110 protein-coding genes, 4 tRNA genes and 1 riboswitch are annotated in these 104,715 nt (G+C 61.9%); of the genes, 98 read left to right on the forward strand and 16 right to left on the reverse strand.

Annotation, left to right across the window (positions count from 1 at the left end):
* Positions 1-228: 228 nt before the first annotated feature.
* The 49 genes from NE850_RS31940 to dsbD all read left to right on the forward strand — a co-directional run bounded on the left by NE850_RS31940 (position 229) and on the right by dsbD (position 38,421).
* Positions 229-314 (forward strand) — tRNA-Tyr (locus NE850_RS31940).
* Positions 315-355: 41 nt separating this feature from the next.
* A tRNA-Gly gene (locus NE850_RS31945) sits at positions 356-429 on the forward strand.
* Between the two features lie 16 nt (positions 430-445).
* Positions 446-520 (forward strand) — tRNA-Thr (locus NE850_RS31950).
* A 62-nt stretch (positions 521-582) separates the two neighbouring features.
* Positions 583-1,773, forward strand: coding sequence for an elongation factor Tu (gene tuf, locus NE850_RS31955; RefSeq protein ID WP_007180138.1), 1,191 nt, complete (start codon positions 583-585; stop codon positions 1,771-1,773).
* Between the two features lie 64 nt (positions 1,774-1,837).
* Positions 1,838-1,913 (forward strand) — tRNA-Trp (locus NE850_RS31960).
* Positions 1,914-1,949: 36 nt separating this feature from the next.
* Positions 1,950-2,330 (forward strand): preprotein translocase subunit SecE, encoded by a 381-nt coding sequence (gene secE, locus NE850_RS31965; protein ID WP_011490062.1) that lies wholly within the window; start codon positions 1,950-1,952, stop codon positions 2,328-2,330.
* Position 2,331: 1 nt separating this feature from the next.
* Positions 2,332-2,889, forward strand: coding sequence for a transcription termination/antitermination protein NusG (gene nusG / locus NE850_RS31970; RefSeq protein WP_007180147.1), 558 nt, complete (start codon positions 2,332-2,334; stop codon positions 2,887-2,889).
* Between the two features lie 164 nt (positions 2,890-3,053).
* Positions 3,054-3,485 (forward strand): 50S ribosomal protein L11, encoded by a 432-nt coding sequence (gene rplK / locus NE850_RS31975; protein ID WP_007180146.1) that lies wholly within the window; start codon positions 3,054-3,056, stop codon positions 3,483-3,485.
* Positions 3,486-4,184 (forward strand): 50S ribosomal protein L1, encoded by a 699-nt coding sequence (gene rplA, locus NE850_RS31980; RefSeq protein ID WP_007180145.1) that lies wholly within the window; start codon positions 3,486-3,488, stop codon positions 4,182-4,184.
* 303 nt (positions 4,185-4,487) lie between these two features.
* Positions 4,488-4,991 (forward strand): 50S ribosomal protein L10, encoded by a 504-nt coding sequence (rplJ, locus tag NE850_RS31985; protein ID WP_007180144.1) that lies wholly within the window; start codon positions 4,488-4,490, stop codon positions 4,989-4,991.
* A gap of 63 nt (positions 4,992-5,054) precedes the next feature.
* Entirely contained in the window at positions 5,055-5,429 is a 375-nt protein-coding gene (rplL, locus tag NE850_RS31990; protein ID WP_007180143.1) for a 50S ribosomal protein L7/L12, read from the forward strand.
* Positions 5,430-5,799: 370 nt separating this feature from the next.
* The gene (rpoB, locus tag NE850_RS31995; protein ID WP_007180142.1) at positions 5,800-9,906 is read left to right on the forward strand and encodes a DNA-directed RNA polymerase subunit beta; all 4,107 of its coding nucleotides are present in this window, start codon (positions 5,800-5,802) and stop codon (positions 9,904-9,906) included.
* Positions 9,907-9,927: 21 nt separating this feature from the next.
* Positions 9,928-14,166 (forward strand): DNA-directed RNA polymerase subunit beta', encoded by a 4,239-nt coding sequence (gene rpoC, locus NE850_RS32000; RefSeq protein WP_310699858.1) that lies wholly within the window; start codon positions 9,928-9,930, stop codon positions 14,164-14,166.
* A 219-nt stretch (positions 14,167-14,385) separates the two neighbouring features.
* Positions 14,386-16,233 (forward strand): DNA helicase RecQ, encoded by a 1,848-nt coding sequence (gene recQ, locus NE850_RS32005; RefSeq protein WP_165187157.1) that lies wholly within the window; start codon positions 14,386-14,388, stop codon positions 16,231-16,233.
* Between the two features lie 221 nt (positions 16,234-16,454).
* Complete coding sequence (gene rpsL, locus NE850_RS32010; protein WP_006998493.1) at positions 16,455-16,835, forward strand: 30S ribosomal protein S12; 381 nt, start codon at positions 16,455-16,457, stop codon at positions 16,833-16,835.
* 179 nt (positions 16,836-17,014) lie between these two features.
* The gene (rpsG, locus tag NE850_RS32015; RefSeq protein ID WP_006053291.1) at positions 17,015-17,485 is read left to right on the forward strand and encodes a 30S ribosomal protein S7; all 471 of its coding nucleotides are present in this window, start codon (positions 17,015-17,017) and stop codon (positions 17,483-17,485) included.
* Between the two features lie 134 nt (positions 17,486-17,619).
* Positions 17,620-19,722: an elongation factor G gene (fusA, locus tag NE850_RS32020; protein WP_007180139.1), complete on the forward strand. Its 2,103-nt coding sequence runs from the start codon at positions 17,620-17,622 to the stop codon at positions 19,720-19,722.
* A gap of 47 nt (positions 19,723-19,769) precedes the next feature.
* A complete protein-coding gene (gene tuf / locus NE850_RS32025) occupies positions 19,770-20,960 on the forward strand; it encodes an elongation factor Tu (RefSeq protein WP_007180138.1) in 1,191 nt (396 codons plus the stop codon).
* Between the two features lie 131 nt (positions 20,961-21,091).
* Positions 21,092-21,403, forward strand: coding sequence for a 30S ribosomal protein S10 (gene rpsJ, locus NE850_RS32030; protein ID WP_006998489.1), 312 nt, complete (start codon positions 21,092-21,094; stop codon positions 21,401-21,403).
* Between the two features lie 201 nt (positions 21,404-21,604).
* Positions 21,605-22,264, forward strand: coding sequence for a 50S ribosomal protein L3 (rplC, locus tag NE850_RS32035; RefSeq protein WP_007180137.1), 660 nt, complete (start codon positions 21,605-21,607; stop codon positions 22,262-22,264).
* Positions 22,264-22,884: a 50S ribosomal protein L4 gene (gene rplD, locus NE850_RS32040; RefSeq protein WP_007180136.1), complete on the forward strand. Its 621-nt coding sequence runs from the start codon at positions 22,264-22,266 to the stop codon at positions 22,882-22,884. Before rplC ends, rplD begins: the two co-directional genes overlap by 1 nt.
* Positions 22,881-23,195, forward strand: a complete 315-nt coding sequence (rplW, locus tag NE850_RS32045) for a 50S ribosomal protein L23 (RefSeq protein ID WP_007180135.1) — start codon at positions 22,881-22,883, stop codon at positions 23,193-23,195. The genes rplD and rplW overlap by 4 nt, the downstream gene beginning before the upstream one ends.
* A 2-nt stretch (positions 23,196-23,197) precedes the next feature.
* Positions 23,198-24,025, forward strand: coding sequence for a 50S ribosomal protein L2 (rplB, locus tag NE850_RS32050; RefSeq protein WP_121315897.1), 828 nt, complete (start codon positions 23,198-23,200; stop codon positions 24,023-24,025).
* Between the two features lie 10 nt (positions 24,026-24,035).
* A complete protein-coding gene (rpsS, locus tag NE850_RS32055; RefSeq protein ID WP_004199273.1) occupies positions 24,036-24,311 on the forward strand; it encodes a 30S ribosomal protein S19 in 276 nt (91 codons plus the stop codon).
* 7 nt (positions 24,312-24,318) lie between these two features.
* A complete protein-coding gene (rplV, locus tag NE850_RS32060) occupies positions 24,319-24,651 on the forward strand; it encodes a 50S ribosomal protein L22 (protein ID WP_007180133.1) in 333 nt (110 codons plus the stop codon).
* 11 nt (positions 24,652-24,662) lie between these two features.
* Complete coding sequence (gene rpsC / locus NE850_RS32065; protein WP_007180132.1) at positions 24,663-25,469, forward strand: 30S ribosomal protein S3; 807 nt, start codon at positions 24,663-24,665, stop codon at positions 25,467-25,469.
* Between the two features lie 2 nt (positions 25,470-25,471).
* Entirely contained in the window at positions 25,472-25,888 is a 417-nt protein-coding gene (rplP, locus tag NE850_RS32070) for a 50S ribosomal protein L16 (protein WP_007180131.1), read from the forward strand.
* A 10-nt stretch (positions 25,889-25,898) separates the two neighbouring features.
* Complete coding sequence (gene rpmC, locus NE850_RS32075) at positions 25,899-26,093, forward strand: 50S ribosomal protein L29 (protein WP_007180130.1); 195 nt, start codon at positions 25,899-25,901, stop codon at positions 26,091-26,093.
* Positions 26,090-26,362 (forward strand): 30S ribosomal protein S17, encoded by a 273-nt coding sequence (gene rpsQ / locus NE850_RS32080; RefSeq protein WP_007180129.1) that lies wholly within the window; start codon positions 26,090-26,092, stop codon positions 26,360-26,362. The genes rpmC and rpsQ overlap by 4 nt, the downstream gene beginning before the upstream one ends.
* A gap of 290 nt (positions 26,363-26,652) precedes the next feature.
* Positions 26,653-27,021 carry a 50S ribosomal protein L14 gene (gene rplN / locus NE850_RS32085; RefSeq protein ID WP_006052212.1) on the forward strand — a complete coding sequence of 123 codons (369 nt, stop codon included), beginning with the start codon at positions 26,653-26,655 and terminating at the stop codon, positions 27,019-27,021.
* 9 nt (positions 27,022-27,030) lie between these two features.
* Positions 27,031-27,339 (forward strand): 50S ribosomal protein L24, encoded by a 309-nt coding sequence (gene rplX / locus NE850_RS32090; protein WP_006052213.1) that lies wholly within the window; start codon positions 27,031-27,033, stop codon positions 27,337-27,339.
* 17 nt (positions 27,340-27,356) lie between these two features.
* Complete coding sequence (gene rplE, locus NE850_RS32095; protein WP_006052214.1) at positions 27,357-27,896, forward strand: 50S ribosomal protein L5; 540 nt, start codon at positions 27,357-27,359, stop codon at positions 27,894-27,896.
* Between the two features lie 7 nt (positions 27,897-27,903).
* A complete protein-coding gene (gene rpsN, locus NE850_RS32100) occupies positions 27,904-28,209 on the forward strand; it encodes a 30S ribosomal protein S14 (RefSeq protein ID WP_006052215.1) in 306 nt (101 codons plus the stop codon).
* Positions 28,210-28,223: 14 nt separating this feature from the next.
* Positions 28,224-28,619 carry a 30S ribosomal protein S8 gene (gene rpsH / locus NE850_RS32105; protein WP_006052216.1) on the forward strand — a complete coding sequence of 132 codons (396 nt, stop codon included), beginning with the start codon at positions 28,224-28,226 and terminating at the stop codon, positions 28,617-28,619.
* 18 nt (positions 28,620-28,637) lie between these two features.
* Positions 28,638-29,168, forward strand: a complete 531-nt coding sequence (gene rplF, locus NE850_RS32110) for a 50S ribosomal protein L6 (RefSeq protein WP_012434569.1) — start codon at positions 28,638-28,640, stop codon at positions 29,166-29,168.
* Positions 29,169-29,180: 12 nt separating this feature from the next.
* Positions 29,181-29,546: a 50S ribosomal protein L18 gene (gene rplR / locus NE850_RS32115; protein WP_006052218.1), complete on the forward strand. Its 366-nt coding sequence runs from the start codon at positions 29,181-29,183 to the stop codon at positions 29,544-29,546.
* 14 nt (positions 29,547-29,560) lie between these two features.
* Complete coding sequence (rpsE, locus tag NE850_RS32120) at positions 29,561-30,079, forward strand: 30S ribosomal protein S5 (RefSeq protein ID WP_007180127.1); 519 nt, start codon at positions 29,561-29,563, stop codon at positions 30,077-30,079.
* Positions 30,080-30,089: 10 nt separating this feature from the next.
* On the forward strand, positions 30,090-30,272 hold the full coding sequence (gene rpmD / locus NE850_RS32125) for a 50S ribosomal protein L30 (protein ID WP_007180126.1): 183 nt from the start codon (positions 30,090-30,092) through the stop codon (positions 30,270-30,272).
* A 29-nt stretch (positions 30,273-30,301) separates the two neighbouring features.
* The gene (rplO, locus tag NE850_RS32130; RefSeq protein ID WP_007180125.1) at positions 30,302-30,736 is read left to right on the forward strand and encodes a 50S ribosomal protein L15; all 435 of its coding nucleotides are present in this window, start codon (positions 30,302-30,304) and stop codon (positions 30,734-30,736) included.
* A gap of 46 nt (positions 30,737-30,782) precedes the next feature.
* On the forward strand, positions 30,783-32,129 hold the full coding sequence (gene secY / locus NE850_RS32135) for a preprotein translocase subunit SecY (protein WP_091798353.1): 1,347 nt from the start codon (positions 30,783-30,785) through the stop codon (positions 32,127-32,129).
* Positions 32,130-32,137: 8 nt separating this feature from the next.
* Positions 32,138-32,356 carry a translation initiation factor IF-1 gene (gene infA, locus NE850_RS32140; protein ID WP_004521905.1) on the forward strand — a complete coding sequence of 73 codons (219 nt, stop codon included), beginning with the start codon at positions 32,138-32,140 and terminating at the stop codon, positions 32,354-32,356.
* A gap of 20 nt (positions 32,357-32,376) precedes the next feature.
* Complete coding sequence (rpmJ, locus tag NE850_RS32145; RefSeq protein ID WP_004199844.1) at positions 32,377-32,493, forward strand: 50S ribosomal protein L36; 117 nt, start codon at positions 32,377-32,379, stop codon at positions 32,491-32,493.
* A 41-nt stretch (positions 32,494-32,534) separates the two neighbouring features.
* Entirely contained in the window at positions 32,535-32,900 is a 366-nt protein-coding gene (rpsM, locus tag NE850_RS32150; RefSeq protein ID WP_006052223.1) for a 30S ribosomal protein S13, read from the forward strand.
* 28 nt (positions 32,901-32,928) lie between these two features.
* Positions 32,929-33,333, forward strand: coding sequence for a 30S ribosomal protein S11 (gene rpsK, locus NE850_RS32155; RefSeq protein ID WP_006052224.1), 405 nt, complete (start codon positions 32,929-32,931; stop codon positions 33,331-33,333).
* Between the two features lie 147 nt (positions 33,334-33,480).
* Positions 33,481-34,104, forward strand: a complete 624-nt coding sequence (rpsD, locus tag NE850_RS32160) for a 30S ribosomal protein S4 (RefSeq protein ID WP_007180123.1) — start codon at positions 33,481-33,483, stop codon at positions 34,102-34,104.
* 124 nt (positions 34,105-34,228) lie between these two features.
* Entirely contained in the window at positions 34,229-35,206 is a 978-nt protein-coding gene (locus tag NE850_RS32165; RefSeq protein WP_310699859.1) for a DNA-directed RNA polymerase subunit alpha, read from the forward strand.
* A gap of 179 nt (positions 35,207-35,385) precedes the next feature.
* Positions 35,386-35,778 carry a 50S ribosomal protein L17 gene (gene rplQ / locus NE850_RS32170; RefSeq protein WP_006052227.1) on the forward strand — a complete coding sequence of 131 codons (393 nt, stop codon included), beginning with the start codon at positions 35,386-35,388 and terminating at the stop codon, positions 35,776-35,778.
* Positions 35,779-36,209: 431 nt separating this feature from the next.
* Positions 36,210-36,542 carry a divalent-cation tolerance protein CutA gene (cutA, locus tag NE850_RS32175; RefSeq protein ID WP_007180151.1) on the forward strand — a complete coding sequence of 111 codons (333 nt, stop codon included), beginning with the start codon at positions 36,210-36,212 and terminating at the stop codon, positions 36,540-36,542.
* Positions 36,535-38,421, forward strand: a complete 1,887-nt coding sequence (dsbD, locus tag NE850_RS32180; protein ID WP_310699860.1) for a protein-disulfide reductase DsbD — start codon at positions 36,535-36,537, stop codon at positions 38,419-38,421. The genes cutA and dsbD overlap by 8 nt, the downstream gene beginning before the upstream one ends.
* A 100-nt stretch (positions 38,422-38,521) precedes the next feature.
* Here dsbD and hemB read toward each other — a convergent pair whose 3' ends face one another.
* Together hemB and yihA are read right to left on the reverse strand one after the other, a co-directional pair.
* Entirely contained in the window at positions 38,522-39,520 is a 999-nt protein-coding gene (gene hemB, locus NE850_RS32185; RefSeq protein WP_007180153.1) for a porphobilinogen synthase, read from the reverse strand.
* A 251-nt stretch (positions 39,521-39,771) separates the two neighbouring features.
* Entirely contained in the window at positions 39,772-40,425 is a 654-nt protein-coding gene (yihA, locus tag NE850_RS32190; protein ID WP_007180154.1) for a ribosome biogenesis GTP-binding protein YihA/YsxC, read from the reverse strand.
* A 264-nt stretch (positions 40,426-40,689) separates the two neighbouring features.
* Between yihA and NE850_RS32195 the strand changes: the two genes are divergently transcribed.
* The 5 genes from NE850_RS32195 to msrQ all read left to right on the forward strand — a co-directional run bounded on the left by NE850_RS32195 (position 40,690) and on the right by msrQ (position 46,894).
* Positions 40,690-41,343 (forward strand): cytochrome c, encoded by a 654-nt coding sequence (locus NE850_RS32195; RefSeq protein ID WP_007180155.1) that lies wholly within the window; start codon positions 40,690-40,692, stop codon positions 41,341-41,343.
* 194 nt (positions 41,344-41,537) lie between these two features.
* Complete coding sequence (locus NE850_RS32200; protein WP_007180156.1) at positions 41,538-43,751, forward strand: cytochrome c biogenesis protein ResB; 2,214 nt, start codon at positions 41,538-41,540, stop codon at positions 43,749-43,751.
* A gap of 4 nt (positions 43,752-43,755) precedes the next feature.
* Positions 43,756-44,967 carry a c-type cytochrome biogenesis protein CcsB gene (ccsB, locus tag NE850_RS32205; RefSeq protein ID WP_007180157.1) on the forward strand — a complete coding sequence of 404 codons (1,212 nt, stop codon included), beginning with the start codon at positions 43,756-43,758 and terminating at the stop codon, positions 44,965-44,967.
* Between the two features lie 197 nt (positions 44,968-45,164).
* A complete protein-coding gene (gene msrP, locus NE850_RS32210; protein ID WP_007180158.1) occupies positions 45,165-46,160 on the forward strand; it encodes a protein-methionine-sulfoxide reductase catalytic subunit MsrP in 996 nt (331 codons plus the stop codon).
* An 11-nt stretch (positions 46,161-46,171) separates the two neighbouring features.
* Positions 46,172-46,894 (forward strand): protein-methionine-sulfoxide reductase heme-binding subunit MsrQ, encoded by a 723-nt coding sequence (gene msrQ / locus NE850_RS32215; protein ID WP_007180159.1) that lies wholly within the window; start codon positions 46,172-46,174, stop codon positions 46,892-46,894.
* 83 nt (positions 46,895-46,977) lie between these two features.
* Here the strand turns inward: msrQ and lysA are convergent, their stop codons facing one another.
* Together lysA and NE850_RS32225 are read right to left on the reverse strand one after the other, a co-directional pair.
* The gene (gene lysA, locus NE850_RS32220; protein ID WP_007180160.1) at positions 46,978-48,240 is read right to left on the reverse strand and encodes a diaminopimelate decarboxylase; all 1,263 of its coding nucleotides are present in this window, start codon (positions 48,238-48,240) and stop codon (positions 46,978-46,980) included.
* A 9-nt stretch (positions 48,241-48,249) separates the two neighbouring features.
* Positions 48,250-48,591, reverse strand: coding sequence for an LPS translocon maturation chaperone LptM (locus NE850_RS32225; RefSeq protein WP_007180161.1), 342 nt, complete (start codon positions 48,589-48,591; stop codon positions 48,250-48,252).
* A gap of 35 nt (positions 48,592-48,626) precedes the next feature.
* On the opposite strand from NE850_RS32225, the gene cyaY reads away from it, so the two are divergent.
* Positions 48,627-48,944 carry an iron donor protein CyaY gene (gene cyaY / locus NE850_RS32230; RefSeq protein WP_007180162.1) on the forward strand — a complete coding sequence of 106 codons (318 nt, stop codon included), beginning with the start codon at positions 48,627-48,629 and terminating at the stop codon, positions 48,942-48,944.
* A 129-nt stretch (positions 48,945-49,073) separates the two neighbouring features.
* Here the strand turns inward: cyaY and NE850_RS32235 are convergent, their stop codons facing one another.
* Positions 49,074-51,473 (reverse strand): penicillin-binding protein 1A, encoded by a 2,400-nt coding sequence (locus NE850_RS32235; RefSeq protein WP_310699861.1) that lies wholly within the window; start codon positions 51,471-51,473, stop codon positions 49,074-49,076.
* 253 nt (positions 51,474-51,726) lie between these two features.
* Here NE850_RS32235 and pilM point away from each other — a divergent pair, with 253 nt between their 5' ends.
* From pilM to NE850_RS32270, 7 genes are all read left to right on the forward strand, one after another.
* On the forward strand, positions 51,727-52,719 hold the full coding sequence (gene pilM, locus NE850_RS32240) for a type IV pilus biogenesis protein PilM (RefSeq protein WP_007180164.1): 993 nt from the start codon (positions 51,727-51,729) through the stop codon (positions 52,717-52,719).
* On the forward strand, positions 52,716-53,447 hold the full coding sequence (locus NE850_RS32245; RefSeq protein ID WP_007180165.1) for a hypothetical protein: 732 nt from the start codon (positions 52,716-52,718) through the stop codon (positions 53,445-53,447). The genes pilM and NE850_RS32245 overlap by 4 nt, the downstream gene beginning before the upstream one ends.
* On the forward strand, positions 53,444-54,376 hold the full coding sequence (locus NE850_RS32250; RefSeq protein ID WP_007180166.1) for a hypothetical protein: 933 nt from the start codon (positions 53,444-53,446) through the stop codon (positions 54,374-54,376). The genes NE850_RS32245 and NE850_RS32250 overlap by 4 nt, the downstream gene beginning before the upstream one ends.
* The gene (locus tag NE850_RS32255) at positions 54,376-56,178 is read left to right on the forward strand and encodes a type IV pilus secretin PilQ (RefSeq protein ID WP_405044912.1); all 1,803 of its coding nucleotides are present in this window, start codon (positions 54,376-54,378) and stop codon (positions 56,176-56,178) included. Before NE850_RS32250 ends, NE850_RS32255 begins: the two co-directional genes overlap by 1 nt.
* 205 nt (positions 56,179-56,383) lie before the next feature.
* Positions 56,384-56,935 (forward strand): shikimate kinase, encoded by a 552-nt coding sequence (locus NE850_RS32260; RefSeq protein ID WP_035517848.1) that lies wholly within the window; start codon positions 56,384-56,386, stop codon positions 56,933-56,935.
* A complete protein-coding gene (aroB, locus tag NE850_RS32265) occupies positions 56,935-58,020 on the forward strand; it encodes a 3-dehydroquinate synthase (protein WP_007180169.1) in 1,086 nt (361 codons plus the stop codon). The genes NE850_RS32260 and aroB overlap by 1 nt, the downstream gene beginning before the upstream one ends.
* Before the next feature lie 72 nt (positions 58,021-58,092).
* Complete coding sequence (locus NE850_RS32270) at positions 58,093-59,298, forward strand: deoxyguanosinetriphosphate triphosphohydrolase (RefSeq protein WP_165187151.1); 1,206 nt, start codon at positions 58,093-58,095, stop codon at positions 59,296-59,298.
* Positions 59,299-59,436: 138 nt separating this feature from the next.
* Here the strand turns inward: NE850_RS32270 and NE850_RS32275 are convergent, their stop codons facing one another.
* Positions 59,437-59,817: a YqjD family protein gene (locus NE850_RS32275; RefSeq protein ID WP_007180171.1), complete on the reverse strand. Its 381-nt coding sequence runs from the start codon at positions 59,815-59,817 to the stop codon at positions 59,437-59,439.
* 349 nt (positions 59,818-60,166) lie between these two features.
* Positions 60,167-60,892, reverse strand: coding sequence for an OmpW family protein (locus NE850_RS32280; protein WP_007180172.1), 726 nt, complete (start codon positions 60,890-60,892; stop codon positions 60,167-60,169).
* A gap of 187 nt (positions 60,893-61,079) precedes the next feature.
* On the opposite strand from NE850_RS32280, the gene NE850_RS32285 reads away from it, so the two are divergent.
* The 3 genes from NE850_RS32285 (at position 61,080) to NE850_RS32295 (ending at position 68,380) form a co-directional block, all read left to right on the forward strand.
* Entirely contained in the window at positions 61,080-61,787 is a 708-nt protein-coding gene (locus NE850_RS32285; RefSeq protein ID WP_007180173.1) for a transposase, read from the forward strand.
* Positions 61,788-62,091: 304 nt separating this feature from the next.
* Positions 62,092-66,795 carry a glutamate synthase-related protein gene (locus NE850_RS32290; RefSeq protein ID WP_007180174.1) on the forward strand — a complete coding sequence of 1,568 codons (4,704 nt, stop codon included), beginning with the start codon at positions 62,092-62,094 and terminating at the stop codon, positions 66,793-66,795.
* A gap of 115 nt (positions 66,796-66,910) precedes the next feature.
* Positions 66,911-68,380, forward strand: coding sequence for a glutamate synthase subunit beta (locus NE850_RS32295; RefSeq protein WP_007180175.1), 1,470 nt, complete (start codon positions 66,911-66,913; stop codon positions 68,378-68,380).
* A 165-nt stretch (positions 68,381-68,545) separates the two neighbouring features.
* Here the strand turns inward: NE850_RS32295 and NE850_RS32300 are convergent, their stop codons facing one another.
* Together NE850_RS32300 and NE850_RS32305 are read right to left on the reverse strand one after the other, a co-directional pair.
* A complete protein-coding gene (locus NE850_RS32300) occupies positions 68,546-69,820 on the reverse strand; it encodes a D-amino acid dehydrogenase (protein ID WP_165187149.1) in 1,275 nt (424 codons plus the stop codon).
* Between the two features lie 17 nt (positions 69,821-69,837).
* Positions 69,838-71,097, reverse strand: coding sequence for an MFS transporter (locus NE850_RS32305; RefSeq protein ID WP_007180177.1), 1,260 nt, complete (start codon positions 71,095-71,097; stop codon positions 69,838-69,840).
* 221 nt (positions 71,098-71,318) lie between these two features.
* Here NE850_RS32305 and NE850_RS32310 point away from each other — a divergent pair, with 221 nt between their 5' ends.
* On the forward strand, positions 71,319-72,266 hold the full coding sequence (locus tag NE850_RS32310) for a tyrosine-protein phosphatase (RefSeq protein ID WP_007180178.1): 948 nt from the start codon (positions 71,319-71,321) through the stop codon (positions 72,264-72,266).
* A 174-nt stretch (positions 72,267-72,440) separates the two neighbouring features.
* Here NE850_RS32310 and NE850_RS32315 read toward each other — a convergent pair whose 3' ends face one another.
* Both NE850_RS32315 and NE850_RS32320 read right to left on the reverse strand, forming a co-directional pair.
* Complete coding sequence (locus NE850_RS32315) at positions 72,441-73,712, reverse strand: ATP-binding protein (protein WP_007180179.1); 1,272 nt, start codon at positions 73,710-73,712, stop codon at positions 72,441-72,443.
* On the reverse strand, positions 73,709-74,449 hold the full coding sequence (locus NE850_RS32320; RefSeq protein ID WP_007180180.1) for a response regulator: 741 nt from the start codon (positions 74,447-74,449) through the stop codon (positions 73,709-73,711). The genes NE850_RS32315 and NE850_RS32320 overlap by 4 nt, the downstream gene beginning before the upstream one ends.
* Positions 74,450-75,087: 638 nt before the next feature.
* On the opposite strand from NE850_RS32320, the gene NE850_RS32325 reads away from it, so the two are divergent.
* Genes NE850_RS32325 through NE850_RS32335 form a run of 3 tightly spaced genes read left to right on the forward strand, consistent with a single transcriptional unit; the run spans position 75,088 to position 76,693 of the window.
* The gene (locus tag NE850_RS32325; RefSeq protein WP_007180183.1) at positions 75,088-75,255 is read left to right on the forward strand and encodes a DUF6726 family protein; all 168 of its coding nucleotides are present in this window, start codon (positions 75,088-75,090) and stop codon (positions 75,253-75,255) included.
* A gap of 3 nt (positions 75,256-75,258) precedes the next feature.
* Positions 75,259-75,972, forward strand: coding sequence for a hypothetical protein (locus NE850_RS32330; RefSeq protein WP_310699863.1), 714 nt, complete (start codon positions 75,259-75,261; stop codon positions 75,970-75,972).
* Between the two features lie 52 nt (positions 75,973-76,024).
* Positions 76,025-76,693, forward strand: a complete 669-nt coding sequence (locus tag NE850_RS32335) for a flagellar basal body L-ring protein FlgH (protein WP_007180185.1) — start codon at positions 76,025-76,027, stop codon at positions 76,691-76,693.
* Between the two features lie 72 nt (positions 76,694-76,765).
* On the opposite strand, the gene NE850_RS32340 is transcribed toward NE850_RS32335, so the two are convergent.
* From NE850_RS32340 to NE850_RS32360, 5 genes are all read right to left on the reverse strand, one after another.
* Complete coding sequence (locus tag NE850_RS32340) at positions 76,766-77,503, reverse strand: response regulator (protein WP_007180186.1); 738 nt, start codon at positions 77,501-77,503, stop codon at positions 76,766-76,768.
* Positions 77,504-77,595: 92 nt separating this feature from the next.
* Positions 77,596-78,237 carry a hypothetical protein gene (locus NE850_RS32345; RefSeq protein ID WP_007180187.1) on the reverse strand — a complete coding sequence of 214 codons (642 nt, stop codon included), beginning with the start codon at positions 78,235-78,237 and terminating at the stop codon, positions 77,596-77,598.
* A gap of 68 nt (positions 78,238-78,305) precedes the next feature.
* The gene (locus NE850_RS32350; protein WP_310699864.1) at positions 78,306-78,773 is read right to left on the reverse strand and encodes a hypothetical protein; all 468 of its coding nucleotides are present in this window, start codon (positions 78,771-78,773) and stop codon (positions 78,306-78,308) included.
* A gap of 286 nt (positions 78,774-79,059) precedes the next feature.
* Positions 79,060-79,860: an SDR family NAD(P)-dependent oxidoreductase gene (locus tag NE850_RS32355; RefSeq protein ID WP_007180189.1), complete on the reverse strand. Its 801-nt coding sequence runs from the start codon at positions 79,858-79,860 to the stop codon at positions 79,060-79,062.
* Positions 79,857-81,608 carry an ABC transporter ATP-binding protein/permease gene (locus tag NE850_RS32360; RefSeq protein ID WP_310699865.1) on the reverse strand — a complete coding sequence of 584 codons (1,752 nt, stop codon included), beginning with the start codon at positions 81,606-81,608 and terminating at the stop codon, positions 79,857-79,859. Before NE850_RS32360 ends, NE850_RS32355 begins: the two co-directional genes overlap by 4 nt.
* Positions 81,609-81,991: 383 nt before the next feature.
* Positions 81,992-82,115: riboswitch (TPP riboswitch) on the forward strand.
* A gap of 217 nt (positions 82,116-82,332) precedes the next feature.
* Here NE850_RS32360 and NE850_RS32365 point away from each other — a divergent pair.
* The 29 genes from NE850_RS32365 (at position 82,333) to tatC (ending at position 104,488) form a co-directional block, all read left to right on the forward strand.
* On the forward strand, positions 82,333-83,463 hold the full coding sequence (locus NE850_RS32365; protein ID WP_007180191.1) for an FAD-dependent oxidoreductase: 1,131 nt from the start codon (positions 82,333-82,335) through the stop codon (positions 83,461-83,463).
* Positions 83,464-83,544: 81 nt separating this feature from the next.
* The gene (gene thiS / locus NE850_RS32370) at positions 83,545-83,742 is read left to right on the forward strand and encodes a sulfur carrier protein ThiS (RefSeq protein WP_007180192.1); all 198 of its coding nucleotides are present in this window, start codon (positions 83,545-83,547) and stop codon (positions 83,740-83,742) included.
* A gap of 56 nt (positions 83,743-83,798) precedes the next feature.
* The gene (locus NE850_RS32375; protein ID WP_007180193.1) at positions 83,799-84,614 is read left to right on the forward strand and encodes a thiazole synthase; all 816 of its coding nucleotides are present in this window, start codon (positions 83,799-83,801) and stop codon (positions 84,612-84,614) included.
* A complete protein-coding gene (gene thiE, locus NE850_RS32380; RefSeq protein WP_007180194.1) occupies positions 84,611-85,714 on the forward strand; it encodes a thiamine phosphate synthase in 1,104 nt (367 codons plus the stop codon). The genes NE850_RS32375 and thiE overlap by 4 nt, the downstream gene beginning before the upstream one ends.
* Positions 85,715-85,808: 94 nt before the next feature.
* Positions 85,809-86,630: an ABC transporter ATP-binding protein gene (locus tag NE850_RS32385; protein WP_007180195.1), complete on the forward strand. Its 822-nt coding sequence runs from the start codon at positions 85,809-85,811 to the stop codon at positions 86,628-86,630.
* A complete protein-coding gene (gene mlaE / locus NE850_RS32390) occupies positions 86,627-87,394 on the forward strand; it encodes a lipid asymmetry maintenance ABC transporter permease subunit MlaE (RefSeq protein WP_165187147.1) in 768 nt (255 codons plus the stop codon). Before NE850_RS32385 ends, mlaE begins: the two co-directional genes overlap by 4 nt.
* Positions 87,395-87,485: 91 nt before the next feature.
* Positions 87,486-88,031, forward strand: coding sequence for an outer membrane lipid asymmetry maintenance protein MlaD (gene mlaD / locus NE850_RS32395; protein WP_007180197.1), 546 nt, complete (start codon positions 87,486-87,488; stop codon positions 88,029-88,031).
* Between the two features lie 11 nt (positions 88,032-88,042).
* Positions 88,043-89,074, forward strand: coding sequence for a VacJ family lipoprotein (locus NE850_RS32400; protein WP_007180198.1), 1,032 nt, complete (start codon positions 88,043-88,045; stop codon positions 89,072-89,074).
* A 117-nt stretch (positions 89,075-89,191) separates the two neighbouring features.
* Complete coding sequence (locus tag NE850_RS32405) at positions 89,192-89,824, forward strand: phospholipid-binding protein MlaC (RefSeq protein ID WP_035518479.1); 633 nt, start codon at positions 89,192-89,194, stop codon at positions 89,822-89,824.
* On the forward strand, positions 89,821-90,114 hold the full coding sequence (locus NE850_RS32410) for a lipid asymmetry maintenance protein MlaB (protein ID WP_007180200.1): 294 nt from the start codon (positions 89,821-89,823) through the stop codon (positions 90,112-90,114). The genes NE850_RS32405 and NE850_RS32410 overlap by 4 nt, the downstream gene beginning before the upstream one ends.
* 171 nt (positions 90,115-90,285) lie before the next feature.
* A complete protein-coding gene (locus NE850_RS32415; protein WP_165187145.1) occupies positions 90,286-91,218 on the forward strand; it encodes an ABC transporter ATP-binding protein in 933 nt (310 codons plus the stop codon).
* Positions 91,215-91,979, forward strand: coding sequence for an ABC transporter permease (locus NE850_RS32420; RefSeq protein ID WP_007180202.1), 765 nt, complete (start codon positions 91,215-91,217; stop codon positions 91,977-91,979). Before NE850_RS32415 ends, NE850_RS32420 begins: the two co-directional genes overlap by 4 nt.
* A 15-nt stretch (positions 91,980-91,994) precedes the next feature.
* Positions 91,995-92,234 carry a BolA family protein gene (locus NE850_RS32425; RefSeq protein WP_007180203.1) on the forward strand — a complete coding sequence of 80 codons (240 nt, stop codon included), beginning with the start codon at positions 91,995-91,997 and terminating at the stop codon, positions 92,232-92,234.
* 111 nt (positions 92,235-92,345) lie between these two features.
* On the forward strand, positions 92,346-93,608 hold the full coding sequence (gene murA, locus NE850_RS32430) for a UDP-N-acetylglucosamine 1-carboxyvinyltransferase (protein WP_007180204.1): 1,263 nt from the start codon (positions 92,346-92,348) through the stop codon (positions 93,606-93,608).
* The gene (hisG, locus tag NE850_RS32435; RefSeq protein ID WP_007180205.1) at positions 93,605-94,303 is read left to right on the forward strand and encodes an ATP phosphoribosyltransferase; all 699 of its coding nucleotides are present in this window, start codon (positions 93,605-93,607) and stop codon (positions 94,301-94,303) included. The genes murA and hisG overlap by 4 nt, the downstream gene beginning before the upstream one ends.
* 53 nt (positions 94,304-94,356) lie before the next feature.
* Positions 94,357-95,679 (forward strand): histidinol dehydrogenase, encoded by a 1,323-nt coding sequence (gene hisD, locus NE850_RS32440; RefSeq protein ID WP_007180206.1) that lies wholly within the window; start codon positions 94,357-94,359, stop codon positions 95,677-95,679.
* A gap of 120 nt (positions 95,680-95,799) precedes the next feature.
* Entirely contained in the window at positions 95,800-96,870 is a 1,071-nt protein-coding gene (gene hisC / locus NE850_RS32445; protein WP_007180207.1) for a histidinol-phosphate transaminase, read from the forward strand.
* Positions 96,871-96,984: 114 nt separating this feature from the next.
* Positions 96,985-97,572 carry an imidazoleglycerol-phosphate dehydratase HisB gene (hisB, locus tag NE850_RS32450; RefSeq protein WP_064267519.1) on the forward strand — a complete coding sequence of 196 codons (588 nt, stop codon included), beginning with the start codon at positions 96,985-96,987 and terminating at the stop codon, positions 97,570-97,572.
* Between the two features lie 75 nt (positions 97,573-97,647).
* Positions 97,648-98,268, forward strand: a complete 621-nt coding sequence (locus tag NE850_RS32455; protein ID WP_007180209.1) for a YchE family NAAT transporter — start codon at positions 97,648-97,650, stop codon at positions 98,266-98,268.
* The gene (gene hisH / locus NE850_RS32460) at positions 98,265-98,906 is read left to right on the forward strand and encodes an imidazole glycerol phosphate synthase subunit HisH (protein ID WP_165187143.1); all 642 of its coding nucleotides are present in this window, start codon (positions 98,265-98,267) and stop codon (positions 98,904-98,906) included. Before NE850_RS32455 ends, hisH begins: the two co-directional genes overlap by 4 nt.
* 214 nt (positions 98,907-99,120) lie before the next feature.
* A complete protein-coding gene (hisA, locus tag NE850_RS32465; RefSeq protein WP_007180211.1) occupies positions 99,121-99,873 on the forward strand; it encodes a 1-(5-phosphoribosyl)-5-[(5-phosphoribosylamino)methylideneamino]imidazole-4-carboxamide isomerase in 753 nt (250 codons plus the stop codon).
* A gap of 217 nt (positions 99,874-100,090) precedes the next feature.
* Positions 100,091-100,864, forward strand: coding sequence for an imidazole glycerol phosphate synthase subunit HisF (gene hisF, locus NE850_RS32470; protein ID WP_007180212.1), 774 nt, complete (start codon positions 100,091-100,093; stop codon positions 100,862-100,864).
* Position 100,865: 1 nt separating this feature from the next.
* Positions 100,866-101,276, forward strand: coding sequence for a phosphoribosyl-AMP cyclohydrolase (gene hisI / locus NE850_RS32475; protein ID WP_197740238.1), 411 nt, complete (start codon positions 100,866-100,868; stop codon positions 101,274-101,276).
* Positions 101,273-101,668, forward strand: a complete 396-nt coding sequence (locus NE850_RS32480) for a phosphoribosyl-ATP diphosphatase (RefSeq protein WP_011489988.1) — start codon at positions 101,273-101,275, stop codon at positions 101,666-101,668. The genes hisI and NE850_RS32480 overlap by 4 nt, the downstream gene beginning before the upstream one ends.
* 117 nt (positions 101,669-101,785) lie before the next feature.
* Entirely contained in the window at positions 101,786-102,181 is a 396-nt protein-coding gene (locus tag NE850_RS32485) for a hypothetical protein (RefSeq protein ID WP_007180215.1), read from the forward strand.
* A gap of 81 nt (positions 102,182-102,262) precedes the next feature.
* The gene (locus tag NE850_RS32490) at positions 102,263-102,628 is read left to right on the forward strand and encodes a histidine triad nucleotide-binding protein (protein ID WP_007180216.1); all 366 of its coding nucleotides are present in this window, start codon (positions 102,263-102,265) and stop codon (positions 102,626-102,628) included.
* 239 nt (positions 102,629-102,867) lie between these two features.
* Entirely contained in the window at positions 102,868-103,107 is a 240-nt protein-coding gene (tatA, locus tag NE850_RS32495; RefSeq protein WP_007180217.1) for a Sec-independent protein translocase subunit TatA, read from the forward strand.
* A gap of 39 nt (positions 103,108-103,146) precedes the next feature.
* On the forward strand, positions 103,147-103,674 hold the full coding sequence (tatB, locus tag NE850_RS32500; RefSeq protein WP_007180218.1) for a Sec-independent protein translocase protein TatB: 528 nt from the start codon (positions 103,147-103,149) through the stop codon (positions 103,672-103,674).
* 34 nt (positions 103,675-103,708) lie between these two features.
* The gene (gene tatC, locus NE850_RS32505) at positions 103,709-104,488 is read left to right on the forward strand and encodes a twin-arginine translocase subunit TatC (protein ID WP_007180219.1); all 780 of its coding nucleotides are present in this window, start codon (positions 103,709-103,711) and stop codon (positions 104,486-104,488) included.
* Positions 104,489-104,715: the final 227 nt, after the last annotated feature.

A 104,715-nucleotide genomic window follows, 5' to 3' on the forward strand; every position in this document is an offset into this window, starting at 1 on the left:
AACAGGACCGTGAAACGACGCCACGCCGATGATAGTGCGGATTACCCGTGTGAAAGTAGGTCATCGTCAGGCTCCCCCGCAGCAGACAGAAACCCCACCCCAAAAAGGTGGGGTTTCTGCGTTTACCGCCGTGATCAAACAACTATATAAGTGAGAGCTTAGGGTTTGGGACAGTCAAGCGAGCCTTGACAACAGTCGGTTGTTCCCTCATAATCATCAGTTCTCTGCGGAGGGGTGCCCGAGTGGCTAAAGGGGGCAGACTGTAAATCTGTTGGCTTACGCCTACGTTGGTTCGAATCCAACCTCCTCCACCAGAATGCAAGTTGTAGTAGTTGTTGGGAATCCATGAATTCTTGCGGGTGTAGCTCAATGGTAGAGCAGAAGCCTTCCAAGCTTACGACGAGGGTTCGATTCCCTTCACCCGCTCCAGCAACACGAAAGTAGCGCCCATGTGGCTCAGTGGTAGAGCACTCCCTTGGTAAGGGAGAGGTCGGCAGTTCGATCCTGCCCATGGGCACCAGAAGTACTCGGTGATTGTTTGCGCCCGGCGCAACGTACGGAAAATCCTCTTAGGAGTCGAAAATGGCCAAGGGTAAGTTTGAGCGGACCAAGCCGCACGTGAACGTCGGCACGATCGGTCACGTTGACCACGGCAAGACCACGCTGACGGCAGCGATCACGACGGTTCTGACGCAGAAGTTTGGCGGCGAAGCGAAGGCATACGACCAGATCGACGCGGCGCCGGAAGAAAAGGCGCGCGGTATCACGATCAACACGGCACACGTCGAGTACGAAACGGCTAACCGCCACTACGCGCACGTCGACTGCCCGGGCCACGCTGACTATGTGAAGAACATGATCACGGGCGCAGCGCAGATGGACGGCGCGATCCTGGTGTGCTCGGCCGCTGATGGCCCGATGCCGCAAACGCGTGAGCACATCCTGCTGGCGCGTCAGGTTGGCGTTCCGTACATCATCGTGTTCCTGAACAAGTGCGACATGGTGGACGACGCCGAGTTGCTGGAACTGGTCGAGATGGAAGTTCGCGAACTTCTGTCGAAGTACGACTTCCCGGGCGACGAGACGCCGATCATCAAGGGTTCGGCCAAGCTGGCGCTGGAAGGCGACAAGGGCGAGTTGGGCGAAGTGGCGATCATGAATCTGGCCGACGCGTTGGACACGTACATCCCGACGCCGGAGCGCGCAGTTGACGGTGCGTTCCTGATGCCGGTGGAAGACGTGTTCTCGATCTCGGGTCGTGGTACGGTGGTGACGGGTCGCGTTGAGCGCGGCGTTGTGAAGGTCGGCGAGGAAATCGAAATTGTCGGTATCAAGCCGACGGTGAAGACGACCTGCACGGGCGTGGAAATGTTCCGCAAGCTGCTCGACCAGGGGCAGGCAGGCGACAACGTCGGTATCCTGCTGCGCGGCACGAAGCGTGAAGACGTGGAACGTGGCCAGGTTCTGGCCAAGCCGGGTTCGATCAACCCGCACACGCACTTCACTGCTGAAGTGTACGTGCTGAGCAAGGACGAAGGTGGCCGTCATACGCCGTTCTTCAACAACTATCGTCCGCAGTTCTACTTCCGTACGACGGACGTGACGGGCTCGATCGAGTTGCCGAAGGACAAGGAAATGGTGATGCCGGGCGACAACGTGTCGATCACGGTGAAGCTGATCAACCCGATCGCGATGGAAGAAGGTCTGCGTTTCGCAATTCGCGAAGGCGGCCGCACGGTCGGTGCTGGTGTGGTTGCCAAGATCCTCGAGTAACGCCAGATAGTTCTCGTTGATCGGTAGTTTCGGGGTTGGCGGTGTCGTCAACCCCAAGTGGTTTAGGGGTATAGCTCAACTGGCAGAGCGTCGGTCTCCAAAACCGAAGGTTGGGGGTTCGATTCCCTCTGCCCCTGCCAACTCTCGCGCCATATGTGGCGCTTCGTTAAGGTGTTATGGCGAATCCTTCCGTCGAAACTGTAAATACATCTGGCGACAAGCTGATGCTCGTCGCGGGCGTATTGTTGGTCTTGGCCGGGTTCGTGGGGTTCTTCTGGCTTAGCGGCCAGGAATGGTACGTCCGCGGAGCCGCCTTGGCTGTAGGTGCGATCGCGGGGGTTGCAGTCGGTCTTCTCTCCGCGCCTGGCAAGGGTTTCATCGCTTTCGCCAAAGACTCGTACAAAGAAGTGCGTAAGGTTGTTTGGCCGACCCGCAAAGAGGCTACTCAAACAACGCTAGTAGTGTTCGGCTTCGTGTTCGTCATGGCAATCTTTCTTTGGGTTAGCGACAAATCCATCGAATGGGCGATTTTCTCGGTGATTCTGGGTTGGAAATGATATGAGCGATACTCCGGCATCCCCGAGCGGCAAGCGTTGGTACGTCGTGCACGCCTACTCCGGCATGGAGAAGAGCGTGCAACGTGCGCTTCAGGAGCGCATCGAACGTGCTGGCATGCAAGACCAGTTTGGTCAAATCCTCGTTCCGACTGAAGAAGTGGTCGAGGTGAAGGGTGGTCACAAATCGGTGACCGAGCGTCGTTTCTTTCCGGGCTACGTGCTCGTTGAGATGGAAATGACGGACGAGACGTGGCACCTCGTGAAAAATACGGCAAAGGTGACCGGTTTCGTAGGTGGTGCGCGTAATCGTCCGAGTCCGATTTCTCCGCGTGAAGTTGAGAAGATCATGTCGCAAATGCAGGAAGGCGTGGAGAAACCGCGTCCGAAGACCCTGTTCGAAGTGGGCGAGATGGTGCGGGTAAAGGATGGTCCGTTTACCGACTTCAACGGCAGCGTCGAAGAAGTGAACTATGAAAAGTCACGCGTCCGTGTTTCGGTTACAATTTTCGGTCGCGCAACGCCGGTCGAGCTGGAATTCGGCCAGGTCGAAAAGCTGTAATCCAGAATTCCACGGAGCGCATCAGCAGGTGCGTTCCGTATTTCGCGCTTACGGTCCGCGCAATGGCCGTTGAGGAGCGTAAGTAGCCGATATTTCGGCGAATGCGCGCTACTACTCACTGACACTCGCATGTACTTATGCGGTGTTCCAAAGAGGTTTTCAACATGGCAAAGAAAATCATCGGCTTTATCAAACTGCAGATTCCTGCAGGTAAAGCCAATCCGTCGCCGCCGGTCGGTCCGGCACTGGGTCAACGCGGCCTGAATATCATGGAGTTCTGCAAGGCATTTAACGCGCAGACCCAAGCACTGGAACCGGGTCTGCCGATTCCGGTCGTGATCACCGCGTTCGCGGACAAGAGCTTCACGTTCGTTTTGAAGACGCCGCCGGCAACGGTTCTGATCAAGAAGGCAGCGAAGATCGACAAGGGTTCGAGCAAACCGCATACCGATAAGGTCGGCAAGATCACCCGCGCTCAAGCTGAAGACATCGCCAAGACCAAGATGCCCGATCTGACGGCAGCTGATCTGGACGCAGCGGTTCGTACGATCGCTGGTAGCGCCCGCTCGATGGGCATCACCGTGGAGGGCGTGTAAATGGCTAAGCTTTCGAAGCGTCTGCAAGCATTTGCAGCCAAGGTTGATCGTCAAAAACTGTACGCAATCGACGAAGCTCTGTCGCTCGTGAAGGAATGCGCAAGCGCGAAGTTTGACGAGTCGATCGACGTCGCAGTGCAGCTCGGTATCGACGCGAAGAAATCGGACCAAGTGGTCCGTGGTTCGGTCGTTCTGCCGGCAGGTACCGGTAAGTCGGTCCGCGTCGCTGTGTTCGCACAGGGCGAAAAGGCTGAACAGGCCCGTGCAGCCGGCGCAGAAGTCGTCGGTATGGAAGACCTGGCTGAACAGGTTAAGGCTGGCAAACTGGACTTCGACATCGTGATCGCTTCGCCGGACACGATGCGCGTTGTCGGTACGCTCGGTCAGATCCTCGGCCCGCGCGGCCTGATGCCGAACCCGAAAGTCGGTACGGTTACGCCGGACGTCGCGACCGCGGTCAAGAACGCCAAGGCTGGTCAGGTGCAATTCCGTGTCGATAAGGCCGGTATTATCCACGCGACCATCGGCCGTGCTTCGTTCGAGCCGACGGCTCTGCGTAGCAACCTGAACGCTCTTGTCGACGCGCTGCAAAAAGCAAAGCCGGCAACGAGCAAGGGTGTGTACCTGCGCAAGGTCGCGCTGTCGAGCACGATGGGTGTTGGCGTTCGCGTCGACCAGGCATCGATCGCCGCACAGTAAAAGATTTGATCGCCTCGGCGTGAGTCGAGGCGGTTTTATGGGCTTTGGGCGGTTGCGAAAATGGCAGTTTGCATTGCGCAGCCGGTTGTCAAAGACCGTTGGCGGACACGCAGCAGATAGGCGAGTCCTTAATGTAAAGCCAACGCAGATGGCGAACCCGAAAAGGTTTTGTAGTGATGAAACTGGTCGATGTCCGGAGCAATGCGGATGTCGGGCGGTCGAAATACTCCTGACTGGTCGGACGCCGTTATTGAATGCGGTACACAAGGCGCACGCCGCGTGTATCGAATCTGGAGGTTAACCGTGCCACTCAACAAAGAAAGCAAGCAGGCCGTCGTCGCTGAGGTTGCCGCGCAAGTCGCGAAAGCCCAGACCGTGGTTCTGGCTGAGTATCGTGGAATCGCGGTTGGCGATCTGACCAAGCTGCGCGCGAAAGCGCGTGAGCAACAGGTTTACCTTCGCGTGTTGAAAAACACGTTGGCGCGTCGTGCTGTCGAAGGTACCCCGTTTGCTCCGCTGGCAGAGCAGATGACTGGTCCCCTGATCTACGGCATCTCGGAAGATGCAATTGCTGCTGCCAAGGTCGTCAACGACTTCGGCAAAACCAATGACAAGTTGATCATCAAGGCTGGTTCCTACGAAGGCAAGGTGATGGATAAGGCTGGCGTGCAAGCGCTGGCAAACATCCCGAGTCGCGAAGAACTGCTCTCCAAGCTGTTGTACGTTATGCAAGCACCTGTTTCCGGCTTCGCGCGCGCTCTGGCCGCGCTGGCAGAAAAGAAACAAGGCGAAGAAACCGCTGCGTAACGCACTTCAGTCGAGCGTGATTGATCGCTGGCTGTATCCGAATTCAATTTAGGAGTATTTCAAATGGCAATCGCAAAAGAAGACATCCTCGAGGCAGTCAGCTCGATGTCGGTTCTGGAACTGAACGAGCTGGTCAAGGCGTTCGAAGAAAAGTTTGGCGTGTCGGCAGCTGCCGTTGCAGTGGCAGGCCCGGCAGGCGGCGCCGCTGCTGCTGCAGCTGAAGAGCAAACCGAATTCACGGTCAACCTGACGGAAGTCGGCGCGAACAAGGTTTCGGTCATTAAGGCGGTTCGTGAACTGACGGGTCTCGGCCTGAAGGAAGCGAAGGACCTGGTCGACGGCGCACCGAAGCCTGTTAAGGAATCAGTACCGAAGGCTGCTGCTGAAGAAGCCAAGAAGAAGCTGGAAGAAGCCGGCGCGAAGGCTGAAATCAAGTAAGTTTCAGCGCGCTGTGCGAAGGCTGGCGGTTTTCCACCGCCGGCCTTTTTGTGCTTTGTGGGGACTATGTTTTTGCCAGCTAGTTTCGGCAATAACCGATGCCCCAGAGGCCAAAGAAAATCGCCATTCGGCAACATTGACCGGCGCTTCTCTTTGTCTTCTGAAGCGACTGCAGAAGGCAAGTTTGGTCGGGTAGCGGGCAACATAGGCATCCGCTGCCGTCAGCCAGCGGTTGGTAGCGGCCAACCACCAAGCTTCTAGGCTCGTTCAAGCCATCGGACGGCCATCGGGTCTCAGTCGGTGAACACTCGGGTTGTCTCATCAAGGTATCCTGCCTCGACAACAATGCCCGCCGTGATTCGGAGATCGTATGCAATATTCCTTCACCGAGAAGAAGCGTATTCGCAAGAGTTTTGCGAAGCGCCCCATCGTTCACCAAGTACCTTTCCTGCTGGCTACCCAGCTTGAATCATTCAGTACGTTTCTGCAAGCAGACACGTCGTCCACGCAACGCAAGCCGGAAGGCCTGCAGGCTGCGTTTACCTCCGTTTTCCCAATTGTTTCGCATAACGGGTTCGCTCGTCTAGAGTTCGTCAGCTACATGCTGTCGCCGCCGGCATTCAACATCAAGGAATGTCAGCAGCGCGGTTTGACGTACTGCTCGGCCCTGCGCGCGAAAGTGCGTCTGGTGCTGCTCGACAAGGAATCGCCGAGCAAGCCGGTTGTTAAGGAAGTGAAAGAACAGGAAGTGTACATGGGCGAAATTCCGCTCATGACGCCGACGGGTTCGTTCGTCATCAACGGCACGGAACGTGTGATCGTTTCGCAGCTGCACCGTTCGCCGGGTGTGTTCTTCGAACACGACAAGGGCAAGACGCACAGCTCGGGCAAGCTCCTGTTCTCGGCACGTATCATTCCTTACCGCGGTTCGTGGCTCGATTTCGAGTTCGACCCGAAGGACGTGTTGTACTTCCGCGTCGACCGTCGCCGTAAGATGCCGGTCACGATCCTGCTGAAGGCAATCGGCCTCACGCCGGAACAGATCCTCGCAAACTTCTTCGTGTTCGACAATTTCACGCTGATGCCGGAAGGCGCGCAAATGGAATTCGTTCCGGAGCGTCTGCGTGGTGAAGTCGCGCGTTTCGACATCACGGACCGTGATGGCAACGTGATCGTCCAGAAGGACAAGCGGATCAACGCGAAGCACATTCGCGATCTCGACAACGCGAAGACCAAGTTCATCTCGGTTCCGGAAGACTATTTGCTCGGCCGCGTGCTGGCGAAAAACGTCGTGGACGGCGACACAGGTGAAGTCATCGCTAACGCGAACGACGAAATCACGGAAACCGTGCTCGAGAAGCTGCGCGAGTCGAAGATCAAAGACATCCAGACGCTCTACACGAACGATCTGGATCAAGGTCCGTACATCTCGTCGACGCTGCGTATCGACGAAACCGCGGACAAGATGGCCGCTCGCATCGCGATCTACCGCATGATGCGTCCGGGCGAGCCGCCGACCGAAGAAGCGGTCGAGGCGCTGTTCAACCGTCTGTTCTACAGCGAAGACGCATATGACCTCTCGAAGGTGGGTCGTATGAAGTTCAATCGCCGCGTCGGTCGCGACGAAATCGTCGGCCCGATGACGCTGCAAGACGACGACATCCTCGCCACGATCAAGATCCTAGTCGAGTTGCGTAACGGCAAGGGCGAAGTGGACGACATCGACCACTTGGGCAATCGTCGTGTGCGTTGCGTCGGCGAACTGGCGGAAAACCAGTTCCGCGCAGGTCTCGTGCGCGTCGAACGTGCTGTGAAGGAACGCCTCGGCCAAGCCGAAAGCGAAAACCTGATGCCGCACGACCTGATCAACTCGAAGCCGATTTCCTCGGCAATTCGCGAGTTCTTCGGTTCGTCGCAGCTGTCGCAGTTCATGGACCAAACGAACCCGTTGTCGGAAATTACCCACAAGCGCCGTGTTTCGGCACTTGGCCCGGGCGGTTTGACGCGTGAGCGCGCTGGTTTTGAAGTCCGCGACGTGCACCCGACTCACTACGGTCGTGTGTGCCCGATTGAAACGCCGGAAGGTCCGAACATCGGCCTGATCAACTCGCTCGCTCTGTACGCGCACCTGAACGAATACGGCTTCCTCGAAACGCCGTATCGCAAGGTCGTGGACAGCAAGGTGACCGATCAGATCGACTATCTGTCGGCGATCGAAGAAGGCCGTTACGTGATCGCTCAGGCGAACGCGGCGGTGGCTGAAGACGGCTCGCTGACCGACGAACTGGTGTCGTCGCGTGAAGCAGGCGAAACGCTGATGGTCACGCCGGACCGCATCCAGTACATGGACGTGGCGCCGTCGCAGATCGTGTCGGTGGCAGCATCGCTGATTCCGTTCCTCGAGCACGATGACGCGAACCGCGCATTGATGGGTTCGAACATGCAGCGTCAGGCTGTGCCGTGTCTGCGTCCTGAAAAGGCCGTGGTCGGTACGGGTATCGAACGCACGGTGGCAGTCGACTCGGGTACGACGGTTCAGGCATTCCGCGGTGGCGTGGTGGATTACGTCGACGCAGGCCGTATGGTGATCCGCGTGAACGACGACGAAGCCGTTGCTGGCGACGTCGGCGTGGACATCTACAACCTGATCAAGTACACGCGTTCGAACCAGAACACGAACATCAACCAGCGCCCGATCGTAAAGGTCGGCGATATCGTGTCGCGTGGCGACGTGCTGGCGGATGGTGCATCGACCGACCTCGGCGAACTGGCTCTCGGCCAGAACATGCTGGTCGCGTTCATGCCCTGGAACGGCTACAACTTCGAAGACTCGATTTTGATCTCGGAGAAGGTGGTTGCTGACGACCGTTACACGTCGATCCACATCGAAGAACTGAACGTCGTAGCTCGCGATACGAAGCTCGGACCGGAAGAAATCACGCGCGACATCTCGAACCTGGCTGAAGTGCAACTCGGCCGTCTCGACGAGTCGGGCATCGTCTACATCGGCGCGGAAGTCGAAGCGGGCGACGTGCTGGTCGGTAAGGTGACGCCGAAGGGTGAAACCCAGCTGACGCCGGAAGAAAAGCTGCTGCGCGCAATTTTCGGCGAAAAGGCTTCGGACGTGAAGGACACGTCGCTGCGCGTGCCGTCGGGCATGAGCGGCACCGTGATCGACGTCCAGGTGTTCACGCGTGAAGGCATTCAGCGCGACAAGCGCGCGCAACAGATCATCGACGATGAACTGAAGCGCTATCGCCTCGACCTGAACGACCAGCTGCGTATCGTGGAAGGCGATGCGTTCCAGCGTCTCGCACGTATGCTCGACGGCAAGGTCGCGAACGGCGGTCCGAAGAAGCTGGCCAAGGGCACGAAGATCGAACAGGCTTATCTGCAAGATCTGGATCACTACCACTGGTTCGACATCCGCCTCGCGGACGAAGAGGCAGCGGCACAGCTCGAAGCCATCAAGGACTCGATCGAACAGAAGCGTCACCAGTTCGATCTGGCGTTCGAAGAAAAACGCAAGAAGCTCACGCAAGGCGACGAACTGCCGCCGGGCGTGTTGAAGATGGTCAAGGTGTACCTGGCAGTCAAGCGCCGCCTGCAGCCTGGCGACAAGATGGCCGGCCGTCACGGTAACAAGGGTGTCGTGTCGAAGATCGTTCCGATCGAAGACATGCCGTACATGGCCGACGGCCGTCCGGCTGACGTCGTTCTGAACCCGCTCGGCGTGCCGTCGCGGATGAACGTGGGTCAGGTTCTCGAAGTGCATCTGGGTTGGGCCGCGAAGGGTCTCGGCTGGCGTATCGGCGAAATGCTGCAGCGCCAGGCGAAGATCGCTGAACTGCGCGAATTCCTGGCCAAGATCTACAACGAGTCGGGCCGCGCCGAAGAGCTGGACAGCTTCACGGACGACGAGATCGTCGAACTGGCGAAGAACCTGCGCGAAGGCGTGCCGTTCGCTACGCCGGTGTTCGACGGCGCGACGGAAGAAGAAATGTCGCGCGCGCTGGATCTGGCATTCCCGGACGATATCGCGAAGCAGCTCGGCATGACGCCGTCGAAGAATCAGGTGCGTCTGTACGACGGCCGCACGGGCGAAATGTTCGAACGCACGGTGACAGTCGGCTACATGCACTACCTGAAGCTGCACCACCTGGTCGACGACAAGATGCACGCGCGTTCCACGGGCCCGTACTCGCTCGTGACGCAGCAGCCGTTGGGCGGTAAGGCGCAATTCGGTGGCCAGCGTTTCGGTGAAATGGAAGTGTGGGCGCTCGAAGCGTACGGCGCATCGTACGTGCTGCAGGAAATGCTGACGGTGAAGTCGGACGACGTGACAGGCCGGACCAAGGTTTATGAAAACCTGGTCAAGGGCGATCACGTAATCGACGCCGGCATGCCGGAATCCTTCAACGTGTTGGTGAAGGAAATCCGCTCGCTCGGTATCGATATCGACCTCGACCGCAACTAATCGGACTACGGAGAGAAAGCAATGAAAGCTCTGCTCGATCTATTCAAGCAAGTCCAACAGCCTGAAGTTTTTGACGCGATCAAGATCGGTCTGGCTTCGCCGGACAAGATCCGTTCGTGGTCGTTCGGTGAAGTGAAGAAGCCGGAAACCATCAACTACCGGACGTTCAAGCCGGAACGCGATGGTTTGTTCTGCGCGAAGATCTTCGGGCCGATCAAAGACTACGAATGCCTTTGCGGCAAGTACAAGCGCCTGAAGCACCGTGGCGTGATCTGCGAGAAGTGCGGCGTTGAAGTGACGCTGGCGAAAGTGCGTCGCGAACGCATGGGCCACATCGAACTGGCCTCGCCGGTTGCGCACATCTGGTTTTTGAAGTCGCTGCCGTCGCGTCTGGGCATGGTGCTCGACATGACGCTGCGCGACATCGAACGCGTGCTGTACTTCGAAGCATATGTCGTGATCGATCCGGGCATGACGCCGCTGAAAGCGCGGCAGATCATGACCGAAGAGGATTACTACAACAAGGTCGAAGAATACGGTGACGAATTCCGTGCCGAGATGGGCGCGGAAGGCGTGCGCGAACTGCTGCGCGCGATCAACATCGACGAACAGGTCGAGATGCTGCGCACCGAACTCAAGAACACGGGTTCGGAAGCGAAGATCAAGAAGTACGCGAAACGCCTGAAGGTGCTCGAGGCTTTCCAGCGTTCGGGCATCAAGCCTGACTGGATGGTGCTCGAAGTGCTGCCGGTGCTGCCGCCGGAACTGCGCCCGCTGGTGCCGCTGGATGGCGGCCGCTTTGCGACGTCGGACCTGAACGACCTGTATCGCCGCGTGATCAACCGTAACAACCGGTTGAAGCGTCTGCTCGAATTGAAGGCGCCTGAAATCATCGTCCGCAACGAAAAGCGGATGCTACAGGAAGCCGTCGATTCGCTGCTCGACAACGGTCGTCGCGGTAAGGCTATGACCGGCGCGAACAAGCGTCCGCTGAAGTCGCTCGCTGACATGATCAAGGGTAAGGGCGGTCGTTTCCGCCAGAACCTGCTCGGTAAGCGCGTCGACTATTCGGGCCGTTCGGTGATCGTGGTCGGCCCGACGCTCAAGCTGCATCAGTGCGGTCTGCCGAAGCTGATGGCGCTCGAACTGTTCAAGCCGTTCATCTTCAACAAGCTCGAAGTGATGGGTGTCGCCACCACCATCAAGGCTGCGAAGAAGGAAGTCGAGAACCAGACGCCGGTGGTGTGGGACATTCTCGAAGAAGTCATTCGTGAACATCCGGTCATGCTGAACCGTGCGCCTACGCTTCACCGTCTCGGCATTCAGGCTTTCGAGCCGGTGCTGATCGAAGGTAAGGCGATCCAGCTGCACCCGCTCGTTTGCGCGGCGTTCAACGCCGACTTCGACGGTGACCAGATGGCTGTTCACGTGCCGCTGTCGCTCGAAGCGCTGATGGAAGCGCGCACGCTGATGCTGGCGTCGAACAACATTCTGTTCCCGGCCAACGGCGATCCGTCGATCGTGCCGTCGCAGGATATCGTGCTCGGCCTGTACTACGCGACGCGTGAAGCAGTGAACGCCAAGGGCGAAGGTCTGACGTTCACCGGTGTGTCGGAAGCATTGCGTGCGTACGAGAACAAGGAAGTCGAGCTGGCCTCGCGCGTCAACGTGCGGATCACAGAAATGGTCCATAACGAAGACAAGTCGGAAGGTGCGCCGGCGTTCGTGCCGAAGATCTCGCTGTACCCAACCACCGTCGGCCGCGCAATCCTGTCGGAAATCCTTCCGCCGGGCCTGCCGTTCTCGGTGCTGAACAAGCCGCTGAAGAAGAAGGAAATCTCGCGTCTGATCAACACTGCATTCCGCAAGTGCGGTCTGCGTGAAACGGTGATTTTCGCCGACCAGTTGATGCAGTCGGGTTTCCGTCTGGCAACGCGCGCGGGTATCTCGATCTGCGTCGACGACATGCTCGTGCCGCCGCAGAAGGAAACCATCGTCGGCGACGCCGCGAAGAAGGTGAAGGAATACGACCGTCAGTACATGTCGGGTCTCGTCACGTCACAAGAACGCTACAACAACGTGGTCGACATCTGGTCGGCAACGTCGGAAGCGGTCGGTAAGGCGATGATGGAGCAGTTGTCGACGGAACCGGTCACGGATCGCGACGGCAACGAAACGCGTCAGGAATCGTTCAACTCGATTTACATGATGGCGGACTCGGGTGCTCGTGGTTCCGCGGTTCAGATTCGTCAGCTGGCCGGTATGCGTGGCCTGATGGCGAAGCCGGACGGCTCGATCATCGAGACGCCGATTACGGCGAACTTCCGTGAAGGCCTGAATGTGTTGCAGTACTTCATCTCGACCCACGGCGCACGTAAGGGTCTGGCTGATACGGCACTGAAGACGGCAAACTCGGGTTACCTGACGCGCCGTCTGGTCGACGTGACGCAGGATCTGGTGGTGGTCGAGGACGATTGCGGTACGTCCAACGGCGTCGCCATGAAGGCGTTGGTCGAAGGCGGTGAAGTCGTCGAAGCGCTGCGTGACCGTATCCTCGGGCGCGTGACGGTGGCTGACGTCGTCAATCCGGAATCGCAGGAAACGCTGTACGAAACGGGCACGTTGCTCGACGAAGATGCGGTCGAAGAAATCGAACGCCTCGGTATCGACGAAGTGCGCGTGCGTACGCCGCTGACTTGCGAAACGCGTTACGGTCTGTGCGCAGCCTGCTACGGCCGCGACCTGGGTCGTGGCTCGTCGGTCAACGTCGGTGAAGCAGTCGGTGTGATCGCTGCGCAGTCGATCGGTGAACCGGGCACGCAGCTCACGATGCGTACGTTCCACATCGGTGGTGCGGCATCGCGTGCGGCGGTGGCTTCGTCGGTTGAAGCGAAGTCGAACGGTACGGTGCGTTTCACGGCAACCATGCGTTACGTCACCAACGCGAAGGGCGAGCAGATCGTCATCTCGCGTTCGGGCGAAGCGATGATCACCGACGACCACGGTCGCGAGCGCGAACGTCACAAGGTGCCGTACGGCGCGACGCTGTTGCAACTGGACGGCGCGCAGATCAAGGCCGGCACGCAACTGGCGACGTGGGATCCGATGACGCGTCCGATCATCACCGAGTACGGTGGTACGGTGAAGTTCGAAAACGTCGAAGAAGGCGTGACGGTTGCCAAGCAGATCGACGACGTGACGGGTCTGTCCACGCTGGTCGTGATCGACGTGAAGCGTCGTGGTTCGCAAGCGTCGAAGACGGTGCGTCCGCAGGTCAAGCTGCTCGATGCGAACGGCGAAGAAGTCAAGATCCCGAACACCGAGCACTCGGTGCAGATCGGCTTCCAGGTCGGCGCTCTGATTACCGTGAAGGACGGTCAGCAAGTGCAGGTCGGTGAAGTGCTCGCACGGATCCCGACTGAATCGCAGAAGACGCGTGACATTACAGGCGGTCTGCCACGTGTGGCGGAACTGTTCGAAGCACGTTCGCCGAAGGACGCAGGTATCCTGGCGGAAGTCACGGGTACGACGTCGTTCGGTAAGGACACGAAGGGCAAGCAGCGTCTCGTTATCACGGACCTCGAGGGCAACCAGCACGAGTTCCTGATCGCGAAGGAAAAGCAGGTTCTGGTGCACGATGGTCAGGTCGTCAACAAGGGCGAAATGATCGTCGACGGGCCGGCGGATCCGCACGACATTCTGCGTTTGCAGGGCGTCGAGGCGCTGTCGCGTTACATCGTGGACGAAGTGCAGGACGTGTACCGTCTGCAAGGCGTGAAGATCAACGACAAGCACATTGAAGTGATTGTTCGTCAGATGCTGCGCCGCGTGCAGATTACGGACAACGGCGATACGCGTTTCATCCCGGGCGAACAGGTCGAGCGGTCGGATATGCTCGACGAAAACGACCGTATGATCGCGGAAGACAAGCGTCCGGCAACGTACGAAAACGTGCTGCTCGGTATCACGAAGGCCTCGTTGTCGACTGATTCGTTTATCTCCGCGGCGTCGTTCCAGGAAACGACCCGCGTGCTGACCGAAGCGGCGATCATGGGCAAGCGCGACGACCTGCGTGGTCTGAAGGAAAACGTGATCGTCGGCCGTCTGATTCCGGCCGGTACGGGTCTCGCGTTCCACAAGGCACGCAAGAGCAAGGAACTGTCCGACCGCGAGCGTTTCGATCAGATCGCAGCGGAAGAGTCGTTCGAATTCGGTACGCCGGAAACCCCGGCCGCCGAACAGCAGCACTCAGGCGAGTAAGCTCAGGTCAGTAAGCCCAAGCGGCGCAAGCCGCCTGGGCTTACCAGCCAGCGAAGCCGCTCAGTTTCGACTGAGCGGCTTTTTTTATGCGCTTTCTTTTTTGCGCGCTTAACCCTGCTTTGGTAGGCCGAACGGCTAACGTTGCAGTAAAGCGCGGGCGCAGCACGAATGCGTTGGTAAAATTCGTGTCACCGGCATCACGCTGCTTCTCTCAAATTCATGTCCCGTCCGCTCGAAATCCTCAACGAAGTCTTCGGTTACCCCGCGTTCAGAGGACAGCAGGGCGAAATTGTCGAGCACGTCGCCGGCGGCGGCGATTGTCTCGTGCTGATGCCGACGGGCGGCGGCAAATCCTTGTGCTATCAGATTCCGTCGCTGGTGCGCCGCGAACGCGGCTTCGGCACTGGCATCGTTGTGTCGCCGCTGATCGCGCTGATGCAGGATCAGGTGGCCGCGCTTACAGAGGTAGGCGTGCGCGCCGCGTATCTGAATTCGACGCTGTCGAGCGCCGAGGCAATGGCGACCGAGCGTGCATTGCGCGAAGGCGAAATCGACCTGCTTTACGTGGCGCCGGAACGGTTGATGACGCCCCGTTTCCAGGAATTGCTGGAGCGTACGCGCATCGGCTTATTCGCCATCGACGAGGCTCATTGTGTGTCGCAATGGGGACATGATTTCCGGCCGGAATACATTCAGTTGTCGGTGCTGCACGAGCGGTTTCCGAACGTGCCCCGAATCGCACTGACGGCCACCGCCGATGCAATCACGCGGGATGAGATCATCCACCGGCTCGCGCTGGACGACGCGCGCATTTTCGTGTCGAGCTTCGACCGGCCGAACATCCGCTATCGCATCGTCGAAAAGGACAACGCGCGTACGCAGTTGCTGGACTTCATCCGCGCAGAACATTCAAAGCCCGATGGCACGACCGACGCCGGTGTCGTTTATTGCCTGTCGCGCCGCAAGGTCGAAGAGACCGCGGAGTGGCTGAAAGAAAAAGGGATGCGCGCGCTGCCGTATCACGCCGGCATGGAGTTCGAATTCCGTCAGAAGCATCAGGAGATGTTTCAGCGCGAGGAAGGCATCGTGATGTGCGCGACGATCGCGTTTGGCATGGGCATCGACAAGCCGGATGTGCGTTTTGTCGCTCACCTCGACTTGCCGAAGAGTGTCGAAGGCTATTACCAGGAAACGGGGCGCGCGGGCCGCGACGGCATGCCGGCGAATGCATGGATGGCCTACGGCCTCGGCGACGTCGTGCAGCAACGCAAGATGATCGACGAGTCCGACGCCGACGACGCGCACAAGCGCGTGCAGACCGGCAAGCTGGACGCGCTGCTCGGTCTCTGCGAAGCGGCAACCTGCCGGCGAGTGCGGTTGCTGGCGTACTTCGGCGAGTCGAGCAAGCCATGCGGCAACTGCGACAACTGTCTCGAACCGCCGGACACCTGGGATGCAACGCGTGAGGCACAGATGGCGCTGTCGTGCGTGTTCCGCGCGCAGCGGGCGAGCGGCTTTCATTTCGGCGCGGGACATCTGATCGACATCCTGCGCGGCAACAGCAACGAGAAAATCCTGCAGCGTGGTCACGAGAAACTGACCACGTTCGGCATCGGCTCGGCGCTAGGCGAACCGGAGTGGCGCGCGATATTTCGCCAACTTGTCGCGTTCGGCTATCTGACGGTCGATCATGAGGGATTCGGCTCGCTGGTCCTGACCGAGGCAAGCAAACCCGTGCTAAAGGGCGAGCAAAACGTCACGATGCGCCGGTACGTGAAGCCGACGCGTACGCGTCAATCGTCCGGCCGGACCAGCGAACGTGCCGACCCGACAATCGGCATGGGACCGCGCGAACGTGCCCGCTGGGAACGCCTGCGCGCATGGCGCACTGAAACGGCGAAGAGCGACGGCGTGCCGGCGTACGTGATCTTCCACGACGCGACGCTGGCGGAAATTGCCCGTAACGGCCCCGATTCCATCGAGGATTTACGCGGCATTCCGGGTATGGGCGCTCGCAAACTCGACCGTTTCGGTGACGAATTGCTGGAAGTGGTCGCCGCCGACTGAGCGCTCAGCGAGTGCCTGACTAGGTTGGCAGGGGTGCGAAACATCGCAACCTGTTGACTCCCTTAGTAATTTCGGAATATTATGCTAGGTTCCGGTTCTTGGAATGCCTGCGCGCGAAGTCTATTCGTGCGCAGGCTACCGGTCCGGAAGTTCGATGCGCAATAGTTTCTGCTTTGCCCGGAAACAGATGCGTCGATTTTGTTCAATTTCAGGAATAAACAATGCCAACCATCAATCAACTGGTTCGCAAAGGCCGCGCGTCGGAAACGACGAAGAGCAAGAGCCCGGCTTTGCAGGACTGCCCCCAGCGTCGCGGCGTGTGCACCCGTGTGTACACCACGACGCCGAAGAAGCCTAACTCGGCACTGCGTAAGGTTGCCAAGGTTCGTCTGACGAACGGCTTCGAAGTCATTTCGTACATCGGTGGTGAAGGCCACAACCTGCAGGAACACTCGGTCGTGCTGATTCGCGGCGGCCGTGTCAAGGATTTGCCGGGTGTGCGTTACCACATGGTTCGCGGCTCGCTGGATACCCAGGGCGTCAAGGATCGTAAGCAGGCTCGCTCGAAGTACGGTGCGAAGCGTGCCAAGGCCGGTAAGTAATTAGCCGATCAGTAGTTTCAGGTCGCCTGCAAAGGCGGTAATAGCGGTGGTACCGGAATCGCCGGTGCTGTCGAGTAAGTGGTCACCCGACCAGGCTGGTAAGTCGTTAGAGATGAATCGGGTTAGTTGGTGGCCGCGGGGCTAAAAATAGCTCCAACTGAAAAGTTAAAGGAAGAAACATGCCGCGTCGTCGCGAAGTCCCCAAGCGGGAAGTGTTGCCGGATCCGAAATTCGGTAACGTAGATGTAGCTAAGTTCATGAACGTGCTGATGCTCTCCGGCAAGAAGTCGGTTGCCGAGCGTATCGTGTACGGCGCTTTCGAACAGATCCAGACCAAGGGTGGCAAGGACCCGCTGGAAGTGTTCACGGTAGCGCTCAACAACGTCAAGCCGGTGGTCGAAGTGAAGAGCCGCCGCGTTGGTGGTGCGAACTATCAGGTTCCGGTCGAAGTGCGCCCGTCGCGTCGTATGGCATTGGCGATGCGTTGGCTGCGTGAAGCCGCGAAGAAGCGCAGCGAGAAGTCGATGGCCCTGCGTTTGGCAGGTGAACTCTCCGAGGCGGCCGAAGGCCGTGGCGGCGCAATGAAGAAGCGCGACGAAGTTCACCGGATGGCAGAAGCCAACAAGGCGTTCTCGCACTTCCGTTTCTAAGCTTCCCGAATCCGGGTTTAGCGGAAAAAACGGAAAGAAATTCCGGGCGGGTGCGCTTACAAAGCGCCTCGCCCGTTTGTGTTACAGCGCGATGGGTATTTTCTCGCATCGCGTCATCCCAATAGAGGATCAAAGTGGCTCGCAAGACACCTATCGAGCGCTACCGTAACATCGGTATTAGCGCTCACATCGACGCCGGCAAAACGACGACGACCGAGCGCATCCTGTTTTACACCGGCGTGAACCACAAGATTGGTGAAGTTCACGACGGCGCTGCCACCATGGACTGGATGGAGCAGGAGCAGGAACGCGGCATCACGATCACGTCCGCTGCTACCACGGCGTTCTGGAAAGGCATGGCTGGCGACCGCGCTGAGCACCGCATCAACATCATCGACACCCCGGGCCACGTCGACTTCACGATTGAAGTTGAGCGCTCGATGCGCGTGCTCGACGGCGCGTGCATGGTCTACTGCGCCGTGGGCGGCGTTCAGCCCCAGTCGGAAACCGTGTGGCGTCAGGCTAATAAGTACAAGGTTCCCCGTCTCGCGTTCATTAACAAGATGGACCGTACAGGCGCGAACTTCTTCAAGGTTTACGACCAGCTCAAGCTGCGTCTGAAGGCGAACCCGGTTCCGGTCGTGGTGCCTATCGGCGCGGAAGAGAACTTCACGGGCGTCGTCGATCTGCTGAAGATGAAAGCGATCATTTGGGACGAAGCGTCCCAAGGCACCAAGTTCTCGTACGAAGAAATCCCGGCCGAACTGGTCGACTCGTGCAACGAGTGGCGCGAAAAGATGGTCGAAGCGGCTGCTGAGTCTAGCGAAGAGCTGATGAACAAGTACCTGGAAGAGGGCGAGCTCTCCGAAGCGGAAATCGTCAAGGGTATCCGCGACCGTACGATCGCTTGCGAAATCCAGCCGATGCTGTGCGGTACCGCGTTCAAGAACAAGGGCGTGCAACGCATGCTGGACGCCGTGCTCGATTTCCTGCCGTCGCCGATCGACATCCCGCCGGTTACGGGCGAGCTGGAAAACGGTGAAAAGGGCGAGCGCCGCGCTGCTGACGACGAGAAGTTCTCGGCACTGGCATTCAAGATCATGACCGACCCGTTCGTCGGCCAGTTGATCTTCTTCCGCGTGTACTCGGGCGTCGTGAATTCGGGTGACACCGTGCTGAACGCGACCAAAGACAAGAAGGAGCGTCTGGGTCGTATTCTGCAGATGCACGCGAACCAGCGCGAAGAAATCAAGGAAGTCCGCGCAGGCGACATCGCTGCTGCAGTCGGCCTGAAAGACGCAACGACCGGCGATACGCTATGCGATCCGCAAAGCCCGATCGTGCTCGAACGCATGATTTTCCCTGAGCCGGTGATTTCGCAGGCTGTTGAGCCGAAGACGAAGCCCGACCAGGAAAAAATGGGTCTGGCGCTGAACCGTCTGGCACAGGAAGATCCATCGTTCCGCGTTCAAACGGACGAAGAATCGGGTCAAACCATTATTTCGGGCATGGGCGAGCTCCACCTGGAAATTCTGGTTGACCGGATGAAGCGCGAATTCGGCGTGGAAGCGACTGTCGGCAAGCCGCAGGTTGCTTATCGCGAAACGATTCGCGGCAAGGCGGAAGACGTTGACGGCAAGTTCGTCAAGCAGTCGGGTGGTCGCGGCCAGTATGGTCACGCAGTCATCACGCTCGAGCCGAATGAGCAAGGCAAGGGCTATGAGTTCCTCGACGAGATCAAGGGCGGTGTCATTCCGCGCGAATACATCCCGGCGGTGGACAAGGGTATCCAGGAAACGCTGAAGGCAGGCGTGCTGGCAGGCTTCCCGGTGGTCGACGTCAAGGTGCACCTGACGTTCGGTTCGTACCACGACGTTGACTCGAACGAAAATGCGTTCCGCATGGCCGGCTCGATGGCGTTCAAGGAAGCAATGCGCAAGGCTCAACCGGTCATCCTCGAACCGATGATGGCTGTAGAAGTCGAAACGCCTGAAGATTACATGGGCAACGTGATGGGCGACCTGTCGGGTCGTCGCGGCATCGTGCAGGGCATGGACGACATGGTTGGCGGCGGCAAGATTGTTCGCGCCGAGGTGCCGCTGTCGGAAATGTTTGGCTACTCGACGTCGCTGCGTTCGCTGACCCAAGGTCGTGCAACGTACACGATGGAGTTCAAGCACTACTCCGAAGCACCGCGTAACGTGTCGGAAGCGATCATCAACGCGAAGTCGAAGTAATCGCGCGGCAAGTCATTCAACGATTAACTTTTTGAAAGAAGAGAAACATGGCTAAAGGTAAATTCGAACGGACCAAGCCGCACGTGAACGTCGGCACGATCGGTCACGTTGACCACGGCAAGACCACGCTGACGGCAGCGATCACGACGGTTCTGACGCAGAAGTTTGGCGGCGAAGCGAAGGCATACGACCAGATCGACGCGGCGCCGGAAGAAAAGGCGCGCGGTATCACGATCAACACGGCACACGTCGAGTACGAAACGGCTAACCGCCACTACGCGCACGTCGACTGCCCGGGCCACGCTGACTATGTGAAGAACATGATCACGGGCGCAGCGCAGATGGACGGCGCGATCCTGGTGTGCTCGGCCGCTGATGGCCCGATGCCGCAAACGCGTGAGCACATCCTGCTGGCGCGTCAGGTTGGCGTTCCGTACATCATCGTGTTCCTGAACAAGTGCGACATGGTGGACGACGCCGAGTTGCTGGAACTGGTCGAGATGGAAGTTCGCGAACTTCTGTCGAAGTACGACTTCCCGGGCGACGAGACGCCGATCATCAAGGGTTCGGCCAAGCTGGCGCTGGAAGGCGACAAGGGCGAGTTGGGCGAAGTGGCGATCATGAATCTGGCCGACGCGTTGGACACGTACATCCCGACGCCGGAGCGCGCAGTTGACGGTGCGTTCCTGATGCCGGTGGAAGACGTGTTCTCGATCTCGGGTCGTGGTACGGTGGTGACGGGTCGCGTTGAGCGCGGCGTTGTGAAGGTCGGCGAGGAAATCGAAATTGTCGGTATCAAGCCGACGGTGAAGACGACCTGCACGGGCGTGGAAATGTTCCGCAAGCTGCTCGACCAGGGGCAGGCAGGCGACAACGTCGGTATCCTGCTGCGCGGCACGAAGCGTGAAGACGTGGAACGTGGCCAGGTTCTGGCCAAGCCGGGTTCGATCAACCCGCACACGCACTTCACTGCTGAAGTGTACGTGCTGAGCAAGGACGAAGGTGGCCGTCATACGCCGTTCTTCAACAACTATCGTCCGCAGTTCTACTTCCGTACGACGGACGTGACGGGCTCGATCGAGTTGCCGAAGGACAAGGAAATGGTGATGCCGGGCGACAACGTGTCGATCACGGTGAAGCTGATCAACCCGATCGCGATGGAAGAAGGTCTGCGTTTCGCAATTCGCGAAGGCGGCCGCACGGTCGGTGCTGGTGTGGTTGCCAAGATCCTCGAGTAAAATCGCGGATTGATGTATTTGCTGTAAGTGGTGCCCCGGAGCCGGGCGCCGGCCCTCAGCGGGCTCCCGGCTCTACGTTCTTTTATTGTCTGGCGGTGCAATACCGCCTCGCTCTTTTCCAAGGAATTGTCATGCAGAACCAGAAAATCCGCATTCGCCTGAAGGCTTTCGACTATCGCCTTATCGATCAATCGGCAGCTGAAATCGTCGACACGGCAAAGCGGACTGGCGCAATCGTCCGTGGTCCGGTGCCCCTGCCGACCCGCATTCAACGTTTCGACATCCTGCGTTCGCCGCACGTCAACAAGACGTCGCGCGATCAGCTCGAAATCCGTACGCACCAACGCCTGATGGACATCGTCGATCCGACGGACAAGACCGTTGACGCACTGATGAAGCTGGATCTGCCGGCTGGCGTGGATGTGGAAATCAAGCTGCAATAAGGCTGCCAGCGGTTGTCCGGTCTGTCGGGCAACGCTAAGTCATTGATTGCTTGCGGAAAACGAAAAGCCTCGCTATAATGCAAGGCTTTTCGCGCATTTGCGCAAAAAAGTCGGCGTGTTGCAGCATGTATTCATGCCCGAAACGGCGCCGGCATTTTGTAAATTAGCCCCGACCAATCGCAGTCGGGAATGGAGAAAACGATGAGCCTTGGACTCGTAGGTCGCAAGGTTGGCATGACCCGTATCTTCACGGCAGAAGGGGATTCGATTCCCGTTACCGTGCTGGACGTGTCCGACAACCGCGTGACGCAGATCAAGACTGTTGAAACCGACGGCTACACAGCCGTGCAGGTTGCATTCGGTACGCGCCGTGCATCGCGCGTGACGAAGCCGTTGGCCGGTCATCTTGCCAAAGCCGGTGTTCAAGCCGGTGAAATCCTCAAAGAATTCCAGATCGATGCTGCCAAGGCTGCCGAGTTGTCGAACGGCACCGTGGTTGGTCCCGACCTGTTCGAAGTAGGCCAGAAGGTCGACGTGCAAGGCGTGTCGATCGGTAAGGGCTACGCCGGTACCATCAAGCGTTACAACTTCGCATCCGGCCGTGCATCGCACGGCAATTCGCGCTCGCACAACGTGCCGGGCTCGATCGGTATGGCGCAGGATCCGGGTCGTGTTTTCCCGGGTAAGCGCATGACCGGTCACATGGGTGACGATACGGTAACCGTGCAAAACCTCGAAATCGCTCGTATCGACGCTGACCGCAAGCTGTTGCTGGTCAAGGGCGCCGTTCCGGGTGCGAAGGGTGGCAAGGTATTCGTTACGCCGGCCGTGAAGACGCGTGCCGTGAAAGGAGCGAAATAATGGAACTTAAGCTCCTGAATGCCAACGGTCAGGAAGGTGCAGGCGTTAGCGCGTCGGACGTCGTGTTTGGCCGCGATTACAACGAAGCCCTGATTCACCAGGTTGTGGTGGCGTATCAAGCGAATGCCCGTAGCGGCAACCGCGCGCAGAAGGACCGTGAGCAAGTCAAGCACACGACCAAGAAGCCGTGGCGCCAGAAGGGTACGGGCCGCGCCCGTGCCGGTATGTCGTCGAGCCCGTTGTGGCGCGGCGGTGGCCGGATCTTCCCGAATTCGCCGGAAGAAAACTTTTCGCACAAGGTCAACAAGAAGATGCATCGCGCAGGTCTCTGCTCGATCTTCTCGCAGCTGGCCCGCGAAGGCCGTATCTCGGTGGTCGACGAGCTGACGCTCGAAGCGCCGAAGACGAAGCTGCTGGCCGAAAAATTCAAGGCGATGGGTCTCGACTCCGTGCTGGTGATTACCGACACGGTTGACGAAAACCTGTACCTCGCGTCGCGCAACCTCGCCCATGTGGCAGTTGTTGAGCCGCGTTACGCCGACCCGCTGTCGCTGATCTACTTCAAGAAGATCCTGATCACGAAGGCTGCGGTCGCCCAGATCGAGGAGTTGCTGTCATGAGCGAGATTCGCAAGAACGATCATCGTTTGATGCAGGTCCTGCTCGCGCCGGTGATCTCCGAAAAGGCGACGCTGGTGGCCGACAAGAACGAGCAAGTTGTGTTCGAAGTCGCGCCCGATGCCACGAAGCAGGAAGTGAAAGCTGCAGTCGAGCTGCTATTCAAGGTGGAAGTCAATTCCGTCAACGTGTTGGTCTCGAAGGGCAAAGCCAAGCGCTTTGGCCGTTTCATGGGCAAGCGCAAGGACGTGAAGAAGGCGTACGTCTGCCTGAAGCCCGGCCAGGAAATCAACTTTGAAGCGGAGGCCAAGTAATCATGGCAATCGTTAAAGTTAAGCCGACTTCGCCGGGCCGTCGTGCGATGGTCAAGGTGGTCAACAAGGATCTGCATAAGGGCAAGCCGTACGCGCCGCTGCTCGACTCGCAATCCTCAACCGCCGGCCGTAACAACAACGGTCACATCACCACCCGTCATAAAGGCGGTGGTCACAAGCATCACTATCGCGTCGTCGATTTCCGTCGCAATAAGGACGGTATCGCAGCGAAGGTCGAACGTCTTGAGTACGATCCGAACCGTAGCGCGAACATTGCGCTGGTTCTGTACGCAGACGGCGAACGCCGCTACATCATTGCTCCGAAGGGTGTCACCGTCGGTCAGCAATTGATGTCGGGTTCGGAAGCACCGATCCGCGCTGGCAACACGCTGCCGATCCGCAACATTCCGGTCGGTACGACGATCCACTGCATCGAAATGCTGCCGGGCAAGGGCGCGCAAATGGCGCGTTCGGCTGGTACGTCGGCGATGCTGCTGGCTCGTGAAGGCATCTACGCACAGGTCCGCCTGCGCTCGGGTGAAATCCGCCGCGTTCACGTTGAATGCCGCGCGACGATTGGTGAAGTTGGTAACGAAGAGCACAGCCTCCGTCAAATCGGTAAGGCTGGCGCGAACCGCTGGCGCGGTATCCGCCCGACGGTGCGTGGCGTTGCAATGAACCCGGTCGATCACCCGCACGGTGGTGGTGAAGGCAAGACGGCTGCAGGTCGCGATCCGGTGAGCCCGTGGGGCACGCCTGCTAAGGGTTATCGCACCCGCAGCAATAAGCGCACGACGAGCATGATCGTCCAGCGCCGTCACAAGCGTTAAGGAGTAGGCAATGGCACGTTCTGTAAAAAAAGGTCCGTTCTGCGACGCCCATTTGCTGAAGAAAGTTGAGGCGGCAGCAGCTTCGCGGGATAAGAAGCCGATCAAAACCTGGTCGCGCCGTTCGACGATCCTCCCGGATTTCATCGGTCTGACGATCGCCGTTCACAACGGCCGTCAACACGTTCCGGTGTACATCTCGGAAAACATGGTCGGCCACAAGCTTGGCGAGTTTGCATTGACCCGTACGTTCAAGGGTCACGCAGCCGACAAGAAGGCTAAGAAATAAGGGGCTCATGATGGAAGTGAAAGCAATTCATCGCGGTGCCCGCATCTCGGCGCAGAAAACGCGCCTTGTGGCTGACCAGATCCGCGGTTTGCCGGTCGACAAGGCGCTGAACGTTCTGACGTTCTCGCCGAAGAAGGCTGCGGGAATCGTGAAAAAGGTCGTGCTGTCGGCGATCGCGAATGCGGAGCATAACGAAGGCGCCGATATCGATGAGCTCAAGATCACGAGCATCTACATCGACAAGGCTGCGTCGCTCAAGCGTTTTACCGCGCGCGCTAAAGGCCGCGGTAACCGCATCGAGAAGCAATCCTGTCACATCACTGTGACGGTCGGGAATTAAGGGGTCATACGATGGGACAGAAAATTCATCCGACTGGCTTCCGTTTGGCCGTCAGCCGCAATTGGGCGTCGCGTTGGTACGCGAACAACAACAATTTTGCGGCGATGTTGCAGGAAGACATCGGTGTTCGTGAATACCTGAAGAAGAAGCTGAAGAACGCGTCCGTCGGCCGCGTTGTGATCGAGCGACCTGCAAAGAACGCCCGCATCACTATTTTCAGCTCGCGTCCGGGTGTCGTGATCGGTAAGAAGGGTGAAGACATTGAACTGCTGAAGTCCGAGCTGCAAAAGCGCATGGGCGTTCCGGTTCACGTCAACATCGAAGAAATCCGCAAGCCGGAAACCGATGCGCAACTGATCGCGGATTCGATCACGCAACAACTCGAGCGCCGGATTATGTTCCGCCGCGCGATGAAGCGTGCGATGCAAAACGCAATGCGTCTGGGTGCTCAAGGCATCAAGATCATGAGCGCTGGCCGCCTGAACGGTATCGAAATCGCTCGTACGGAATGGTATCGCGAAGGTCGCGTGCCGCTTCATACGCTGCGTGCGGATATCGACTACGCGACGTCGGAAGCAAAGACGACGTACGGCATCATCGGCGTGAAGGTGTGGGTCTACAAGGGCGACACGCTCGGCCGCAACGACGCACCGGTGGTTGAAGAAGTCGCCGAAGAAAAGCGTCCGCGCCGCAACGCACGTCCGGGTGGCGATCGCCGTCCGCGTCGCGATGGTGAAGGTGGTGGCCCGGCAGGTGCACGCCGCGGCGCTCCTCGTCGTGCTGGCGGTGCCGGCGACGGCGGGAAGACTGGAGAATAACGATGCTGCAACCGAAACGCAGAAAGTATCGCAAAGAGCAGAAGGGTCGTAACACCGGCATCGCTACCCGCGGCAACGCGGTTTCGTTCGGTGAGTTCGGCCTGAAGGCTATCGGTCGTGGTCGCTTGACCGCGCGCCAGATTGAAGCGGCACGTCGTGCAATGACGCGTCACATCAAGCGTGGTGGCCGCATCTGGATCCGCATTTTCCCGGACAAGCCGATCTCGCACAAGCCGGCTGAAGTACGGATGGGTAACGGTAAAGGTAACCCTGAGTATTACGTCGCAGAGATTCAACCGGGCAAGATGCTGTACGAAATGGACGGCGTAACCGAAGAGCTGGCACGCGAAGCGTTCCGTCTGGCTGCAGCTAAGCTGCCGCTCAAGACGACGTTTATCGTGCGTCAGCTCGGCGCCTAAGGAGCAAATGATGAAGGCTTCCGAACTTCACCAGAAAGATCAGGCCGCGCTCAACAAGGAGCTGTCGGACCTGTTGAAGGCGCAATTCGGCCTGCGCATGCAACTCGCGACCCAGCAGCTCACGAACACGAGCCAGCTGAAGAAGGTTCGTCGCGACATCGCACGTGTGCGGACCGTCCTGACTGAGAAGGCGAACCAGAAATGAACGATAGCGTAAAAACCTCGCTCAAGCGGACGCTGGTCGGCAAGGTCGTCAGCAACAAGATGGACAAGACGGTCACCGTGCTGGTTGAGCACCGCGTGAAGCACCCGATCTACGGCAAGTACGTTGTGCGTTCCAAGAAGTACCACGCGCACGACGATGCGAACACGTACAACGAGGGCGACCTCGTTGAAATCCAGGAAACGCGTCCGATTTCGAAGACGAAAGCTTGGGTTGTGGCTCGCCTGGTCGAGGCTGCTCGCGTCATCTGACGCCGCAGTGTTGTAGAAGTAATTGAAATCGCAGTAAGTTTCGCTTGCAAGACCGAGATTATTTGTTATAATTTCGGTCTTCCCTCTTTTATGGGAGCCCCGTCGCGGGCGAAGTTGGTGGGGGGAGCGGTTCAGGCGCCAGTCTGTTCCGAAGGATTCACCGGATTGCGATGGCGGGTTTCGTTTGCCGTCGCTGCTGTTCTAACCCAAGCAGCCGATTGGCTGACGGGACCAAGACTGACCGGGTACGCCATGGTGGTGTGACCGGATTAAGTTGGGAAAGATAAACCATGATCCAGACCGAAACTCGGCTTGAAGTGGCCGACAACACGGGTGCGCGTGAAGTTATGTGCATCAAGGTGCTCGGCGGCTCGAAGCGTCGTTATGCCAGCATTGGCGACATCATCAAGGTGACCGTCAAAGAAGCAACGCCGCGCGGGCGCGTGAAGAAAGGCGAAATTTATAACGCCGTGGTGGTTCGCACCGCCAAGGGCGTGCGCCGTCAGGACGGCTCGCTGATCAAGTTCGATGGCAACGCCGCTGTGTTGTTGAATGCCAAGCTCGAACCTATTGGCACCCGTATTTTCGGGCCTGTCACGCGCGAGTTGCGCAGCGAACGATTCATGAAGATCGTTTCGTTGGCACCTGAAGTGCTGTAAGGAGTCGCGATGAACAAGATTCGCAAAGGTGACGAAGTTATCGTCATCACCGGCAAAGATAAAGGCAAGCGCGGCGTCGTGCTGTCCGTTGGCGAAGGCAAAGTGATTGTCGAGGGTATTAACCTCGTCAAGAAGCACGTCAAGCCGAACCCGATGAAGGGTACGACGGGCGGTGTGGAAGCCAAGACGATGCCGCTGCAAATTTCGAACGTCGCATTGGTCGACGCGAATGGCAAGGCGTCGCGTGTAGGCATCAAGGTCGAGGGAGACAAGAAAGTCCGTTTCCTTAAAACGACCGGTGCCGAGCTGAGCGCCTGACGCTGCGGAGTAAAAAAATGGCTCGTTTGCAAGAGTTTTACAAAGAGAAAGTTGTACCCGGCCTCATCGAGAAGTTCGGTTACAAGTCCGTGATGGAAGTGCCGCGCATCACCAAGATCACCCTGAATATGGGCCTTGGCGAAGCGGTTGCTGACAAGAAGATCATCGAAAACGCCGTTGGCGACCTGACGAAGATCGCAGGCCAGAAGCCGGTGATCACGAAGGCACGCAAGGCAATCGCTGGCTTCAAGATCCGTCAGGGCTATCCGATCGGTGCAATGGTCACGTTGCGTGGTCAGGCAATGTACGAATTTCTGGACCGTTTCGTGACGGTTGCGCTCCCTCGTGTGCGTGACTTCCGTGGCGTGTCGGGTCGTGCATTCGATGGTCGCGGCAACTACAACATCGGTGTGAAAGAGCAGATCATTTTCCCCGAAATCGACTACGACAAGATCGACGCGCTGCGTGGGCTGAACATCAGCATCACGACGACTGCGAAGACCGACGACGAAGCAAAGGCCCTGCTCGCCAGCTTCAAGTTCCCGTTCAGAAACTGAGGTTACCGTGGCTAAACTGGCACTGATCGAACGTGAAAAGAAGCGTGCTCGCCTTGCCGCTAAGTACGCTCCCAAACGTGCTGAGCTGAAAGCGATCATCGGCGATATGAGCAAGTCGGACGAAGAGCATTACGCAGCACGTCTGGAACTGCAACAACTGCCGCGCAACTCTAATCCGACCCGTAAGCGTAATCGTTGCGCAATTACCGGTCGCCCGCGTGGCACGTTCCGTAAATTCGGGCTGGCGCGTAACAAGATTCGCGAAATCGCGTTCCGCGGCGAGATCCCTGGCCTGACCAAGGCGAGCTGGTAATAGGAGAAACGTAAATGAGCATGAGTGATCCTATCGCCGATATGCTGACTCGCATCCGCAATGCGCAGATGGTTGAGAAAGTCTCGGTGACTATGCCCTCGTCGAAAGTCAAGGTTGCGATTGCGCAGGTCCTGAAGGACGAAGGCTATATCGATGATTTCGCAGTGAAGTCCGAAGGTGCGAAGTCTGAATTGAACATCGTGTTGAAGTACTACGCTGGCCGTCCGGTCATCGAACGCATTGAACGCGTTTCGAAGCCTGGTCTGCGTGTGTACCGCGGCCGTAACGACATCCCCGTGGTCATGAATGGCCTCGGCGTGGCAATTGTGTCGACGCCGAAGGGCGTGATGACGGACCGCAAGGCGCGTGCAACGGGCGTTGGCGGCGAAGTCATCTGCTACGTCGCTTAAGGCCGAAAGGAGAGAAACATGTCTCGAGTAGGTAAAAGCCCGGTCGCGCTGCAAGGCGCAGAAGTGGCCCTGAGCGACGATCGCATCACCGTCAAGGGCCCGCTGGGTACGATTACGCAGGCGGCAAACCGCCTCGTGAAAGTGGTGAACGACAACGGCACGCTGAATTTCGAGCCGGTTGACGAAAGCCGCGAAGCGAATGCGATGTCGGGCACGATGCGCGCACTGGTTGCGAACATGGTGAACGGCGTGACGAAGGGTTTCGAGCGCAAGCTGACGCTGGTTGGCGTTGGCTACCGCGCACAGGCGCAAGGCGACAAGCTGAACCTGTCGCTGGGTTTCTCGCACCCTGTGGTGCACCAGATGCCGGAAGGCGTCAAGGCTGAGACCCCGACGCAAACCGAAATCGTGATCAAGGGGATCAACAAACAACAAGTTGGCCAGGTCGCTGCAGAAGTGCGCGGCTATCGCCCGCCGGAGCCCTATAAGGGCAAGGGTGTGCGTTACGCCAATGAGGTTGTGATCCTCAAAGAAACGAAGAAGAAGTAAGGGTGCGCAATCATGGATAAGACTCAATCTCGCCTGCGCCGCGCTCGTCAGACGCGTATCAAGATCGCTGAGCTGCAGGTCGCGCGTCTCGCCGTGCATCGCACGAACACGCACATCTATGCGCAAGTGTTCTCGCCGTGCGGCACCAAGGTGCTCGCCAGCGCGTCGACGCTCGAGGCCGAAGTGCGTGCGCAATTGGCTGATCAAACGGGCAAGGGCGGCAACGTCGCTGCTGCCACGCTGATCGGTAAGCGCATCGCAGAAAAGGCTAAGGCTGCCGGCATCGAATCCGTCGCCTTCGACCGTTCGGGTTTCCGTTACCACGGCCGCGTGAAAGCGCTGGCTGATGCGGCGCGCGAAGCCGGACTCAAGTTCTAAGGGAAGAATTCGTCATGGCAAAGATGCAAGCGAAAGTTCAGGCTGACGAACGCGACGACGGCCTGCGCGAAAAGATGATTTCGGTCAACCGCGTGACCAAGGTTGTGAAGGGCGGCCGGATTCTCGGTTTCGCCGCGCTGACCGTGGTCGGCGACGGCGATGGCCGCATCGGCATGGGCAAGGGCAAAGCGAAGGAAGTTCCGGTTGCTGTTCAAAAGGCAATGGAACAAGCTCGCCGTAACATGTTCAAGGTGCCGCTGAAGAACGGTACGTTGCAACACGAAGTGCATGGTAAGCACGGCGCATCCGCAGTTCTCCTCGCTCCGGCGAAGGACGGTACGGGCGTGATCGCTGGTGGCCCGATGCGCGCAGTGTTCGACGTAATGGGCGTGCAAAACGTGGTTGCTAAGAGCCACGGTTCGACGAACCCGTACAACCTCGTTCGTGCAACGCTCGACGGTCTGCGCAAGCAGTCCACGCCGGGCGACATCGCGGCGAAGCGCGGCAAGTCCGTCGAAGATATTCTGGGCTAAGGTGGACACCATGTCTGATAAAACTGTCAAGGTCCAGCTCGTCAAGAGCCTGATCGGCACCCGTGAGACGCACCGTGCAACGGTGCGTGGCTTGGGCCTGCGCCGACTCAACTCGGTTAGCGAGTTGCAGGACACGCCGGCTGTGCGCGGCATGATCAACAAGGTTTCGTACCTCGTTAAGGTCATCAGCTAAGCGGCTGACCAGGACTCAAGGAGTTGATAATGGAATTGAATAACCTGAAGCCGGCTGAAGGCTCGAAGCACGCTAAGCGTCGCGTCGGCCGTGGTATCGGCTCCGGTCTGGGCAAGACGGCTGGCCGCGGTCACAAGGGTCAGAAGTCGCGCTCAGGCGGCTTTCACAAGGTTGGCTTCGAAGGCGGTCAAATGCCGCTGCAACGTCGCCTGCCGAAGCGTGGCTTTACTTCGCTGACGAAGGAATTCGTTGGTGAGGTGCGTCTCTCGGATCTGGAAAAGCTGCCGGTCGATGAAATCGATCTGCTGGCTCTGAAGCAAGCCGGCTTGGTCGGCGAGTTGATCAAGAGCGCCAAGATCATCGCGACGGGCGAGCTCAAGCGCAAGGTCGTTGTGAAGGGTCTGGGTGCGACGAAGGGTGCGCGCGCTGCTATCGAAGCAGCCGGCGGCTCTTTTGCCGAGTAACGCGCAAGCTAATTGCCGTCACTAGCATTTGCATCGGAGAAGGTACTTGGCTAACAGCCCGAGTCTCGCAAAACCCGGTCGCGGCGCGGCGAAGTTCGGCGATCTGCGTCGGCGGGCAGTGTTCCTGCTGCTGGCGCTGATCGTCTACCGTATCGGCGCGCATATTCCGGTGCCGGGTATTGACCCGGACCAGCTGGCAAAGCTTTTCCAAAGCCAGTCGGGCGGCATCCTTGGCATGTTCAACATGTTTTCGGGTGGCGCACTTTCGCGGTTCACGATTTTTGCGCTGGGGATCATGCCGTATATTTCGGCGTCGATCATCATGCAGTTGCTGGCGATTGTCTCGCCGCAGCTCGAAGCGCTGAAAAAGGAAGGGCAAGCGGGTCAACGGAAGATTACGCAGTACACGCGTATCTTCACGGTCCTGCTGGCGACGTTCCAGGCGTTCGGCATTGCCGTGGCGTTGGAAAATCAGCCTGGCCTGGTGATTGATCCGGGAATGGTTTTTCGGTTGACGACGGTCGTGACGCTGGTGACCGGCACGATGTTCCTGATGTGGCTGGGTGAGCAGATCACGGAGCGCGGGCTTGGCAACGGTATCTCGATCATTATTTTCGGCGGGATTGCAGCGGGCTTCCCGAATGCAATCGGTGGTCTTGTTTCGCTGGTGCAAACCGGTTCGATGAGTCCGATATCCGCGATTATCGTCGTCGCGCTGATTGCTGCTGTGACGTATCTGGTGGTGTTCATCGAACGCGGCCAGCGCAAGATTCTTGTGAACTACGCAAAGCGGCAAGTCGGTAACAAGATTTACGGCGGTCAGTCTTCGCATTTGCCGCTGAAATTGAACATGTCGGGCGTGATTCCGCCGATCTTTGCATCGTCGATCATTCTCTTCCCGGCAACCATCCTGAACTGGTTTAGTTCGGGGTCGCGTACCAGCTGGTTCGCAGACACGTTGCACAACGTAGCCGAAGCCCTTAAGCCCGGTCAACCCGTGTACGTGTTGCTGTACGCGTTGGCGATCGTCTTCTTCTGTTTCTTCTACACCGCATTGGTGTTCAACAGCAGAGAGACGGCCGACAACCTGAAAAAGAGTGGCGCTTTCGTCCCAGGCATCCGCCCGGGCGACCAAACGGCGCGATACATCGACCGTATCCTGACACGTCTGACGCTGGCCGGTGCGATCTACATCGTGTTTGTTTGCCTGCTGCCCGAGTTTCTGGTACTGCGCTGGAACGTGCCGTTTTATTTTGGTGGAACGTCGCTGCTGATCATTGTCGTCGTCACAATGGATTTCATGGCGCAGGTGCAGTCGTACGTTATGTCGCAACAGTATGAATCGCTGCTGAAGAAAGCTAATTTCAAAGGCGGCGGCGTCCCGATGCGTTGAAAGGACTTATGGCCAAAGACGATGTTATCCAGATGCAGGGTGAAGTCATCGAAAACCTGCCTAATGCTACCTTCAGGGTGAAGCTGGAAAACGGCCATGTCGTATTGGGACACATATCTGGGAAGATGCGGATGCATTACATCCGAATCTTGCCGGGCGACAAGGTGACGGTTGAATTGACGCCTTACGATCTGTCGCGTGCGCGGATCGTGTTCCGGGCGAAGTGATTTGAAAAAAGGGTAATATCATGAAAGTGATGGCATCGGTTAAACGCATTTGCCGCAATTGCAAGATCATCAAGCGCAAAGGCGTTGTGCGCGTGATTTGCAGCTCTGATCCGCGCCACAAACAGCGTCAAGGCTGAACGCCGCGCTTTTGCTTGCGCTTTTTGTTTGAGGAAAAACAATGGCTCGTATCGCAGGGGTTAACATCCCGAATCACCAGCATACCGAAATCGGCCTGACGGCTATTTATGGTATCGGCCGCACGCGCTCGCGCGACATTTGCGTCGCTGCTGGTGTGGCATTTTCGAAGAAGGTCAAAGACCTGAACGACGCAGACCTCGAAAAGCTGCGTGAAGAAGTCGGCAAGTTCATCGTTGAGGGCGATCTGCGCCGTGAAACGACGATGAATATCAAGCGCCTGATGGATCTCGGCTGCTACCGTGGCGTTCGGCATCGTAAGGGCTTGCCCCTGCGCGGCCAACGTACGCGTACGAATGCCCGTACGCGCAAGGGTCCGCGTCGTGCAGCGCAATCGCTGAAGAAGTAAGCGGAACTGACAGTTACAGGAAAACGTAATGGCTAAGGCTTCGAACAACTCCGCGGCGCAACGCGTTCGCAAGAAGGTCAAGAAGAACGTCGCCGAGGGCGTGGTTCACGTTCACGCGTCGTTCAATAACACCATCATCACGATCACCGATCGTCAAGGCAATGCACTTGCTTGGGCAACGTCGGGTGGTCAGGGCTTCAAGGGTTCGCGTAAGTCGACCCCGTTTGCAGCTCAGGTGGCGGCCGAATCGGCTGGCCGCGTGGCGATGGAATACGGCGTGAAGAACCTCGAAGTGCGGATCAAGGGCCCCGGTCCTGGCCGTGAGTCGGCGGTGCGCGCGTTGCATGGTCTTGGCATCAAGATCACCGCGATCTCCGACGTGACTCCGGTTCCGCACAACGGCTGCCGTCCGCCGAAGCGTCGTCGTATCTAAGACGCTTGTTTTGCTAGCGCCTGTTGCCGCCCTATGCGGCGGCAGGCTGCTTGCGCTATTAAATTGACTAAGCCCACCGTTCGACCCATAGGGTTCGGACTAGCGCGGGTGCATGCATTCGCGTGATCAATCATAGAAGGAATCAACGTGGCACGTTATATCGGCCCTAAGGCCAAGCTGTCCCGCCGTGAAGGCACTGACCTTTTCCTGAAGAGCGCCCGTCGTTCGCTCGCTGACAAGTGTAAGCTTGACAGCAAGCCTGGCCAGCACGGCCGCACGTCTGGTGCCCGTACGTCCGACTACGGTACGCAGTTGCGCGAAAAGCAAAAAGTGAAGCGCATCTACGGTGTCCTCGAGCGTCAATTCCGTCGTTACTTCGCTGAAGCCGACCGCCTGAAGGGCAATACGGGTGAAAATCTGTTGCAATTGCTCGAATCGCGTTTGGATAACGTCGTGTATCGCATGGGCTTCGGCTCGACGCGCGCTGAAGCGCGTCAGTTAGTGAGCCACAAGGCGATCACGGTGAACGGCGTCGTGTCGAACATTCCGTCGATGCAAGTGAAGGCAGGCGACGTCGTCGCAGTCCGTGAACAGAAGAAGAAGCAAGCGCGTATCCTCGAAGCGCTATCGCTGGCTGAGCAAGGCGGTCTGCCGAGTTGGGTCGCTGTCGATTCGAAGAAGTTCGAAGGTACCTTCAAGCAGAAGCCGGAACGCAGCGACATCGCTGGCGATATCAACGAAAGCCTGATCGTCGAATTGTATTCGCGGTAATCGGATTAACGGCCGGGGCACCTCGATTGCGCTAAGCAAGGAGGCGTCTCGGCTGTTTATTTTCAGGTTGTTACCGGTCAGCCTTATCGGTGTAACGAGCCGAGGGTATTGAAAAGGAAAACCTATGCAAACCAGTTTGTTGAAGCCCAAGATCATCGCAGTTGAATCGCTTGGTGAGAGCCACGCGAAAGTGGTCATGGAACCGTTTGAACGCGGTTACGGCCACACCTTGGGTAACGCGCTCCGGCGCGTGCTGCTGTCGTCGATGATCGGCTACGCGCCGACCGAAGTGACGATCGCAGGCGTCGTGCATGAGTATTCGACGCTCGACGGTGTGCAAGAGGATGTGGTCAACCTGTTGTTGAACCTGAAGGGCGTGGTGTTCAAGCTGCATAACCGTGATGAAGTGACGGTTACGCTGCGCAAGGAAGGCGAAGGCGTTGTCACCGCTGGCGACATCGAACTCGCGCACGATTGCGAAGTGATCAACCCGGATCACGTGATCGCGCATCTGTCGAAGGGCGGCAAGCTCGACGTGCAGATCAAGGCTGAGAAGGGCCGCGGCTATGTGCCGGGCAATGTGCGTCGCTACGGCGAAGAGTCGGCCAAGATCATCGGCCGTATCGTGCTGGACGCGTCGTTCTCGCCGGTTCGCCGCGTGAGCTACGCCGTTGAAAGCGCTCGCGTCGAACAGCGTACCGACCTCGACAAGCTCGTGATGAACATCGAAACCAACGGTGTGATTTCGCCGGAAGAAGCGATCCGTCAGTCGGCGCGCATTCTGGTCGATCAACTGTCGGTCTTCGCTGCACTCGAAGGCACCGAAGCAACGGCTGAAGCGCCGTCGCGTGCGCCGCAGATCGATCCGATTCTGCTGCGTCCGGTGGATGATCTCGAACTGACGGTTCGTTCCGCGAACTGCCTGAAGGCCGAGAACATTTACTACATCGGCGACCTGATCCAGCGCACGGAAAACGAGCTGCTCAAGACGCCGAATCTGGGCCGCAAATCGCTGAACGAAATCAAGGAAGTACTGGCGTCGCGTGGTTTGACGCTCGGCATGAAACTCGAGAATTGGCCGCCGGCTGGGCTGGACAAGTAATCGACAAGTAGTCCCGGGCCAGAGCCCGCCGCTGCACTGGCAAAGACGCGGATTTTCCTTTAAAATCCGCGTCTTGTCTTTTTTCACTACCGGCCCGTGCGCTCGCTACCGTTGGGAAACCGTGGGTAGTTCGAGGCGATAGAAGAGCTGGACCAAAACTTTGAATCGAAGGAATTAACATGCGTCACCGTCATGGTTTGCGGAAACTGAACCGCACGAGCAGCCACCGTCTGGCAATGCTCCGTAATATGTCCAACTCGCTGATCGAGCACGAAGTCATCAAGACCACGCTGCCGAAGGCGAAAGAACTTCGTAAAGTTGTCGAGCCGCTGATCACGCTCGGCAAGAAGCCGTCGCTGGCAAATCGTCGTCTGGCGTTCAACCGCCTGCGCGATCGTGACTCGGTCACGAAGCTGTTCGAAGTTCTCGGCCCGCGTTACGCTACCCGTCCGGGCGGCTACCTGCGCGTGCTGAAGTTCGGCTTCCGCGTCGGCGACAATGCTCCGATGGCACTGGTCGAATTGCTCGACCGTCCGGAAGTTGAAGAAGTTGAAGTGCAAGAAGCTGAGTAAGTTTTCTCGCATCGAAAAAAAGCCAGGCATTCGAGCCTGGCTTTTTTGTTTGCGGCGCCCCGATATGGCGCACCCTGGTGGGGGCAAGCTCCACCGCAAGTTGATCACAACGAGCGATGCATAGCTGCGAGAGGGTGACCGATCCTGGCAAGCGGGCGTGAAGCAGAGCGGCGATCCGTGAAAAACTGCGGAAGAGGGCGTACGGGTCCAGTCCGGTACGACGGGTGTGACGATCCGAAGCCGGACAGAGGCGAGTGCGAGTTTGGCAGCCCGAGGTTGACGGACCGGGCGCCGATCAGCGTCAGAACGTGTTACGGCGGTGTCGCCGTGACGGCCATATGCCGCGCACCGTAGTCGCGGAGCCGTCTGCGGTAGGGCAAGGCTAGGTGATACGATAACGGCAACTGAATCGTGCCTTGCCGGAGCCATTTGTGAGCTTGAATGTGACCTTGATTCTGACGACGGTGCCTGATGCGGCCGTGGCTCAGAAGCTCGCCGCGGATGCGCTGGCCACCCGGCTATGCGCTTGCGTCACTCAGCTAGGCGCCGTGCAGTCCAGCTATCATTGGCGGGGCGCAATCGAAACGGCGCAGGAGATCCAGTTACTGTTCAAGACCAGCTCGGCACGCGCGCTCGAACTCGAGCGCTACATTCAGGCCCACCATCCCTACGACACGCCGGAGATCCTCTCGTGGCAAGCGACGGCATCGGCCGCGTACGGCCAGTGGATCACTGCTGAAACCCAACGTCCCCTCCATGTTTAAAGGTCTCGACCGGCGTGCGCGCAATGCGTTGCGTAGCCTGTTTTTCCTGTCCGGTTGTCTTGTCCTCGTGCAATTCGGCGCGCTCGCTCGCGCGGCGGACGACTTCCTCGATCCCGCAGCCGCTTTCAAATTCAGCGCGACGGAGAAACCCGGCGAAGTCGACGTGACCTACAAGATTGCGGATGGCTACTACATGTACCGGGAGCGCTTCGCCTTCGCGACACGCAACGGCACGACGACGATCGGCGAGCCACAACTACCGGCCGGCCACGTCAAGTTCGATCAGACCTTCAACAAGAACGTCGAGACGTACCGGAACGAGTTGACGATCCGCATTCCCGTTAAACAGGCGGCCGGACCCTTCGATCTCGCGGTGACGTCGCAAGGTTGTGCTGATGCCGGCATCTGCTATCCACCGATGGAGAGCGTGTACCACGTAGGCGGCGCGGCTCTGCAGGCAGCCGGCGGTCCAGAAGCAGCCAGCGCCGATGTCGCGCAACAGTCAGGACAGTCATCCGCTGCGGGCACCTCATGGTATGAGCGCGCCACCAACGCAGACTACGCGCAGTCGCTGCTGCAAGGCGGCGGCTTCTTCGCGATCGTCGGACTTTATTTCGTCGCCGGCGCCGTGCTCAGTCTGCTCCCATGTTCCTACCCGATGATTCCTATTCTCTCAGCGATCATCATCGGGGAGGGCGCGCGAGTGACACGTGCCCGCGGATTCGCATTGTCGGCTGCTTATGTGCTCGGCATGGCGCTCGTGTACACGGCGCTTGGCATTGCTGCCGCGTTGATCGGCCAAAGTCTCGGCGCATGGTTGCAAAATCCGTGGGTACTCGGTGCATTTGGCGTGCTGCTGACGATTTTCGCGCTGACCCTGATTGCCGGCTTCGACGTCGCGCTTCCGCGGCGCTGGCAGGACGGCGTTTCACGCGCCTCGGCGGGTCGCTCCGGCGGCAAGTTCGCTGCCGTTGCTCTGATGGGCGCGCTGTCCGCGCTGGTGGTCGGCGCCTGCATGACCGCGCCGCTCTTCGCCGTGCTGGCGTTCATTGCGCATACGGGCGACGCCGTGCTCGGCGGTGCAGCGCTATTCTCAATGGGATTGGGCCTGGGTGTGCCCCTGCTCATTCTGGGTCTTGGCGCAGGCACGCTGTTGCCGCGCGCCGGCGCCTGGATGGACGGCGTCAAGGTGTTCTTCGGCGTGGTATTGCTCGCAGCGGCGCTGTGGATCGTCTGGCCGGTACTCGGCGCGACTGCGACCATGCTTCTGAGCGCGCTCTGGTTGTTGATCGCAGCAGCCTCACTCGGCTTGTTCTCGGCGCCCGTCGCGCAGGCGTCCGTGTGGCGCCGGCTTGGCCGAGGCATCGGCGCCGCGTTGGCCGTCTGGGCGACGGTCCTGCTGGTCGGGCTGGCTGCGGGCTCATCCGATCCCCTGCGCCCGCTCGCCGTATTGGCGGCGCGCGGCGGGGAAGTGGGTGTGGCGAACGCGTCGTATAGGCCTGACGGCGCGTCACAGAGCGATTTGACGTTCGCCCCGGTGCGTACATCGATTGAACTCGACGAGGCCGTCAAAACGGCCGCACAGCCCGCTATGCTCGATTTTTACGCCGACTGGTGCGTCAGTTGTAAAGAGATGGAGAAGTTCACCTTCAGCGACCCGCGCGTGCAGGCGAAATTGAAGCAGTTGAATCTGCTGCGCGCGGACGTCACCGCAAACAACGCCGACGATCAAACGCTGCTTAAGCGCTTCAGCCTGTTCGGGCCGCCGGGGATCATCTTCTTCGATCAGGGTGGCAAGGAAGTGCTGCGCGTCGTCGGATATGAGTCGGCGGATAAGTTCTTGCGCAGTCTGGATCGGGCGCGTGGGACCGGGGTCTAACGGAGACACGTGCCGAACAAAAAACGCAGGGAGGCACGACAAACCAGCCGGCCTCCGTCCATTTCAACGCCTGAGCCGCTTCGAAAGGCGGCGCGCCGAGTTACTTCTGCGAGCGCAAAATCCGCGCGGCATCCAATGCGAAATAGGTCAGCACACCGTCCGCGCCGGCCCGCTTGAACGCCAGCAGCGATTCCATCATCGCTTTATCGTGATCGAGCCAGCCGTTCTGTGCGGCTGCCTTCAGCATGGCGTACTCGCCGCTCACCTGGTACACGTACGTCGGGAACTGGAACTCATCCTTCACGCGGCGCACGATATCCAGATACGGCATGCCCGGCTTGACCATCACCATATCCGCGCCTTCGTTGATGTCCGCCTGCACTTCGCGCAGCGCTTCATTCGAATTGGCCGGGTCCATCTGGTAGGTCATCTTGTTGCTCTTGCCGAGGTTCGTGGCGGAGCCTACGGCATCGCGGAACGGGCCGTAAAACGCCGACGCGAACTTGGCGGCATAAGCCATGATGCGGGTGTGGACATGGTCTTCGCTCTCGAGCATCTCGCGGATTGCGCCGATGCGGCCGTCCATCATGTCCGAAGGCGCGACGATATCGACGCCCGCTTCAGCCTGCGCACGTGCCTGTTCGACCAGTATCTCGACTGTCTCGTCGTTGATGACGTAACCGGCTTCGTCGAGCACGCCGTCCTGGCCGTGGCTCGTGTAGGGATCGAGCGCGACATCGGTGAGCACGCCCAGCTCGGGGAAGTTCTTTTTCAGTTCGCGAACCGCGCGTGGAATCAGACCAGCCGGGTTGGTCGCTTCGCGGCCGTCGGGCGTTTTCAGCGAAGGCTCGATGGCCGGAAACAGCGCCAACACGGGCACGCCCAGTTCGACGCATTGCTCAGCCACGCCCATCAGCAGATCCACCGACACGCGCTCGACTCCCGGCATCGACGGAACGGCTTGCCGCACGTTGGTGCCCTCGACGATAAAGACGGGATAAATCAGATCGTTGGTGGTGAGGATGTTTTCCCGCATCAGGCGGCGCGAGAAGTCGTCGCGGCGCATGCGGCGCGGACGGTAGTGCGGATAGAAGCTCATAGACGAATCGAAGAAACGTGGATGTGTGGAGTGGACAAGTAACGCCTGCCTCGGCTGCCGGAAACTTTTCGAGACAATGGTATATCATACCGATCGAGCAAGGCGCCTTGCGCTGACCTCCCCGCTTCTCCTCCCTGAGCGGGTGCCTGTCGTTTTTTCGATTAGGCTGTTTGACCCGCCGTTAAAGCGGCGGGTTTTTTTATGGGCAGCCGCAATGGCGGTTTTCCGTTACCTGGCGGTGCTCACCCTGCTTACTGAGAGGCCTCTGTTTCGCCCTTCGTGTCGGGGATAAGCCAGCTTTCGATCAGCTCGTGCGCTTCGTCGATGCCGATACGCTTGAGCGCCGAGAACAGCTGAGCGGTCAATTCTCCGCGATAGCCGGCGGCGCGATATTCAGCCAGACCCTTTTGCGTCGCCCGCAACGCATTCACGCTTTCCTGACGTGTCAATTTGTCGCACTTGGTGAGTAGCGTATGGATCGGCTTGCCGGTCGGCGCGAACCACTCGATCATGCGGCGGTCCAGATCCGTCAGCGGGCGGCGCGAGTCCATCATCAGGATCATGCCGCGCAATTGCGAGCGCGACTGCAGATAGGTGGACAGGAGCGCTTCCCAGTGCGCCTTGGCCGCGCCGGGCACTTCCGCGTAACCGTAGCCCGGCAGATCGACCAGATGCGCGGTCGGCTCCTCCGCCTTGCCCACCGAAAAGTAATTGATGTGCTGCGTGCGTCCTGGCGTCTTGCTGGCGAAGGCCAGCCGCTTCTGATTGCACAGAATATTGATGGCCGTCGACTTGCCCGCGTTCGAGCGTCCCGCAAAGCAGATCTCGGGTTGCGAAGTGGCCGGCAAATCACGCAAGTGATTGACGGTCGTGAAAAAGCGGGATTGGTGGAGCAGGAAGGACATGATCAGGCCAGAATTCGAGACGCCGGGGAACCCGGAGTGGGGACGGGTCAAGCCCGACTGGCGTCTTAGCGATTAGCGAGTTATTGTACAATACGATGGTTTACTGAAAACCTGAGGGGGCCGGCCCGCGTGCCTTGGCGGCTCCCGGCGGTCACTCGGTCGCCGTCGTATTTTGCAAAACCTTCAAGAAAACGCCGGGCCTGGCGCAAGTCGGCAGGTTTAGGGGCTCTCTAAAAATCCCACAAGACGAGACAGGGTGTGCGAATGAATCGACTGAGCAAGACTCTGATGGTGCTTCATGTAGCGGCAGGTCTTTCAGGTTTGGCAATTCAGGCACGAGCAGCAGATCCGGTAAAGCCGGACGTCAATCGGGGGCAGGCAATCGCGGTGCAGGTGTGCGCGTCATGTCACGGAGCCGACGGCAATAGCGCCGGCGGCGCATATCCTAAGCTGGCGGGCCAGCACCCTGAGTATCTCGTCAAGGAACTCAACGACTTCAAGACCCAGCCGGGCGCCAAGCAGCCAGCGCGCAACAATGCGATCATGGCGGGCATGGCTGCGGCGCTGTCCGATCAGGATATGGTCAATGTCGCGGCTTATTTCGCTGCGCAGACCCCGAAGCCCGGCTACGCGCACAACAAAGACACCGTTCCGCTCGGCCAGAAGATTTATCGCGGCGGCATTGCCGACAAGGGCGTGCCGGCCTGCGCAAGCTGCCACGGGCCGACCGGTCAGGGAATTCCGTCGCAGTATCCGCGCCTGTCGGGGCAGTGGGCGGAATATACGGTGGCGCAGTTGACCGCGTTCACGCAAGGTTCCGGCGCACGTAACAACAACGAGGCAATGCATGCTATTGCAACGCGTCTGTCGGACAGTGAGATCAAGGCTGTAGCCGATTACATCGCGGGCTTGCATTAGGATAGAGGGCGCCCAGACCTGGCGTTTCGCGCCGGGCTCCCCGAGAGGGAGAAAACCTGGGATGGCCCGGCTCTCTTGCGAGTCCGCACGCAAGTGCAACCGGCCCGGCGAGGCCGGTACAAAACAAGAAAAGGGTGGGGGCGTCGTGCCTACGACAGCCCTTCACCCTTTTTTGCTGTTCAGTCGGAGTATGAATGAGCGTCACCACGTCGGGTTTGCAGTCGAAGTCGGGCAATCGCATTACGCGCAGCGTCATCGAAGTCTTGAGTTCGATGCGTTTTGCCATTTCGTTGCTCGTGATTCTGTCGATCGCCAGCATCATTGGCACCGTCCTCACGCAGGACGATCCGTACCCCAACTACGTCAATCAGTTCGGCCCGTTCTGGGCGGACATCTTCCGCTCGCTGAGCCTGTACACGGTGTACAGCTCGTGGTGGTTCATGCTGATTCTCGGCTTCCTGATGGTGTCGGTGTCGCTGTGCGTGATCCGCAATGCGCCGAAAATGGTCGCCGACGCGAAGAGCTGGAAAGACAAGGTCCGCGAAGGCAGCCTGCGCGCGTTCCATCACAAAGGCGAGTTCGCGGTGCAGGGCACGCGCGCGCAGACCTCGGCCGTGCTCGCCAGACTCTCGGCCAAGCTCGGCTACAAGTTCGTCACGCGTGAGTCCGACGGCGCGACCTTGATCGCCGCCAAACGCGGCGCGCTGACCAAGTTCGGCTACATCTCGGCTCACCTGGCGATCGTGGTGATCTGCCTAGGCGGTCTGCTCGACAGCAATCTGCCGATCAAGCTGCAAATGTGGCTGTTCGACAAGTCGCCGATTCGCGCCAACACGGTGATCAATGACATTCCGCCGGAACATCGTCTGTCGCAATCGAACCCCACGTTCCGCGGCTACGCGTGGGTGCCGGAAGGGCAGCACGTTTCCACGGCGATCCTGAACCAGCCGGACGGCTCGTTGATTCAGGATCTGCCGTTTTCGATCGAGCTGAACAAGTTCATCGTCGATTACTACTCGACGGGCATGCCGAAGCTGTTCGCGAGCGACATCGTGGTGGTGGATCACAAGACCGGCGCGCGGGTGCCGGCCCGTGTCGAAGTGAACAAGCCATTCACTTACGACGGCGTGTCGATCTATCAATCGAGCTTCCAGGACGGCGGCTCGCAAATGCAGATGACGGCCTACCCGATGAGCGGCGCCAGCGCGAAGACCGCGCCGTTCGGCGGCACGATCGGCGGCAATGCGCCGTTGAGCTCGGCCACGCCGCTTGCCGATGGCCAGACGGTGGAATTCACCGATTTCCGAGCTATCAACGTGGAAAACATCCAGAATGGCAGCGGCCAGACCGACGCGCGCGGCGTCGCGGCGCATCGCACGCTGAAAGAAGCGTTCGACGAGCGCCTCGGCTCCGGTGCGAAGACCTCGAAGCCGCTCGATCTGCATAACGTCGGCCCGTCGGTGCAATACAAGGTGCGCGACAAGGACGGCCAGGCGCGCGAATACAACAACTACATGCTGCCGGTCGACGTGTCTGGCGAAAGAATGTTCCTCGCCGGCATGCGCGTGAATCCGGACGATCCGTTCCGCTATCTGCGCATTCCCGCCGACAGCGGCGGCACGGTCAAGGAATGGATGAATCTGCGCGCCACGCTCGAGGATCCGGCCATGCGCGCCTCGGCCGCTCACCGTTTCGCGCTGCGCTCGGTGCCTGGCGCGAATGCGGAACTGCAACAGCATCTCGAAGAAAGCGCGCTGCGCGTGCTGACCCTTTTTGCGGGCGCGGATAACGGGATCAAGATGCCGAACGGGCAGACGGTTGGCGGCTTCCAGGCCATCGCCGGTTTTATCGACCATTCGGTGCCGAAGGGCGAACAGGAAAAGGCCGCCGGCCTGCTGCTGCGCATGCTCGAAGGCTCCACATGGGATCTGTACCAGCTGTCCCGCCAGCAGCTCGGCGAGCCCGAGGCGACGGCCAATGCGGACGCCAGCCGCTTCATCCAGAGCTCGATCAACGCGATATCCGACAGCTTTTTGTATGGATCGCCGGTCTACTTGCAGCTTGACTCTTTCAAGCAGGTGCAAGCTTCGGTATTTCAGCTGACGCGCGCGCCGGGCAAAAAAGTCGTGTATCTTGGCAGCCTGCTCCTCGTGTTAGGCATCTTTTCGATGTTCTACGTCCGCGAACGGCGCCTCTGGTTCTGGCTTAAAGATACCGATCACGGCACGCATGTCGTGATGGCGATGTCGAGCGCGCGCAAGACGCTCGACTTCGAGAAAGAATTCGTCCAGACGCGCGACGCCGTAGGCGCCGCGTTGGGCGCCAAACTCGCTGAAGCATCCGACGCCGCCAGCGCCTCCGGCAACGCCGGCGCGCCGTCCGCAAGCTCACACGATTCGACCCGGTAAGATCATGGACTTGACTCAGGTTTCCTCATCCTCTTCTTCCCCCTCGCGGCCCAGGAAGGCGCTCGCGAGTGAAACGCCCAACGTCGCGCAGTACGACGAGCGGCCGTTCCTGAAACGGCTCGGCATTGTCGACTGGCTATTTGCCGTCGCGATGGTCGCGGGCGCCGGGTTTGCGCTGTCGCGCTATCACCCGTTCATGAATTACTACGACAAGCTGGTGCTGGTGTGCGCCGTGCCGGTGTTCATGGTGCTCGGCTGGCGCTGGAAACCGGTGCGTCCGCTGATGGTGGGGATCACGGCGCTTTCGCTGCTGGCCATCCAGATCTACCACGGCGATCTCAGCCGCGCGGATAACGCGTTCTTCCTGAAGTATTTCCTGTCGAGCCAGTCCGCCATCCTGTGGATGAGCGCGCTCTTCGTGTTCGCCACCGTGTTCTACTGGATCGGCCTGCTGTCGCGTTCGCCGACCGGTGCGGCGATCGGCTCGAAGATGACGTGGGCGGCGGTGCTGATGGGCTTTGTCGGCCTGATGGTGCGCTGGTACGAGTCGTATCTGATCGGCGCGGATGTCGGCCATATTCCCATCTCGAACCTGTACGAAGTGTTCGTGCTCTTCAGCCTGATCACCGCGCTCTTCTATCTGTACTACGAACAGCACTACAACACCCGCGCGCTCGGCGCGTTCGTGCTGCTGGTCATCAGCGCTGCGGTCGGCTTCCTGATGTGGTACTCGGTGGCGCGTGACGCACAGCAGATCCAGCCGCTCGTTCCGGCGCTGCAAAGCTGGTGGATGAAGATTCACGTGCCGGCCAACTTCATCGGTTATGGCAGCTTCGCGCTGTCCGCCATGGTGGGCGTCGCGTATCTGGCGAAAGAGCGTGGCGTGCTGGCCGACCGCCTGCCGGCGCTCGAAGTGCTCGACGACGTGATGTACAAATCCATCGCCGTCGGTTTTGCGTTCTTCACGATTGCGACGATTCTCGGCGCGCTGTGGGCCGCTGAAGCCTGGGGCGGTTACTGGAGCTGGGATCCGAAGGAAACGTGGGCGCTGATCGTCTGGCTGAACTATGCGGCATGGCTGCATATGCGGCTCATGAAGGGGCTGCGCGGCGCGGTCGCGGCATGGTGGGCATTGACCGGGCTGCTGGTGACGACCTTCGCCTTCCTTGGCGTCAACATGTTCCTGTCGGGCCTGCATAGTTACGGCAAACTGTAAGCTCTGCCGCTCTGAACCGACGCAAAACCGCCGTGTGCTTCGCACCGGCGGTTTTTTTATGGCCGATGGAATATTTGCTGCATCCAGAGTGTTCGTTCTCACAGTACCTATGGATGACTGGACGGACGCCCGGGCGAGCGATCATCAATATGGCCCCTTAAGCTGCATGGACCGATGGGCCGGCAAGGAGTACCACGATGTGGATCAAGCGTAGCGACAGAATTCAACTCAGCGGCGACGACATTGCGCGCAGCGAAATCACGCCGCAACGTGTTTTTCAGAACCGGCGGCGTGTGTTGCAGGCGGCCGGCGCGGTGGCGCTCGGCAGTCTGATCGGTGTGAACGGCGAGGCGCTGGCGGCTTACGCGTCGCCGGACCCGAAGGCGCAGAAGCTGGCGGCGAAGACCAATACCCGATTCGTTGCGCTCGACAAGATCACGCCGTACAAGGACATCACCACGTATAACAACTACTACGAATTCGGCACCGACAAGGCCGATCCTGCGCGCAACGCCGGGACGCTGCGGCCGCATCCGTGGAAGGTGAGCGTCGAGGGCGAGATCAGGAATCCGAAGGTCTACGACATCGACGAATTGCTCAAGCTCGCGCCGCTCGAGGAGCGCGTGTACAGGATGCGCTGTGTGGAAGGCTGGTCGATGGTGATTCCGTGGATCGGCGTGCCGCTCTCGGAGCTGATCAAGCGCGTGCAGCCGACGGGCAACGCCAGATACGTGCAATTCATCACGCTGGCCGATCCGTCGCAAATGCCCGGACTGTCGACGCCCGTGCTCGATTGGCCGTACTCCGAAGGTCTGCGCATGGACGAAGCGATGAATCCGCTGACCTTGCTGACGATGGGTCTGTACGGTCAGGTGCTGCCCAATCAGAACGGCGCGCCGGTGCGCGTCGTGGTGCCATGGAAATATGGTTTCAAGAGCGCGAAGTCGCTGGTGAAGATCCGTTTCCTCGACAAGCAGCCGCCAACCAGCTGGAACACGTACGCGTCGAACGAATACGGGTTTTATTCGAACGTGAATCCGAACGTCGACCATCCCCGCTGGAGTCAGGCGACCGAGCGGCGTATCGGCGAGGACGGTTTCTTCACACCCAAGCGCAAGACGTTGATGTTCAACGGCTACGGCGATCAGGTCGCGTCGCTTTATCAGGGCATGGACCTGAAGAAGAATTTCTAGGCGGCGCGACCATGGCTTCCGATACGCAACCTGCTGCTCAGCCCGTTCAGCCCGGCGCTCAACCCGCACGCCCAGCTTCGCGCGCGCAGGCGCCCGCATCGCCGATGGCGGCGAGGCGGCCCGCCGCTGGCGCGCGCTGGATCGTGCCGGTCAAGGTCGCGGTGTTTATCGCAGCGTGGTATCCGCTCGCGCGCATCGTGCTATTCGGCTTGACCGACCGGCTCGGCGCGAATCCGATCGAGTTCATTACGCGTTCGACGGGTCTGTGGACGCTCGTCTTTCTCTGCATCACGCTGGCGGTGACGCCGTTGCGCCGGCTCACCGGCGTCGCCGCGTTCGTGCGCTTTCGCCGCATGCTCGGGCTCTACGCGTTCTTTTACGCGACGCTGCATTTCACCACTTACCTGTGGTTTGACAAGTGGTTCGACGTCGCCGAGATCATCAAGGACATCGGCAAGCGGCCGTTCATCACGGTGGGCTTCGCGGCGTTCGTGTTGCTGATCGCATTGGCCGCGACGTCGCCGCGCGCGATGGTGCGCAAGCTCGGGCGCCGCTGGCAGATGCTGCATCGGTCCATCTATGCGATCGGCGCGCTCGCGATCCTGCACTTCTGGTGGATGAAGGCAGGTAAGCATGATCTGATCTTGCCGAAGATTTACGGCGCGATCATGGTGGCGTTGCTCGGCTGGCGTCTGGTCGTCTGGTTGCGTGACCGGATGTCGAAGGCGCATTGACCGGCGCTAGCGCACCTCACGTAAACGTAAAAAGGCGATGCCGCTGCGGCATCGCCTTTTTACGTTTACGCAACTATTGAAGGTTACGCCGGCAGAATCGTTTCGCCCGAAAACAGCTGTCTGGCCTCTTCGCGGGCGCGAATCACATGCGTCTGTGTACCATCAACCATCACCTCGGCCGCACGCGGACGGGTGTTGTAGTTGGAGCTCATCACGAAGCCGTACGCGCCGGCCGAGCGGATTGCCAGCAGATCACCCGGTTCAATCGCCAGCAAGCGTTCGCGGCCAAGCCAGTCGCCGCTCTCGCAAACCGGGCCGACCACGTCGTACACGTGAGCCGGCACGTCGTGCTTCACGACAGGGTCGATCGCGTGATACGCCTCATACATGGCGGGGCGCGCGAGATCGTTCATGGCCGCGTCGACAATAGCGAAGTTCTTTTCCGCGCCCGGCTTCAGAAATTCGACGCGCGTAAGCAGCACGCCCGCATTGCCGACCAGCGAGCGGCCCGGCTCGAAATACACTTCACGATGACCGTGACCGCGCGCTTCGATGCGATCGAGCACGGTGCGCACGAACTCGCCGATTTCCGGTGGCGTTTCGTCGTCGTACGTGATGCCGAGGCCGCCGCCCACGTCGATGTGGCGAATCTTCAGGCCGTCCTGCTCGATCTGCTCGACCAGTTCCAGCACCTTGTCGACCGCGTCGAGATACGGCGCGACCTCGGTGATCTGCGAGCCGATATGGCAGTCGATCCCCACCACCTCGAGATTCGCCATGCCTGCGGCCGCCTGATACGTGGCGCGTGCGTCTTCGAATGCGACGCCAAACTTGTTCGACTTCAGGCCGGTCGAGATATACGGATGCGTCTTCGCGTCGACGTCGGGATTCACGCGCAGCGAGACGGGCGCCTTCTTGCCCATTTCCGCGGCGACCGCATTCAGGCGGTCCAACTCGGGAATCGATTCGACGTTGAAGCATTTCACGCCGGCCGCGAGCGCCTCGCGCATTTCGTTCGCGTTCTTGCCGACGCCGGAAAACACGGTGTTTTCCGCTTTGCCGCCAGCGGCCAGCACGCGTGCCAGTTCGCCGCCGGACACAATGTCGAAGCCGGCGCCGAGGCGTGCGAACACGTTCAGCACCGCGAGGTTGCTATTGGCCTTGACGGCGACGTGCACGCTCGCACGGCGGCCGGCACAAGCGCCTGCGTAGGCGTTCCACGCCTCGGTGAGCGCTGCGCGCGAATACACGTACAGCGGTGTGCCGAACTGCTCGGCGAGGGAGACGGCGGACACGCCTTCGGCGTGCAGCACGCCGTTGACGTAGTCAAATGCGGATCGAGTCATGCGAAAGTCTTATTGAACGGATTTAGCGGCGGAGGCCGGCAGCGGGGCCGCCGTAGCGGATGCAGCGGAGGCGGGCGGCGTGGCGAGTTCGTTTTCCGGCGCCAACGAAAGCGGCGTGCCGGAGGTATCCGGAACGGTGCTCAGGTCGGTGGAGGTTGCCGGGGCGGATTGCGCGACGTCCGGCGGGGTTTGCGTGCGATCGATCGGCTTGGCCGGCAGCGGCGGCACGGTGGGCAAATAGAGCGAGCCGCGTTGCCCGCAGCCGGCAAGTGCACAACCTGCGAGAATGGCCAAAACCGCTACAATCGCGCGGCCGGGCGCCGCCGCGCGCATCCGAGATACGACTCGCATGACTGTCCCTGAATAAATAATCGATGGAGTTTAGCATGTCCGATAGTGAATACCTGACCCGCGCGGAAGCCGCGCTAGCCGCCATCGAACGCGCGCTGGACGACACGGATGCCGACATCGAACTCGAGCGCAGCGGCAACGTCCTGACCCTCGAATTCGAGAATCGCTCGAAGATTATCGTCAACCTTCAGCCGCCCATGAGCGAGATCTGGATCGCCGCGAAAGCGGGCGGTTTCCACTTCCGTTTCGTCGATGGCGAGTGGCGTGACACGCGCAGCGGCGCGGAGTTTTTCGCCGCGCTGTCGGAGTACGCGACGCAGCAGGCCGGCGAGCCGGTTCACTTCGAAGCGTAAAACGCGCAGTTTGGAGGAGCGCCGCAAACGCGGCTCCCTCGATTTCGATCATCATCCAGACCGCACAAGCAGAGCGGCCGCGCATTCAGCGCGGCCGCTCTGCTTTCTGAGGGACTTCGAGCGGTGGCGTCAGTGTCCGCGGAACAGATTCATGATGTCCTGCTTCTCCTGCTCGCCGACCTGCTCGGGCGCGGCCGCCGACGCGCCGCTCGCCTCGGCATCCAGCGCCGCCTGACTGATGCCGACCGTGGCGACGAAACCATGCCCCGGCGTGAAGTCGTCGAAATACAGCTCCGAGCCGAGTTCCGTCAAGCCGTCGGGCATCGGCATCTTGTACTCGGGCACGCCCTTGAGCGCGCGCCCCATGTATTCGACCCACACCGGCAATGACAGACCCCCGCCGGTCTCCTTGTCGCCGAGGCTGCGCGGGTTGTCGTAGCCGATCCACGCGATGGCCGTGAGCGTGTGCTGATAACCGGCGAACCACGCGTCGCGGGAATCGTTGGTCGTACCCGTCTTGCCGGCGAGGTCGGTGCGCTTGAGCACATTGGTCTTGGCGCCCGTGCCGCGTTGCGCCACGCTTTGCAGCAGGCTGTTCATCACGTACGCATTACGCGGTTCGATTGCGTGCGGCGCGCTTTGCGCCGCCACCAGCGGTTGTGCGTGAGCGACCACGATGCCGCGCTGGTCGGTGACTTCGGCGATCAGATACGGGTTGATCCGATAGCCGCCGTTGGCGAACACCGAGTAGGCGCCCGCCATCTGCAACGGTGTGACGAGACCGGCGCCCAGCGCCATTGGCAGATAAGCCGGATGACGATCCGCGTCGAAGCCGAAGCGCGTGATGTACTGCTGCGCGTATTTCGTGCCGATCTGGTTCAGGATGCGGATCGACACCAGGTTCCTCGAGCGCTGCAGCGCAGTGCGCATGGTCATCGGGCCGTCGAAGCCGCCGCCATAGTTCTTCGGCTCCCACGCCTGGCCGCCGGTTTCAGCCGCGCTGAAGAAGAGCGGCGCGTCGTTGATCACGGTTGCCGGCCCGAGTCCTTTTTCGAGCGACGCCGAATAGATGAACGGCTTGAAGCTCGAACCCGGCTGACGCCACGCCTGCGTGACGTGGTTGAACTTGTTCTTGTTGAAGTCGAACCCGCCGACCAGCGCGCGGATCGCGCCATCTTGTGGGACCACCGAAATGAACGCGCCTTCCACCTGCGGCAACTGCGTGATCGACCAGTCGCCGTCGTCGTTCTTGACGAGCCGGATGATCGCGCCCGGCCGCACACGCTGGTTCGGCTGCGCGCGCGGACCGAGTGCGAACTGGGCAAAGCGCAGACCGTCCCCCTGGATCGTGGCGACATTGCCGTCGATGAAAGCGGCCTGCACCTGTTTCGGACTCGCCGCGGTGACCACGGCGGCAATGATTTCGCCGTTGTCCGGGTGTTCGAGCAGCGCGTCGTCGATGGCCTGTTCGCGGTCGTCGGCGTCGGACGGCAGCTCGATGAACGCCTCCGGGCCGCGATAACCGTGGCGCCGTTCGTAGTCCATCAGACCTTTGCGCAGTGCCCGGTAAGCGACGTCCTGGTCGGCCGAATCGATCGTGGTCACCACGTTCAGGCCGCGCGTGTAGGCTTCTTCGCGATACTGCGCGTACATCATCTGACGCACCATTTCCGCGACGTATTCCGCGTGCACACTGAACTCCTTGCCCGCGCCCTTGACCACGAGCGGCTGCCGGCTCGCTTCGTCGTATTGTTCCTGGGTAATGTAGTGCAGCTCGTACATGCGTTGCAGGATGTACTCCTGCCGCACCTTTGCACGCTTCGGGTTGACCACCGGGTTATAGGCGGACGGCGCCTTGGGCAGTCCGGCCAGCATGGCGGATTCGGCCAGCGTCAGATCCTTCAGGTCTTTGCCGAAGTAAACGCGCGCCGCGCTCGCGAATCCGTACGCGCGCTGACCGAGATAGATCTGATTCATGTACACCTCGAGAATCTGATCTTTCGACAGCTTCGATTCGATCTTGTAGGCGAGCAGCATCTCGTAGATCTTGCGCGTGTAAGTCTTCTCACTGGAGAGGAAGAAGTTGCGCGCCACCTGCATGGTGATCGTGCTCGCGCCCTGCGTGGCGTGGCCGTTGGTCAGTGCCACGATACCCGCGCGCGCGATGCCCGTTAGGTCGACGCCGCCGTGATCGTAGAAGCGCGCGTCTTCAATGGCGAGGATCGCCTTCTTCAGATGATCGGGCACGTCCTGAATGTGGACGATGTCGCGTCGTTCCTCGCCGAACTCGCCGATCAGCACGTGGTCGGCCGTATAGATGCGCAACGGCACCTTGGGCCGGTAGTCGGTCAATGCATCGAGCGACGGCAGATTGGGCGTGGCGACGACGAGCGCATAACCGAGCACCAGCAGCACGCACAGAATGCCTGCGACGATCAGACCCACGAAGCCGATGATGAGCTTCAGCCACAACGGGCGTTTGCGCTTCTGCGGCGCGGGCGGGGGGGACGTAGGAGACGTGGATTGCATATGGGCACCAAAAAACAGTCCCGCGATTATAGCCGCCTGGCTTTTCAGCTTTCGGCATGCTTACTGACACTTCTTGACAAGTCTGCGCGCCGCGCGGGAATGACTTCACTGTAGTCGCTTTGATCGCGTACTGGACGCGCGTTGCTCAACGTTAGCCGTTTGGCTGAGTGTCGCGCGGCGACGCGGCTACGCACAATTCTTCCTCATCACTCGCGTTCGAATGGTTCGTCGCGAGAGTCAGAGGGAGGGCGTCATGGCGTTGAAAAGTTCCTGGCTTCAGGCAGTGCAACCCGGTGCGCAGCGTTTCGCTGCGGGGATCGATGTCGGTCCGCAGGCCGTGCGTCTGATCGTGCTCAGTCAGCGGGCGCGTCCGCCTGCCGCGCTGCATATCGAATACGTGAGCACCGTGCCGCTTGTCGCAGGTGCAATGGCCGGCGCCGAGATCGCCGACCGGCATGCGGTGGCGCGTGCGTTGCGCGACGCGTTTGCCGGACTGCCGCACGCGTGCGCCACGCGCGCCCTGCGCTGCGCGATGGCGCTGCCCGCGTCGGCCACCATGACCGCCACGGTGCCGCTCGCGCGGCTTGCCGCGCAGAGCGGTTGCGCGCAAGACGGCGGGCATCAGCTGGCTGAACTCGAGCCGGCGGTGATGAGCGAAGTCGAGCGCATTGCCGGGCTGGAACGGCATGCGCTCGCCGTCGACTGGTATGTCGACGAAGCGCCTTCGCCGGTCCGCTCCGTAACCATTGCCGCGACCGCGCGGCAACATCTCGAAGCGCGAATCGAATGCGCAGCGATCGCCGGCATCTCGCTCACCGCCATCGACGGTGAGCCGCACGCGGCGTTACGCGCCATGCGCTACGCGGCGAGCTACGAGCTCGATCCGCACGAGCCCTATGTCGCGCTGTGGATCGGCACGGACGGCGTGCATGGCTGGCGGATCGTCGACGACGGTATTGCCGGCGAAATGCGCTACCCGGCGCCGGAACACGCCGATCTCGCCGATGCATTGCGCGACCTCGCGCATGGCCTGGAGCTCGATTGTGCGTTGTTGAGCGGCGAGGTCGATTTGCTGGACGGCGTGGGTTTCACCATGGCGGATATCGCGGACGTGTTGGGCTGCACGGTTCTGCCGTTCGAATGTGCGGCGCTCGGCGGCCTCGAACGGCCGTTGACCGATCCGCTGCTGCACGAGCCGTCCGGTGCGGTGGCATTCGGGCTTGCGTTGCGCGGGGTGCTCGAATGACGGGCGGTCTGTTGCACGCGGCGGTCTCGAACACGGGGACGCCAGTACGCGGCGCGCGTTTCGCGCGGCCGTGGCTCGGCGGTTTCAATCTACTGCCCCACCGGCAACGCAACGCGCGGCTCGCGCGTCGGCGGCGCATGCTCGAATGGTTTGCCGCGGTCTGCGCCGGTGGCATCGCCGTGCTGGCATTGGCCGGCTGGCAGGCAGTCGAGCGGGCGCGGCTCGATGCGCAGCGCGCGTCGATCGAACAATCGCTCAAGCAATTGTCTGCACCGCTCGCGGAGCACGCGGCATTGCTGCAGGCGCGAGACGAACATCGCCAGAACGCGGCGCGCGCAAAGAGCTTGTCCGAACCGCTTACGCATTTACGCGATCTGCTCGATGCGCTCAGTTTCGAACCGGGCGACGGCGTGGTGTTGCGGCAGTTGCGCCACCGTGAAGATGAGACCGAGTTGCTGGCGAGCTCGCGCGGCCATATCGCTTCGGCCGAGTGGCTCAAACGCCTCAGTGCGATTCATGGCGTGAAAGGGGCGGAGATGAGTGACCTGCATAGCTCGCCTTCACGCGGCGCCGCGGCTGCGGCTGCGGCTGCGCAGGCAAGCATGACCGGTCCGATCGAATTCGGCGCGCATCTGCGATGGAACGAGCTCGTGCAGAAAGCGGATCGCACGGCTGCGTCCGCAGCACCGCGTCCTGTGAAGTCAGAACAATCAGGAGGTACGAAATGAGTACGACGTTTGTCGAATCTGGCGGCGCGGCAAGCGAGCGACTGTCGCTTTCTTATTGGATGAAACACGTGCGTTTGCCGCTCCATGCATGGAGCCGGCGCCGGCGGTGGGTGGTGGCGTTGCTGATCGCCGTATTGGTGTTCGGTGTTGGCGCACATGGCTGGATTGTCGCCGACCTGGGTGGTGTCGAAGCGAGCCGGATGGCGCTGGAGGCCACCAGCCTGCGTCTCGCGAGCGCAAGGCGCGCCCTTGCGCAATTGCCCGCGCTGCGCCGCGAGGTCGACGGGAGGCCGGGTGCCGCTCCGATCGCACGTTCGTCTGGGCCGTGGAGCACCGCCGAAGACCTGCGTCTCGTCTCCGAACTGGCCGCGCAGAATAGTGTCGAGTTGCTGGCGGTGGAACCCGGCGCTGCTAGCGGTGCGGGCGCTGAAAACATGCGTTCGCTGCAACTCACAGCGCGCACGGACTTCGTCCACTTGATGGCGTTTCTACGCGGACTGTCGGACCTGCCAGTGCTGATCGTGCCTGTGGATGTGACCGTCAAGCGGGATGCCGCCGCCCTGTCGGTCAACGCCACGCTGCGTGTATTCAATGCGCTGCGGCCGGCTCCATCGGCAGCTTTCGCGGATGCATTCGCCGAAGACAGCCTCGATTCGGATGACGAAGAAAACGTCGTTTTCTTCGACCCGTTTTCGCAGCCGCAGATGCAGGCTGCAGATGACTCGCCCGATGTTTCGCAACTGCGCCTGGTGGGATTGCTGCGTGATCGCACGCGTGGGCTGGCGTTGCTCGATACACCTGATGGCGTCACAGCCGTGGAGCCCGGACAGCAGATTGGCGTGGAACGCGTCACGAGACTGGACGCGCTCGGCATCACGCTCGCGAAGGGCAGCGCGACGCGCCTGCTGGCGCTGACGGAGACTTCATGATGAGACTGGCGAAGCCATTTCCGTTTGGATTGTCGAGCGTCGGCACGGGTGCATCGCCTCGACTGAAAGTATGTTTCGGTCTGTGTGTCAGCGCGGTGCTAGCGGTCGGCGTTGCGCGGGCGTCGACTCCGCCGCTCCCACCGTTACCCACCGAGATGCCGCTCGACGGCGCGGTTACCCCGGCTGATACCCCGTACAGCGCGCCATCGCTGCCACGCGAAGTTTCCGCCGACGTGCCCAATCCGTTTCGTCAGGATTCTGCAGACGATCCAGACGCATCGCGTGCGAGCGCGACGGCCGCCGATGCCCACACGGACGAGCCTATCGCCGACGCCGACGCCGACGCCGACGCCGACGCCAACGCCAACGCCAACGCCAACGCCAACGCCAACGCCAACGCCAACGCCAACGCCAACGCCAACGCCAACGCCAACGCCAACGCCAACGCCGCCCACGGCTCCGCGCCGCTGCGCAGACAATCTACCGCGGCGACGCGCGACAATGCCGCCGGCAGCACCGGGCTCGAAGGTCCGCCGGTGCCGCTGCCGCCGCTCGCGCGTCTGAGCGGCGAGCCGCACGGCGCCGCCGATCCCAGCCTCGCCCCCGACGACAAACCGCTCTCGCTGAATTTTCAGCGTGCCGAACTCGGCGCCGTGCTCAATGCGTTTTCCAGGTTCACGGGGCTGAACATCGTCGCGAGCGAGAGGGTGCGCGGCGCCGTCTCGCTACGGCTCGACAAGGTGCCGTGGCGCATCGCGTTCGACACGCTGCTCGACGTCAACGGCCTCGCGATGGAGCGGCACGGCAACGTGATCTGGGTCGCGCCGATTGCGGATCTGGCTGCGCGCGAGCGGCAGCGCTTCGAAGCGCACGCCCGTGCCGCCGATCTCGAGCCGCTCGCCAGCCGCACGTTCGAGCTGCACTACGCGCATGCGGAGGACGTCAGGCGGCTGCTGACCGGTTCGGGCGCCCAGCGCGTCCTGTCCAAACGCGGTGCCGCGACAGCCGATCCGCGCACCAATCTGCTATTCGTGACCGATCTGGAAGCGCGCCTTGCGCAGATTGCGGCACTGCTTACCTCGGTCGACCGGCCGACGCGCCAGGTATTGATCGAAGCGCGTATCGTCGAGGGCGAACACGGTTTTTCGCGCAATCTCGGCGTGAAGCTCTCGATGGCGGCCAGTAATGCCGACGGCACCGCCAAAGGTTTGACCGACGCCGCCTACGATCTGTCGGCTCGCCCGATCGCCGGTTTCGACGCGGCGACCGCCGGTCTGACGTTATTCGCCGCCGGCGCGACGCGCTTGCTGAACATCGAGCTGAGCGCGCTCGAAGCACAGGGGCGCGGCGAAATCGTTTCGAGCCCGCGCGTGGTGACCGCGGACCGGATGAAGGCGGTGGTCGAGCAGGGCACCGAGCTGCCGTATCAGGCGAAAGTGGGGCAGGGCGTGTCGGGCGTGCAGTTTCGCCGCGCCACCCTCAAACTGGAGGTCGAGCCGCAAATCATGCCGGACGGCCGTGTGGTGCTGGACCTCGACGTCGCCAAAGACAGCGTCGGCGAACAGACCGATGCCGGGCCCGCGATCAACACCAAACACGTGCAAACGCGCGTCGAAGTCGAGGATGGTGGTACGGTGTCGATCGGCGGCATTTACGCGACCGACGACCGGGACGATGTGACGCAGGTGCCGCTCCTGGGCAAAATACCGGTTTTAGGTGCGCTTTTTCGCCATCGGGCTCATCGCGACCGGCGCAGCGAACTGGCCGTGTTCATCACGCCGCGCGTCGTTCAGACAAATTAGGGCGCGCTCCTGCCGCTGCCGGGAAAACGCCGGACGGCCCTAAGTTTTTCGCTTTACAGCGCGTCCACTTGGGGATTCCCATTTGGGCGCCAGGCGCGAAGCGACAGGGCTGGTGGCGCTCCCAGGCGGCGCGCAGGCTCGACAAGGCAGCCGCTTTGCCAGTAAGCTGCGGCACGAACCATACCGGATTAGCCAGAGGACACCGTTGCAAGCGCGGGACGCACACGCCAATGTATTTTTTGTAGGGCTCATGGGGGCAGGAAAGACCACCGTGGGCCGGGCCATTGCGCGCCGTCTCGATCGTCCCTTCTTCGATTCCGACCACGAAATCGAGGCACGGACGGGCGCGCGCATCCCTGTGATCTTCGAGCTGGAGGGCGAAGCGGGCTTTCGCGAGCGCGAGGCGAACGTGATTTCCGACCTCACCGCGCGCGAGAATATCGTGCTCGCGACCGGCGGCGGCGCGGTGCTGCGGCCGGAAAACCGCGAGGCGCTGCGAAATCGCGGAGTCGTGATCTATCTGCGCGCCAATCCGCACGACCTGTGGCTGCGCACCCGCCGCGACAAGAATCGCCCGCTTTTGCAGACCGAAGACCCCAAAGCGCGTCTCGAAGCTCTCTACGAAGTGCGCGACCCGTTATATCGGGAATGCGCCCATTTCGTGATCGAAACCGGCCGGCCTTCGGTTAACGGACTCGTCAACATGGTTCTGATGCAGCTCGAGATGGCCGGCGTCGCCAAACTTCCTGCGTCATAATGGACCGTATGATTACCGTCAACGTCGAACTGGGCGAGCGCGCCTACCCCATCCATATCGGTGCCGATCTGATCGGCCAGACCGCGTTGTTCGCGCCGCACATCGCCGGCAATTCGATCACCGTCGTTACCAATACCACTGTCGACCCGCTGTACGGCGACAAGCTGCGCGCCGCGCTGGCGCCGCTCGGCAAGCAGGTCTCCACGGTCGTGTTGCCGGACGGCGAGGCGTACAAGAACCTCGAAACCCTGAACCTGATTTTCGACGCGCTGCTCGGCGCCCGGGCCGATCGCAAGACCACGCTGATTGCGTTGGGCGGCGGCGTGATCGGCGACATGACGGGTTTTGCGGCGGCCTGCTACATGCGCGGCGTGCCCTTCATCCAGGTGCCGACCACGTTGCTGTCGCAGGTGGATTCGTCGGTGGGCGGCAAGACGGGCATCAATCACCCGCTCGGTAAGAACATGATCGGTGCGTTCTACCAGCCGCAGGCCGTGATTGCCGATATCGGCGCGCTGCGTACGCTGCCGGCGCGTGAACTGGCGGCGGGCGTCGCTGAAGTCATCAAGACCGGCGCGATCGCCGACGCAGGTTTCTTCAGCTGGATCGAAGCCAATATCGAAGCATTGAATCGCTGCGAACCGGCGGCGCTGGCCGAGGCCGTCAGGCGGTCGTGCGAGATCAAGGCGTCGGTGGTCGCGCAGGACGAGCGCGAAGGCGGACTTCGCGCCATCCTCAATTTCGGCCACACCTTCGGCCATGCGATCGAAGCCGGTCTCGGCTACGGCGAGTGGCTGCATGGCGAGGCGGTCGGCTGCGGAATGGTGATGGCTGCGGATCTGTCCGTGCGCATGGGCTATCTCGACGAAGCCGCGCGCAAGCGCCTGGTCGACGTGATCGTCGCCGCGCATTTGCCCACCCGGGCGCCCGCGCTCGGCGACTCGCGCTATGTCGAACTCATGCGGGTCGACAAGAAGGCGGAAGCCGGCGCGATCAAATTCATTCTGCTGAAGCGTTTCGGTGAGACGCTGATCACCCAGGCGCCCGATGCCGAGGTGCACGCCACGCTGGCCGCCGCCGTCTGAATCTCGCGGGGCATCCAGCAACGCATCACGCACCCAGCGTCACGAGGCGCCGCCCATGTTTCGGAGAACCCGGTGACTGACAGGCGCAGCGACGTTGTAAAGCATGACCCGTCGGCAGGCACGGCCAAGGCCGGCGTGCCGACGCAGGAGGCACTCGAAGCTCACCTCGCGCCGTACGCCGCGCATTCCGCGCAATCGCGCGGCCGCCGCTATCCGGAAGCCGCTCCCAGCGCGCGCACCGAATTCCAGCGGGACCGCGACCGTATCGTTCATTCGACGGCATTCCGCCGGCTCGAATATAAAACACAGGTGTTCGTGAATCACGAAGGCGACCTGTTTCGCACGCGTTTGACTCACAGCCTGGAAGTTGCGCAGATCGCGCGTTCGGTCGCGCGCAATCTGCGTGTGAACGAGGATCTCGTCGAGGCTATTTCGCTCGCCCACGATCTGGGCCACACACCTTTCGGCCACGCGGGTCAGGAGGCACTCAACGAATGCATGCGCGAGCATGGCGGCTTCGAGCACAATCTGCAGAGCCTGGCGGTAGTCGACGATCTGGAAGAGCACTACGGTGCGTTCAACGGCCTGAACCTCTGCTTTGAAACGCGCGAGGGGATTCTCAAGCATTGCTCGCGCGAGAACGCGCGGCGGCTCGGCGCATTGGGCGAGCGCTTTCTGGAAGGTCGGCAGCCGTCCATCGAGGCGCAGATCGCGAACGTTGCCGACGAGATCGCGTACAACAACCACGATGTCGACGACGGCTTGCGCTCGGGCCTGCTCACGGTGGAGCAGCTCGCCGAAGTGGAGTTATGGCAGGTGCACTATGAAGCGGCGCGCAGCGACTTTCCCCAAATCGAAGGGCGCAGGCTCATTCACGAAACGGTGCGCCGCATCATCAATACGCTGATCGTCGATCTGATCGATACGACCCAGTCGAATCTCGACCGGCATGCGCCCGCCTCGCCGGACGCCGTGCGCGCAGCACCCGCGCTTGTTGCGCACAGCGAAGTAATTGCCGCGCAGGCGGCCACGCTCAAGCGTTTTCTATTCAAGAACCTGTATCGCCATTACCGCGTGATGCGCATGGCCAACAAGGCACGTCGTGTCGTCGCCGGACTGTTCGACGCGTTCACAGACGATCCGCGGCTGTTGCCGCCGAGCTATCAGTCAACCGACGCATTGCAGCAACCGCGCCTCATTGCCCACTACATCGCGGGTATGACGGATCGGTATGCGGTTAAGGAATACCAGCGGTTGTTCGTGATCGACGACAACTGAGCGAGACGGCATGCGGTTGCGCCCGCCTTGGCGGGCACGACCCGCACGACCTCGAATCAGCATGCGTCTGGGGCGCAGGCCGAATCGTGGCGAGCCGCCCCTTGCTAAAGACGGCTCCGCTTCCCGCCCGCTCGGGCGTTAGCGCAGCCGCGAGGCGAACAGCGCGCCCGCGATCAATGCCACGCCGCCGACGATCGCAATCGTCTGCCACGGATTTTCGTGAACGTAGTCGTCGGCATCGGAGATGGCTACTTCGGCGCGTTCGCGCACGGCTTCGCGCGTGTCGTTCAAACGGGCGCGCGCCACTTCGAGTTGCTTGCGAAGTTTGCTGCGCAGCGCCACCGCGTCAGCCTGGGTGCCGTCCGCCAATGTCGATTCAAGTTCCGACATTAGTGTACGCAGTTCACCCGCGATATCTTCGGCCGCATGGCGGCTGTGGCGAGCGATACGCCGCGCACGGCGGCTGGTGCTGGTCCAGGATTCGCCGAGGGCGTCTCGCGTATTCGGAAGTGCAGTCATGGTCGCTCCGTCGATGAAGTAAAAGGATCCCGCGCGTTGTCACGAAGATGTAGATTAACCTCGCAAGGCGGGAAACACCCTGCGAACGCAACTTTGGTGCCAAACTCCGCGGGCCCCGCGCGCTGTGGCGCAACTACACATTCGTCAGCAGATATTGCACTAGCTGATGCAATTGCGGGTCAAATTTACAAATGTCCATACCTCACTGGCACGTTTCCTCCAAATGCGCCAAGCGGAGCCATGCCAGGCGTGCATAAAAGTGAAAACGCCGCCATTGGATATATGACGGCGTTGTCCAAGCCACGAAAATTCGACTACCCTAACTCAACGGCCCCTAATTTCCCGAAGGTTAGAAACGGTAACCGATGTTGACGTAGGTAACGATCGGGTTCAGCTTGATCTTCGTTTGCGATTGCACGTTCAGCGTACCGACCGGCGTGTTCGCGGCGGTGCTCAGCTTGGCGGTCGTGCTGAGCGGCAGGTACGAGACCGAAAAGCCCGCGAACCAGTGCTGGTTGAACGCGTAAGTGAAGCCGGCATTAAACACCGGCTCCCACGAACTATCCGTAGTGACGCTGGTCGGACCATGCAGAACGTTTGCCTCGAATGCGCTGTTGGTGATCTTTTCGTCGGTGAACCAGATACGGCTCACGCCCACGCCGAGATACGGACGGAAAGCAGCGGTCGGGGCATTGAAGTAGTACTTGAACAACAGAGTCGGGCTCCACTGTTTCGCCTGGCCCAGCTTGCCGAATTGTGCGAGGCTGCCCGAGCCCTCAAGGTCGAATGACGGCGGGTAACCGACCACGAGTTCGGCCGCGATGTGGTCAGTAACGAAGTAGCCGGCGGTGATGCCAATGGTGTCGGCTGAACTGAGTGATGCGCCTGTGTTGGCTTCTGTGATATTGGTCGGGCTGCCGCCAATGCTTGTCACCTTCAACGGTTCACTGTTCGATTGAGGTGCTAGATGGAACCAGCCTGTCGTGACGTAAAAGCTTCCGGCCGATTGCGCGTGAGCTGCCGTTGTCATGCAGGCTAGCACCGCGGTCCCCGTTACGGCCTGTTTTAATTTCATATGTGCTCCTCCAAAAAAGGCCCGCTCATTATGACTAGAACGTTTGAAACAAACCATACGCGGCGGTTAGAGCTTTCTCCCTAAGCTCCGCGCGGTTTCTGGCTCTGCCGCGCCGCGCCGAACCTTGCGCGGATGCGGTTCCTCGGACCTTCGGGTATGTACCAACGCGACTATTGGATACTCCAGCATGGCACGGCTTGCACGTCTCTATGTCCCTGACCAGCCGCAGCACGTCATTCTCCGCGGCCTTGATCAGCAACCCGCATTCGTCGACGATCAGGACTACGAGCTCTTCATCGATTGTTTGAAAGCGGCTTCACGCGACCATCACTTATCCATCCATGCGTATGCGTTGATGCCAGGCGCAGTGCAACTGCTCGTCACGCCGACCGAGGAGTCGAGTCTGCCGAAGGCGATGCAGGCGGTGGGGCGCCGCTATGTGGCGCACTTCAACCGGCGCTACGCGCGGCGCGGCACCTTGTGGGAAGGCCGCTACCGCGCCACGGTGATCGAAGGCGAGCGCTACTTCCTGCTGGCGAGCCGGGTGGTTGAGATGTGTCCGGTGCGCGCGGGACTCGTGAGCGCGCCGGAAGATTACCGCTGGTCGAGCTACCGCCATCACATCGGCCTGACGCTCGACAGCCTGATCACCGACCATCCCCTGTACTGGTCGCTCGGCAATACGCCGTTCGAACGGCAGCGCGCGTACCGCGAACTGTGCGAACAGCCGCTCGACGAACGCGAAGCCAGCCAGCTTCAGCAGGCCACGCTCAAGGGCTGGGTTCTGGGCAGCGACACGTACCGAGAATGGGCGGCGCGGGCCGCCAACCGGCGGGTATCGCCGCTGCCGCGCGGGCGGCCGCGCAAGGTACGCGAAACGCCACAGCAGCAATAAAGCGTTTCGCGTCAAGGGGCTGCATCGGAACGGCATCTTTGCATGCCGTTTTCTTTTGCACGGTTTTGATATGGAACCAATAAAAATTGGCTGCGATGCACCAACATGATAATTGGAGTTCAATCACCATGTTTTATTTGCTATTCCATTGATTCGTCGCGTATATTCCGAATTCCGGCGCTTTTTGACACGCTAGCATCGAGCGTTGAGCGCGCCGTCGTGTTGCGAACGCGGTTGTGAATCGCACTGCGGCAATAGAAAAATGGTTTAACGGCCTGTCCGGCCCCTCACAGACGGTGTCCCCATGAACGACCACCAGCAACCGATCCACCCGGTTCCCGCCGCGCAAGGTCTGTACGACCCGCAAAACGAGCACGACGCCTGCGGCGTCGGCTTTGTCGCTCACATCAAGGGCAAGAAAAGCCACGAGATCATCGAGCAGGGTCTGAAGATCCTCGAAAACCTCGACCATCGGGGCGCCGTCGGCGCCGATCCGCTGATGGGCGACGGCGCGGGTATCCTGATCCAGATTCCGGACGGCTTCTACCGTGAGGAAATGGCGAAGCAGGGCGTAGTACTGCCGCCGCACGGTGAATACGGCGTCGGCATGGTCTTCCTGCCTAAGGAACATGCGTCGCGTCTCGCCTGTGAACAGGAGTTGGAACGCACAGTGAAGGCGGAAGGCCAGGTCGTGCTCGGCTGGCGCGACGTGCCGGTCGACCACACCATGCCGATTTCGCCCACCGTCAAGGCGAGCGAGCCGCTGATTCGCCAGATTTTCATCGGCCGCGGCAAGGACATCATGGTGACTGACGCGCTTGAGCGGAAGCTGTACGTGATCCGCAAGACCGCGAGTCACCGCATCCAGGCGCTCAAGCTCAAGCACGGCAAGGAATACTTCGTGCCGTCGTGCTCGGCGCGCACGGTCGTCTATAAGGGGCTGCTGCTGGCCGGCCAGGTTGGCGTGTATTACCGCGACCTGCAGGACGAGCGCACGGTCTCGGCGCTGGCGCTCGTTCACCAGCGCTTCTCAACCAACACGTTCCCGGCATGGGAGCTGGCTCACCCGTACCGCATGATTGCCCACAACGGCGAAATCAACACGGTCAAGGGCAACGTCAACTGGCTGAACGCCCGTACTGGCGCGATCGCGTCGCACGTGCTCGGCGACGATCTGCCGAAGCTCTGGCCGCTCATCTATCCGGGCCAATCGGACACCGCTTCGTTCGACAACTGTCTCGAGCTGCTAGTGATGGCCGGCTACCCGCTCGTCCACGCCATGATGATGATGATCCCGGAAGCCTGGGAACAGCACACGCTGATGGACGACAACCGCCGCGCGTTCTACGAATACCACGCCGCGATGATGGAGCCGTGGGACGGCCCCGCTGCAATCGCTTTCACCGACGGCCGCCAGATCGGCGCGACGCTCGACCGTAACGGCCTGCGTCCGGCCCGCTACATCGTCACGGATGATGATCTTGTCATCATGGCGTCGGAAGCCGGCACGCTGCCTATCCCCGAGTCGAAGATCGTCAAGAAGTGGCGTCTGCAGCCGGGCAAGATGTTCCTGATCGACATGGAGCACGGCCGCATCATCGACGATAAGGAACTGAAGGACAACCTCGCGAACGCCAAGCCGTACAAGAGCTGGATCGACGCAGTGCGCATCAAGCTCGACGAAATCGAGGCGAAGGCCGAAGACGTCGCGACGGAACGCCGCGAAGCCGCTGCCTTGCTGGATCGCCAGCAGGCGTTCGGCTACACGCAGGAAGACCTCAAGTTCCTGATGGCGCCGATGGCGCAAGCCGGCGAAGAAGCTGTCGGCTCGATGGGCAACGACTCGCCGCTGGCGGTCATGTCCAACAAGAACAAGACGCTGTACCACTACTTCAAGCAACTGTTCGCGCAGGTCACGAACCCGCCGATCGACCCGATCCGTGAAAACATGGTGATGTCGCTGGTGTCGTTCGTCGGTCCGAAGCCGAACCTGCTCGACACGAACAACATCAACCCGCCGATGCGTCTCGAAGTGTCGCAGCCGGTGCTCGACTTCAAGGACATCGCAAAGATCCGCGCGATCGATCAGTACACGGGCGGCAAGTTCAGCTCGTATGAACTGAACATCTGCTATCCGGTGGCGTGGGGCAAGGAAGGTATCGAAGCGCGCCTTGCCTCGCTGTGCGCGGAAGCCGTGGATGCGGTGAAGTCCGGCTACAACATGCTGATCGTGTCGGACCGCAAGACCGACCGCGACAACGTCGCGATTCCGGCGCTGCTGGCTACAGCCGCGATCCACACGCACCTCGTGCAGCAAGGTCTGCGCACGAGCACGGGTCTGGTTGTCGAAACCGGCTCGGCGCGTGAAACGCACCACTTCGCGCTGCTCGCGGGCTACGGCGCGGAAGCCGTGCACCCATACCTCGCCATGGAAACGCTCGGCCAGCTTGCAGCCGGGCTGAAGGGCGACCTGTCGCCCGAGAAGGCGGTCTACAACTTCACCAAGGCAGTCGGCAAGGGCCTGATGAAGGTCATGTCGAAGATGGGCATTTCGACCTACATGTCGTACACCGGCGCGCAGATTTTCGAAGCAGTCGGTCTGGCTGAAGACCTGGTGGTGAAGTATTTCAAGGGCACGTCGTCGAAGGTGGGCGGCATCGGCCTGTTCGACGTGGCGGAAGAAGCGATCCGTCTACATCGCGACGCGTTCGGCGACAACCCGGTTCTCGCGAACATGCTCGACGCCGGCGGCGAATACGCGTACCGCGTGCGCGGCGAAGAACACATGTGGACGCCGGATGCGATCGCCAAGCTGCAGCACTCGGCGCGCAGCAACTCGTATCAGACGTACAAGGAATACGCGCATCTGATCAACGATCAGACCAAGCGTCACATGACGTTCCGCGGCCTGTTCGAATTCAAGTTCGATCCGACCAAGGCCATCCCGCTCGACGAGGTCGAACCGGCGAAGGAAATCGTCAAGCGTTTCGCCACCGGCGCGATGTCGCTCGGCTCGATCAGCACGGAAGCGCACGCTACGCTGGCGATTGCCATGAACCGGATCGGCGGCAAGTCGAACACGGGCGAAGGCGGCGAGGACGTGAACCGGTACCGCAACGAATTGCGCGGCATTCCGATCAGGAACGGCGACACGATGAAGTCCGTGATCGGCGACGAAGTGATCGTCGACATTCCGCTGAAGGATGGCGATTCGCTGCGCTCGAAGATCAAGCAGGTGGCGTCGGGCCGTTTCGGCGTGACGGCGGAATACCTCGCGTCCGCTGATCAGATCCAGATCAAGATGGCGCAGGGCGCGAAGCCGGGCGAAGGCGGTCAGTTGCCGGGCCACAAGGTGTCGGAATACATCGGCAAGCTGCGTTACTCGGTGCCGGGCGTCGGCCTGATTTCGCCGCCGCCGCACCATGACATCTACTCGATCGAAGATCTGGCGCAGCTGATTCACGACCTGAAAAACGCCAACTCGGCGGCCAGCGTCTCGGTGAAACTGGTGTCCGAATCGGGCGTCGGTACGGTTGCCGCGGGTGTCGCCAAGGCCAAGGCCGATCACGTCGTGATCGCCGGCCATGATGGCGGCACGGGCGCGTCGCCGCTGTCGTCGGTGAAGCATGCCGGCACGCCGTGGGAACTGGGTCTGGCCGAAACGCAGCAAACGCTGGTGCTGAACCAGTTGCGCGGCCGTATCCGCGTGCAGGCCGACGGTCAGATGAAGACCGGCCGCGACGTCGTGATCGGTGCGCTGCTCGGCGCGGACGAGTTCGGTTTCGCGACGGCGCCGCTCGTCGTCGAAGGCTGCATCATGATGCGCAAGTGCCACCTGAACACCTGCCCGGTCGGCGTCGCGACGCAAGATCCTGTGCTGCGTGCGAAGTTCCAGGGCCAGCCGGAACACGTGGTGAACTTCTTCTTCTTCGTTGCGGAAGAAGCGCGCGAAATCATGGCGCAACTGGGCATCCGCAAGTTCGACGACCTGATCGGCCACGCCGAACTGCTCGACACGAAGAAGGGCATCGAGCACTGGAAGGCGAAGGGTCTCGACTTCTCGCGCGTGTTCTATTTGCCGCAAGTGTCGGCTGAAGTGGCGCGCAAGCACGTCGACGTGCAGGACCACGGTCTCGACAAGGCACTCGACCACACGCTGATCGAAAAGGCGAAGGCCGCGATCGAGAAGGGCGAGCACGTCTCGTTCATCCAGCCGGTGCGTAACGTGAACCGTACGGTCGGCGCCATGCTGTCCGGCACGATCGCGAAGAAGTACGGCCACGACGGCCTGCCCGACGACACGATTCACATCCAGTTGAAGGGCACCGCGGGTCAGAGCTTCGGCGCGTTCCTCGCGAAGGGCATCACGCTGGATCTGGTCGGCGACGGTAACGACTACGTCGGCAAGGGCCTGTCGGGCGGCCGCATCATCATCCGTCCGACCAACGATTTCCGCGGCAAGTCGGAAGAGAACATCATCTGCGGCAATACGGTGATGTACGGCGCGATCGAAGGCGAAGCGTTCTTCCGCGGCGTCGCGGGCGAGCGTTTTTGCGTGCGTAACTCGGGCGCGACGGCGGTTGTCGAAGGCACGGGCGACCACGGCTGCGAATACATGACGGGCGGCACGGTGGTCGTGCTCGGCGAAACGGGCCGTAACTTCGCGGCCGGCATGTCGGGCGGGATCGCTTACGTGTTCGATCCGGACAACACGTTCGCAGGCAAGTGCAACAAGTCGATGGTCGCGCTCGATCCGGTCTTGCAACAGGCGGAACAGGAACGCACGGTCGACAAGGGCCTGTGGCACGCCGGCACGACCGACGAAGCGCTGCTCAAGGGACTCATCGAGCGTCACTTCCAGTTCACGGGCTCGCCGCGTGCAAAAGCGCTGCTCGAAAACTGGGACGCGTCGCGCCGTCAGTTCGTGAAGGTGTTCCCGACCGAGTACAAGCGCGCGCTGGGCGAAATGGCCGCGAAGAAGGCGAACAAGGAAGTGCTCGCCGCTTGACCGGCCGTAAGCCAAAGACGTCACAACCAAGCCGTACCCGCCGTGTGGCGCCGTTGATCGGTCGCACGCGGTGGGTGTAGACCACCCCACCTGATTAGATAGAGAAGAGAACCACATGGGCAAGGCAACCGGTTTTCTCGAGTTCGAACGCCGCCACGAGGCGTACGAAGCTCCGCTCACGCGTGTGAAGCACTACAAGGAATTCGTCGCCGCACTGAGCGACGACGAAGCGAAGATTCAAGGCGCACGTTGCATGGACTGCGGCATTCCGTTCTGCAACAACGGCTGCCCGGTGAACAACATCATCCCGGACTTCAACGACCTGGTGTTTCACCAGGACTGGAAGAACGCGATCGAAGTGCTGCACTCCACGAACAACTTCCCCGAGTTCACCGGCCGCATCTGCCCGGCACCGTGCGAAGCGGCGTGCACGCTCGGCATCAACAACGACCCGGTCGGTATCAAGTCGATCGAACACGCGATCATCGACAAGGCATGGACCGAAGGCTGGGTCGCGCCGCTGCCGCCGAAGCACAAGACCGGCAAGAAGGTTGCCGTGGTCGGATCCGGCCCCGCCGGTCTGGCCGTCGCGCAGCAACTCGCGCGCGCGGGGCACGATGTCACCGTGTTCGAAAAGAACGACCGCATTGGCGGTTTGCTGCGCTACGGCATTCCCGACTTCAAGCTGGAGAAGTGGCTGATCGATCGCCGCATGCGCCAGATGGAAGCCGAAGGCGTGACGTTCCGCGCCAACGTGTTCATCGGCAAAGCGGATTCGCTGCCGGCGCATATCGGCAACACGGCGAAGGAAACCATCACGCCGGATCAGTTGAAGGAAGAGTTCGACGCGGTGGTGATCGCGGGCGGTTCGGAAACGCCGCGCGATCTGCCGGTGCCGGGTCGTGAGCTGGAAGGCATCCACTACGCGATGGAATTCCTGCCGCAACAGAACAAGGTCAATGCCGGCGACAAGGTCGCGAACCAGTTGCTCGCGAAGGGCAAGCACGTGGTCGTGATCGGCGGCGGCGATACGGGTTCGGACTGCGTGGGCACGTCGAATCGTCATGGCGCGAAGAGCGTCACGCAATTCGAACTGCTGCCGCAACCGCCGGAAGAAGAGAACAAGCCGCTCGTGTGGCCGTACTGGCCGATCAAGCTGCGCACGTCGTCGTCGCACGACGAAGGCTGCTCGCGTGATTGGGCGGTCGCGACCAAGCGCCTCGAAGGCAAGAACGGCAAGGTCGAGAAGCTGATCGCGGCGCGCGTCGAATGGAAGGACGGCAAGATGCAGGAAGTGCCGGACTCTGAATTCGAAATGAAGGCCGATCTGGTGCTGCTCGCCATGGGCTTTACGCAGCCGGTGTCGCCGGTGCTCGACGCGTTCGGCGTCGACAAGGATGCTCGCGGCAACGTGCGTGCGTCGACTGAAGGCGACAAAGCGTATTACACGTCGGTGGACAAGGTGTTCACCGCGGGCGATATGCGCCGCGGCCAGTCGCTGGTGGTGTGGGCGATTCGCGAAGGCCGCCAGTGCGCGCGTTCCGTCGACGCGTTCCTGATGGGTCATTCGGAACTGCCGCGCTAAACGTCTCCGGCCGGCTTTCACGCTCCGGCGCGAAAGCCGGCTTCTGCTTGCAGGAAGAGGTGGAGGCGACAAATGTGCCACGTGAGCGGCACATCGAGCGGTGAAAAAACAAAGCCGGGCACCTGCGAGGGTGACCCGGCTTTTTAACGCCAACGCGCCGTGGCGCTATGTGCCTGACTTGCGATACCGCGCCAATGTCAGTCCATCCAGATCGATCTCCGGCTTGCGGTCCGTAATCAGGTCCGCGACCACGCGACCCGAACCCATCGACATCGCCCAGCCCGTCGAGCCGTGCCCGAGGTTCAACCACAGTTTCTCCACGCCTGACGGACCAAGCAGCGGCGCACCGTCGGGTGTCATCGGACGGCGGCCCACCCAGAAATGCGCGGACGTAGGATTGGCCGCGTGTGGGAACCAGTCGCCGAGCACTTTCATTAGCGTTTGCAGAGCCTGTTCGCGCAAGGTGCTCTCGCGATTGCCGAGTTCGGCGGTGCCGGCCACCCGCAGGTTGTTGCCGAAACGCGTGATCGCCGTTTTCAGCGATTCGTCCATCAACGCGGCGCGCGGGGCTTTTTCTTCGTCGGTGATGGGCAGCGTCGCCGAATAGCCTTTCACCGGATAAAGCGGCACCTTCACACCGAGCCGCGCGAGCAGCGCGGCACTGTCGACGCCCAGCGCCACCACCACGGCATCCGCGTGCAACATCCCGGTGCCGCGTTCGCTCTCGATACGCACCGCGCGTACCGCACCGCCTTGCACGTCGAGCGAAGTCACCCGCGTGTCGAAACGAAAGCGCACGTCGTTGCGTTCGCAGATCGCGCGCAGTTCGCGGGTAAAGCGGGCGCAATCGCCGGCTTCGTCGTCGGGCAGATAGAGCCCTGAGAGCGGCGCCTGACGCGCCCAGCGCAAGCCCGGCTCGATCTCGACACACTGCGCCGTACTGACTTCCCGGTGCGCGATGCCGGCATCGCGCAGCACCGCAAGCGCCGGTTGCGCGAGTTCGACGTCGTACTCGCTGCGAAACAACTGCAGATAGCCCTGGCTGCGGCCATAGTCGAACGGATGGCGGCCGCGGAATTCATGCAGGCATTCGCGGCTGTAGTAAGCAATGCGCTGCATGCGCTGCTTGTTGACGCGAAACCGTTCGAGATCGCATTCGCGCAGCCAGCGCACGATCCAACGCCACTGAGCGGGATCGAAAGTCGGGCGGAAGATCAGCGGCGAGGCCGGTTTGAACAGGTATTTGAGAATCTTGGCCGGCATGCCGGGCGCGGCCCAGGGCGTCACGTAGCCCGGTGCGATCACCCCCGCGTTGCCGAAACTGGTGGAGAGCGCGACATCAGGCTCGCGCTCGATCACCGTCACCTCGCAGCCTTGCTGGCGCAGATAAAAAGCCGTGGCGACGCCGATCACGCCGCCGCCCAGAACAATCGTTTTCATGTGTGTGTACTGCGGATTCAGGCAGCGGGGCGGGTGGTCCCGAGTACCTTGCCCTTGGTCTCAGGCAGACATATCGCCGCGATGATCACGAGCAGATAGCCCGAGCCCGCCACGATGCCCATCGCCTTCACCAGCGTCATGGTTTGCGACAGTGTACCGACCAGAATCGGAAAGAACGAGCCGAGCCCGCGCCCGAGGTTGTAGCAGAAGCCTTGTCCCGAGCCGCGTATCGCGTTCGGATACAGCTCCGACAGGTATGCGCCCACGCCTGCAAAAATCCCCTGCACCACGATGCCGAGCGGAAAACCGAGCGCGAGCATCATGCCGTCGGTGATCGGCAGCATGGTGTAGAACATGCCGAGTACGAACGAGCCGATTGCGAACAGCACGAACGACGCACGCCGGCCAATCCTGTCGCACAGAATCGCGCCGACAATATAGCCCGTGAACGAACCGACGATCAGCACGATCAGATAGCCGCTCGTGTTGAACACCGACAGATGGCGCACGGTCTTCAGATAAGTCGGCAGCCAGGTGGTGATCGCGTAATAGCCGCCGAGCATGCCGGTGCACAGCGCGCTGCCGAGCAGGGTGGTTTTGAGGTGAGCGGCGGAGAAGATCTGCAGGAAGTGCGAGGTGTCGAAACCGCTCTCGCGGGCGCGGCGCGTTTCGAGAAAGATTTCCGGATCGCTCACGTTGCGGCGAATATAGATGATCCACGCCGCGGGCAACAGGCCGATCCAGAAGCAGGCTCGCCACGCATATTGCTCCGGCAGCAGCGCGAAAAAGGCCCAGTAGATGATCGCCGCAGCCGCCCAGCCGAACGACCAGCTGCTTTGCACGGTGCCCACGGCTTTCGCGCGGTGCTGAGGCGAGCGAATGGTTTCGGCCATCATGATCGTCACGACCGACCATTCACCGCCGAAGCCAATGCCCTGCAGCGTGCGGGTGGCGAGCAGTTGCCAGAACGAGTGGGTGAAGCCCGACAGAAAGGTAAAGAGCGCAAAGGTGGCGATAGTCCACTGCAGCACCCGGATGCGGCCATAGCGGTCGGCGAGAATGCCGGCGAGCCAGCCGCCCACCGCCGACGAGATCAGCGAACTGGTGGCGATCATGCCGGCTTCGCTCCTCGTCATGCCCCATGTCGCGATCAGCGTCGGAATGAGGAAGGAGTAGATCATGAAGTCGAAGGCGTCGACCGCGTAGCCGCCGAAGCCGGCGTACAAGGTGCGGCGTTCGCGCTGGGTCAGTTCGGTAAACCATTGGAGAGAGGGCATTTTTGTTGTGGTCGCCAGGACGTGTCGGCCTGCCGTGGGCTCGAATGTGGGGTGTTCGTATTCTACGGGGCGTGGCGTAGTGGGGCCAGTTGTGGTCAAAAATGGCGGTCATTCCTTACCAACTACTACCGTGTAACCCAAAATATACAGAGCGTGGTTAAACTGCACTCGCAGTGCCGATGCTGCGACTCACCTTCTCACGTCCGCGCCAGCCACGCCTAATGCCCGCTACCGCAAAAACCTGCTCGCCGTTCTGTCGCTCCGCGAGCACGTTCCTGCGGACAAGCCGGATTTCGGCCCGTGAGGCCGTGGCGTCGCGCCGGAACTTTCTGAAGCGCTCGGCCGGCGCCCTGCTGATCTCCGGCGTGGGCGGCTCGCTGCTGTCCGCTTGCGGCGGGGGCAACCTCAGCGACGATCCGCCTGCAACGCCACGCCTTGCGTCGGTCGGCAACTTTCGCGACCTCGCGGGGGCGGCGCCCTATCCGACCGTCGACGGCAAACAGATGCGCCGTGGCGCGTTCTATCGCGCGAACGCGCTGACGCTCGACGCCGCCGACCAGGCCGCGATCGACCGGCTCGGCATTGCCTCGGTCTACGATCTGCGCACGCCGGCTGAAATCGCGCGAACCGCCGATATTCTGCCGCGCGGCGCGACAACCCGGACGCTCAACGTGCTGGGCACCGCCGACTTCGTCGCGCCGGCTTTCGACACGGCGGCCGCCGCCGTCGCGTTCATGGAGGCGCAGGCGCGCGGCTACGTGACCGGCGCCGCGCAGCGCGCCGCTTACGGTGCGCTCCTGACGAATCTGGCCGACGCTCCCGGCGCGCAACTGTTTCATTCCAGCGCGGGCAAGGATCGCGCGGGCTGGATCGCGGCGCTCCTGCTCAGCATTGCGAATGTGCCGCTCGACGTGATCATTCAGGACTATCTGTTGAGCAACGTCTATCTGGCGCCGCAGATCAAGGCGCAAACCGACACGCTGCGCACGCAGGACGGCGACGCCGCCGCTTCGGTCGAAGCGCCGTTGTTGAGCGTTCAGGAAAATTACTTGCAGGCCGGCTTCGACCAGGTGCAGGCGAGCTACGGCACGATGGTGAGCTACCTGACGCAAGGCCTCGGCGTCTCGCAGGCGACCATCGACACTTTGCACAGCCGCCTCGTGGTCTGAAGCGTCAGCGTGTTGCGTTCACCGCAGGCAAAAAAAGTCCGCCCCAAGGGAGCGGGCGGACGGAGAAGGGCGGCATCGAGGTTGCCGGGGCCGACTATAAGGCCGCCGCGCCTGCGAGAGTCCGTCCAGTAAGGGCGCGTAAGCGCCCATAAGAAGCGCCAGCGCAACTTCCGCTCACGTCAGCGCTGGCACCGCGGGCAATTCGATCCGCACTTCCAGACCGCCCTGCGCGTGATTGCGCACGTGACACCGTCCGCCGCGGTCGTGCGCGAGCCGCGCGACGATCGCGAGACCCAAGCCGCAATGGCCTTCGCCGCCACGCGCGGCGTCGAGCCGTACGAACGGCTTCATGGCGGCGGCAATGCGCCCGTCGGGAATGCCGGGACCGTGGTCGCGTACGCTGATCACCCAATGGCCGTCATGGCGCGCGGTGCCGATATCCACGGGCGGCGCGCCGTGTTCGAGCGCGTTATCGACGAGGTTCGTGACCAGCCGGTCGAGCAGCGTGCGCGGCAACGTGAACGCCGAACCGGCACGCAGGTCGAGCTTGAAGAGCGGCGTTTCGGTGCTGTCGCCGGCGGTGAACTGTTCCCGCAGGAAATCGTCGACCTCGACCGGCGGGCCGGCTTCTGCGGACTGGCCCGCGAATTCGAGAAACTGCTGGACGATGTTGGTCAGCGAGTCGACATCGCGGATCAAACCGGCGCGCTCGTTTTCCGCCACCAGTACGCTCGCGCGCAACTTCAGCCGCGTGAGTGGTGCTTTCAGATCGTGCGCGACGCCGGCCAGCATCACGGCCTGGTCGTCGCCGGCTTCGTTCAGGCGCCGCATCATGTCGTTGAAGGAGCCGATCAGATCGCGCAGCTCGCGCGGGCCTTGCACTGTCACCGGCTCCGGGCGGCCGCCCGAGCCGAACGCGCGCGCGGCGTCGGCGACGCGCGACAGCGGCCGCTGCATCTGCCAGGCGGCGAACACGGAGAGGATCAGCGCGGCGAGCAGCATCGAGATCGACTCGATGAGGAAGCGCGGGCGCGGCGGTACGTCCACCGGCACGACAACCCAGTTCGACTTGCCGGGAAACAGCACCCACAACTGCGGCGGGCGCAGGTCGTCGACGGCGATCCGGGTGCCGGGCGGCAGATTCTCGCGCAGATGCCGGCTCAGTTCGACCAGCGGATGATTGGCCGGCTCGTGCAGATGCACGCTCGCCGGCATGTTCCAGGTGGGCACGAGATGCACGCGCATGGCGGGCGCGAGCGCGGCGCCTTTCATCGGCTCGCCGTTGATCGCCTGCAACACCAGCAGGATGCCGCGCGCGAAGCCGTCGATTTCATGGCGCGGCGGCTGCATCACCACCAGCACGAACCAGCCGGCCTGAATCGCGAACAACACCGCCGCCGAGAGTAACGCCATCCTGCCGAACAGCGTGTTCAGCGGGTTCTTCATGCGCCTCTGGCGGCCTCGTCGGCGAAGGGTGTGCCGTCGGCGTCGGGCACGAACACATAGCCTTTGCCGCGCACCGTCTGCACGTAGCAGGGGTTCGACGGATCGTCTTCGATCACGCGGCGCAGGCGCCAGATCGGCACGTCGAGGCTGCGGTCGCGGAAGGCGAGATTGTCGCGATGCACGAGATCGTGAATCAGCACGCGCGAGAGCACCTTGTACGGATTGTTGACGAAGATCTTCAGGAGCGCGAACTCACTGTCGCGCAGCGGCAGTTTCGAACTGTCCCGGCACAGCGAACGGGTTGCGAAGTCGAGCTCGAACGGACCGAAGCGATACGGCTTGCGGGCTTCCGGCGCGCTCGTGGTGGACGGCCCGCGCCGGCGCAGCACCGTGTGGATGCGCGCGAGCAATTCGCGTGGGTCGAACGGCTTGGTCAGGTAGTCGTCCGCGCCGAGCGAGAGTCCGACAATGCGGTCGGCCACCGTGCCGCGCGCCGTCACGAAGATCACCGGGATATCGTCGCCGGCGGCGCGCAGCGCGGTGAGCGCGCGCAGGCCGTCGGTGTTCGGCATCATGATGTCGAGCACGACGACCGATGGCCGTTCACGTTCGAGCCGGCGCTGGAGATGGGTGCCGTCGTGGAGCACGGACGCATCGAAGCCGTTCGATTGCAGAAACTTGCAAAGCAGATCGCGTACGACCGGATCGTCGTCGACGATAAGGACCTGTGGATTCATGGCGAAATTCTAGACTGGCATGTGCGACAGGCGTCCGACTGTTTTCTTACCAATGCTTACGTCACGCTGCGCGGCTGTCGGCGGCTCGTTTGCGGCGACCGTCACACAAGGCTCACGGGATATTCAGCGCGGCCATATTCGGCAATGTGCGCAGCAGCGCCCGCGGCCCGCTTCGCATCCCCAACATTCCTCCCAAGAAAGAATTTGCGCGTATTTGGAACTGGCCGAAACGGCGCGCAACGGCTCGTAAGAACCGCCGGAAAGCGCGCGTTCCTTCGTGCATCGGCACCGCGTGTGCAGCGAGATGATTCGTCGTGCAGTACGTTGCGCCGCATGCTGAAAACAGCCTAACGCCTTGGGCCCACGGCAGGCGGCGTGAAATCGAAACCTAGCGCCACGCGAGGCTCATCATGACCGTTCCCAGCAATCTCACCTCCACCCGCTTTTCTTCGCTGGCGCCAACGCCGCCGACGGAAAGGCCCGCAGCCGCCAACAGTTCGAGTGCCGCCGCGCAGACACGGGAGTCCGCCAGCCGGACACAGCCGTCGCTGCCTGCCGGGCTCGTCGGGCATCACGTCAATACCACAGCCTGACGTACAGAGGCCCGTGTGTCGACCCCGAGAATTCTTCACCGCTTCATGCGAATTGCCGCGTGGTTGACGCTCGGCGCGGCGCTGCTGCCTCTGGGTGGCTGTGCCGTCGCCGCGCTGCCGTGCCGGCTGACCTCGGCCACACTGAAAATCATCCCGGTCGTCGGCCATGCCGCGGCCTCGCCGTTCGACATGTGTTCATCCGCCATCGACTGAATCATGACACTCAAACGGATTGCCTGCGCGCTGGTATTGCTGGGCGGCGTGTTTTCGTTGACCGTTGAAGCGCAGCCGCTCGTGCGTGAGACGGGTGCGTCGAGCGCCGCGTCGAAAGAACCTTCCGCCGATGCACGGCGGCGCCCGCAAGACGCGCCGTTCGCGTTCCGTGGCGTCGCGCTCGGCATCACGCTCGACGAATTCCGTGCGGGCTCGACCGTGCGGGCCACGCCGCCCGGCAGCGTGCCGGTCTGCGAGACGGACGTGCAGGCGGGCGCGCTCGGCATGCGGCTGAAGTCGCACGAGAGCCTGACGGTGGCATGCCGCTGGGCATATCGCGCGGACAACGGCTGGGTGGTGTCGCAAGCGGTGGTCGACGGCGCGCCCGCGCTGGAGCATGTGCTGCGCTTTGCGCGCGTGGACGGGCAACGCGCGCTGCGGCTGTACGAAATTTCTTTCGTGATCGACGAGATCACCGCCGAGGACTTGCGCGACGCGCTCGCGGACCGCTACGGGCCACCGCGTCAGGCGACGCAGAACGTGTCGGCCTCGGGCGCAATGCCCACGTACGTCTGGGAAAACGCGGTGAGTTCGATCACGTTGTGCTTTCTGCCGGGCACTCGCAACGGCACGCTCACCTATTTGCTGAAGGGCTCGGATGCGTGGGTGAAGTCGGTCGTGCGGCAATGGCAGGCGAGCGGCGCCGAGGCGGGTTGATGAGCGGCATTGAGTGTGTGGCCGTGAGGCCCGTTTCGAACAAGGAGCATGCATGACTGCGCTACGTCTCACTGTCGCGCTAGGCGCGGCGGCCTGCCTCGCGGCTTGCGCGAGCCGGCAAAATTCGATCGTGGATACGCCGATGGCGCCGCCGCTCGCCTCGGCGCCGTTGAACGTCAACACGCAAGGCGCGATCTATCAGGCCGGCGCTCCGTTGCTGCTATACGAAACACCGCGCGCGCAACATATCGGCGACGTATTGACGATCCGTCTCGCGGAATCGTATAGCGGCAATAACAGCGCGACCGCCGCGGCGAGCCGTTCGAGCAGTATTACCGCCGACGCCGCCGACCACTCCACCAATGCCGCCGCGCGACTCGCGCGATTGTTCAACATCGGCTCGGCGAGCACCGACTACAAGGGGCAAGGCAGTCTCACCGATGTCAGCGGCATGAGCGGCACGCTTGCCGTCACGGTGATCGGCACGATGTCGACCGGCAACCTGGTGGTGTCGGGCGAGAAGGTCATTGCGATGAGCGGCAACCGCGACCGGCTGCGCCTGTCGGGCATCGTCAATCCCAAGGATATCGAAGCGGGCAACTATGTTGCGTCGGGCAAGGTGGCGAACGCGCGTATCGAACAGGCCGGTGTGGGGATGGTGTCCGACGCCACGACAATGGGCTGGCTGCAGAGAATGTTCCTGAGCGTGCTGACGTTCTGAGCGGCCGGCGTGCTGGATAGCTGACGCGCAGCGGTGCAAGAGTCGATATCCATCGCACCTTGCGTCACCCGGTCAGGCCAGCGGCGCGTCGCGTTCGGCTGCGCCGATTTCGCCGTCCGGCACGAACACGTAGCCGCGTCCCCACACGGTTTGCACATAGCGCGGCTCGGACGGATCGACTTCGATCAGCCGGCGCAAACGCCAGATCGAGACGTCCAGGCTGCGATTGCGATGCAACTCGCTATTGCCGTGCAGCTTCTCCAGCAACTGCGCGCGCGTGAGCACGGTCATCGCGTGGGAGACGAATATCTTGAGCATGGCGAATTCGCTCGAACGCAACGCAATGCGCTCGCCGTCCCGGCGCAATTCGCGCGCCGGGAAATTCACTTCGAAACGGCCGAAGCGGTATGGCGCGCGCTGCTCCGGCGCGCTCGGGGCAATGGAGCCGCGACGGCGCAGCACGGTGCGAATCCGCGCGACCAGTTCGCTCGGTTCGAAGGGCTTGCCGAGATAGTCGTCCGCGCCGAGTTCGAGGCCGATCACGCGGTCGATCGGATCGGCACGCGCGGTCAGCAGAATCACGGGAATGTCGTCGCCGGCTACGCGCAACGCGCGCAGCGCGCTGATGCCGTCGAGCTCCGGCATCATGATGTCGAGCACGATCAGGGCTGGCCGCTCGTCCTGCAATTGGCGCTGCAGCGCCATGCCGTGTTCGAGCGTGTCGACCTTGAAGCCGCGTCCCTGCAGATATCCGCTGACGAGCTCACGTACGACGGGGTCGTCGTCGACGACAAGAATGGATGGGTTCATTCAGGTCATCTTAGAGAAGCGTGCGCGCGCAGCAAAGCACGTCACGCTTTCGAATCCTTTCCCATGTAAGAGAAAGCAAGAGGCCCGCGCGCCTAGTTCGCCTGGGAAGTCTGAATGGTCTGCGGCGGCTGGCGCCCGAAGTCGGTCCGATCCACTACCATTCGCGCGATCAGGCCATTGAGCTTGGTCGAGGCCGAAGAGAAGCGGTCGGTGTTCAGGCCGCCGGTCTGATAGCGGGCCGTGACCAGAATACGGCCGTTCTGGATCAGCGTCAGGTCGATGATCGACAGGTACTGGATCGTTTCGTCGCTGAACGAGCGGCGGCCGTAATCGATCGCGGCGTTGTAGACGAGGCGTGCCTCGCAGCCGGCGGGCGATGTGCCCGGATTGTAGACGTCCGAACGAATGCCGCGCCGGTCGAGCGCGAGTTGCAGCGCCGGCACGAAATCGCCGACCGACACGTTCTGATTCACTTCGACGCAGACGTGGCGCACGTCGGCCGGCCGGCCGTTGACGAAGGTCGGCGACGAGTAGTTCGCGGCGATCGCGTAGCCCGCCTGTATGACTGAACCGGTGGCGTCGGCGGCCTGGATCAGCGTCCATGCGCAGCCGTTCAAGCCGAGCGCCAGGGTCGCGGAGACGGCGAGCCACGCGCACGGACGCCACAACGCGATCCACGCGGCCCGTGGGGCTCGCGTGAAAGCGTCAGCGCGCATGGTCGGCATGAAGGTCATGAGGCGGCGTCGGGCGGCGGTCGGAGAATTGCGGGAATCACAGCGGGTAACGGCGATCGGGCTCACGCTCAGCGCGTGACGCGCAGGCGCAATTCGTTCTGCCCCTGCACGCTTGCCGTGACACTGACGCGCCGCTCGGCGGTGGTCACGATGAAATGCTGGCGCGTCGGAGTGTTGATGTCATGCACGACATTCGGGAAGCAGGCCGCGATATCGGCGCCGAATTCTTCGAGCGGATCGAAGACGACACCGTCGGCTTGCCAGTGCGCGCGCCAGTGGCAATCGTATGCATGCGTGCTGGCGCGGCAGTCGTCGACGCTTTCCGTGCCCGGCAGTTGCGCGGCGGATTGGGTCTGCAACTGCCGGAAATCAGCGGCGTCGACGATGTGCTTGAGCGCGGGGCAAACGTCGGCCGGCTCGTGAGCGAGACTGGCCTGGTTCGCTTGTGCCGCATGCGCGGCGCTCGCGACGAGCAGCGCACCGAGCGCAAGCGCGAGACGCTGGGTCAAAGGATGGAAGCGGCGATCGAATGACATGTGAGAATCCAGTAGCGGTGAATGACGTGGGGCAGGACGTGGTACGGCCCGCACGACTATCGTCGCCGCCGGAGGGCATTTTCAAAGCACGGAACAGCTTGCCGGCTTCGCAAATGCTTTCGAACTCTTCTCGCGTGTTTCGGGATGTTGCGGCGCGAGCCTGGCATCGCCAGGGTTGGCGGCCGGCGCGCTGCGTTCTGGCGTGGCTGCGTGAGGAGGCGTTGCGGCCGAGGTGCCGCACGTGTGGCTCTTGTGAGGTACGTGCGGCTTGCGTGGCGCCTTTCGCTCAGCCGAGCGTGAGGCCGCCGTCGATGTGGATCACCTGGCCGGTGATGTGGCGCGCCTCGTCGGAGAGCAGGAACGCGATCAGCGCGGCGATGTCCGCAGGTTCGGCGACATGGCCGAGCGGCGTCGCTTCGGCGGCGCGACTCCACACCGCTGCATTATCGGCACTCGGGCCGCGATCTTTACGCGTATAGCCGGGCGCCACGCAATTGACCGTCACGCCGTGCGGTGCCAGTTCCGCCGCGGCGGTTTTCGCCAGCGATTCGAGCGCCGCTTTCGCGGCGGCTGTCGCGGCAAACGGCGCGTCCGCGCGATAGCGGTGCGCGACGAACGAACTGAGCGCGATCACGCGGCCGCGCTTCGACGTCTCCAGCGCGGGCGTCGCCCGTTTGACGAGCGCCGCGAATGCGGCAGGCATGGCCGCGAAGGCTGCGCTGAACGCGTCCGGATCGAGTCCACCAAGCGTTTGGCGCTGCGCGTGTCCCGCGTTGGCGACCAGTTGATCGAGCGCGCCGAAGCTCGCCAGCGTTTGATGGATCAGATGCTCCGCGGCGCCGCGTTCGGCGAGATCGCCGTACACCGTCGCGCAGCGCGAGCCGTTCGCGCTGCAATCGGCGGCGACCTGCGCGAGCCGTTCACGCGCTTCGTGGTCGGCGCCGCGTGCGTGCAGCATCAAGGCCGAGCGTGGCGCGGCAATGCGCCGGGCCAGCGCGGCGCCGATGCCGGAACCGGCGCCGGTGATCAGCACGACGCGCTCGAATCCGGCGCTGCCCGCTTCGTTCAGATCGCCGACGTCGCTCATGCCGCGACCGCTTCGTCCGAGCGCTCGACGTCGAGCGTTTCGTCATGGAACGCGGCCAGCGACTCGCGATGCGCGACACTGACAATCGCCGCCTTCGGCAGCCTTTCCGTGAACAGGCGATACAGGCGCGCCTCGTTTTCCGCGTCGAGCGCGCTGGTCGCTTCGTCGAGGAACAGATAGTCCGGCTTGTGCAGCAGCACGCGCGCGGCGGCAAGGCGCTGTTGCTCGCCGGGCGAGAGAATGCGGGTCCAGTGTCCCGATTCCTGCAGACGGTCCGCGTACTCCGACAGATGACAGACGACGAGCGCTTCGCGGCATTCGTCGTCGGTGTAGGTGTCGGCGGCGGACGGGTAGGCGAGCGCCGCTTTGAGCGTGCCGATCGGCATGTAGCTGACCTGCGGGATGAACATCATGCGCGCGTTGACCGGGGCGTCGATCGAGCCGTCGCCGAACGGCCACAAGCCGGCGAGAGCGCGCATCAGCGTGCTTTTGCCCGAACCCGACGGGCCGCGTACCAGCCAGCGCGAGCCCGGCCGGATCGCGACATCGCGAATGCGCGACAGCGGATTGCCGTTGGGCAGGGCGAGTTTGAGACATTCGGTGGTGAGTTTGTCTTCGTCGACGAAATGCAGATTGATACCGCCATGCGCGGTAGCCGGCGAGACCGATTCCTTCAGGTGCGGCGCGTGCACGACACGCTTGAATTCACGCAACCGGTTCACGGTGGCGCGCCATTCGACCAGGGTGCCGTAACTGTTGATGAACCAGGAGAACGAATCGCTGACGGTGCCGAATGCGCTGGAAATCTGCATCAGCACGCCAAACGTGAAGGCGCCGGCGAAGTAGCGGGGCGCGGCGACCACCAGCGGGAAGATGATCGCGATCTGGCCGTAGAAGCTCAGCACGAACGTGAGGCGCTTGGTGTACTTCATCACCTGCCACCAGTTGTCGCGGATGCGCGCGAACAACGAGTGCGCGTTCTTCTTCTCGGTTTCCATGCCGTTGTAGAAGGCGATCTGCTCGGCGTTTTCACGCAGACGGATCAGGCCGAAACGGAAATCCGCCTCGACTTTCTGCGCCTGGTAGTTGATCGGCACGAGCGGATGGCCGACTTTCTGGATGATCAGCGAGCCGACCACGGCATAAAGCGCCGCGGCCCACACCATGTAGCCGGGGATCTCGATCGGCATGCCGCCGAGCGAAATGGTCAGCGCGCCGGCGAGCGACCACAGGATCGTGATGAACGACACCAGTGTGACGACCGTGGACAGCAGGTCGAGCGTCAGCGAAAGGGTGCTGGTGGCGAACGATTGCAGATCGTCGCTGATCCGCTGGTCGGGGTTGTCGGCGAGGCGGTCGCGCTCGATCCGGTAGAACGCGCTGTCTTTCAGCCACTCGTTCAGATAGCGCGTGGTGAGCCACTGGCGCCAGCGGAACCCGAGCATCTGGCGCAGGTAGCGGCCGTACACGGCGAGAATGATGAAGCCGAACGCGAGTGCCGAGAACACCATCAGCAGGTGCGGGAAGTCGTGCACGTTCTTGGTTTGCAGCGCGTTGTAGAAGTCGGCGCTCCAGCGGTTCAGACGCACGTTGATCCACACCACGAGCAGATTCATCACGATGATCGCGATGAGCAGGCCCCATGCCGTGTTTCGTTCTTCGGAGACCCAGTAGGGCTTGATCAGGCTCCAGGCGGAGACTTTTTCGTCGGGCGGCAGCGCGTGGCTGGCAGAGGTATTCGGTGTCATGAGCATCCTGAAGTAGTGCTGGCCCATTCGGGGCTGACCCGTGGAGCAGGTCCGTCTGCGGGCTGCCCTGCGGCGGGTTTGCGTTACATGCCCGGGCGTCGTGCTCGACGAACGCACGCCCGGGTGAGCGTCCGATTCTGGCGCGAAGCCCTTAAGCGAAAATTAATGCTCGCCGCGAGGCCTTGCCGGATCCCGCCGGGAACGTGGCGAGGTCGGCTGGCGTGCCGTCCGCGCCGCATTCGCGCGGCATCCTGTGCTGGCATTGTGCCAGAGCGCCGCCTTGGACCGTATTGATAGTGAGAAAGATGGTGCCGGATCAAATTCCGTGCGGCGTGGCGAGCCGCTGGTTTGCGGGCGCCGCGCCTTTTATGGTCTAATGGGCTTCGACGAAACAGGGGTGCTTCGCGCACAGGCGGCATGGTTTTCATGCTGCGGCGGCGAGGCTGAGAGAGACCCTTTGCACCCGATCCGGGTAATACCGGCGCGGGAAGTTTCCGGAAGCAGCCAGTCTTCCATTCCCCGCCGGGCGGCGTTAGTCATTGGAGCGCGCATTGCCCGGCCGGCCTCACCCGCCGGTTTCGTCCTGGGTACGTGCGTTTTTGTGGCCGTACGGAAAGGACTCGATGACCGCCTATTCTTCAGATATGTGTTTTGCTCTTCGTCACGCCGCCGTCGGCGCGCCGTGCTTCAGCGTTGCTTGCCGTCCTGAAACGGAGTGTGCGCGATGACGCGTCCTGCACAACCCGATTTCGCCGTGCTCGGCGGTGGCCTGTGCGGGCGGCTGGTCGCGTGGCGTCTCGCCGGACTGGGGCATCGCGTGGCGCTCTATGAGCGTGGCGACGCCGCCGGTTCGCAAGCCGCCGCGTGGGTCGCCGCGGCCATGCTGGCGCCGCTCGCGGAAGCAGCCAGTGCCGAGTTGCTGATCACGCGCCTCGGCGCGAGTTCGCTCGAGAGCTGGCCGCAAGTGCTGGCCGAGTTGCCCGAGCCGGTGTTCTTTCAGCGCAATGGCACGCTGGTTGTCTGGCATCACGCCGACCGCACCGAAGCGCCGCTGTTCGAGCGCCGGGTGCGCTCGAATGCCCCGCCGGAATTGCTGGACGGAGGCTTCATCACTCTGGCGGGCGCGCAGCTCGGCGCGGCCGAGCCTGCGTTGGCGGGGCGTTTCAATCAGGGCTGGCTGTTGCCGCGCGAAGGCCAGCTGGATAACCGGCAGGTGCTGGCGGCGCTCGCCGCAGGCCTCGCGCAACGCGGTGTCGAAACACACTGGAATACGCCGGTCGACGATCACGCGCTGCCGGCCGCCCATATCACGATCGACTGCCGCGGCCTCGGCGCGAAGTCCGTGCTGCCCACGCTGCGCGGCATTCGCGGCGAAGTGGCGCGCGTGCATGCGCCCGGTATCAAACTGACGCGGCCGGTGCGGCTGCTGCATCCGCGCTATCCGCTCTATATCGCGCCGAAGCAGGACGATCTCTACGTGATCGGCGCTACCGAAGTGGAAGGCGAGGACATGTCGCCGGTCAGCGTGCGCTCGGCGCTCGAACTGCTGAGCGCGGCGTTTTCCGTGCATCCCGGCTTTGGCGAGGCACGCATCCTCGAACTGAATTCGCAGTGCCGCCCCACTTTACCGGACCACCGTCCGGCTTTGCTGTGGGACGGCGCGCAGACGCTGCGCGTGAACGGCCTGTACCGGCACGGCTACATGATCGTGCCCGAAGTCGCCGACGAAGCCGTGCGCTTTGCCGCGGCGCGGCTCGACGGCCGCATCGGCGACGCCGATGCTTTCGCCGACTGGCAACGCGGTGCTCGCTGGAGCGAGCTCTTTCAACTGGACTCCGCGCGGGAGCCGGCATGAGCGTTGCGCGAGTGGTCTTTATCCGGACGAGCGCTGCGCTGCGCGCGGCTTTCGCCATCGATTGAACCGTATTCGGACATCATGGACATTCATATCAATCAGAAGCCGTTGTCGCTGCCCGAGGGCGCGACTGTCGCCGACGCGCTCACCGCGTACGGCGCCCGCCCGCCGTTTGCGGTCGCGCTGAACGGCGATTTCGTGGCGCGCACCCAGCATGCGGCGCGCGCGCTGCAGGCAGGCGACAAACTCGACGTCGTGCAACCCGTGGCCGGCGGCTGAGCGTCTCGCCACGCATTGCCGGGCTGCCGGTGTGCACGAAACCAAGGATTATGCAAATGACTTCCCTCCAGACCGCCGACGCGCTCACGCTTTACGGACAGACCTTCGCGAGCCGTGTGCTGCTCGGCACCTCGCGCTATCCGTCGTTGCAATCGCTGTCCGATTCCATTGGCGCGGCGCGCCCCGGCATGGTGACCGTCGCGCTGCGCCGGCAGATGAACGAAGGCGGCGCGGAAGCCGGCTTCTTCGACCTGCTCAAGCGTCACGGCGTGCCGCTCCTGCCGAACACGGCCGGCTGCCTGACCGTCGGCGAGGCGGTGACGACCGCGCATATGGCGCGCGAAATCTTCGACACCGAGTGGATCAAGCTCGAACTGATCGGCGACGACTACACGCTGCAGCCCGACCCGGTCGGCCTGATCGAAGCGGCCACGCAACTGGTCAAGGACGGCTTCAAGGTGCTGCCGTATTGCACGGAAGACCTGGTGATCGGCCGCCGTCTGCTGGACGCCGGCTGTGAAGCGCTAATGCCGTGGGGCGCACCGATCGGCACCGGCAAGGGCGTGATCAATCCGTACGGCCTGCGCGTGTTGCGCGAGCGGCTGCCAGACGTGCCGCTGATCGTCGACGCCGGGCTCGGCGTGCCGTCGCATGCTGCGCAGGTCATGGAGTGGGGGTTCGACGGCGTGCTGCTGAACACCGCCGTCTCGCAGGCAACGCACCCCGACGCGATGGCACGCGCCTTTGCGCTGGGCGTCGAAGCGGGCCGCCAGGCTTTTCTGGCGGGGCCGATGGCCGAGCGCGAAAGCGCGCACGCGAGCACGCCGGTGGTCGGCATGCCGTTCTGGCATCAAGACGGGAGCGCCGCATGACGCAGACTTTGACATTGAAAGATCGCGACCTTTTCTGGCCGCCCGCCGACGAACTCACCGAGGCCGCCGAGCGCATCCGCGCCCGGCTGGGCGACTGGCCGCCAACTCATGCGCCGTGGCGCATCTGCCTGACCGCGCCGGACGAACTGAACGGCAGCGACCTGATCGTGATTGCCGACGCGCAGCAGCACGGCGAGCAGATGGCGCGCTGGCTGGTGCGCGGCGCCGGCGTGATCGAAGCCGCCGAGGAGAAGGCCACGCTGCATCTGGGCGGCGAAAAATACCGCCTGGAAGGCCATCTGGCGGAAGACTGGATTGCCGCGCTGGCGGCTTTTCTGGACTGTGGTTTCGATCCGCATGACGCATTGGTGCTGGCGCTGGCCTGGCGCGACGGCGACGAAACCCGTGCCGACGACGCCTTTCCCGCTGATCTCAGCCGCTTTCCGCGTCTCGCCGGTTTGCCCGACGCGCCTGCGCAGGCGTTCGCGCGCTGCCCGGAGCGGCTCGGCTTGTATCCCGTGCTGCCGACCGCGGAATGGGTCGAGCGGGTAGTCGGTTTCGGCGTGAAGACGGTGCAGTTGCGCCGCAAATCCGCCGAACCCGCCGACGAACTGAAGCGCGAAATTGCCCGCTGCGTGGCGGTCGGCCGTCAGTACGATGCGCAGGTGTTCATCAACGACCATTGGCAGGCTGCGCTCGAAGCCGGCGCTTACGGTGTCCACCTCGGCCAGGAAGACGTGCATACGGCGGACCTCGCCGCGCTCGCGTCGGCAGGCGTACGTCTCGGTCTGTCGACCCACGGTTTCTACGAGATTCTGAAAGCGCTGCATTTCCGGCCAAGCTACATTGCACTGGGCGCGGTGTTTCCGACCACCACCAAGATCATGCCGACCGAGCCGCAAGGCCTGCGGCGTTTGGCCCGCTACGTGCGGCTGCTCGATGGCGTCGTGCCGCTGGTGGCGATCGGCGGCATTGACCTGCAAGTGCTGCCCGACGTGCTGGCCACGGGCGTGGGCAGCGCGGCCGTGGTGCGTGCGGTGACCGAAGCAGCGGATCCGGGTTCTGCCGTTTCTGCACTGCAACAAGCGTTTACGCAATAATCGTCACGTTTGGTTAACGACGGGGCACCCTCAGGGCAACTTTTGCACGATGGCCCTATAATTCGGCCTTCCGTGTAAAAGGACTGTCAGTTTCGTGTCTTCCTCACCCGAGACCTTACTCGAGTTGCGCGACGTCGACTTCGGTTATGGCGACCGGCTCGTCCTGTCGAACCTGAACCTGCGCTTCAAGCGCGGCCAGGTCGTCGCGGTCATGGGCGGCTCGGGCTGCGGCAAGACCACGGTGCTGCGCCTGATCGGTGGTCTGGTGCGCGCACAGCGCGGCGAGGTCCTGTTTCACGGCCAGGACATCGGCCGGCAAACGCGCGACGGCCTCTACGCGCTGCGGCGCAAGATGGGCATGCTGTTCCAGTTCGGCGCGCTCTTCACCGACATGTCCGTGTTCGACAACGTCGCCTTCGCGCTGCGTGAGCACACCGACCTTCCCGACGAACTGATCCGCGACCTCGTGCTGATGAAGCTCAACGCGGTCGGCTTGCGCGGCGCGCGCGACCTGCTGCCGTCGGAGATTTCAGGCGGCATGGCGCGGCGCGTGGCACTTGCGCGCGCCATCGCGCTCGATCCCGAACTGATGATGTACGACGAGCCGTTCGCCGGTCTCGATCCGATTTCGCTCGGCATTACCGCGAACCTGATCCGCGCGCTGAATCAGGCGCTCGGCGCCACGTCGATCCTCGTCACTCACGACGTGCCGGAATCGTTCGCGATTGCCGATTACGTCTACTTTCTGGCCAACGGCGGAGTTCATGCCGCAGGCACGCCCGCCGAACTGCGGGAGTCGACCGATCCCACCGTGCGCCAGTTCATCGACGGCGCGCCGGACGGCCCCTTCAAATTTCACTATCCCAGCAAGACGCCGCTCGCGGCGGACTTCGGCATTGGCGGAGGTCAGTCATGATCAGTGCGATCGGCCGCTCGGTGCTCGATGGGCTGGGCACGGCCGGCTATGCCACGCGTTTCTTCTTCCGGCTGCTGCTCGAGTTTTTCCCGTTGTTGCGCCGTCCGCGTCTTGTCACGAAGCAGATCCACTTCGTGGGTAATTATTCGCTGGTGATCATCGCCGTGTCGGGCCTGTTCGTCGGCTTCGTGCTCGGTCTTCAGGGGTATTACACGCTGACCCGGTACGGCTCCGAGGAGGCGCTCGGACTGCTGGTCGCGCTCTCGCTCGTGCGCGAACTCGGGCCGGTGGTCACGGCGCTGCTGTTCGCCGGGCGCGCCGGTACGTCGCTCACGGCCGAGATCGGCTTGATGAAAGCGGGCGAGCAACTGACCGCAATGGAAATGATGGCGGTGGATCCGGTGAAGGTCGTGATCGCGCCGCGCCTGTGGGCGGGCATTATTTCAATGCCGATCCTCGCCGCGATTTTCAGCGCGGTCGGCGTGTTCGGCGGCTATGTAGTGGGCGTGCTGCTGATCGGTGTCGATGCCGGTGCGTTCTGGTCGCAGATGCAAGGCGGCGTCGATGTCTGGCACGACGTGGGCGCCGGCGTCGTCAAGAGCGCGGTATTCGGCCTCGCGGTGACGTTCGTTGCGCTGTTTCAGGGCTATGAAGCCAAGCCGACGCCGGAAGGCGTGTCGCGCGCCACGACCAAGACGGTCGTGTACGCGTCGCTTGCCGTGCTCGGCCTCGATTTTCTGCTGACCGCGCTGATGTTCAGCTAAGACTGCGCCACATTTTTTTCGCTGGCGGCGCGTCTACCGGACGCACGCGGCGGAAGTGTCGACGGCGTGGCGGATTCACTTTGGGATGACGATGAAAAAGACTGCTCTCGACTTCTGGGTCGGCCTGTTCGTGGTGTTGGGTTTCGTGGCGTTGCTGTTCCTTGCGCTGAAGGCCGGCAACATGAGCTCGTTGTCGTTCCAGGCAACATATCCGGTCAAGCTCAAATTCGACAATATCGGCGGACTGAAGGCGCGCGCCCCTGTGAAGAGCGCGGGCGTGACGGTCGGGCGGGTCGGTGAGATCGGCTTCGACAGCAACGCGTATCAGGCCGTCGTCACGATCGATCTCGACAAGCAGTACCAGTTTCCGAAAGACACGTCGGCGAAGATTCTGACTTCGGGTCTGCTCGGCGAACAATACATCGGGCTCGAGCCCGGCGGCGACACGGAGATGCTCAAGGCGGGCGACACCATCTCCATGACGCAATCGGCGATCGTGCTGGAAAACCTCATCGGACAATTCCTGTATAGCAAGGCTGCGGATTCCGGTGCGTCCAAGCCTGGCGCGGCCGGGAGCGCACCCGCAGCAGCGCCTGCGGCACCGGGCCTGCCCGCCTCCGGCGCGGGCGCTCAATAAGGAGAAAAAGAATGCAGACCACACGCATCCGGGCCGCGCATGCCTTCCCGATCGCTAAACTGGCAGTCGTCACAGCGCTGCTCGCCGGCTGTACCACCGTGCAGACACCGACCAAGGGCGACCCGCTCGAAGGTCTGAACCGCACGATGTTCACCGTCAACGACAAGCTCGACCAGTACGCGCTCAAGCCGGTCGCGAAGGGCTACGTGTGGGCGACCCCGCAGCCGGTGCGCGACAGCGTGACGAACTTCTTTTCGAACATCGGCGACGTCTACATTGCGGCCAACAACCTGCTGCAGCTGAAGATCACCGACGGTGTCGAAGACATCATGCGGATCGTGATCAACACGGTGTTCGGTGTGGGCGGCCTGTTCGATGTGGCGACGCTCGCCAAGCTGCCCAAGCACGACAACGACCTCGGCCTGACGCTCGGTCACTACGGCGTGCCGGCGGGCCCGTACCTCGTGCTGCCGTTGTTCGGGCCGAGCACCGTGCGCGACGCGGTCGGCTCGATCGGCAATTACTATATCAACCCGCTCAGCTACGTCGATCCGGCTGGTCTGAGCTGGGCTTTGTACGGCCTGAACGTGGTCAACACGCGTGCCAATCTGCTGGGCGCGAGCGACGTGCTGGAAGGCGCCGCGCTCGACAAATACTCGTTCGTGCGCAATGCGTATCTGCAACGCCGTCAGTACCTGTTGTCGGACGGCAAACAGTCGCAGGCGCTGCCGAACTACGGCGACGAAGCGCCGCTGCCGAAATACGACGATATGGAGGGCAGCGCGGCCGGTGCGCCGGCAGGCGCCGTAACCGGCACGGCGGGCACGCAAGGTGCTGCTGCCGCGAAGGCGCCGGCTTCCGGCGCGACGGCGGCAACGTCGCCGCAAGCGGCGTCGGGCACTGCGGCAGTACCGGAAGCCGCGTCGGGCAGCGCCGAAACGCCGCCGCTCGACCTGAATGGCGGCCCTGAAACGACGCAGATCCCGGCCGGCCAACTGGTCCCGCCTACGCGTTTCAATTTTCCGTCATTCAAATTGCGTTGATCGTGCAGCCGTAACAGATCGATACGACTCTCGCAGTTTGCGCATGGATTGCGGCTGAACTCGCGTGCTAATGTCGGCTCAAACGGTTGCACTATTTTTAAGGCAAGGCTCCCTATGATGAAAAAATTCTTCTTGATTCCGCTGTTCGCCGCGCTGTTCTCGTTTGCCAGTGCCGGTGTATCAGCACAAACGGTCGACACCAATTCGCCCGACGGCATGATCAAGACGGTTACCCAGCAGGTGATCGACTCAATTCGCGCAGACAAGTCGATCCAGCAAGGCGACATCTCGCACATCACCCGGCTGGTCAACGAAAAGATCCTGCCGTACACCGATTTCCGCCGCACCACGCAACTGGCAATGGGCCGCAACTGGCGCACGGCCACGCCGGAGCAGCAAAGCCAGGTGGTCGAGCAGTTCAAGATGCTGCTGATCCGTACGTACTCGGGCGCGCTGGCTCAGGTGCGTGACCAGCAGATTCAATACAAGCCGTTCCGCATGAGCCCGGACGACACCGACACGGTGGTGCGCTCGGTCGTGATGAACAACGGCTCGCCGATCGAACTCGACTACCGTCTGTACAAGACGCCGCAAGGCTGGCGCGTGTATGACATCAATGTGCTCGGCGCATGGCTGATCCAGGCGTATCAGCAACAGTTCAGCGAGCAGATCCAGCAGAAGGGCGTGGACGGACTGATCCAGTTCCTCACGCAGCGCAACCAGCAACTTGCCGCGGGCAAGCAGTCGTGAGCGAAGTGTCGAACCCTGTCGCCAGCCGCTTCGAGAGCGGCGCGACGCTGACCCACGAGAGCGCGAGCGCCGCGCTCGCGGCGGGTTTGCAACGCATCGCGGCGGGCGCGAACGGCGTGGATTGCGCGCCGCTCGCGCAATTCGATTCGTCCGCGCTGGCTGTCCTCATCGCATGGCAGCGGGCCGCCCAGGCACGCCGGACCCCGTTCGAAATCGTCAATCTGCCGGCTGGCCTTGCCAGCCTTGCGCAAGCCTACGGCGTCGATACCCTGCTATCGGCGCGACATTGACGCGCTAACCGCGTCACTTCCCAACCCCCCGGCTGAGATAGGGCCACTGATTTTTGCCCTATAATCAAACGTTTTTTGGGGCCCATAACCGGCCCCAATTCCGTTCCTTCCAGCATTTGTGCGCCCCCTCAGGGCTCCTTTAGGCGCCGCGACGCACGCGGCCCACAGTCAATGTCAGCCATAGAAATTCGTAACGTCAAGAAGCGCTACAAGGACTTGCAAGCGCTCAAGGGCGTCAGCCTCACAGTTGAAGAAGGCGAGTTCTTCGGACTCCTCGGTCCGAACGGCGCGGGCAAGACAACGCTCATCAGCATCCTCGCCGGGCTCGCGCGAGCCGACGAGGGCAGCATCGCGGTGCGTGGCCACGACGTCGTGAGTGATTTCCGCGCCGCGCGCCGCGCGCTTGGCGTGGTGCCGCAGGAACTCGTGTTCGATCCGTTTTTCACGGTGCGCGAAACCTTGCGCATCCAGTCCGGCTATTACGGTCTGCGCAACAACGACGCCTGGATCGACGAGATCATGGCCAATCTCGACCTCACCGATAAAGCCGACGCCAACATGCGCGCGCTGTCGGGCGGCATGAAGCGTCGCGTGCTGGTCGCGCAGGCGCTGGTGCACCGGCCGCCGGTGATCGTGCTCGACGAGCCGACCGCGGGCGTCGACGTGGAGTTGCGGCAAACGCTGTGGAAATTCATTTCGCGCCTGAACCGCGAAGGCCACACCATCGTGCTGACCACGCACTATCTGGAAGAAGCCGAGTCGCTGTGCGATCGCATCGCCATGCTGCGGCGCGGCGAGGTCGTGGCGCTCGAGCGCACCAGCACGCTGCTGCAACGCTTTGCCGGCATGCAATTGTTCCTGCGCTTCTCGCAAGGCGTCCTGCCCGCCGATCTGCGTCCGCTCGAAGTGGAAAGCGGCACGGGCAACGGCAATGGCCGCCAGCATCTGCTGCGTCTCGCGAGTTACGACGACGTCGAGAAAATTCTCGCGCAGTGCCGCGCAGCGGGCTGCGCATTCGAAGAAATCGAGGTTCGCAAAGCCGATCTCGAAGATGTGTTCGTTCAGGTGATGAACGGTCCGGAAGTGATCGAGGGGCTTGCATGAGCGGTTACAGTGGATTCACCACGCTGTTTTACAAGGAACTCCTGCGGTTCTGGAAGGTAGCGTTCCAGACCGTGCTGGCGCCGATCATCACCGCGCTCCTGTATCTGACGATTTTCGGCCACGCTTTGCGCGGTCATGTGCAGGTCTATCCGGGCGTCGAATACACGAGTTTCCTGATTCCGGGTCTCGTGATGATGAGCGTGCTGCAAAATGCATTCGCCAACAGTTCGTCCTCGCTGATCCAGTCCAAGATTACCGGCAACCTGGTGTTCGTCCTGTTGCCGCCGCTGTCGCACTACGAGATGTTCGGCGCCTATGTGCTCGCGGCCGTGGCGCGAGGGCTGGCGGTCGGCTTCGGCGTGTTCATCGTGACGATCTGGTTCGTGCCGGTCAGTTTCAGCGCGCCGCTCTACATCGTCGCGTTCGCGATTTTCGGCGCGGCGATTCTCGGCACGCTCGGCTTGATCGCCGGGATCTGGGCCGAAAAGTTCGATCAGCTCGCGGCGTTTCAAAATTTTCTGATCATGCCGCTCACGTTCCTCTCGGGCGTGTTCTACTCCACGCATACGCTGCCACCGGTGTGGCGCGAAGTGTCGCGGCTCAATCCCTTTTTCTACATGATCGACGGCTTTCGCTACGGTTTCTTCGGGATGTCGGATATCAATCCGCTCGCGAGCCTCGCGATCGTTGCCGGTTTCTTTGTGGTGCTGGCCGTGGTGGCGATGCGCATGCTCGCTTCCGGCTACAAACTGCGCCACTGATCAGGAGCTTCTCTTATGTTGCCGACTCCCGAACAGGTCAAGCAATACATCGCGGCTGGGCTCGCCTGCCAGCATCTCGAAGTCGAAGGCGACGGCCAGCATTTCTTTGCGACCATCGTTTCGCCGAGCTTCGAAGGCAAGCGTCCTATCCAGCGCCATCAACTCGTGTACGCGGCGCTCGGCGACCGCATGCGCGAAGAAATCCACGCGCTCAGCATGAAGACGCTGACGCCCGCCGAATGGCAGAACGCGTAATCTGGAAATTTAGTGCGAATTACTCAAGAAGGGCGCGACGCCGGTAGCGGCGCGTCGAACACAGTCAAAGCCGCTCCGGCCGAAGTCCGGGGCAATCAGGAACTGACAGGCATGGATAAACTCGTCATTGAAGGTGGCTACCCGCTGTCGGGTGAAGTCGTCGTCTCGGGTGCGAAGAATGCGGCGTTGCCGATTCTGTGCGCGGGTCTGCTCAGCGCGGAGCCTGTGCACCTGGAAAACGTGCCCGACCTGCAGGACGTGCGCACGATGCTCAAGCTGCTCGGCCAGATGGGCGTGCAGATCGAGAGCGGCGACGGCCGCGTGTCGCTGAACGCGTCGAAGGTGGATAACCTCGTCGCGCCGTACGAAATGGTCAAGACGATGCGTGCGTCGATCCTCGTGCTCGGCCCGCTGGTCGCGCGCTTTGGTCACGCGCGCGTCTCGCTGCCGGGCGGCTGCGCGATCGGCGCGCGCCCCGTGGATCAGCACATCAAGGGCCTGCAGGCAATGGGCGCGGAGATCACGATCGAGCACGGCTTCATCGAGGCACGCGCGAAGCGGCTGAAGGGCACGCGCATCGTCACCGACATGATCACCGTGACCGGCACCGAAAACCTGCTGATGGCAGCCGTGCTGGCCGAAGGCGAGACCGTGATCGAGAACGCGGCGCGTGAGCCGGAAGTCGGCGATCTCGCGCATCTGCTGGTCGAGATGGGCGCGAAGATCGAAGGCATCGGTACGGATCGCCTCGTGATCCAGGGCGTCGACAAGCTGCATGGCGCGAAGCACACGGTGATTCCGGACCGGATCGAGGCCGGCACGTTCCTGTGCGCGGTGGCGGCTGCCGGTGGCGACGTCACGCTGCGCAAGGTCCGTCCGCTGATTCTCGAAGCCGTGACCGAAAAGCTGCGCGAAGCCGGCGTCACGGTCGAAGAGGGCGACGACTGGATGCGCGTACGCATGGACAAGCGTCCCAACGCGGTCACGTTCCGCACCTCCGAATACCCGGCGTTCCCGACCGACATGCAGGCGCAGTTCATGGCGCTGAACACGATTGCGACCGGCACCTCGCAGGTCGTCGAAACGATCTTCGAAAACCGCTTCATGCATGTGCAGGAATTGAACCGGCTGGGCGCGAACATCACGATCGACGGCAACACCGCGCTCGTGACCGGCGTCGAGCAGCTTTCCGGCGCGAAGGTCATGGCGACCGATCTGCGCGCGTCCGCGAGCCTCGTGATTGCCGCATTGCGCGCCGACGGTGAAACGCTGATCGACCGGATCTATCACCTCGACCGCGGTTACGACCGGATGGAAACCAAGCTCACCGCTATCGGCGCGAAGGTGCGCCGTGTCTCGGGGAGCCAGGCATGAGCGCAATGCCGCAAACTTCGTCGTCGCCGGCGGTGAGTGCGCCGCTTACGCTGGCGTTGTCGAAAGGGCGTATCTTTGAAGAGACGTTGCCGCTGCTCGCGGCAGCCGGCATCGAAGTGGCCGAAGATCCGGAGACTTCGCGCAAGCTGATCCTGCCGACCACGGACGCGAACCTGCGCGTGATCATCGTGCGCGCCACCGACGTGCCTACCTATGTCGAATACGGCGCGGCCGACTTCGGCGTGGCGGGTAAAGACGTACTGCTCGAACACGGCGGCAGCGGCCTGTATCAGCCGGTCGACCTGGATATTGCGCGTTGCCGCATGTCGGTCGCGGTCGCGGCCGGTTTCGATTATGTGAACGCGGTGCGCCAGGGCGCCCGCTTGCGCGTGGCGACCAAGTACGTCGAAACCGCGCGTGAGCATTTCGCCGCCAAGGGCGTGCATGTCGATCTGATCAAGCTGTACGGCTCGATGGAACTGGCGCCGCTGGTGGGCCTCGCCGACGCGATCGTCGACTTGGTGAGCTCGGGCAATACCTTGCGCGCTAACAATCTTGTCGAGGTGGAGGAGATCATGCAGATTTCGTCGCGCCTCGTGGTGAACCAGGCGGCGCTCAAGCTCAAGCGCGCCGCGTTGCGGCCGATCCTCGACGCGTTCGAACGTGCGTCGAAAGCCGGCTCCACGACGGCCTGATCGCGTCAGTGTGAACATGCAGTAACGAGCGCCTTACCGGAACGGATACCCGTATGTCTATCAAGATTCGCAAACTCGATTCCACCGCTCCCGACTTCCAGAAGTCGTTGCACGCGGTGCTCGCGTTCGAGGCGAGCGAAGACGAAGCAATCGAGCGCTCGGTCGCGCAGATTCTGAACGACGTGAAGGCGCGCGGAGATTCCGCGGTGCTCGAGTACACGAGCCGCTTCGATCGTGTCGAGGCAAAGAGCGTCGGCGCGCTCGAACTGCCGATGTCGGAGCTGGAAGCGGCGCTGGAAGGCCTCGAGCCGAAGCGTCGCGCGGCGCTCGAAGCGGCGGCCGCGCGGGTGCGCGGCTACCACGAGAAGCAGAAGATCGAATGCGGCAGCCATAGCTGGCAGTACACGGAAGCCGACGGTACGGTGCTCGGCCAGAAGGTCACGCCGCTCGATCGCGCGGGTATCTACGTGCCGGGCGGCAAGGCGGCGTATCCGTCGTCGGTGCTGATGAACGCGATTCCGGCGCGGGTGGCCGGCGTGCGCGAAATCGTCATGGTGGTGCCAACACCGGACGGCGTGAAGAATCCGCTGGTGCTCGCGGCCGCGCTGCTGGGCGGCGTGGATCGCGTATTCACGATTGGCGGCGCGCAGGCGGTGGGGGCGCTCGCGTACGGCACGGAAACGGTGCCCGCGGTCGACAAGATCTGCGGTCCGGGCAACGCGTATGTCGCGTCGGCCAAACGCCGCGTGTTCGGCACGGTCGGTATCGACATGATCGCCGGGCCGTCGGAAATCCTTGTGCTGTGCGACGGCACCACTGACCCGCGCTGGGTCGCGATGGACCTGTTTTCGCAGGCCGAGCACGACGAACTCGCGCAGTCCATCCTGCTCTGCCCGGACGACGCATTCATCGGCCGCGTGAAAGATGCGATCGACGAACTGCTGCCCACCATGCCGCGCCGCGACGTGATCAGCGCGTCGCTGGAAGGCCGCGGCGCGTTGATCAAGGTGCGCGACATGGCGGAAGCCTGTGCGATCGCCAACGACATCGCCCCGGAACACCTCGAAATCTCCGCGCTGGAACCGCAGCAGTGGGGCCAGTTGATCCGCCATGCCGGCGCGATCTTTCTCGGCCGCTACACCAGCGAAAGCCTCGGCGACTACTGCGCGGGGCCCAACCACGTTTTGCCTACGTCTCGTACCGCACGGTTCTCGTCTCCTTTGGGCGTCTATGATTTCTTCAAGCGTTCAAGCGTGATCGAGGTCAGTGCGGAAGGCGCGCAGACGCTTGGCGAGATCGCCGCCGAACTCGCTTACGGCGAAGGCCTGCAGGCGCATGCCCGCAGCGCCGAATACCGGATGCGGCAAAACGGCTGAGTGCGTCGGATTGCGCGCGATTCCACGTTAAATACAGACAAGACAAACAGACCAACCTCGGGCGGCCAGCATGCCGCCGACGCCGGGCTCGCGTTCCCTTGCGACCCGCTCCACCGACCTATGACGACACCTCAAGACATCATCCGCCGCGACGTGCTCGCGATGACGAGCTATCCGGTTCCGGACGCGACGGGCTATATCAAGCTCGACGCGATGGAAAACCCGTTCCCGCTGCCGCCGGTGCTGGCCGCGCATCTGGGCGAGCACCTGGCCGGCGTCGCGCTGAACCGCTATCCGGCGCCGCGTCCGGATGCGTTGATCGAGAAGATCAAGCGTGTGATGCAGGTGCCGCCCGGCTGCGACGTGCTGCTCGGCAACGGCTCGGATGAAATCATCAGCATGGTGTCGGTCGCGTGCGCGCAGCCGGGCGCCAAGGTGCTCGCGCCGGTGCCGGGCTTCGTGATGTACCAGATGTCGGCGAAGCTGGCGAATCTCGAGTTCGTCGGCGTGCCGTTGAACGCGGATTTCACGCTCGACACCGAAGCGATGCTTGCCGCGATTGCCGAGCACCAGCCGGCGATCGTCTACCTTGCGTATCCGAACAACCCGACCGGCACGCTGTTCGACGACGCCGACATGGAGCGCATCATCGCCGCGGCGAACCGCAGCCTCGTGGTGATCGACGAGGCCTACCAGCCGTTCGCTCAGCAAAGCTGGCTGCCGCGCGCCGACGCGTTCGACAACGTGGTAGTGATGCGCACGGTGTCCAAGCTCGGTCTGGCCGGAATCCGTCTCGGCTATCTGGTCGGCAAACCGGGCTGGCTGACTGAATTCGACAAGGTGCGGCCGCCGTACAACACCAACGTGCTCACGCAGGCCGCCGCCGATTTCCTGCTCGACCACGTCGACGTGCTCGACGCGCAAGCCGCGCAATTGCGCGAAGAACGCACGAAACTCGCGCACGCGGTCGCCGGGTTGCCGGGCGCCGAAGTGTTCCCGAGCGCCGGCAATTTTCTGCTGGTGCGCGTGCCGGACGCGTCGGTCCTGTTCGAAACGCTGCTGGCGGCACGGGTTTTGATCAAAAACGTGAGTAAAATGCATCCATTGCTGGCCAATTGCGTGCGTTTGACCGTCGGTTCGCCCGAAGAAAATGCGCAATTGCTGGCTGCACTGAAGCTCGTATTGCATTGAAGGCGTACCGAATGGCCGTGCAAGCGCTTTTCCCCACTGCGGAAAAGCGCGCGCAGCCCGCCGTTTTTCCATCCCACATACCTGTCGCTTTCTAGCTAGATTCGAGGAATTACCATGCGCCTTGCGGAAGTCGTTCGCAACACCAGCGAAACGCAGATCCGTGTGAAGATCAATCTGGACGGCACCGGTCAGCAGAAGCTGGCCACCGGCGTGCCGTTTCTGGACCACATGCTCGACCAGATCGCGCGGCATGGATTGTTCGACCTCGAAATCGAAGCGCATGGCGACTTGCATATCGACGACCATCACACGGTCGAAGACACCGGCATCACGCTCGGCCAGGCCGTCGCGAAAGCGATCGGCGACCGCAAGGGGATCCGCCGTTACGGTCATTCTTACGTGCCGCTCGACGAAGCGCTGTCGCGCGTCGTGATCGATTTTTCCGGTCGTCCGGGGCTCGAATTCCATGTGCCGTTCACGCGCGCGCGCATCGGTACGTTCGACGTCGATCTGTCCATCGAATTTTTCCGCGGCTTCGTCAATCACGCCGGCGTGACGCTGCATATCGACAACCTGCGCGGCCTGAACGCCCATCATCAGATGGAAACGGTGTTCAAGGCGTTCGGGCGTGCATTGCGTATGGCTACCGAACTGGACGAACGCGCGGCCGGACAGATTCCGTCGACCAAGGGCAGCCTTTAAGCGCTCACGAGCCGGCTCATTGGCCTATTTACCTGGACCGGGACCGGCGCCGTTTGCGCTCGCGCCCGGTGTGCGATGGACATTCTGAAGTCGTTTATTTCGCTGCTGGCGTTGATCAACCCGGTCGGCGCCATCCCGTTCTTCATGAGCCTGACGGCGCATCAGAGCGACGCCGAGCGGCGTAGAACCATCCGGATCGCAGCCATTTCGGTGTTCTGCGTGATTGCGGTGACCACGCTGCTCGGGCAGCAGATCATCAGCTTCTTCGGCATTTCGGTCGGCTCGCTCGAAGTGGGCGGCGGGATCATCATGCTGCTGATGGCGATCAACATGCTGAACGCGCAGATCGGCAACAGCCGTTCCACGCCGGAAGAGCGCCACGAAGCGGAGCAAAAGGACAACATCGCGGTCGTGCCGCTGGCGATTCCGTTGTTGACCGGTCCGGGCGCGATCAGTACTACGATCATCTATGCGGCCGGCTCGGCGCATTGGTACGACCGGATCAGCCTCGTCGCGATCGGCGCGGTATTGGCGGCGATCTGCTTTTTTTCGCTGCGCCTTGCCGAACCGATTGCCCGCTGGGTGGGTCGCACGGGTATCAACATCGGCACGCGGCTCATGGGTTTGATGTTATCGGCGCTGGCGGTGGAATTCATCGTCGATGGATTGAAGGCATTGCTGCCTAATTTGAAATGAAAACTTCGATAGCGATTGTGGATTACGGAATGGGCAACCTGCGCTCGGTTGCCCAGGCGCTGCGCAAAGCCGCGCCGGAAGCGGATGTGGCGATCGTCGACCGGCCGGAAGCGATCCGTGCCGCCGGCCGCGTGGTGCTGCCCGGGCAGGGCGCGATGCCCGACTGCATGCGCAGTCTCGGCGAGTCCGGCCTGCAGGAAGCGGTGATTGAAGCGTCACGCACCAAGCCGTTGATGGGCGTGTGCGTCGGCGAGCAGATGCTGTTCGACTGGAGCGCGGAGGGCGGCACACCCGGCCTCGGCCTTTTGCCCGGCAAGGTGCTGCGCTTCGATCTGGAAGGCCAACTGCAGGACGACGGCTCGCGCTTCAAGGTGCCGCAAATGGGCTGGAACCGCGTGCATCAGACGCAGCCGCATCCGCTGTGGGACGGTGTCGCGGACAACGCGTTCTTCTACTTCGTGCATAGTTATTACGTGGTGCCGGACAATGCCGCCCATACCGTGGGCGAAACGGTGTACGGCGTGCCCTTTACGTCGGCGGTGGCGCGCGATAACATCTTCGCGACCCAATTCCACCCGGAAAAGAGCGCCGAAGCGGGGCTGCGCGTGTATCGCAACTTCGTGCACTGGAACCCGTGAGCGCCTTTCTTCATCCTGTCGCCGTGCGTCGTTCTGCCACAAGCGGAACGCCTGCCGCGCGCCGCACCCGCAGCACCACGATTTCGCTTGCCCACGACGCCGCGCAAGGGCGTCGAAAGAGTTGTACTAAACTAGCGAAACGGCGTCCCGGCGGGCTGAACCCTCAGCCGCTCGCGCCGACCTTCAACCCATTCCCAGACAACACCCGATTGCTATGCTGCTGATTCCCGCCATCGACCTGAAAGACGGTCAGTGTGTACGCCTCAAACAGGGCGATATGGACCAGGCGACGATATTTTCCGAGGAACCGGCGGCGATGGCCCGACATTGGGTCGATCGCGGTGCCCGGCGTCTGCACCTCGTCGACCTGAATGGCGCGTTCGCCGGCAAGCCGAAGAACGAAGACGCGATTCGCGCAATCATCGAGGAGGTGGGCGGCGAGATTCCCGTTCAGCTGGGCGGCGGCATTCGCGATCTGAATACGATCGAGCGCTATCTGGACGACGGTTTGTCGTACGTGATCATCGGCACGGCGGCGGTGAAGAATCCCGGCTTTCTGCAGGATGCCTGCACGGCGTTCGGCGGTCATATCATCGTCGGGCTGGATGCGAAAGACGGCAAGGTCGCGACCGACGGCTGGAGCAAGCTGACCGGCCATGAAGTGGCCGATCTCGCGTGCAAGTTCGAGGACTACGGCTGCGAGTCGATCATCTATACCGACATCGGCCGTGACGGCATGCTACAGGGCATCAACATCGAAGCCACGGTGCGTCTCGCTCGCGCGGTGAAGATTCCGGTGATCGCGAGCGGCGGTTTGTCGAACCTCGCGGACATCGAATCGCTGTGCGAAGTCGAAGACGAAGGCATTGAAGGCGTGATCTGCGGCCGGGCCATCTACTCGGGCGATCTCGACTTCGCGGCGGCGCAAACCCTCGCGGATCGGCTGCGCGAATCGGACGACGCTTAAAACGGGGAGGCGGGGCCGGCAGGCTTGCCGCTCGCGCCTCGTGCGTTCGGCGTCGCGGCGAGCGAATCGCCGGCGTCCGAGCGGCGCGACCTGACACCGGCATACCGTCTCGAGCCGGTTGCGTGGAACTCACCGGCGGCGCGACTGACCGCGCCGGCACTGTGCCGCTCGTCCAGGCGAGCGGCCTCATCAGCGGTATTGGCAGAATTGCAAGATCATGGCTCTAGCTAAACGCATCATCCCCTGTCTCGACGTCACGGCTGGCCGCGTGGTCAAGGGCGTCAACTTCGTCGAACTGCGCGATGCGGGCGACCCGGTCGAAATCGCCCGCCGCTACGACGATCAGGGCGCGGACGAACTCACCTTCCTCGACATCACCGCCACCTCGGATCAGCGCGATCTGATCCTGCCGATCATCGAAGCGGTCGCCTCCCAGGTGTTCATTCCGCTCACGGTCGGCGGCGGCGTGCGCGCCGTCGAAGACGTGCGGCGCCTGTTGAACGCGGGCGCGGACAAGATCAGCATGAATTCGTCGGCGGTGGCGAATCCGCAGCTCGTGAAAGACGCGACGGACAAATACGGCTCGCAATGCATCGTGGTCGCAATCGACGCGAAGCGCGTCTCCGCAGCAGGCGAAGCGCCGCGCTGGGAAGTCTTCACGCATGGCGGACGCAAGGCCACCGGGCTGGACGCCGTCGAATGGGCGCGCAAGATGGCCGAACTCGGCGCCGGCGAAATCCTGCTCACCAGCATGGACCGCGACGGCACGAAGAGCGGCTTCGATCTCGCGCTCACGCGCGCCGTGTCCGACGCGGTGCCGATCCCGGTGATCGCCTCGGGCGGCGTGGGCAACCTGCAGCATCTGGCCGACGGCATCAAGGAAGGCCGCGCGGACGCGGTACTCGCCGCGAGCATTTTCCACTACGGCGAACACACCGTGGGCGAGGCCAAGCGCTTCATGGCCGATCAGGGCATTTCGGTGAGGTTGTGACGTGGTGAATCCCTCGGCAGTCAATTGGCTCGACAAGGTCAAATGGGACGCGAACGGCCTCGTGCCGGTGATCGCGCAGGAAGCGTGGACGAACGACGTGCTGATGTTCGCGTGGATGAACCGCGAAGCTCTCGCGAAAACCGTCGAAACGGGGCGCGCGGTGTATTTCTCGCGCTCGCGTCAGCGCCTGTGGTTCAAGGGCGAAGAGTCCGGCCACGTGCAGCACGTGCACGAACTGCGGCTCGATTGCGACGAAGACGTCGTGCTGCTGAAGGTGGAGCAGGTGTCGGGCATTGCCTGCCACACCGGCCGCCACTCGTGCTTTTTCCAGAAATTCGAAGGCTCGGTGGAAGATGGCGACTGGGTCGCCGTCGAAGCCGTGCTGAAAGACCCCGAACAGATCTACAAATGACGCAATCCACGCAAACCACGCCGTCCAACGCCGCGTCCACCACCGACACGCTGCTGCGCCTCGCGGCGATCATCGACAGCCGCAAGGGCGGCGATCCGGAGGTCTCGTATGTGTCGCGCCTGTTCCACAAAGGCGACGACGCGGTGCTGAAGAAGATCGGCGAAGAAGCCACCGAAGTCGTGCTGGCCGCCAAGGACGCACGCCACGGCGGCGCGCCGAAGGCGCTGGTCGGCGAAGTCGCGGATCTGTGGTTCCATTGCCTCGTGATGCTGTCGCACTTCGATCTGAGCCCGGCAGACGTGCTCGCCGAACTCGAGCGCCGCGAAGGCATGTCGGGTATCGAGGAAAAGGCGCTGCGCAAGAGCCGCGACCGCGAGCAGAACGGCGACTGAGCGGCGACCGGGCGAAGGCCGAACGACGGCGGCTCGGCCCACCGTCTTGAACTGGCGAGCACCGGCGCCCATATTGCACTGAACGCATCTGACGCGCATCCTCGGGAGGACGCAAGCATGGAACAGTCGCACGAAAGCTATCCGCCGCCGGTTTATCGCAACGCGATCGAGCCGGAGCGCGAGCGCAGCCTGCGCACGCTCACCCACGTCCTCTACGCGCTGTACGCGGTCCACTGGCTGACGGGCGGCCTGACCATCCTGATCGCGATCATCATCAATTACATCAAGCGGCCCGACGTGGCGGGCACGCCGTATGAAGCCCATTTCGAGTGGCAGATCCGTTCCTTCTGGATGGCCTTGCTGGGTTATGCGATTGGCGGCGTGCTGCTGTTCGTGGTGATCGGCATTCCGGTACTGTGGGCCGTGAGCATCTGGATGTTGTACCGTATTATCAAAGGCTGGCTGTATCTGTACGATAACAAGCCGCTCGCGAATCCGCGTGGCTGGTTCTGAGTTTCGTCCGGGCGTTGCCGGGCCTGACATGAACCGCGCCGCGCACGTTTCGCGCTCCAGCCATACTGTGTCAGGAATACGATGAGTCACGACCCGAACTGCCTTTTCTGCAAGATCGCCGCCGGCGAGATTCCGTCGACCAAAGTCCACGAAGACGACGAGTTCGTTGCCTTCCGCGACATTCGCCCGGCCGCTGAAACCCACGTGCTGGTGATTCCGCGCAAGCACATCGCCACCCTGTCGAATTGCACCGAAAGCGATGCACCGCTGCTTGGTAGAATGCTTGTCCTGACCGCGCGTCTGGCGGATCAGTTAGGCGTGGCGTACACGGGCGGCGAAACGGGTTTTCGCACGGTAATCAATACCGGTCCGGGCGGCGGGCAGGAGGTGTATCACCTGCACGCTCATATTCTCGCGGGACCGCGCCCCTGGCAGCGCATGGGTTGACAGGGCAACCGGGCGGCGCGGTGAGTTTTGGTCACGGACAATAGCGCGGCCGTTGTTTTTGCCGCATTGTAATGTCGCCGACGCGATCGTCTGGCCACAATGGCATTCCGTGTCGCGGGTTGAACCGGAAGGGCTCGCGGTAACGTATATATAGATGAAGCGTACGCGCTTCGATTCACGCTGCAAGGCGTCCGAGTTCACCGCATCACGGTGCGATATCGGGGTTAAGGAGAGTAGTCATGGGTTCGTTGAGCATTTGGCATTGGTTGATCGTGTTGTTGATCGTGGCACTCGTGTTTGGCACGAAGAAACTGCGCAATATCGGCACCGATCTGGGTGGCGCCGTGAAGGGCTTCAAGGAAGGCATGAAGGAAGCCGAAACGCCGGCAGGCGAAGCGCAACAGCGCGAACTGCCGCGTAACGGCGCCGTAGATGTGGATGCGAAGGAAAAGGCGCCGCGTTCGGGCGATTACCGCTAAGCCGCGGCTTAACCGCGTTACTGACGGACATTCCACTCCATGCTGGACCTCGGTCTAACCAAGATGGCGCTGATCGGCGTCGTCGCGCTGGTCGTACTTGGCCCTGAGCGCCTGCCACGCGTCGCCCGCACGGCGGGCGCGCTGTTCGGCCGCGCGCAGCGGTATATCAACGACGTGAAGGCGGAAGTCACGCGCGAAATCGAGCTCGACGAACTGCGCCGCATGAAAAGCGAGTTCGAAGCGGCCGCGACCAACGTCGAAACTTCCGTTCAGGACAATCTGCGCAAGCATGAGAGCGAGTTGAACGACGCGTGGAACAGCGGCACGTCGGTGTCGCCGAGCATTGCGGGCGGCGCGCTCGAAGACGTCGGCAATGCAGGCAACTCAGCGTGGCCGCGCAGCACGTCGGCTGCGGGCTCCAAACACAAGAACTGGCGCGTCAAGCAGACAGCCATGCCCACCTGGTACAAGCGCGCGACCACGCGCCGCACGCGTGTGCAGTCGGGTGCGGCGCGCGTGGCGCGGCATACACCGGCCACCATGCGTCGTCCGACGCGGTTCTTCTGATGATCAGAACGACAATCTCTAACCGAGGGCCGGTGTGAGCGACCCCCAGCAAACCCAGAACGAAGGCACTGAAGAGACCTTCATTTCCCACCTCGTTGAATTGCGCGACCGTATCATTCGCGCCGGCCTTGCCGTCGTCGTGGTGTTCGTGGGACTCGTGTATTGGGCGCCGGATATCTTCCGGCTGCTGGCGCGGCCGTTGATGCAGAATCTGCCGAAGGACGGCAAGATGATCGTCACGGATGTGACCGGCTCGTTCTTCGTGCCGATGAAGGTGACCATGCTGGTGGCCTTTGTGATCGCGCTGCCAATCGTGCTGTATCAGATCTGGGCATTCGTTGCGCCGGGTCTTTACCAGCACGAGAAAAAACTGGTCGGGCCGCTGGTGGGCAGCAGCTACACGCTGTTCCTGTGCGGCATGGCGTTCGCGTACTTCGTGGTGTTCCCGACTATCTTCCGCGTGATGGCGCACTACAACGCGCCGCTCGGCGCGGAGATGACCACGGACATCGACAATTACCTGAGCTTTGTGCTGACCATGTTCATCGCGTTCGGCGTGACGTTCGAAGTGCCGATCGTCGTGGTGCTGCTGGTCCGCATGAACGTGGTGACGCTCAAGAAGCTCAAGGAGATTCGTCCGTATGTGATCGTCGGCGCCTTTGTTATCTCCGCCGTGGTCACGCCGCCGGACGTGTTCTCGCAGCTGATTCTGGCGATTCCGTTGATCGTGCTTTACGAAGCGGGGATCATTGCGGCGCGGCTGATTGTGGGCAAGCAGCCGGTGGTGATCGAGGATGCGGGCGCGTCGGAGTGAACCCGAGGTGCAGGCCGATAAAAAGGGCAGTTCATTGCAGGCTGCCCTTTTGTTTGAGCGCCTGTGGTTCGCGATTAGTTCACCCGAAGCTTTGGTGCATCGTAAGCAACCGGTGAAGGCACCTTGCGCGACGCGAGCGGAATCTATGGAGCGGCTACGTCAGGTTTCCATCGATGAGGCAGCAACTCGTCGATGTCAGTGGCGAGTTGTGTTGGCAGGCGCGTGAG

Origin of the sequence: Paraburkholderia sp. USG1, from assembly GCF_031570135.1 — a bacterium.
Taxonomy (GTDB): domain Bacteria; phylum Pseudomonadota; class Gammaproteobacteria; order Burkholderiales; family Burkholderiaceae; genus Paraburkholderia; species Paraburkholderia dioscoreae.

Bases quoted from the DNA above. Each gene is read 5' to 3' on its own strand.
- tuf (WP_007180138.1), top strand. From the start codon at position 583: ATGGCCAAGGGTAAGTTTGAGCGGACCAAGCCGCACGTGAACGTCGGC.
- secE (WP_011490062.1), top strand. From the start codon at position 1,950: ATGGCGAATCCTTCCGTCGAAACTGTAAATACATCTGGCGACAAGCTG.
- nusG (WP_007180147.1), top strand. From the start codon at position 2,332: ATGAGCGATACTCCGGCATCCCCGAGCGGCAAGCGTTGGTACGTCGTG.
- rplK (WP_007180146.1), top strand. From the start codon at position 3,054: ATGGCAAAGAAAATCATCGGCTTTATCAAACTGCAGATTCCTGCAGGT.
- rplA (WP_007180145.1), top strand. From the start codon at position 3,486: ATGGCTAAGCTTTCGAAGCGTCTGCAAGCATTTGCAGCCAAGGTTGAT.
- rplL (WP_007180143.1), top strand. From the start codon at position 5,055: ATGGCAATCGCAAAAGAAGACATCCTCGAGGCAGTCAGCTCGATGTCG.
- rpoB (WP_007180142.1), top strand. From the start codon at position 5,800: ATGCAATATTCCTTCACCGAGAAGAAGCGTATTCGCAAGAGTTTTGCG.
- rpoC (WP_310699858.1), top strand. From the start codon at position 9,928: ATGAAAGCTCTGCTCGATCTATTCAAGCAAGTCCAACAGCCTGAAGTT.
- recQ (WP_165187157.1), top strand. From the start codon at position 14,386: ATGTCCCGTCCGCTCGAAATCCTCAACGAAGTCTTCGGTTACCCCGCG.
- rpsL (WP_006998493.1), top strand. From the start codon at position 16,455: ATGCCAACCATCAATCAACTGGTTCGCAAAGGCCGCGCGTCGGAAACG.
- rpsG (WP_006053291.1), top strand. From the start codon at position 17,015: ATGCCGCGTCGTCGCGAAGTCCCCAAGCGGGAAGTGTTGCCGGATCCG.
- tuf (WP_007180138.1), top strand. From the start codon at position 19,770: ATGGCTAAAGGTAAATTCGAACGGACCAAGCCGCACGTGAACGTCGGC.
- rpsJ (WP_006998489.1), top strand. From the start codon at position 21,092: ATGCAGAACCAGAAAATCCGCATTCGCCTGAAGGCTTTCGACTATCGC.
- rplC (WP_007180137.1), top strand. From the start codon at position 21,605: ATGAGCCTTGGACTCGTAGGTCGCAAGGTTGGCATGACCCGTATCTTC.
- rplD (WP_007180136.1), top strand. From the start codon at position 22,264: ATGGAACTTAAGCTCCTGAATGCCAACGGTCAGGAAGGTGCAGGCGTT.
- rplW (WP_007180135.1), top strand. From the start codon at position 22,881: ATGAGCGAGATTCGCAAGAACGATCATCGTTTGATGCAGGTCCTGCTC.
- rplB (WP_121315897.1), top strand. From the start codon at position 23,198: ATGGCAATCGTTAAAGTTAAGCCGACTTCGCCGGGCCGTCGTGCGATG.
- rpsS (WP_004199273.1), top strand. From the start codon at position 24,036: ATGGCACGTTCTGTAAAAAAAGGTCCGTTCTGCGACGCCCATTTGCTG.
- rplV (WP_007180133.1), top strand. From the start codon at position 24,319: ATGATGGAAGTGAAAGCAATTCATCGCGGTGCCCGCATCTCGGCGCAG.
- rpsC (WP_007180132.1), top strand. From the start codon at position 24,663: ATGGGACAGAAAATTCATCCGACTGGCTTCCGTTTGGCCGTCAGCCGC.
- rplP (WP_007180131.1), top strand. From the start codon at position 25,472: ATGCTGCAACCGAAACGCAGAAAGTATCGCAAAGAGCAGAAGGGTCGT.
- rpmC (WP_007180130.1), top strand. From the start codon at position 25,899: ATGAAGGCTTCCGAACTTCACCAGAAAGATCAGGCCGCGCTCAACAAG.
- rpsQ (WP_007180129.1), top strand. From the start codon at position 26,090: ATGAACGATAGCGTAAAAACCTCGCTCAAGCGGACGCTGGTCGGCAAG.
- rplN (WP_006052212.1), top strand. From the start codon at position 26,653: ATGATCCAGACCGAAACTCGGCTTGAAGTGGCCGACAACACGGGTGCG.
- rplX (WP_006052213.1), top strand. From the start codon at position 27,031: ATGAACAAGATTCGCAAAGGTGACGAAGTTATCGTCATCACCGGCAAA.
- rplE (WP_006052214.1), top strand. From the start codon at position 27,357: ATGGCTCGTTTGCAAGAGTTTTACAAAGAGAAAGTTGTACCCGGCCTC.
- rpsH (WP_006052216.1), top strand. From the start codon at position 28,224: ATGAGCATGAGTGATCCTATCGCCGATATGCTGACTCGCATCCGCAAT.
- rplF (WP_012434569.1), top strand. From the start codon at position 28,638: ATGTCTCGAGTAGGTAAAAGCCCGGTCGCGCTGCAAGGCGCAGAAGTG.
- rplR (WP_006052218.1), top strand. From the start codon at position 29,181: ATGGATAAGACTCAATCTCGCCTGCGCCGCGCTCGTCAGACGCGTATC.
- rpsE (WP_007180127.1), top strand. From the start codon at position 29,561: ATGGCAAAGATGCAAGCGAAAGTTCAGGCTGACGAACGCGACGACGGC.
- rpmD (WP_007180126.1), top strand. From the start codon at position 30,090: ATGTCTGATAAAACTGTCAAGGTCCAGCTCGTCAAGAGCCTGATCGGC.
- rplO (WP_007180125.1), top strand. From the start codon at position 30,302: ATGGAATTGAATAACCTGAAGCCGGCTGAAGGCTCGAAGCACGCTAAG.
- infA (WP_004521905.1), top strand. From the start codon at position 32,138: ATGGCCAAAGACGATGTTATCCAGATGCAGGGTGAAGTCATCGAAAAC.
- rpmJ (WP_004199844.1), top strand. From the start codon at position 32,377: ATGAAAGTGATGGCATCGGTTAAACGCATTTGCCGCAATTGCAAGATC.
- rpsM (WP_006052223.1), top strand. From the start codon at position 32,535: ATGGCTCGTATCGCAGGGGTTAACATCCCGAATCACCAGCATACCGAA.
- rpsK (WP_006052224.1), top strand. From the start codon at position 32,929: ATGGCTAAGGCTTCGAACAACTCCGCGGCGCAACGCGTTCGCAAGAAG.
- NE850_RS32165 (WP_310699859.1), top strand. From the start codon at position 34,229: ATGCAAACCAGTTTGTTGAAGCCCAAGATCATCGCAGTTGAATCGCTT.
- rplQ (WP_006052227.1), top strand. From the start codon at position 35,386: ATGCGTCACCGTCATGGTTTGCGGAAACTGAACCGCACGAGCAGCCAC.
- dsbD (WP_310699860.1), top strand. From the start codon at position 36,535: ATGTTTAAAGGTCTCGACCGGCGTGCGCGCAATGCGTTGCGTAGCCTG.
- hemB (WP_007180153.1), bottom strand. From the start codon at position 39,520: ATGAGCTTCTATCCGCACTACCGTCCGCGCCGCATGCGCCGCGACGAC.
- yihA (WP_007180154.1), bottom strand. From the start codon at position 40,425: ATGTCCTTCCTGCTCCACCAATCCCGCTTTTTCACGACCGTCAATCAC.
- NE850_RS32195 (WP_007180155.1), top strand. From the start codon at position 40,690: ATGAATCGACTGAGCAAGACTCTGATGGTGCTTCATGTAGCGGCAGGT.
- NE850_RS32200 (WP_007180156.1), top strand. From the start codon at position 41,538: ATGAGCGTCACCACGTCGGGTTTGCAGTCGAAGTCGGGCAATCGCATT.
- ccsB (WP_007180157.1), top strand. From the start codon at position 43,756: ATGGACTTGACTCAGGTTTCCTCATCCTCTTCTTCCCCCTCGCGGCCC.
- msrP (WP_007180158.1), top strand. From the start codon at position 45,165: ATGTGGATCAAGCGTAGCGACAGAATTCAACTCAGCGGCGACGACATT.
- msrQ (WP_007180159.1), top strand. From the start codon at position 46,172: ATGGCTTCCGATACGCAACCTGCTGCTCAGCCCGTTCAGCCCGGCGCT.
- lysA (WP_007180160.1), bottom strand. From the start codon at position 48,240: ATGACTCGATCCGCATTTGACTACGTCAACGGCGTGCTGCACGCCGAA.
- NE850_RS32225 (WP_007180161.1), bottom strand. From the start codon at position 48,591: ATGCGAGTCGTATCTCGGATGCGCGCGGCGGCGCCCGGCCGCGCGATT.
- cyaY (WP_007180162.1), top strand. From the start codon at position 48,627: ATGTCCGATAGTGAATACCTGACCCGCGCGGAAGCCGCGCTAGCCGCC.
- NE850_RS32235 (WP_310699861.1), bottom strand. From the start codon at position 51,473: ATGCAATCCACGTCTCCTACGTCCCCCCCGCCCGCGCCGCAGAAGCGC.
- pilM (WP_007180164.1), top strand. From the start codon at position 51,727: ATGGCGTTGAAAAGTTCCTGGCTTCAGGCAGTGCAACCCGGTGCGCAG.
- NE850_RS32245 (WP_007180165.1), top strand. From the start codon at position 52,716: ATGACGGGCGGTCTGTTGCACGCGGCGGTCTCGAACACGGGGACGCCA.
- NE850_RS32250 (WP_007180166.1), top strand. From the start codon at position 53,444: ATGAGTACGACGTTTGTCGAATCTGGCGGCGCGGCAAGCGAGCGACTG.
- NE850_RS32255 (WP_405044912.1), top strand. From the start codon at position 54,376: ATGAGACTGGCGAAGCCATTTCCGTTTGGATTGTCGAGCGTCGGCACG.
- aroB (WP_007180169.1), top strand. From the start codon at position 56,935: ATGGACCGTATGATTACCGTCAACGTCGAACTGGGCGAGCGCGCCTAC.
- NE850_RS32275 (WP_007180171.1), bottom strand. From the start codon at position 59,817: ATGACTGCACTTCCGAATACGCGAGACGCCCTCGGCGAATCCTGGACC.
- NE850_RS32280 (WP_007180172.1), bottom strand. From the start codon at position 60,892: ATGAAATTAAAACAGGCCGTAACGGGGACCGCGGTGCTAGCCTGCATG.
- NE850_RS32285 (WP_007180173.1), top strand. From the start codon at position 61,080: ATGGCACGGCTTGCACGTCTCTATGTCCCTGACCAGCCGCAGCACGTC.
- NE850_RS32290 (WP_007180174.1), top strand. From the start codon at position 62,092: ATGAACGACCACCAGCAACCGATCCACCCGGTTCCCGCCGCGCAAGGT.
- NE850_RS32295 (WP_007180175.1), top strand. From the start codon at position 66,911: ATGGGCAAGGCAACCGGTTTTCTCGAGTTCGAACGCCGCCACGAGGCG.
- NE850_RS32300 (WP_165187149.1), bottom strand. From the start codon at position 69,820: ATGAAAACGATTGTTCTGGGCGGCGGCGTGATCGGCGTCGCCACGGCT.
- NE850_RS32305 (WP_007180177.1), bottom strand. From the start codon at position 71,097: ATGCCCTCTCTCCAATGGTTTACCGAACTGACCCAGCGCGAACGCCGC.
- NE850_RS32310 (WP_007180178.1), top strand. From the start codon at position 71,319: ATGCCCGCTACCGCAAAAACCTGCTCGCCGTTCTGTCGCTCCGCGAGC.
- NE850_RS32315 (WP_007180179.1), bottom strand. From the start codon at position 73,712: ATGAAGAACCCGCTGAACACGCTGTTCGGCAGGATGGCGTTACTCTCG.
- NE850_RS32320 (WP_007180180.1), bottom strand. From the start codon at position 74,449: ATGAATCCACAGGTCCTTATCGTCGACGACGATCCGGTCGTACGCGAT.
- NE850_RS32325 (WP_007180183.1), top strand. From the start codon at position 75,088: ATGCGAATTGCCGCGTGGTTGACGCTCGGCGCGGCGCTGCTGCCTCTG.
- NE850_RS32330 (WP_310699863.1), top strand. From the start codon at position 75,259: ATGACACTCAAACGGATTGCCTGCGCGCTGGTATTGCTGGGCGGCGTG.
- NE850_RS32335 (WP_007180185.1), top strand. From the start codon at position 76,025: ATGACTGCGCTACGTCTCACTGTCGCGCTAGGCGCGGCGGCCTGCCTC.
- NE850_RS32340 (WP_007180186.1), bottom strand. From the start codon at position 77,503: ATGAACCCATCCATTCTTGTCGTCGACGACGACCCCGTCGTACGTGAG.
- NE850_RS32345 (WP_007180187.1), bottom strand. From the start codon at position 78,237: ATGACCTTCATGCCGACCATGCGCGCTGACGCTTTCACGCGAGCCCCA.
- NE850_RS32350 (WP_310699864.1), bottom strand. From the start codon at position 78,773: ATGTCATTCGATCGCCGCTTCCATCCTTTGACCCAGCGTCTCGCGCTT.
- NE850_RS32355 (WP_007180189.1), bottom strand. From the start codon at position 79,860: ATGAGCGACGTCGGCGATCTGAACGAAGCGGGCAGCGCCGGATTCGAG.
- NE850_RS32360 (WP_310699865.1), bottom strand. From the start codon at position 81,608: ATGACACCGAATACCTCTGCCAGCCACGCGCTGCCGCCCGACGAAAAA.
- NE850_RS32365 (WP_007180191.1), top strand. From the start codon at position 82,333: ATGACGCGTCCTGCACAACCCGATTTCGCCGTGCTCGGCGGTGGCCTG.
- thiS (WP_007180192.1), top strand. From the start codon at position 83,545: ATGGACATTCATATCAATCAGAAGCCGTTGTCGCTGCCCGAGGGCGCG.
- NE850_RS32375 (WP_007180193.1), top strand. From the start codon at position 83,799: ATGACTTCCCTCCAGACCGCCGACGCGCTCACGCTTTACGGACAGACC.
- thiE (WP_007180194.1), top strand. From the start codon at position 84,611: ATGACGCAGACTTTGACATTGAAAGATCGCGACCTTTTCTGGCCGCCC.
- mlaE (WP_165187147.1), top strand. From the start codon at position 86,627: ATGATCAGTGCGATCGGCCGCTCGGTGCTCGATGGGCTGGGCACGGCC.
- mlaD (WP_007180197.1), top strand. From the start codon at position 87,486: ATGAAAAAGACTGCTCTCGACTTCTGGGTCGGCCTGTTCGTGGTGTTG.
- NE850_RS32400 (WP_007180198.1), top strand. From the start codon at position 88,043: ATGCAGACCACACGCATCCGGGCCGCGCATGCCTTCCCGATCGCTAAA.
- NE850_RS32405 (WP_035518479.1), top strand. From the start codon at position 89,192: ATGAAAAAATTCTTCTTGATTCCGCTGTTCGCCGCGCTGTTCTCGTTT.
- NE850_RS32415 (WP_165187145.1), top strand. From the start codon at position 90,286: ATGTCAGCCATAGAAATTCGTAACGTCAAGAAGCGCTACAAGGACTTG.
- NE850_RS32420 (WP_007180202.1), top strand. From the start codon at position 91,215: ATGAGCGGTTACAGTGGATTCACCACGCTGTTTTACAAGGAACTCCTG.
- NE850_RS32425 (WP_007180203.1), top strand. From the start codon at position 91,995: ATGTTGCCGACTCCCGAACAGGTCAAGCAATACATCGCGGCTGGGCTC.
- murA (WP_007180204.1), top strand. From the start codon at position 92,346: ATGGATAAACTCGTCATTGAAGGTGGCTACCCGCTGTCGGGTGAAGTC.
- hisG (WP_007180205.1), top strand. From the start codon at position 93,605: ATGAGCGCAATGCCGCAAACTTCGTCGTCGCCGGCGGTGAGTGCGCCG.
- hisD (WP_007180206.1), top strand. From the start codon at position 94,357: ATGTCTATCAAGATTCGCAAACTCGATTCCACCGCTCCCGACTTCCAG.
- hisC (WP_007180207.1), top strand. From the start codon at position 95,800: ATGACGACACCTCAAGACATCATCCGCCGCGACGTGCTCGCGATGACG.
- hisB (WP_064267519.1), top strand. From the start codon at position 96,985: ATGCGCCTTGCGGAAGTCGTTCGCAACACCAGCGAAACGCAGATCCGT.
- NE850_RS32455 (WP_007180209.1), top strand. From the start codon at position 97,648: ATGGACATTCTGAAGTCGTTTATTTCGCTGCTGGCGTTGATCAACCCG.
- hisH (WP_165187143.1), top strand. From the start codon at position 98,265: ATGAAAACTTCGATAGCGATTGTGGATTACGGAATGGGCAACCTGCGC.
- hisA (WP_007180211.1), top strand. From the start codon at position 99,121: ATGCTGCTGATTCCCGCCATCGACCTGAAAGACGGTCAGTGTGTACGC.
- hisF (WP_007180212.1), top strand. From the start codon at position 100,091: ATGGCTCTAGCTAAACGCATCATCCCCTGTCTCGACGTCACGGCTGGC.
- NE850_RS32480 (WP_011489988.1), top strand. From the start codon at position 101,273: ATGACGCAATCCACGCAAACCACGCCGTCCAACGCCGCGTCCACCACC.
- NE850_RS32485 (WP_007180215.1), top strand. From the start codon at position 101,786: ATGGAACAGTCGCACGAAAGCTATCCGCCGCCGGTTTATCGCAACGCG.
- NE850_RS32490 (WP_007180216.1), top strand. From the start codon at position 102,263: ATGAGTCACGACCCGAACTGCCTTTTCTGCAAGATCGCCGCCGGCGAG.
- tatA (WP_007180217.1), top strand. From the start codon at position 102,868: ATGGGTTCGTTGAGCATTTGGCATTGGTTGATCGTGTTGTTGATCGTG.
- tatB (WP_007180218.1), top strand. From the start codon at position 103,147: ATGCTGGACCTCGGTCTAACCAAGATGGCGCTGATCGGCGTCGTCGCG.